Source organism: Marinomonas vaga, from assembly GCF_055388305.1.
Genome location: NZ_AP043903.1, coordinates 1650857 through 1766199, shown reverse-complemented (window position 1 = coordinate 1766199; position 115343 = coordinate 1650857). Strand labels below are relative to the sequence as shown.

98 protein-coding genes (2 of these 98 running past the window's edge) are annotated in these 115343 nt (G+C 46.0%); 58 read left to right on the top strand and 40 right to left on the bottom strand.

Annotated elements, in window-relative coordinates; genetic code table 11:
• A protein-coding gene (gene mqo / locus ACZ5DR_RS08140) for a malate dehydrogenase (quinone) (protein WP_464543897.1) crosses the window boundary here: on the bottom strand, positions 1–959 show its 5' portion. The gene continues 520 nt to the left of window position 1, outside the view; the window shows 959 of its 1479 coding nt (coding positions 1–959); the start codon lies at positions 957–959; its stop codon lies beyond the left edge, outside the window.
• 496 nt (positions 960–1455) lie between these two features.
• On the opposite strand from mqo, the gene ACZ5DR_RS08135 reads away from it, so the two are divergent.
• Positions 1456–1860 (top strand): CBS domain-containing protein, encoded by a 405-nt coding sequence (locus ACZ5DR_RS08135; RefSeq protein WP_377368732.1) that lies wholly within the window; start codon positions 1456–1458, stop codon positions 1858–1860.
• A gap of 7 nt (positions 1861–1867) precedes the next feature.
• Here ACZ5DR_RS08135 and ppx read toward each other — a convergent pair whose 3' ends face one another.
• The gene (gene ppx, locus ACZ5DR_RS08130; protein ID WP_377368734.1) at positions 1868–3388 is read right to left on the bottom strand and encodes an exopolyphosphatase; all 1521 of its coding nucleotides are present in this window, start codon (positions 3386–3388) and stop codon (positions 1868–1870) included.
• Positions 3389–3844: 456 nt separating this feature from the next.
• Here ppx and rho point away from each other — a divergent pair, with 456 nt between their 5' ends.
• From rho to ACZ5DR_RS08100, 6 genes are all read left to right on the top strand, one after another.
• Entirely contained in the window at positions 3845–5110 is a 1266-nt protein-coding gene (gene rho / locus ACZ5DR_RS08125) for a transcription termination factor Rho (RefSeq protein WP_377368821.1), read from the top strand.
• Between the two features lie 141 nt (positions 5111–5251).
• The gene (locus tag ACZ5DR_RS08120) at positions 5252–5968 is read left to right on the top strand and encodes an NAD(P)H-flavin reductase (protein WP_377368736.1); all 717 of its coding nucleotides are present in this window, start codon (positions 5252–5254) and stop codon (positions 5966–5968) included.
• A gap of 78 nt (positions 5969–6046) precedes the next feature.
• Positions 6047–6544, top strand: a complete 498-nt coding sequence (locus ACZ5DR_RS08115; protein WP_377368738.1) for a sigma-70 family RNA polymerase sigma factor — start codon at positions 6047–6049, stop codon at positions 6542–6544.
• A gap of 1 nt (position 6545) precedes the next feature.
• The gene (locus tag ACZ5DR_RS08110; protein WP_377368739.1) at positions 6546–7514 is read left to right on the top strand and encodes a DUF4880 domain-containing protein; all 969 of its coding nucleotides are present in this window, start codon (positions 6546–6548) and stop codon (positions 7512–7514) included.
• Between the two features lie 80 nt (positions 7515–7594).
• On the top strand, positions 7595–10318 hold the full coding sequence (locus ACZ5DR_RS08105; protein WP_377368741.1) for a TonB-dependent receptor plug domain-containing protein: 2724 nt from the start codon (positions 7595–7597) through the stop codon (positions 10316–10318).
• 53 nt (positions 10319–10371) lie between these two features.
• Positions 10372–13218: a M16 family metallopeptidase gene (locus ACZ5DR_RS08100; RefSeq protein WP_377368742.1), complete on the top strand. Its 2847-nt coding sequence runs from the start codon at positions 10372–10374 to the stop codon at positions 13216–13218.
• A 73-nt stretch (positions 13219–13291) separates the two neighbouring features.
• On the opposite strand, the gene ppk1 is transcribed toward ACZ5DR_RS08100, so the two are convergent.
• Together ppk1 and hemB are read right to left on the bottom strand one after the other, a co-directional pair.
• Positions 13292–15541 carry a polyphosphate kinase 1 gene (ppk1, locus tag ACZ5DR_RS08095; RefSeq protein WP_377368744.1) on the bottom strand — a complete coding sequence of 750 codons (2250 nt, stop codon included), beginning with the start codon at positions 15539–15541 and terminating at the stop codon, positions 13292–13294.
• A gap of 153 nt (positions 15542–15694) precedes the next feature.
• The gene (hemB, locus tag ACZ5DR_RS08090; protein WP_377368746.1) at positions 15695–16684 is read right to left on the bottom strand and encodes a porphobilinogen synthase; all 990 of its coding nucleotides are present in this window, start codon (positions 16682–16684) and stop codon (positions 15695–15697) included.
• A gap of 348 nt (positions 16685–17032) precedes the next feature.
• On the opposite strand from hemB, the gene ACZ5DR_RS08085 reads away from it, so the two are divergent.
• Positions 17033–18877 (top strand): DUF3413 domain-containing protein, encoded by a 1845-nt coding sequence (locus ACZ5DR_RS08085; protein WP_377368748.1) that lies wholly within the window; start codon positions 17033–17035, stop codon positions 18875–18877.
• A gap of 37 nt (positions 18878–18914) precedes the next feature.
• On the opposite strand, the gene ACZ5DR_RS08080 is transcribed toward ACZ5DR_RS08085, so the two are convergent.
• Complete coding sequence (locus ACZ5DR_RS08080; RefSeq protein ID WP_377368750.1) at positions 18915–20078, bottom strand: aminotransferase class I/II-fold pyridoxal phosphate-dependent enzyme; 1164 nt, start codon at positions 20076–20078, stop codon at positions 18915–18917.
• 167 nt (positions 20079–20245) lie between these two features.
• Here ACZ5DR_RS08080 and dksA point away from each other — a divergent pair, with 167 nt between their 5' ends.
• From dksA to pgi, 8 genes are all read left to right on the top strand, one after another.
• Entirely contained in the window at positions 20246–20680 is a 435-nt protein-coding gene (dksA, locus tag ACZ5DR_RS08075; RefSeq protein WP_377368752.1) for an RNA polymerase-binding protein DksA, read from the top strand.
• 4 nt (positions 20681–20684) lie between these two features.
• Positions 20685–21569 (top strand): tRNA glutamyl-Q(34) synthetase GluQRS, encoded by an 885-nt coding sequence (gluQRS, locus tag ACZ5DR_RS08070; protein WP_377368754.1) that lies wholly within the window; start codon positions 20685–20687, stop codon positions 21567–21569.
• 66 nt (positions 21570–21635) lie between these two features.
• On the top strand, positions 21636–23072 hold the full coding sequence (locus tag ACZ5DR_RS08065) for a sigma-54 dependent transcriptional regulator (RefSeq protein WP_377368756.1): 1437 nt from the start codon (positions 21636–21638) through the stop codon (positions 23070–23072).
• A gap of 547 nt (positions 23073–23619) precedes the next feature.
• Positions 23620–25050 (top strand): polynucleotide adenylyltransferase PcnB, encoded by a 1431-nt coding sequence (gene pcnB / locus ACZ5DR_RS08060; RefSeq protein WP_377368758.1) that lies wholly within the window; start codon positions 23620–23622, stop codon positions 25048–25050.
• A gap of 20 nt (positions 25051–25070) precedes the next feature.
• Positions 25071–25556 (top strand): 2-amino-4-hydroxy-6-hydroxymethyldihydropteridine diphosphokinase, encoded by a 486-nt coding sequence (gene folK / locus ACZ5DR_RS08055; protein ID WP_377368760.1) that lies wholly within the window; start codon positions 25071–25073, stop codon positions 25554–25556.
• A 3-nt stretch (positions 25557–25559) separates the two neighbouring features.
• Positions 25560–26387 carry a 3-methyl-2-oxobutanoate hydroxymethyltransferase gene (panB, locus tag ACZ5DR_RS08050; protein WP_377368762.1) on the top strand — a complete coding sequence of 276 codons (828 nt, stop codon included), beginning with the start codon at positions 25560–25562 and terminating at the stop codon, positions 26385–26387.
• Positions 26384–27235, top strand: coding sequence for a pantoate--beta-alanine ligase (panC, locus tag ACZ5DR_RS08045; protein WP_377368764.1), 852 nt, complete (start codon positions 26384–26386; stop codon positions 27233–27235). Before panB ends, panC begins: the two co-directional genes overlap by 4 nt.
• A gap of 28 nt (positions 27236–27263) precedes the next feature.
• Positions 27264–28910 (top strand): glucose-6-phosphate isomerase, encoded by a 1647-nt coding sequence (pgi, locus tag ACZ5DR_RS08040; RefSeq protein ID WP_377368765.1) that lies wholly within the window; start codon positions 27264–27266, stop codon positions 28908–28910.
• Positions 28911–29129: 219 nt separating this feature from the next.
• Here the strand turns inward: pgi and ACZ5DR_RS08035 are convergent, their stop codons facing one another.
• The 9 genes from ACZ5DR_RS08035 to ACZ5DR_RS07995 all read right to left on the bottom strand — a co-directional run bounded on the left by ACZ5DR_RS08035 (position 29130) and on the right by ACZ5DR_RS07995 (position 39128).
• On the bottom strand, positions 29130–29861 hold the full coding sequence (locus ACZ5DR_RS08035; protein ID WP_377368767.1) for an SDR family oxidoreductase: 732 nt from the start codon (positions 29859–29861) through the stop codon (positions 29130–29132).
• A gap of 236 nt (positions 29862–30097) precedes the next feature.
• Positions 30098–30661, bottom strand: a complete 564-nt coding sequence (locus ACZ5DR_RS08030; RefSeq protein ID WP_377368768.1) for an Lcl C-terminal domain-containing protein — start codon at positions 30659–30661, stop codon at positions 30098–30100.
• Position 30662: 1 nt separating this feature from the next.
• Positions 30663–32018, bottom strand: a complete 1356-nt coding sequence (locus tag ACZ5DR_RS08025; protein ID WP_377368770.1) for an Lcl C-terminal domain-containing protein — start codon at positions 32016–32018, stop codon at positions 30663–30665.
• Positions 32019–32164: 146 nt separating this feature from the next.
• Complete coding sequence (gene greA, locus ACZ5DR_RS08020) at positions 32165–32641, bottom strand: transcription elongation factor GreA (RefSeq protein ID WP_377368772.1); 477 nt, start codon at positions 32639–32641, stop codon at positions 32165–32167.
• On the bottom strand, positions 32641–35859 hold the full coding sequence (gene carB, locus ACZ5DR_RS08015) for a carbamoyl-phosphate synthase large subunit (RefSeq protein ID WP_377368774.1): 3219 nt from the start codon (positions 35857–35859) through the stop codon (positions 32641–32643). The genes greA and carB overlap by 1 nt, the downstream gene beginning before the upstream one ends.
• Positions 35860–35876: 17 nt before the next feature.
• On the bottom strand, positions 35877–37007 hold the full coding sequence (gene carA / locus ACZ5DR_RS08010; RefSeq protein WP_377368776.1) for a glutamine-hydrolyzing carbamoyl-phosphate synthase small subunit: 1131 nt from the start codon (positions 37005–37007) through the stop codon (positions 35877–35879).
• A gap of 247 nt (positions 37008–37254) precedes the next feature.
• Complete coding sequence (locus tag ACZ5DR_RS08005; protein WP_377368778.1) at positions 37255–37806, bottom strand: DJ-1 family glyoxalase III; 552 nt, start codon at positions 37804–37806, stop codon at positions 37255–37257.
• Positions 37807–37829: 23 nt separating this feature from the next.
• Positions 37830–38300: a ribosomal protein S18-alanine N-acetyltransferase gene (gene rimI, locus ACZ5DR_RS08000; protein WP_377368780.1), complete on the bottom strand. Its 471-nt coding sequence runs from the start codon at positions 38298–38300 to the stop codon at positions 37830–37832.
• Between the two features lie 6 nt (positions 38301–38306).
• The gene (locus ACZ5DR_RS07995) at positions 38307–39128 is read right to left on the bottom strand and encodes a hypothetical protein (protein ID WP_377368782.1); all 822 of its coding nucleotides are present in this window, start codon (positions 39126–39128) and stop codon (positions 38307–38309) included.
• Positions 39129–39304: 176 nt separating this feature from the next.
• Between ACZ5DR_RS07995 and ACZ5DR_RS07990 the strand changes: the two genes are divergently transcribed.
• Together ACZ5DR_RS07990 and ACZ5DR_RS07985 are read left to right on the top strand one after the other, a co-directional pair.
• Positions 39305–40096: a transporter substrate-binding domain-containing protein gene (locus tag ACZ5DR_RS07990; protein ID WP_377368784.1), complete on the top strand. Its 792-nt coding sequence runs from the start codon at positions 39305–39307 to the stop codon at positions 40094–40096.
• Positions 40097–40109: 13 nt separating this feature from the next.
• Positions 40110–40934, top strand: a complete 825-nt coding sequence (locus tag ACZ5DR_RS07985) for an amino acid ABC transporter permease (RefSeq protein ID WP_377368786.1) — start codon at positions 40110–40112, stop codon at positions 40932–40934.
• 153 nt (positions 40935–41087) lie between these two features.
• Here ACZ5DR_RS07985 and thiL read toward each other — a convergent pair whose 3' ends face one another.
• The 6 genes from thiL to nrdR form a co-directional block, all read right to left on the bottom strand.
• On the bottom strand, positions 41088–42038 hold the full coding sequence (gene thiL / locus ACZ5DR_RS07980; RefSeq protein WP_377368788.1) for a thiamine-phosphate kinase: 951 nt from the start codon (positions 42036–42038) through the stop codon (positions 41088–41090).
• An 83-nt stretch (positions 42039–42121) separates the two neighbouring features.
• The gene (gene nusB, locus ACZ5DR_RS07975) at positions 42122–42601 is read right to left on the bottom strand and encodes a transcription antitermination factor NusB (RefSeq protein WP_377368790.1); all 480 of its coding nucleotides are present in this window, start codon (positions 42599–42601) and stop codon (positions 42122–42124) included.
• Between the two features lie 6 nt (positions 42602–42607).
• Positions 42608–43084, bottom strand: a complete 477-nt coding sequence (ribH, locus tag ACZ5DR_RS07970) for a 6,7-dimethyl-8-ribityllumazine synthase (protein WP_377368792.1) — start codon at positions 43082–43084, stop codon at positions 42608–42610.
• Between the two features lie 15 nt (positions 43085–43099).
• On the bottom strand, positions 43100–44239 hold the full coding sequence (gene ribBA, locus ACZ5DR_RS07965) for a bifunctional 3,4-dihydroxy-2-butanone-4-phosphate synthase/GTP cyclohydrolase II (protein ID WP_377368794.1): 1140 nt from the start codon (positions 44237–44239) through the stop codon (positions 43100–43102).
• Positions 44240–44256: 17 nt separating this feature from the next.
• Positions 44257–45402, bottom strand: coding sequence for a bifunctional diaminohydroxyphosphoribosylaminopyrimidine deaminase/5-amino-6-(5-phosphoribosylamino)uracil reductase RibD (ribD, locus tag ACZ5DR_RS07960; protein ID WP_377368796.1), 1146 nt, complete (start codon positions 45400–45402; stop codon positions 44257–44259).
• Positions 45403–45879, bottom strand: coding sequence for a transcriptional regulator NrdR (nrdR, locus tag ACZ5DR_RS07955; RefSeq protein WP_377368798.1), 477 nt, complete (start codon positions 45877–45879; stop codon positions 45403–45405).
• Between the two features lie 160 nt (positions 45880–46039).
• Between nrdR and ACZ5DR_RS07950 the strand changes: the two genes are divergently transcribed.
• Together ACZ5DR_RS07950 and ettA are read left to right on the top strand one after the other, a co-directional pair.
• A complete protein-coding gene (locus ACZ5DR_RS07950) occupies positions 46040–46945 on the top strand; it encodes a DMT family transporter (RefSeq protein ID WP_377368800.1) in 906 nt (301 codons plus the stop codon).
• Positions 46946–47014: 69 nt separating this feature from the next.
• Positions 47015–48676 carry an energy-dependent translational throttle protein EttA gene (gene ettA / locus ACZ5DR_RS07945; RefSeq protein ID WP_377368802.1) on the top strand — a complete coding sequence of 554 codons (1662 nt, stop codon included), beginning with the start codon at positions 47015–47017 and terminating at the stop codon, positions 48674–48676.
• A gap of 96 nt (positions 48677–48772) precedes the next feature.
• Here the strand turns inward: ettA and ACZ5DR_RS07940 are convergent, their stop codons facing one another.
• Entirely contained in the window at positions 48773–50695 is a 1923-nt protein-coding gene (locus tag ACZ5DR_RS07940; RefSeq protein ID WP_377368804.1) for an ATP-binding cassette domain-containing protein, read from the bottom strand.
• 172 nt (positions 50696–50867) lie between these two features.
• Here ACZ5DR_RS07940 and hslO point away from each other — a divergent pair, with 172 nt between their 5' ends.
• A complete protein-coding gene (hslO, locus tag ACZ5DR_RS07935; RefSeq protein WP_377368806.1) occupies positions 50868–51737 on the top strand; it encodes an Hsp33 family molecular chaperone HslO in 870 nt (289 codons plus the stop codon).
• Positions 51738–52026: 289 nt separating this feature from the next.
• Here the strand turns inward: hslO and ACZ5DR_RS07930 are convergent, their stop codons facing one another.
• The gene (locus ACZ5DR_RS07930) at positions 52027–53052 is read right to left on the bottom strand and encodes an IS110 family RNA-guided transposase (protein ID WP_377370086.1); all 1026 of its coding nucleotides are present in this window, start codon (positions 53050–53052) and stop codon (positions 52027–52029) included.
• A 123-nt stretch (positions 53053–53175) separates the two neighbouring features.
• Positions 53176–54084: a LysR family transcriptional regulator gene (locus ACZ5DR_RS07925; protein ID WP_377366795.1), complete on the bottom strand. Its 909-nt coding sequence runs from the start codon at positions 54082–54084 to the stop codon at positions 53176–53178.
• Between the two features lie 158 nt (positions 54085–54242).
• Here ACZ5DR_RS07925 and ACZ5DR_RS07920 point away from each other — a divergent pair, with 158 nt between their 5' ends.
• The 9 genes from ACZ5DR_RS07920 (at position 54243) to ACZ5DR_RS07880 (ending at position 68559) form a co-directional block, all read left to right on the top strand.
• A complete protein-coding gene (locus ACZ5DR_RS07920) occupies positions 54243–54836 on the top strand; it encodes an FMN-dependent NADH-azoreductase (RefSeq protein WP_377366797.1) in 594 nt (197 codons plus the stop codon).
• Positions 54837–55045: 209 nt separating this feature from the next.
• On the top strand, positions 55046–56413 hold the full coding sequence (gene glmU / locus ACZ5DR_RS07915) for a bifunctional UDP-N-acetylglucosamine diphosphorylase/glucosamine-1-phosphate N-acetyltransferase GlmU (protein ID WP_377366799.1): 1368 nt from the start codon (positions 55046–55048) through the stop codon (positions 56411–56413).
• Between the two features lies 1 nt (position 56414).
• Positions 56415–58244, top strand: coding sequence for a glutamine--fructose-6-phosphate transaminase (isomerizing) (gene glmS, locus ACZ5DR_RS07910; protein ID WP_377366800.1), 1830 nt, complete (start codon positions 56415–56417; stop codon positions 58242–58244).
• 532 nt (positions 58245–58776) lie between these two features.
• Positions 58777–61809 carry an Ig-like domain-containing protein gene (locus ACZ5DR_RS07905; RefSeq protein ID WP_377366801.1) on the top strand — a complete coding sequence of 1011 codons (3033 nt, stop codon included), beginning with the start codon at positions 58777–58779 and terminating at the stop codon, positions 61807–61809.
• A 100-nt stretch (positions 61810–61909) separates the two neighbouring features.
• Entirely contained in the window at positions 61910–63193 is a 1284-nt protein-coding gene (locus tag ACZ5DR_RS07900; RefSeq protein WP_377366802.1) for a TolC family protein, read from the top strand.
• Positions 63194–63434: 241 nt separating this feature from the next.
• Positions 63435–65399, top strand: coding sequence for an ATP-binding cassette domain-containing protein (locus tag ACZ5DR_RS07895; protein WP_377366804.1), 1965 nt, complete (start codon positions 63435–63437; stop codon positions 65397–65399).
• 159 nt (positions 65400–65558) lie between these two features.
• The gene (locus tag ACZ5DR_RS07890) at positions 65559–67070 is read left to right on the top strand and encodes an Ig-like domain-containing protein (RefSeq protein WP_377366806.1); all 1512 of its coding nucleotides are present in this window, start codon (positions 65559–65561) and stop codon (positions 67068–67070) included.
• Between the two features lie 90 nt (positions 67071–67160).
• Entirely contained in the window at positions 67161–67301 is a 141-nt protein-coding gene (locus tag ACZ5DR_RS07885) for a hypothetical protein (protein WP_377366808.1), read from the top strand.
• Positions 67291–68559 carry an HlyD family efflux transporter periplasmic adaptor subunit gene (locus tag ACZ5DR_RS07880; RefSeq protein ID WP_377366810.1) on the top strand — a complete coding sequence of 423 codons (1269 nt, stop codon included), beginning with the start codon at positions 67291–67293 and terminating at the stop codon, positions 68557–68559. The genes ACZ5DR_RS07885 and ACZ5DR_RS07880 overlap by 11 nt, the downstream gene beginning before the upstream one ends.
• Positions 68560–68622: 63 nt before the next feature.
• Here the strand turns inward: ACZ5DR_RS07880 and ACZ5DR_RS07875 are convergent, their stop codons facing one another.
• Positions 68623–70110 (bottom strand): MBL fold metallo-hydrolase RNA specificity domain-containing protein, encoded by a 1488-nt coding sequence (locus ACZ5DR_RS07875; RefSeq protein WP_377366812.1) that lies wholly within the window; start codon positions 70108–70110, stop codon positions 68623–68625.
• 309 nt (positions 70111–70419) lie between these two features.
• Between ACZ5DR_RS07875 and ACZ5DR_RS07870 the strand changes: the two genes are divergently transcribed.
• The 16 genes from ACZ5DR_RS07870 (at position 70420) to ACZ5DR_RS07795 (ending at position 86161) form a co-directional block, all read left to right on the top strand.
• Positions 70420–70749, top strand: coding sequence for a MarR family EPS-associated transcriptional regulator (locus ACZ5DR_RS07870; RefSeq protein ID WP_377366814.1), 330 nt, complete (start codon positions 70420–70422; stop codon positions 70747–70749).
• A gap of 521 nt (positions 70750–71270) precedes the next feature.
• Positions 71271–71906: a PI-PLC domain-containing protein gene (locus ACZ5DR_RS07865; protein ID WP_377366816.1), complete on the top strand. Its 636-nt coding sequence runs from the start codon at positions 71271–71273 to the stop codon at positions 71904–71906.
• Positions 71907–71911: 5 nt separating this feature from the next.
• A complete protein-coding gene (locus ACZ5DR_RS07860) occupies positions 71912–72544 on the top strand; it encodes an HAD family hydrolase (protein ID WP_377366818.1) in 633 nt (210 codons plus the stop codon).
• Positions 72541–73611: a nuclear transport factor 2 family protein gene (locus tag ACZ5DR_RS07855; protein WP_377366820.1), complete on the top strand. Its 1071-nt coding sequence runs from the start codon at positions 72541–72543 to the stop codon at positions 73609–73611. The genes ACZ5DR_RS07860 and ACZ5DR_RS07855 overlap by 4 nt, the downstream gene beginning before the upstream one ends.
• Position 73612: 1 nt before the next feature.
• Positions 73613–73945, top strand: coding sequence for a hypothetical protein (locus ACZ5DR_RS07850; protein WP_377366822.1), 333 nt, complete (start codon positions 73613–73615; stop codon positions 73943–73945).
• Complete coding sequence (locus ACZ5DR_RS07845; RefSeq protein ID WP_377366824.1) at positions 73942–74673, top strand: glycosyltransferase family 2 protein; 732 nt, start codon at positions 73942–73944, stop codon at positions 74671–74673. The genes ACZ5DR_RS07850 and ACZ5DR_RS07845 overlap by 4 nt, the downstream gene beginning before the upstream one ends.
• The gene (locus ACZ5DR_RS07840; protein WP_377366826.1) at positions 74674–75945 is read left to right on the top strand and encodes a hypothetical protein; all 1272 of its coding nucleotides are present in this window, start codon (positions 74674–74676) and stop codon (positions 75943–75945) included.
• Entirely contained in the window at positions 75932–76840 is a 909-nt protein-coding gene (locus ACZ5DR_RS07835; RefSeq protein WP_377366828.1) for a WavE lipopolysaccharide synthesis family protein, read from the top strand. Before ACZ5DR_RS07840 ends, ACZ5DR_RS07835 begins: the two co-directional genes overlap by 14 nt.
• Before the next feature lie 47 nt (positions 76841–76887).
• A complete protein-coding gene (locus ACZ5DR_RS07830; RefSeq protein ID WP_377366830.1) occupies positions 76888–78339 on the top strand; it encodes a hypothetical protein in 1452 nt (483 codons plus the stop codon).
• Positions 78320–79411 (top strand): glycosyltransferase family 4 protein, encoded by a 1092-nt coding sequence (locus tag ACZ5DR_RS07825; protein ID WP_377366832.1) that lies wholly within the window; start codon positions 78320–78322, stop codon positions 79409–79411. Before ACZ5DR_RS07830 ends, ACZ5DR_RS07825 begins: the two co-directional genes overlap by 20 nt.
• A complete protein-coding gene (locus ACZ5DR_RS07820; RefSeq protein WP_464543894.1) occupies positions 79398–80642 on the top strand; it encodes an O-antigen ligase family protein in 1245 nt (414 codons plus the stop codon). Before ACZ5DR_RS07825 ends, ACZ5DR_RS07820 begins: the two co-directional genes overlap by 14 nt.
• A 50-nt stretch (positions 80643–80692) precedes the next feature.
• Positions 80693–81778 (top strand): glycosyltransferase family 4 protein, encoded by a 1086-nt coding sequence (locus tag ACZ5DR_RS07815; protein ID WP_377366836.1) that lies wholly within the window; start codon positions 80693–80695, stop codon positions 81776–81778.
• A complete protein-coding gene (locus tag ACZ5DR_RS07810) occupies positions 81779–82909 on the top strand; it encodes a glycosyltransferase family 4 protein (protein WP_377366838.1) in 1131 nt (376 codons plus the stop codon).
• On the top strand, positions 82906–83940 hold the full coding sequence (gmd, locus tag ACZ5DR_RS07805; RefSeq protein WP_377366840.1) for a GDP-mannose 4,6-dehydratase: 1035 nt from the start codon (positions 82906–82908) through the stop codon (positions 83938–83940). The genes ACZ5DR_RS07810 and gmd overlap by 4 nt, the downstream gene beginning before the upstream one ends.
• Positions 83927–84778 carry an NAD-dependent epimerase/dehydratase family protein gene (locus tag ACZ5DR_RS07800; RefSeq protein ID WP_377366842.1) on the top strand — a complete coding sequence of 284 codons (852 nt, stop codon included), beginning with the start codon at positions 83927–83929 and terminating at the stop codon, positions 84776–84778. Before gmd ends, ACZ5DR_RS07800 begins: the two co-directional genes overlap by 14 nt.
• Positions 84779–84787: 9 nt before the next feature.
• Positions 84788–86161: an undecaprenyl-phosphate glucose phosphotransferase gene (locus ACZ5DR_RS07795; protein WP_377366844.1), complete on the top strand. Its 1374-nt coding sequence runs from the start codon at positions 84788–84790 to the stop codon at positions 86159–86161.
• Between the two features lie 36 nt (positions 86162–86197).
• Here the strand turns inward: ACZ5DR_RS07795 and ACZ5DR_RS07790 are convergent, their stop codons facing one another.
• Positions 86198–87646, bottom strand: coding sequence for a phosphomannomutase (locus tag ACZ5DR_RS07790; RefSeq protein WP_377366846.1), 1449 nt, complete (start codon positions 87644–87646; stop codon positions 86198–86200).
• Positions 87647–87664: 18 nt separating this feature from the next.
• Complete coding sequence (locus ACZ5DR_RS07785; RefSeq protein WP_464543893.1) at positions 87665–89053, bottom strand: mannose-1-phosphate guanylyltransferase/mannose-6-phosphate isomerase; 1389 nt, start codon at positions 89051–89053, stop codon at positions 87665–87667.
• A 175-nt stretch (positions 89054–89228) separates the two neighbouring features.
• On the opposite strand from ACZ5DR_RS07785, the gene ACZ5DR_RS07780 reads away from it, so the two are divergent.
• The gene (locus ACZ5DR_RS07780; protein WP_377366848.1) at positions 89229–90458 is read left to right on the top strand and encodes an O-antigen ligase family protein; all 1230 of its coding nucleotides are present in this window, start codon (positions 89229–89231) and stop codon (positions 90456–90458) included.
• Between the two features lie 121 nt (positions 90459–90579).
• Here the strand turns inward: ACZ5DR_RS07780 and ACZ5DR_RS07775 are convergent, their stop codons facing one another.
• Positions 90580–91287: an FKBP-type peptidyl-prolyl cis-trans isomerase gene (locus ACZ5DR_RS07775; RefSeq protein WP_377366850.1), complete on the bottom strand. Its 708-nt coding sequence runs from the start codon at positions 91285–91287 to the stop codon at positions 90580–90582.
• A gap of 505 nt (positions 91288–91792) precedes the next feature.
• Here ACZ5DR_RS07775 and ACZ5DR_RS07770 point away from each other — a divergent pair.
• Positions 91793–92818, top strand: coding sequence for an IS110 family RNA-guided transposase (locus ACZ5DR_RS07770; protein WP_377370086.1), 1026 nt, complete (start codon positions 91793–91795; stop codon positions 92816–92818).
• Positions 92819–93218: 400 nt separating this feature from the next.
• Here the strand turns inward: ACZ5DR_RS07770 and ACZ5DR_RS07765 are convergent, their stop codons facing one another.
• A complete protein-coding gene (locus tag ACZ5DR_RS07765; protein ID WP_377366480.1) occupies positions 93219–95378 on the bottom strand; it encodes a Tex family protein in 2160 nt (719 codons plus the stop codon).
• 213 nt (positions 95379–95591) lie between these two features.
• Here ACZ5DR_RS07765 and ACZ5DR_RS07760 point away from each other — a divergent pair, with 213 nt between their 5' ends.
• A complete protein-coding gene (locus ACZ5DR_RS07760) occupies positions 95592–95987 on the top strand; it encodes an H-NS histone family protein (protein ID WP_377366481.1) in 396 nt (131 codons plus the stop codon).
• A gap of 71 nt (positions 95988–96058) precedes the next feature.
• Here the strand turns inward: ACZ5DR_RS07760 and ACZ5DR_RS07755 are convergent, their stop codons facing one another.
• The 6 genes from ACZ5DR_RS07755 to ACZ5DR_RS07730 all read right to left on the bottom strand — a co-directional run bounded on the left by ACZ5DR_RS07755 (position 96059) and on the right by ACZ5DR_RS07730 (position 100906).
• Positions 96059–97573, bottom strand: coding sequence for a Wzz/FepE/Etk N-terminal domain-containing protein (locus ACZ5DR_RS07755; protein WP_377366482.1), 1515 nt, complete (start codon positions 97571–97573; stop codon positions 96059–96061).
• A gap of 78 nt (positions 97574–97651) precedes the next feature.
• Positions 97652–98359: a tRNA (guanosine(46)-N7)-methyltransferase TrmB gene (gene trmB, locus ACZ5DR_RS07750; RefSeq protein ID WP_377366483.1), complete on the bottom strand. Its 708-nt coding sequence runs from the start codon at positions 98357–98359 to the stop codon at positions 97652–97654.
• Between the two features lie 66 nt (positions 98360–98425).
• The gene (locus tag ACZ5DR_RS07745; protein ID WP_464543910.1) at positions 98426–98719 is read right to left on the bottom strand and encodes a DUF423 domain-containing protein; all 294 of its coding nucleotides are present in this window, start codon (positions 98717–98719) and stop codon (positions 98426–98428) included.
• A gap of 120 nt (positions 98720–98839) precedes the next feature.
• Positions 98840–99823, bottom strand: coding sequence for a WD40 repeat domain-containing protein (locus tag ACZ5DR_RS07740; RefSeq protein WP_377366485.1), 984 nt, complete (start codon positions 99821–99823; stop codon positions 98840–98842).
• On the bottom strand, positions 99795–100265 hold the full coding sequence (gene rsd / locus ACZ5DR_RS07735; RefSeq protein ID WP_377366486.1) for a sigma D regulator: 471 nt from the start codon (positions 100263–100265) through the stop codon (positions 99795–99797). The genes ACZ5DR_RS07740 and rsd overlap by 29 nt, the downstream gene beginning before the upstream one ends.
• Before the next feature lie 149 nt (positions 100266–100414).
• Positions 100415–100906 (bottom strand): disulfide bond formation protein B, encoded by a 492-nt coding sequence (locus ACZ5DR_RS07730; RefSeq protein ID WP_377366487.1) that lies wholly within the window; start codon positions 100904–100906, stop codon positions 100415–100417.
• A gap of 145 nt (positions 100907–101051) precedes the next feature.
• Between ACZ5DR_RS07730 and ACZ5DR_RS07725 the strand changes: the two genes are divergently transcribed.
• Positions 101052–101477 (top strand): flagellar basal body-associated FliL family protein, encoded by a 426-nt coding sequence (locus tag ACZ5DR_RS07725; RefSeq protein ID WP_377366488.1) that lies wholly within the window; start codon positions 101052–101054, stop codon positions 101475–101477.
• A gap of 71 nt (positions 101478–101548) precedes the next feature.
• Here the strand turns inward: ACZ5DR_RS07725 and ACZ5DR_RS07720 are convergent, their stop codons facing one another.
• From ACZ5DR_RS07720 to ACZ5DR_RS07705, 4 genes are all read right to left on the bottom strand, one after another.
• The gene (locus ACZ5DR_RS07720; RefSeq protein ID WP_377366489.1) at positions 101549–101833 is read right to left on the bottom strand and encodes an oxidative damage protection protein; all 285 of its coding nucleotides are present in this window, start codon (positions 101831–101833) and stop codon (positions 101549–101551) included.
• A gap of 79 nt (positions 101834–101912) precedes the next feature.
• Complete coding sequence (gene chrA / locus ACZ5DR_RS07715) at positions 101913–103070, bottom strand: chromate efflux transporter (RefSeq protein WP_377366490.1); 1158 nt, start codon at positions 103068–103070, stop codon at positions 101913–101915.
• Positions 103071–103090: 20 nt separating this feature from the next.
• Positions 103091–104182, bottom strand: coding sequence for an A/G-specific adenine glycosylase (gene mutY, locus ACZ5DR_RS07710; RefSeq protein WP_377366491.1), 1092 nt, complete (start codon positions 104180–104182; stop codon positions 103091–103093).
• Positions 104183–104202: 20 nt separating this feature from the next.
• Entirely contained in the window at positions 104203–106467 is a 2265-nt protein-coding gene (locus ACZ5DR_RS07705; protein WP_377366492.1) for an AsmA family protein, read from the bottom strand.
• Positions 106468–106654: 187 nt separating this feature from the next.
• Between ACZ5DR_RS07705 and hisB the strand changes: the two genes are divergently transcribed.
• Genes hisB through hisF form a run of 3 tightly spaced genes read left to right on the top strand, consistent with a single transcriptional unit; the run spans position 106655 to position 108734 of the window.
• Complete coding sequence (gene hisB / locus ACZ5DR_RS07700) at positions 106655–107248, top strand: imidazoleglycerol-phosphate dehydratase HisB (RefSeq protein WP_377366493.1); 594 nt, start codon at positions 106655–106657, stop codon at positions 107246–107248.
• A 31-nt stretch (positions 107249–107279) separates the two neighbouring features.
• Entirely contained in the window at positions 107280–107939 is a 660-nt protein-coding gene (gene hisH, locus ACZ5DR_RS07695; RefSeq protein WP_377366494.1) for an imidazole glycerol phosphate synthase subunit HisH, read from the top strand.
• A 21-nt stretch (positions 107940–107960) separates the two neighbouring features.
• Positions 107961–108734 (top strand): imidazole glycerol phosphate synthase subunit HisF, encoded by a 774-nt coding sequence (gene hisF / locus ACZ5DR_RS07690; protein ID WP_377366495.1) that lies wholly within the window; start codon positions 107961–107963, stop codon positions 108732–108734.
• Positions 108735–108814: 80 nt separating this feature from the next.
• On the opposite strand, the gene ACZ5DR_RS07685 is transcribed toward hisF, so the two are convergent.
• Positions 108815–109408, bottom strand: a complete 594-nt coding sequence (locus ACZ5DR_RS07685; RefSeq protein WP_377366496.1) for an SCO family protein — start codon at positions 109406–109408, stop codon at positions 108815–108817.
• 166 nt (positions 109409–109574) lie between these two features.
• Here ACZ5DR_RS07685 and gshA point away from each other — a divergent pair, with 166 nt between their 5' ends.
• On the top strand, positions 109575–111167 hold the full coding sequence (gshA, locus tag ACZ5DR_RS07680) for a glutamate--cysteine ligase (protein ID WP_377366497.1): 1593 nt from the start codon (positions 109575–109577) through the stop codon (positions 111165–111167).
• 68 nt (positions 111168–111235) lie between these two features.
• Here the strand turns inward: gshA and yihA are convergent, their stop codons facing one another.
• Entirely contained in the window at positions 111236–111874 is a 639-nt protein-coding gene (gene yihA / locus ACZ5DR_RS07675; RefSeq protein WP_377366498.1) for a ribosome biogenesis GTP-binding protein YihA/YsxC, read from the bottom strand.
• Positions 111875–112291: 417 nt separating this feature from the next.
• On the opposite strand from yihA, the gene ACZ5DR_RS07670 reads away from it, so the two are divergent.
• The 4 genes from ACZ5DR_RS07670 to ubiB all read left to right on the top strand — a co-directional run.
• Positions 112292–112918 (top strand): thiol:disulfide interchange protein DsbA/DsbL, encoded by a 627-nt coding sequence (locus ACZ5DR_RS07670; RefSeq protein ID WP_377366499.1) that lies wholly within the window; start codon positions 112292–112294, stop codon positions 112916–112918.
• Positions 112919–112935: 17 nt separating this feature from the next.
• A complete protein-coding gene (locus ACZ5DR_RS07665; RefSeq protein ID WP_377366500.1) occupies positions 112936–114456 on the top strand; it encodes a GGDEF domain-containing protein in 1521 nt (506 codons plus the stop codon).
• Between the two features lie 105 nt (positions 114457–114561).
• A complete protein-coding gene (gene ubiE / locus ACZ5DR_RS07660; protein WP_377366501.1) occupies positions 114562–115314 on the top strand; it encodes a bifunctional demethylmenaquinone methyltransferase/2-methoxy-6-polyprenyl-1,4-benzoquinol methylase UbiE in 753 nt (250 codons plus the stop codon).
• Positions 115315–115316: 2 nt separating this feature from the next.
• Positions 115317–115343 carry the 5' portion of a ubiquinone biosynthesis regulatory protein kinase UbiB gene (ubiB, locus tag ACZ5DR_RS07655; protein ID WP_377366502.1) on the top strand. The gene runs 1617 nt beyond the window's last position, so only the first 27 of its 1644 coding nucleotides appear in the window; the start codon lies at positions 115317–115319; the stop codon falls past the right edge of the window.

Below are 115343 nucleotides of genomic sequence, written 5' to 3'. Positions count from 1 at the left end.
GTGAAGCCAGCAAACGGGCCGAATAGAATGGCTTTTTTACCGTCAATGATACGGGTATCTAGGTGAGGCACAGACATTGGTGGCGCGCCAATTGGGGCAGCACCATACACTTTAGCAAAATGCTGCTCGACCAATTCTGGTTTTTCACAAACAAGCCACTGTCCACTGACAGGGAAGCCGCCGTAGCCTTTGCCTTCTTTGATGCCGGACTTCTGCAATAGAGGCAATGCACCGCCACCCGCACCTAAGAAGACAAATTTCGCATGAATATCACGGTGGGAACCATTTTGGTTAATGGTGACCTTCCAAGTACCGTCTGTTTGCTTCTGTAGATCCACTACGTCAGCACTCAACTCAACGTTAAAACCTTCTTGGGTCGTTAGGTGTGCCGCCATGCTACGGGCAATGGCACCGAAGTTCACATCTGAACCGTGCTCAATACGAGTCGCCGCTAATGGTTCGTCACCGGAGCGGTTTTTCATGATGAGTGGCATCCACTCAGTCATCTTTTCGCGGTCTTCAGTGAACTGCATTTCTCTAAAGGCTGGATGGGCACTCATGGCCGCATGGCGAGATTTCAGCATCTCGACATTACGCGCGCCCCATACAAAACTTTGATGTGGTACGCGGTTAATAAATTGCTGAGGTTCTGGCAATAAGCCTTTTTCAACTAGGTAAGACCAGAATTGTAGGCTCACTTCAAAGGCAGCATTGATGTTCACTGCTTTATCGATGTTGGTAGAGCCGTCTGCATTTTGAGAGGTATAGTTCAATTCGCAGTAGGCTGCATGTCCAGTCCCTGCGTTGTTCCAACCGTCAGTACTTTCTTGAGCAACTTTTTCCAAGCGCTCCACCATAGAAATGGAGAGAGATGGATCAAGCTCTTTTAGTAACATGCCTAAGGTGGTGCTCATTGCACCGCCGCCGACTAATAGTACGTCTACAATGTTTGAGGTCATATGATTTCGCCGTGTCATAGCCAGTTTGTAGTGTGAGAGTGGCGTAAAAAGAAGGCTCTTGGCCATAAGGCAAGGTACGGATAAGACATGGTTCAATGACTCATTCGAACCTTTCCTATGCTATCTGGGTGGAGATATTTGCACTTCGTCACCACTCTCCTCAGAACGCCTTCCAAAGTGGATGAGTAATCACTCTGGCAAAAACGATCAACCATGCAGGCCTTCTGAGCAGGTGTAGACTCGATTATACGGTTTATAACCATGAATGTCTTGAGACGATGGTATTAGTTTACCTTCAAAAGTGACGCTCTCACGCATTTTTTTACGTAAAAATGTCGATGATTAACGCCTTGTTTTCATAGGGAAACCCAGATATTTCAAGGTCGACGCTAGCCTATACAATTAAATACAGAGAAAAGCTTTATAAATCCAAGAAATAGCCGATATTAATAGAGTGGTTAGAGGATAAGCACACAGCACATTCACGAGGTCTGTTATGAAAGCGATCGACATCATGACAAAGGACGTTATCACCGTGGAGATGGATACTCGTTTACCAGATGTAAAACTTCTGATGCAGCAGCATCAGTTTCATCATTTGCCTGTGGTCGACAAAGGCCAACTTATTGGGGTGATTTCAGACCGCGACCTGCTACGTCTTGTCAGTCCTTTCATTGGTAAAGTGAACGAACAAGCCCGTGACCTTGATACGCTCAACCGCGCCGCCCATCAGGCCATGACACGCCAACCCATTACCGTTAAAGCCGATACAGATATTAAAGAAGCCATCAATTGGATGTTAAAAACAGGGATTTCCTGCGTTCCCGTGGTTGATGATGAGCATTATGTAATTGGCATCATCACTTGGCGCGACCTCATCGCTCACGCCAAGTATGACTGACGGCTGACTATTTGAAGGTGAAGACGTAACCTGACGCACTCAGGTAATCGGCTTCCCGCTGTAGGTTTGCGAGGGTCAAAGGACGGCTATCCAACCAGCCTGGCAAGAATTCCGCATGCAATGACTTATCCGCTGCTTTTAAGGTGAACATTGGCATGTCCCCTTCTTTGCGATCAATATGCAGCATAATGGATAAGCGTAACAAGATCGCCAAACGGTCAAGATCCTGCTGATCACTCTTAGTAAAACGGAACTCCAAAGACTGGGTAAACTTACGACGATGCCTTAGGACAAGACTTGCTAAAGCTTGCTGCTCCTGTTGGGAGAACCCCGGCATGTCAGATTCACTGATGATGTAAGCCCCATGTTTATGATAGCGGCTGTGGGAAATGCCCAAGCCGCATTCATGTAGCAAGCTCGCCCAGCGCAAGATATCTTCATTAGACAAGGAATCTAGTAGCCAGTCTTCTTTCACCTGAGCCAGCATGGACAAAGAAGTGTGGGTCACCAGCTTCGCCTGATCCATGTCTATATGGTACTGGTTCAACATGTAGTTCACCGTACGTTCACGAATATCCGTGTCCGCATAACGTCCCATAATGTCAAACAAGACACCTTCTCGCAGAGCGCCGACAGAAAAGTCCATTTGCTTGATGCCAAAACACTCAAACACTGCAGTCAAAATCGCCAAGCCAGCGGCGATGGTGGATTTGCGTTCCGGCTTCAGACCAAGAATGTCGACCTTATCCGCATGTCCCGCGTCAAATAAGAACTTTTGTAGCTGCTTTAGCACCTTAGGCGTAATGCCTTTTTTACTCCAGCCGTTCTCAACTGCAATGTTATACACCGCTTTAATGGTGCCAGAGGAGCCAATGGCCACGTCCCAGTTTTCGTCTAAATAATCATCTTGAATACTGAGCAACTCTAGGCGAGCCGCAGTGACGGCTTTTTGAAAGTTGGATTTAGTAATAGTGCCATCAGCAAAGAAACGTTTTCGATAGCTCACACAGCCCATGTGCAAACTTTCCGTGAGGATAGGCTCCAGCTGCTGACCAATGATAAATTCCGTGGAACCACCACCTATATCAACCACAATACGCTTCTGATCCCCATGATCCATGGTCCGGGCAACCCCCACATAAATCAGACGAGCTTCCTCTCGCCCCGCAATGATCTCAACCGGGTGGCTAATAATGTCCATGGCTTTAGAAATAAAGTCATAGCGATTCTTGGCGGCGCGCAGGGCATTGGTGCCTACGATACGTACGGAGCCATGGGGGAAGTCATCAATCACCTGGGCAAACTGAGCAATACAGTCCAACCCTCTTTTTTGGGATTCTTCATCTAAGGTGCCGTCATCTTGTAGACCAGCGGCAAGCTGAACCTTTTCTCCATACTGGCCAGTGATCCTAAGTTGGCCATGGGCGACTTGCGCAACCACCATATGGAAGCTGTTTGATCCAAGGTCTATGGCAGCGATTTTTTCGAAGGGAAAGTCATGCGATTGTTGCACTAAAAGTGATTGCATCCATTAACGCCTTTTCGAGAATTCAATGTATTGGCGAAGATTAACTGGTTTAGACGAGTGTGTCATGGGCAAATTCTCCCTCTAAGGGACTGGAAATACAGGGAGCAAACCATGACATTTACCAAAAACGATCAAAAAATTAGCAAAAAACCGCATAAATCGGTTGTAAAACTATAGACCTTGGCAAATTGTCCAACTATAGTTACTCAGTCTGCTGGATACGCTAATTAAATATTTAGAGCGTTCTGGTGACTCCAATCAGGTGTTACACGCTGTTTCGACTTGCATCGAAAGCAATATGAATCCCAGCCATGGTTATTTTCCTTAGCCGGAATTCGGTGTCGATAGGCAGCTTATTTTATGCAATTTTCCCGACACTGATCATTTAACGCGGTGTAACAACATCACCATGATCCCGTCATTTGTCCTCATATGAGCCAAAAACTAAACTCGTTTATGAACCTTACCGAATTAAAAAAGAAATCAGTACCAGAACTATTAGATATCGCAGCGGAAATGGGGTTAGACAACCTTGCCCGCTCCCGTAAACAAGATGTTATCTTCGCTATTCTTAAGCGCCACGCTAAAAGTGGAGAAGATATCTACGGCGATGGCATCCTTGAAATTCTGCAAGACGGCTTTGGCTTCTTACGCTCTCCAGACAGCTCATACTTAGCAGGCCCTGACGATATCTACGTTTCCCCGAGCCAAATTCGCCGTTTTAACTTACGAACAGGTGATACCATTGCCGGGAAGATCCGTCCGCCAAAAGATGGCGAACGCTACTTCGCACTGTTAAAAGTAAACGAAATCAACTTCGACAAGCCTGACAGTGTCCGTAACAAGATTCTATTTGAAAACCTGACGCCATTATTTGCGGATGACCGCCTAGTAATGGAAACAGGTAACGGCTCTACGGAAGACATTACCTCTCGAATCATCGACCTAGTGGCGCCGATGGGTAAAGGTCAACGTGCTTTGGTGGTATCACCACCGAAAGCCGGTAAAACATTTATGTTGCAGAACATCGCAAATGCGATCACCCGCAACAACCCAGAATGTCACATGATCGTATTGCTGATCGATGAACGTCCTGAGGAAGTAACAGAGATGTCCCGTACCGTTCGCGGTGAAGTGGTTGCCTCGACCTTCGACGAACCCCCAGCTCGTCACGTTCAAGTGGCAGAAATGGTCATCGAGAAAGCAAAACGTTTGGTTGAACACAAAAAAGATGTCGTGATCCTATTGGATTCCATCACGCGTCTGGCCCGTGCTTACAACACAGTGATCCCTTCCTCCGGTAAAGTATTGACCGGTGGTGTGGACGCCAATGCCCTAGAACGTCCTAAGCGCTTCTTCGGTGCTGCCCGTAACGTAGAAGAAGGCGGTAGTTTGACGATCATCGCCACAGCCTTGGTTGACACTGGCTCTAAGATGGACGAAGTCATCTTCGAAGAATTTAAGGGTACTGGTAACTCCGAGTTACACCTTGACCGTAAGATCGCTGAAAAACGCACCTTCCCTGCAATCAACATTCGTCGCTCCGGTACGCGCCGCGAAGATCTGTTGACGACAGAAGACGAACTGCAGCGTATGTGGATCCTGCGTAAGCTTCTGAACCCAATGGAAGACATTGCGGCCACAGAATTCCTCATCGACCGTCTTAAAGTCACCAAGACTAACGACGAGTTCTTCGAGTCGATGAAAGGCAAGAACAAATAAAGGCGATTCATTCGTCTTTCAAAAAAGCCACTTTACACGTTTTCGTGAGAGTGGCTTTTTTTTTCCAACGAGACGCCGATATAATACCGCAACATATGATCGCCCCAGAGCGACACACGAGAGAATGATGGAGTAGTCTAGGTGAAAGACGTCAGCGCAAAAGTGGTTCAGGTTGAATCACTCAACAGCACAGTATTCGCAGCGAAGTTACAACTGGAAGACACGAGCTTTATTGCAGGGCAATATTTAATGATCGCCTTACCCACTGGCGAGAAAGTGCCTTACTCGATTGGCAGTGCGCCCCACGAATTACCGTACCTGACGCTTTACATCCTAGTGTCTGATGAATCCTCATTAGCCTTCAAAGTGGTTGAGCATTTACAAAAGAGCGACACTGTTGAACTCAGTATACCTGGAGGAGACGCTCATATTGAATCGGCAAATCAGCCGTTCGATGCCCCACTACTTCTGATCGCGGGCGGTACTGGCTTTGCTCAGATGAAGAGCATCTACGATGACTTACTGCACAAGCAATACCAAGGAGAAGTACACTTCTATTGGGGATTGCGCACCTCAGCAGACACCTTCATCATGGATTGGATCGACAGTCACAGCGCCCCAGACAACTTCCATATTCACGTGGTATTAAACGAAGGCGATAACAACTGGCTAGGCCGTACAGGCTGGTTGTACGAAGCTATTTTAGAAGATCACCTAGAGCTAACGAATAGCCATGCGTTCATCAGTGGCTCCGTTGGTATGGTCTATGGCACCTTAGATCAATTGGAAGCCAGAGGCATTAACGAGAAAAACTGCCATTCAGACGTGTTTGCCTACGCCCCACGCCCTAGCAAATAAGCAATTTTAAAGAAAAATCTTATTTGAAAACAATTCTCATTACTGATAAATTAAACCCACATCAGTAATGAGGTTTGTATGTCCGGCTCCCCCAAATTAGAAGATATTTACCGCGCGCACCATCCGTGGCTCTCTAATTGGCTTCAAAAGCGTCTTGGCTGTCATGCTCAGGCGGCGGATTTAGCTCAGGACACCTTTGTAAAACTCATCACCAAACCCAAGAAATTTCCTAACTTGCAGGAAGCAAAAGCCTTTGTCACGACCATTGCGAAAGGCCTGTGTATTGATCACTGGCGTCGTAAACAGATCGAACAAGCTTGGTTAGAGAATCTAAAATTAGCGGAAGAATATCGCCATATTGATGAAGTGGCTCAGCGCGCCATCATTGATACTTTAATCATCCTGGATGAGTGGCTTGCAAAGCTCCCCGATGATGTGACCCGTGCTTTTATCGCGTCCCAGGTACAAGGCTTTACCTATGCCGAAATCGCTGACCAATTGCAGCTTTCGGAACGCACAATTAAACGCTATATCGCCCAAGCTCTGGTGCATTGCGCGCAACTTATTGACGATTAACATGACCGACTCAAGCTACCAAATATCTCCAGATCATGCCTTACGACAAGCAGCAGAATGGGCTGTAGAGTTAGGAGATAACCCGAGCTCGGGCACCCTCTATCAATGGCAAAGCTGGCTTAATCAACACCAGCAACACCAACAGGCGTGGCTTAAGATCCAGCAGGTTCAAGCGCGTTTTCAAACGGTAGAGAACTCTCAAACAGCAAAAGGTGTGCTAGCTAACACGCCAGAGAGACAAATCAAACGCCGTGAATTTATACGTCGTCTAGCAGCCTTTGGCAGCCTCTCTATGGGGGCAGGCTGGGTGACTAACCAAACCCAAGTGGGCAATTGGGTCGCCAATCTTTCCGCCGATGCCCACACCAACATAGGTCAAAGACGTCAAATCAAAACCTTTGCTGGTGACCTCTGGCTGAACACTGTCAGCGCCATTAACTTAAATGACCGACCTAACCAATTGATTTATGAACTACTGGACGGCGAGTTGGCGCTGAATTCCATGGGCAACCAAGCCGTAATACAGCGTATGCGAATTGATGACGCTAACATCATTTCCAAACAAGCTCGCTATGCCGCCCGACGTTTTAGCTCAGGCCATTACCAAATTTCCGTATTTGAAGGACAGGCTATAGCTCTAGTGAATCAACAGCGCATTCACATTCCTGCACGGCAATCACTGATTATCAAAGATCATACAAAGGCAACCATGACGCCTGTCGCGCCCCACGCCATTAGCTGGACAAAAGGACGCCTAGAAGCCCTCGATCTACCTCTCGCCACCCTAGTCGGTGAGTTAAACCGTTACACTATCGGCCATATCCATGTGGATGAGACGCTTAAGTCGTTACGGGTGATGGGCTCTTTCCCCTTAGACGACCTAGATAGCTCTACTCAGCTTTTAGCTCAAATAGGCCCGATCAAAGTCACTCAGCCACTCCCCTATTTGACTCTTATTCAGTCAGCTTAATTTTTTTTTAAAAATTTTTTGTCCCTTTTTCCATCACTCAATCGGTAACAGTAATAAGAACGATTATTACTGGAGATAACATGAATTTCGCTATTAACAAAATTGCGAAAGGACTCAAACTTCACCGCCAATGGATTCTGGCAAGCTCACTCACCCTATCTTGCACGGTACTGCTTGCATCCCAAGTGACTGAGCGCCACCAATACGACATAGAAGCCGGATCCTTGGCTTCAGCCCTAACGCAGTTTGCTAGCCAAACGGGAATTTACCTAAGCAGCCCGAGCGGATTGCTGGCTGGTAAAACGACGGCCGGTTATCAAGGGGAAGTGAGCGGCATCGAAGCCCTAGGGTTTCTATTGCAAGGCTCTAACCTGACGTTTCGCGAAACCGAAACGGGTGACCTAGTCATTATGGATAGCCAGACCCAAGAGGGGCTCATACTGTCACCACTATTGGTAGAAGCGACTGAGGAAAACACCGTCGGCCAAACCAGTATCAACCAAGACGAAATCAACACCATGGCAGGCGCCACGGGCTCTATGACCTCATTGCTTCGAGGTAATAGTAGCGTGCAATACAGTCGCTCCAGTAACCTGTCAGCGAATGCGGCCAGCTTGCGTCCTGAAGAAATCTCCATCCACGGGCAAGCCTCCTACCAAAACGCTTACTTAATTGATGGGGTCGGCACTAACAATGATCTCAACCCTGGAGACAACGAAGACTCTTTCTCCAACCCCATTACACCTACTAATCTTTCTATGCTCGGCGGTAGCTCCTCCCAAAGCTACTACGTTGATCCAGATGCCATCAGCAAGGTAACGGTTTACGATGTAAACGTTCCGGCACAATACGGTGGTTTCACCGGAGGTGTAGTGGACACTCAACTACTACGCTATCAAGGAGAAGATTACACGGCTATCAAGTATTCGATTTCTGGTAGCGACCTCAACAGCATGCATGTGGATGAAGAGACGAAAGAGGATTATGAAGATGGGGACGGCTATGACGGCAGCTACACTCCGGATTACATCAAACAACGTGTCTCCCTAACCAGTGTGGGCTCCATCAGCGAAAACCTGAGTGGCGGTATCATGGTATCCCGCTCCCAGTCTGACTTTGAACAAGTTTATAATGACAATGGGGGACGCGGCACTAAAACACCGATAGACTACACAGACCAAATCAACAATGTGATGGGACGCTTGGACTACTCAGCATCTGATCGCCTTGATTTAGGACTGTCTGCTCGGTACTCGGATCGTAACCACAACGGGATCACATCCACCTCCTATGACGCGCCTTTTACCAAGACCCACCAAGCGTACGGTTTAACTGGGGAGAGTGTTTACTATGGCACTTCCGGCAGCTTAACCACACAATTGAGCTTCGATCGTGCGTTTGATCAATTGGACTCAGAGTCTGCGCTCTACGCTTATCACCCAACGGAAAACTACACCGGAGACGATCAGTTTTCTGGCGGTTATGGGGATGTTCACCAGCAACAAGACACCACTAACTTTTCCACTCAATGGAAGCAAAACCCTATCCAATGGGGCGATACTTTCCATACCTTAACAACCGGTCTACAAGTCTCTCAGATCGACGCCTTTTATGAAGTAGAAGGGGACATTATCGGTGAGACTTACAGTTGTCTTAGCGGCTCAGCTTCTGCGGGCTGTGATGACAGTAACAACGACGGGGTCCATGACGAAAACGATGAATACCTGCGTAGTCGCTCCGTTCTGTCGGCAAACCGGTTTAACAAGACTTACCAAACCTATGGGGCGTTCTTAGAAGACAGCATCTCCACTGGTAACTGGACCTTTAACCTAGGCCTGCGTGCCGATTACGAAACGCTGCTGGAAAACGTTAACATCGCCCCGCGTTCGAGCGTGGTTTGGGATACCTTTGGCGATGAAAGTACCGTAGTGACCGCTGGTGCCAACCGCTATTACGGTCGCAGCTTCTTACGCTACGCCATCAATGACACCTTGCGCAGCTGGCGTACAGCGTACACCTACAACAGCTCAGGTGAACTCACCCGTACTAGCACTTACGCGGATCGATCCGTGTCAGACTTTGACCTAAAAACCCCTTACTCTGATGAGTTAAGCCTTGCTCTCGCACAAAAAATTGGCCCCATGAAAGCCACTTTAAAAGGCGTTTCCAGAGATTCCAAAGACGGTGTACAACGGGCACGTAATGACGACAACCAGTATTACTACACCAACACAGGTGTCAGCGAATATAAAAGCGTTTCGTTAGAACTAGAGACGTTAAAAGGGTTCCAAATAGGTCGTACGGTCACCCATCTGAAAACCTCTATTTCAGTACAAGAGTCTAAGTCGAATTCTCAATCGGATAACGCCTACGATGAGACCTTCAACGAAGACACCGTGTACTACAAGGGAGAGCTAGTCTATTCAGATGACTTGCCGTCTTGGGACTACAGTATCCCATTCAACTTCCGTTTCAGCACCACCACGGAAATACCTTCTTGGAATCTAATCTGGGGCAACAGCATCAACCTCCACGCAGGAGGCAAGGTGGCCACAGACAGCGGCGAAAACATTGATATCGGGGATGTCAGCTTCGATGTCTATGAAGACGTTAAATTTGATCGCTACGCCACCCTTGATACCAACTTCACCTGGACACCAAACATTGTCAGGGACTTAGACGGTTACCTACAAGTGGGCATCAACAACGTCTTTGACAAGGTCATTGATGTATCCACTAACGACAGTAACACCAGCTACACCGTTGGACGTTCCGTGTCACTAGAAGTGGGTATGCGTTTCTAACGCATACCCCGTTGACCTTCGCCCCGACTTTCATGATCTAGATAGAGAACGATATGCTCCACCTTTTGATATCGAAGCACCTATTCAAGGGATTCGTCACACTGACGCTTGCCTTATGGGGACTACACGCCACCGCCAACATGCTGGCAAACAAACACCCAGCCCCTTGGCAAGAAGCCGAAAAATTAGTGCGTCAAGGAGCCTTTGACTGGGATCCCCGTATCCTTCATGGCACCTTAGGGAATGGCATGAGTTATGTGTTTTTTGACTCCCGCCAAGACACCGAAACATCAGAGGCCACCAGTTTACAGATTCAGCTGATTGTTGAAGCGGGCGCCACCGACGAGAACACAGATCAACTTGGTGTCGCTCATATGGTGGAGCACATGTCGTTTCGTAGCACCCAACGCTATCCCAATGGTGCCCGGGCTGCCCTTGAGGCCCTCGGCCTCACTCAAGGGCGAAGCTTCAACGCCATGACCAATGCCGATGCCACCCGATACATGTTCACCCTGCCTGATAGCAAAGTGGATACGGCACAAAGCACCTTATCGATCCTAAAAGAGATGATGTTTGCGCCACTGATTAGCGCAACAGATTGGCGTACTGAGCAGCCGATTATTCTTGAAGAATGGCGTGGTGGCTTGAGTGCCCGAAAAAACATCAATGACCAGAAAAAAGCCATTATCCGAGTGGGTTCTGCTTATCCTGAACGCCCAGTCATCGGTACCCAAGACAGCATTACCCACACTCCCGTTAGCCGTATCAAAGACTTTCACAGGGACTGGTATGCACCGAATAACATGACCCTAGTCATGGTAGGTGCCATGGATCGAGCACAGGCTCAGAGCCTAATCGAAACTACCTTTTCCGACGTGCCGTTCAAAGCCTTACCCCTGCGCAAGCCTAAGGACCCAGAGCTAAAAGACGTCCTACATATTGATACCCTAACCGATCCAGAAAGCCGCCTGAATCGAATCGCCTATTTGTTCCGATTCCCTAAAATACCAAGAGACAACCTCGTTTCTCGACGGGATCAGCTTATTGCCTACCTTGGTAAAAAACTCTTGAGCCAGCAGATTCGACGCCAATCAGACGCCAATCCAGATTTTATTAGCCTTAACGCCGTCAAAGGCGAAGCCTCTCCTAACGTAGATCTAGTTGCTTTTGGCACCCTATACAATCCCGGCAATATGGCAAAGCAACTTGAAAATATGCTCACAGAAGTAGAACGAGTCCGTCGTTATGGTTTTTATCAAGACGACTTTGACAAGGCGCTTTTGGATGCCCGACAGACGGCCATCCGTAATATTGAAGCCGCAAAATCTCGGGGGGTATTCTGGCTGGCTAAGCTCAATACTGCCGCCACTAACAACACGCCATTACCCGACCCAAAATTGCATAATGAACTAGCCATCGCACTGTTAGAGACCATTGATCTGGAAGACGTTAATCAAATGGTTCGAGACTGGTTGTCTATGCCAGACCGGGTAGCGTATTTGCAAAAGGCCGGAGATAACCAGCATCCAGAGACCTTAAACACCAAGCTGGTGATAAACACCCTCAAGCAAGTGCAGGACAAACAACTGACCGCACCGGTAGCATTTGCCGCTATCCCGAGCAGGACCCTACACGCCCAGATCAATCACCAACCAGCGGAGCCACTATCGAGAGAAAGCACTGGTGTCAGCCAATGGCAATTAGCCAACGGCGAGCAACTCTGGCTAGTGGAAACACCGAGCGCAGGCAATCGGATTCGTTTTGAAGCCGTGCAGGATATTGGCTTCAACAATACCCTATTTGATCGAGCCTACACCCAAGTACTCATACAAATGATGTCAAACCAGCCTCCCAAAGGTTGGACGCCAGACGAATATGATCAATGGAAAAAAGACTTTGGTGTATCAGGAAGCTGGGACCAAAGCGAGCACCAGCGAACCTTTGCCGTGACCATAGACCAGCAGAAGCTGGCCGCCCAACTGGCCACTTATCAACAACTGCAAGCCATCTCAGGTATTTCCGAAGACGTTTACACAGGTTACATGGACACCTTAAGGCGTATGGATAACAGCCAGGTGGTCCGAGTATCGGAGCAGTTCCGAGAAACTTTCGCCGAATACAAATATGGTCAAAGTTTCACTCTAAAAAATGAACTCGATGGGATTCTAGGGGCTAAGCGCCAGACTTTATCACAGCAAGCGAAAGCCCTTAATAAACGCCCTGCTACCTATTTTGTGGCAGCGAAAAACGTAGAGCGCTTACTGCCTGTGTTCAATAAATACTTAGGCGTCATCCAGAAAGATCAGCACCTAAGTAATATTGCAGGGCCTACTCTTAAACCGCTTATGGAGCATAACGAGTTCACCTTGAATATTGCCCGTGAGCCCAGAGCCACCTACCGTTTAGAGGCGTTTACTCCCCTACAATGGAATCCGAACTACACGGTGATGATTCCGCACCTAGCCGATAAAATGAACGCCAAATTCAAGCAAGTACTCAGGGGGGAAAAACAAGGGGTTTACAGCATTCACTCTGACCTGCGTTACGATATGAGTCAGCAAGGGGTGGTCGCTTCGGTCAAATTCACCAGTGCACCAGAGCGCATTGAAGAGCTGAACCAGACAGCCCGAGACTTATTAACCACCTGGTATCAAGAGCTAGATCAACAATGGGTCACAGAGCAGCGCGGCTTCTTCATGACAGCACAAGGCCGCCGGGATGAGCTGATTGATACACGTTTGTATCGCCTAAAACTGAGTTTGGAAAAATTTGGCGACACCCGTTATTTAGAGCAAGCTGAGCACCTTGAAAAAGGCTTCACTCTAGACAACCTCACGACTCTAATGAACAGCCTGACTTGGCCTAGCCTCACCGTGGGTATAATGCTCCCGTCCAACTAAATCAGACACAAAAAAACCGCATGAGCACCTCATGCGGTTTCTGGTTTACTAACCCAAGTTCTATGGCTTTTCGCTAGCGTGCGTTATCCGCCAAGTCATTCAACAAGGCACGTTGGGCACTGCGGTACTCCCCTTTACGAGGCTTGGCCAATTGATAGGAGCCATCGCTTTGTAAAATCCAGCTTTGGGTATTGTCGTTAAGGTAATACTCCAACTCTTTTTTCACCCGACGGGCCAACTTAAAGTCTTGAATTGGGAAGGCCACTTCCACTCGGTTATTCAAGTTACGATCCATACCATCCGCACTGGATAAGTACACCAGTGGCGTACGGTTATTGTAGAAATAGTAGACTCGGGTGTGCTCCAAGAAACGACCGATCACACTGCGCACTCGAATATTAGACGATACCCCTTTGATCCCTGGACGTAGAGTACAAATACCACGGACAATCAGATCGATCTTCACCCCTGCTTGGGACGCTTTGTATAGGGCTTGTACCAAACGTTGTTCCGTCAAGGAGTTCACCTTGATGATGATGCGGGCAGGCTCCCCTTTGGCAGCGTTTTCCGCTTCTTTGGCGATCATTTCTAACAGGCGATCACGCAAGGTAAAAGGCGCGTGAAGCAGCTTCTTCACTTTTAGCTCTTTACTCATGCCAGTGAGCTGCTGGAATACCCGATGTACGTCGTCACCAATCTCTTTGTCACAGGTTAAGAAGCTGTAATCCGTGTACAGACGCGCGTTACCTGCGTGGTAGTTACCCGTGCCTAAGTGGACGTAACGGGTCAATTCAGCGGCTTCACGACGCACAATCAAGATCATCTTAGCGTGGGTTTTGTGGCGAACCACACCATAGACCACAATCGCACCCGCATCTTGCAAGCGACTTGCCAAGGCCAAGTTTTCCGCCTCATCAAAGCGGGCACGAAGCTCGATGACCACGGTGACCTCTTTACCATTTCGAGCGGCTTCTACTAGAGCATTGGCAATAGGTGAGCGCGCTCCCGTACGGTAAAGGGTTTGACGAATTGCCACCACATTGGGGTCTTTCGCTGCTTCGCTGAGCATATCAATGACCGGCGAAAAGCTTTCGAATGGGTGCATCAACAGGTAATCACGCTGGCGGATGGATTCGAAAATCCCCCCAGATTTCGCCAGTTTATTAGGTAAGCCCGGTGAGAAAGGCGCGTACATAAGACTTGGACGATCCACCAGCTCCAGTACAGCAAGCAATCGGCTTAGGTTCACAGGGCCATCGATGCGGTACAAGTCTTCATTCGAAAGATCAAACTGAGCCAGCAGGGAGTCCACGATATGAACCGGACAGTTGTCGGCGATTTCCAAACGCACTGAGCTACCGTAATGTCGACTTTGCAGCTCGGTACGTAAGGCACCCGCCAAATCCAAACCGATATCGTCGGAGTCCACTTCCAAATCTGCGTTACGGGTCAAACGAAACTGGAAACAGCCTTTAACCGTCATCCCTGGGAATAACTGATCCGCATGGGCGTGAATGATCGAAGATAAGAACACCATGTTGTCCCCCCCTTCACACACGTCGTCTGGTAGTTTTACCAAACGCGGCAAGGAGCTGGGGGCTGGCACGATGGCAAGGCCATTTTCACGGCCAAAGGCGTCTCTGCCTTCCAATTCAACAACGAAGTTAAAGGTTTTGTTGGCCAAGCGTGGGAACGGGTGCGCCGGGTCCAACCCGATAGGGCTGATAATCGGTAAGACATTATCGCGGAAGTAACGTTTCACCCAAGCGGCTTGCTTCTCACTCCATAGGGAGCGGCGAATAAAGCGGATATTTTCTTCAGCAAGCTTAGGGAAAATAATGTCGTTTAATATGCGGTACTGACGGCGAACCAGCTTATGGGCGTGCTCGCTGATCAGACTGAGCACCTTCTTCGGGTGCATGCCATCTGGGCCGTTTTTCTCACGGCTGTATTCGATTTGGCTTTTTAGCCCCGCCACACGGATCTCAAAGAACTCATCCATGTTTGAACTAAAAATACATAAGAACATTAGTCGGTTAAGCACAGGATGGTTTTCATCCATGGCTTGTTCTAACACCCGGGCGTTAAACTGAAGATGGCTAAGCTCCCGGTTGAAATACAGCTCAGGATCATTGATGTCGATGTCTTCTGGCAAACGCTCTTCTATGGCCAAACGACTTGGATCAATAGGCTGCTCAGGAATGGGCTCTAATACCAGTTCTTCTGCCGCTTCTGCGATCTGTTTTTTAACCTCGGCAGCGCTGACTTCAGACTCACTCGAAGCACGTGTGGATTGGGTATCTTGTAAAGGCTTGTCGGACATAATGTTAGCCAGCTCCATTCGGCGCCATTGTGTTGATAAATGCAGGCTTTGCCAAACAAAGCCTGCTTAAAAAATTACACGAACGCAGCCAATAGGTCACGGGCTCTTTGGTGTATTTTCAGTATCTAAACACCAATCCGAACCAAACCTAGCCTAACCTTTTAACAGTCGGGCTGCGTCTTTTGCAAAATACGTCAAAATCCCATCGGCACCGGCGCGTTTAAAAGCCAATAGGGACTCCATCATGACGGAATCCTTGTCTAACCAGCCGTTTTGAAACGCGGCCATTTGCATCGCGTATTCACCACTGACTTGGTAAGCATAGGTCGGTACGCCCAGTTCGCTTTTAACGCGGCGCACCACATCTAGGTACGGCATGCCTGGTTTCACCATGACCATGTCAGCACCTTCATCCAGATCCAAAAGAACCTCACGAATGGCCTCATCCGTATTCGCTGGGTCCATCTGGTAATTAAATTTATTGCCCTTACCTAGGTTGCCCGCTGAGCCCACGGCATCACGGAAGGGTCCATAGTAAGCCGAAGCATATTTTGCCGAGTAAGCCATGATACGAGTGTTAATATGGCCTTCCATTTCCAACTCATCACGGATCGCGCCAATGCGGCCATCCATCATGTCGGATGGTGCAATCACCTGAGCGCCAGCAGCGGCGTGGGATAAGGCTTGCTTCACCAGCACTTCAACGGTCACATCATTTAGAACGTAGCCGTCTTCATCAATGATGCCGTCTTGCCCGTGGGTCGTGAATGGATCCAGGGCCACATCTGTCATGACACCTAATTCAGGGAAGTGTTCACGTAACGCTCGTACGGCGCGCTGTGCCAAACCATCTGGATTGTAGGCTTCTTCTGCCAGTAAGGATTTTTTCTCTGTTCCCACCACTGGAAACAAAGCCACCATAGGAATCCCCAAATCCATCAGCTCTTGGGCTTCTTTTAATAGCAAATCGATGGAAACACGTTCAACACCTGGCATGGACGGCACAGGCTCACGGGTATTCGTCCCCTCGATCACAAACATTGGGTAAATAAGATCGTCAGCGCTCAAGCGATGCTCACGCATTAAACGGCGAGAGAAATCGTCTTTTCGCATGCGGCGCATACGTGTGATCGGAAAGGTCATATACCAGCTCCTTAATTTACGAGTCGTAAGCTATAAATAAATTATGACAAACATGTTACAAAAACAAAGTCTGTCATAGAAAACAAGGGAAAGCTCGTTAGTAACGACTTCCCTATTAATAAGAAGCCTACATTCTAGAGCAAATCAGGAGGGGAAAACTTGACCCTATTCAGGAAATTTATCGTAAACTTAAATCTCTTAGCCGTGATTTTGAGAACACCTCTTGAATACCCCCGCCTTTAAACAACCTCCCCACGCAAAACCGTTCTAAACTTTTGCCTTGAAAGTGCAGTATAATCACGCCTCACCAGATATTTGATAACGACCATTCGTGGATACCCCGTAACGATGAAAACAAGACCAATTACTCGATGGCAATGGGCAAAAATCAGCTTGCTGTTTGGTTTGTTCTATAGCTTGATTGCCTACCTCATTAGCAGCCAATACCTTGATTTCATCCATACATCCAGCTGGCTTGGCAAAGGCTATTTAACCCTCGCCTTTGTGGGCCAAATAGGCTTTCTCTGTTTGCTAGGAGCCTTGCTCAGTGCCCTTTTGAGCTTTTTGATCAAGCAACGACACTTAAATTACCTATTATTGTGGCTCGTTGGCAGCGCCACCTTAGTGCTGCTTTATACAGACACCCGCGTCTACGAACTTTACCGTTTTCATTTAGGAGGCTTTGTTTGGAGTCTGGTGTTTGGTGAAGGGGCCAGCCAGGTAGTGGAAGTGTCTTGGTACACCATCGCCTTTAGCGCCTTTATGATTGCCTTGATGGCTCTCGCCAGTGCCATCGCCCTATGGGCAAGCGTTCGCATAACCTTAGCAAAACGGTTAAAAGGCAGTCGCTGGCTGTTTTGTCTAACGGTTATTGGCAGTTTGTTGGGCGCAAACCTGATGCACATCTGGTATGACGCCCACGGTAATTCAGAAATCCGTGCCATGACGCGTCACATCCCTCTTTATCAGCCAGCAACTGCGGTGCGCTTTATGGCCGAACAAGGCTGGATCGATCCGCACACGGTGACGGAACGCCCTAGTCTTCATAATGTGGCAGGCAGTGAACTAAACTACCCCACTCAAGGACTTCCCTTAACAAGCGACAGCAAACCTAATATTTTGTTTGTAACAGTGGATGCTTGGCGTGGGGACAACTTTGACCCTGTCACAACGCCGTTTACCTACTCTTTGATAAACCAGCCTGATGCCTTGTACTTCACGGACCATCAAAGCGGCGGCAACGTCACCAAGGGCGGTATTTTTAGCCTCTTCTATGCTCTGCCTCCGACCTACTGGGATGCCTTCACGGCGGCTCAACGCCCACCTGTATTTTTCGACACCTTATTTGAAGCGGGTTATACCCCAGGTATTTTTGGCTCAAGCCCTCTTATTAATCCAAGTTTTCACCGCAATGTGTTCAGCAGCATTCCTAATCTGAAAACCCAAACGGAAGGGGAAACAGCTTATTTACGGGATGAGAAGATGGTCAGCAATCTCGTGAATTTCCTTGAGCAGGACAACAAAGAACCTTTTGTCAGCTTTGTCTTTTTCGACGCGGCCCATGGCTATGTAGTGCCGCCAGATTTTGAGCCTATTTTCCAGCCTTATTGGGAGCGAGTGGATCATGTTGCCCTTGGACCAGATTTTGATCCACTGCCCTACAAAAACCGTTACCGCACCGCGTTACGATTTGTGGACGATCAAATAAAAACCATTTACCAAACCCTAGAGCGCACGGGCAAGCTAGACAATACCATTGTGATTTTCACCTCTGACCATGGGGAAGAATTCAATGAAACAGGTAAAAACTACTGGGGACACGGAGGCAACTTCACCCAGAACCAAACCCATGTGCCGCTACTGATTCTGTGGCCGGGCAAACAGCAACAGCAGATAGACTATCGCACCAGTCACTATGACCTAGTCCCAACTTTGCTCACCGAAGCTTTAGGCGTACAAACACCTATGCATGATTACAGCAGCGGTCTCTCCCTATTTGATAGCACCGAGCGGGAGTGGCTTTTGATTCATAGTTACTTTAATTACGGCGTCGTTATGAAAGATCGCATCATTACGACTTTTCCAACGGGGCAGTTTGAAGTCACCGACACAAATCTCAATCCAACGGATAAAACCATGCCCGCCAACATCACTTTGGATGTTTTGAAAGAAGTTAGCCGCTTCTATAAATAGAAGCGGCTATAGTTTGAAGATTCAGCCTTAGAAACGACTAAGGGCGAGCGATGAATTGCGCAATACGATCCAGAGCCACTTCTAATCGCTCACAGTCACAGGTGTAAGCAAAACGCACATACTTATGGGCATCTCGGGCACCGAAATCCGCTCCCGGCGTCAACGCCACATAATATTCATCTAATAAGCCTAAACACCAAGCCATGGCATTGTCTGTCACCCCAGACACATCCACATAGACATAGAACGCCCCTTGGGGCTCAGAGGCAATAGGCAAACCTAACTTATTCAGCCCAGCAATCAGAGTCTCTCTGCGCTTAGCCAAGGTGGCTCGACGCCCTTCACATTCCGCCAAGACATCGTCTTCAAACGCTCGAATCGCAGCATATTGAGACACAGCCGGTGCTGAGATAAACAAGTTCTGCGCCAGTTTAGTGGCCCCTTCGATGGCCCATTCCGGAACGACAATCCAACCTAGACGCCAGCCGGTCATAGCAAAGTATTTTGAGAAGCTGTTAATCACAAAGATATCATCGCTGGCACTCAGAGCGGTGAAGTCTTCCCCGTCAAACACCAGCCCTTGGTAAATCTCGTCTACTAATAAATGCCCACCGCGCTGACTTACCGCCTCCCAAGCTTGTGCCACATAAGCCTGGCTTAATACGGAGCCAGTGGGATTTGCAGGGGATGCCAGCCACATACCAGCCGTATTATCGTCCCAATGGTCATTCAAATTAGCCAGTGGAATCTCGAAGTTATCTTCTGTGCGGCAAGGCACCATGCGCGCCTTCGCCCCAACTTGAGCTAAAAAGTTGCGGTTACAGGGGTAACATGGGTCTGGCATTAATACCTCTTGCCCAGAGTTCACCATTAAAGAACTCAATAACAACAACGCACCGGATGCCCCCGGAGTGACCAGAATGCGCTCCGCAGCCACCTCTACGCCATAACGTTGTTGATAAAAACGACTAATAGCTTGACGCAGTTCAGGCAAACCTGCGGCAGAGGTGTAGCCCGTCTTCCCTGCGGCAATGGCGGCTTCACCCGCTCGGTTAACCGCCTCTGGGGCAACGAAATCCGGCTCCCCGACTTCTAGGTGAATCACATCTTCCCCTAGCCCTTGATAACGCTTTGCTCGCTCCATCACCGCCATAACTTGGAAGGGTGCAATATCGGCCACTCGGTTTGCTAATTTCTGCATGATATATCGTGAAGTCCTGAGATCTGGTTGAGAAAGAATGCACTTTTAGTTAAAAAAAAGTGGTTCTGGCGTACATTATCTGATAACTTTCCGCCCGAAAATTTAAACCACGTTAACTTAATGTAAACAGGTTACCACAAGGAACACCTGGGAAGTGAGGCAACGCTATGCCAAATCAGAATCCTGAATCATTAATGAAAGACTTTACTCCTTACGTTGCGGCGGAAGGGGAAGAGTACATGAACGAACAACAGTTGGCGCATTTCAAAAGCATCCTTCTCAACTGGAAACAGAACTTAATGGAAGAGGTTGACCGCACGGTTCATCACCTTCAAGAAGAAGCTGTAAACTACGCAGATCCTAATGATCGTGCGAGCCAAGAAGAAGAATTTAGCTTAGAGCTGCGTGCACGTGACCGTGAACGTAAACTGGTTAAAAAGATTAATCAAACCATCGAACGCATTAACGATGACGACTACGGCTACTGTGACGAATGTGGCATCGAAATCGGCATCCGTCGTCTAGAGGCTCGTCCAACAGCGACTATGTGTATCGATTGTAAGACACTTGCGGAAATCAAAGAAAAGCAAGTTCGCAACTAATATTATGGCTCAATCGTATCGGGGCCGGTTTGCACCTTCGCCAACTGGCCCGTTACATTTTGGCTCATTATTAAGTGCTCTAGCCAGCTACTTGGATGCCAGAGCGAATGCTGGCACTTGGCTTGTTCGCCTAGAAGATGTGGACGGCACCCGCTGCGCCCCAGAAAATCACGCCTCGATAATCCACACTCTCGAAAGCTATCACCTCATTTCCGATGAGGAAATCCTCATTCAATCTGACCGCACTGACCTTTACGAACACTACCTTGATCAATTACGAGCACAACAACAGGTCTACCCCTGTAACTGTACCCGCGCAGATCTAAAGGCGTTTGGCGGCCTTCACTCTAAACGCTGCGACAGTAGCACTGATAAACCTCACTCTTGGCGCGCCCAATGTGATCAAGGGCAATACCAATACCTAGACCCCATTCAAGGCACGCAAACCTTTGACTTAGCTTTGGACCGTAATCATCCAGTGTTAAAGCGCAAGGACGACTATTTTTCCTACCAACTGGCCGTGGTGGTAGATGACCATCTGCAAAACATCACAGATATTGTGCGAGGGGCTGACTTACTGGACACCACTGGTCAGCAACTGTGGCTCTATGATCAGTTCGGCTGGCAAGCACCGTCCCTTTGCCACCTGCCTCTTATTGTGAACAGCGTAGGTGACAAGATAAGCAAACAAAATCACGCGAAAGCGATTGCCAACGGCGACCTCGCCACCTTAAAAGCCGCTCTAAGCTATCTCGGTTATCCAAACATTCCTTCTGCATTAGTAACCATCGAGACTTTATTAAAGTGGGCCGTCACACATTGGTCACGCACCTTACCTAAGGCAGGCAACCTCCCTCTCGCCCCAGAAGACCAACACTTCATCCAATAAAGTCCCTTGCACACTGCACGCCTGATCTGTGTATAATCGTTACACCCAGTTACAAGAGGTGACATCATGTACCATGTCATGCTGATCTGCGCTGACAATTCGCCCTTAAAAGAAGTAGATCGATGGTTAAGTCGAAATGGCTTTCACGTCAACGTTAGCCTGAGCCTAGAGCAAGCAAACAAGCACTACGAGCTGACCGACTTCGAGATTCTATTAATCGATGCAGAGCAAGCAAACGATGAAGCCTTAAGTAAGATCCATGACCTGCCTTACATCATCTTTGATCAACGGCCAAGCTTAAATGCCGCCATCGAATACATGGCGAAAGGGGCCAATTACTTTATCCCCTTGCCCACGGATCCAGACACTGTACTGGCGCAAGTTATTGAGGTACTGGAGAAACAACAAACTCGCTCATCAGACGTTACCAGCGCCCCAGAAATCGAGTCCACAACCGCTAATATCAGCCTCTTTTCACAACCCGAAAAACTGGATAACCATCCGGCTTTAGGTTCGCCAGAAAGCGGCATTATCGGCGATAGTCCGGCCATGCACATACTGTTTGACGAGCTAAAGAAAGTCGCCAGAACCGATGCAACCGTCCTCATTCACGGTGAATCCGGTACCGGTAAGGAGCTGGTTGCTAAGTCCATACATGGCCTATCCAAACGTAAAGCAGAAGCTTTAATTAGCGTAAACTGTGCCGCTATCCCCGAAAACCTAATCGAATCAGAGTTGTTTGGTCATGAAAAAGGTGCCTTTACTGGCGCAGTGTCAGCACGGGACGGTCTCATTGTCGCCGCAGACCATGGCACACTCTTTCTCGATGAGATCGGTGAGCTGCCCCTAGAAGCCCAAGCGCGGCTACTAAGGGTATTACAGGAAGGGGAGATTCGCCGTGTGGGCGCAGTAACATCCACCAAGGTCAATATTCGACTGGTCACCGCTACCCACAGAAACCTGCTGCAGATGGTCAAAAACGGCATGTTCCGGGAAGACTTATACTACCGACTCTATGTCATGGAGCTATCCGTGCCGCCCCTAAGAGCGCGCGGAGATGACATATCCGCCATTGCTAAGATACTGCTAGAAAAGGCCTGCACCAAGCACGACAAGCCTCTCCCCCAATACACCAAGACCTTTGAGAAGGCGATCCTAAGTCACCCTTGGCCGGGTAATGTGCGGGAACTGGAGAATGCGATTGAACGGGCGGTAATCCTCAGTCCAGACGGCAAGCTTGAAGCACACAACCTCAAACTTAAAACCAAAGAAAGCTTGCCTGAGACACAAACCGGCACAATCACAGCGCCTACCAAGAGCTCAAATAGCGTTCCAGAATTCAATATTGAAGGCACCACCCTAGACGATTACTTCAAACATTTCGTCAAGACGCACCAACATAAGATGACCGAAACCCAGCTCGCACAGTCTCTGGGCATATCCCGTAAAAGTTTATGGGAAAGAAGGCAGAAACTTGGCGTGCCCAGAAAAGTAACAGAATAAAAGTAACAAGTGATACCAAAATGCACACCAAAAGAGATGCAAATTGTAAAAAAAGTGCACAGCTTTTATGAAAAATCCTTACTTTTCAGCATTTTGAAAAATATGGCACAACAAATGCCTTATATATGGCACAACGATAACAAGATTGACCATAATAAAAATAAGTTAATCATTGTAAGACGTTCCTGAAAATAAAAATAACACCAAGGAACACCGCAGCCTCTTCAAATAAAAATAAAAATTTGAGGCTGTGGATGGAAAAATCGCTTTGGATAATTGATTTTTTTAGATATGCCAGCCGTAAGGCGATGAAGACATTGCAATAATAAAAATAAAACTTGAGTAGAACTGCAGAAGCAGCACCAACTTTGTTTTCGGAACTAGTATCTTCATGTATCCAAAGCGATTATTTTATTTCGCTCCTCGTAGTACCCTTATCCCCCTATCTCAGTAACATCTTTACACCATCTTAACTCTTTATCGTGTAACTTCTACTCAGCCCGTGTAGAATAGCGTAACTCATTAACTACTAAAATTTAGTCACAGAATGCTTGCAGGTTTTAAGTCTTTGGTTCGTAAAGCGACGTCTCTATTTGGCTCAGAAGAGTCTCCACAATACCCACTTGAGATAGCACGAGACAATCACTCGTTCTCGAGAAAAAGCGTAAGCCCTAGCGCACTCAAAGTCCTCTATCGACTCAGTGATGCTGGCTTCGACGCCTTTCTAGTGGGTGGCTGTATCCGCGACAACCTAATTGGGCTAACCCCAAAAGACTTTGATGTGGTCACCAATGCCACACCAGAAGAAGTTCACGACTTATTTTCAAACTCTCGCTTGATTGGCCGTCGCTTTAAGCTTGTACACGTTACTTTTGGTCGAGAGATCATCGAAGTGTCCACCTTCCGCGCCAACACGGCTAGCCAAGAAAAGCCCGTAGAACAAGACGGTCGCAAATCCCTAAAAGGCAAAGACACCGCTCGCTCTACCCACGGCATCATACTGCGTGATAACGTTTACGGCTCCATCGATGAAGATGCTGAGCGCCGAGATTTCACCTTCAACGCTCTGTATTACAACATCAAAGACTTCTCGATCCATGACTATTGCGGTGGCTTGGCAGACATTGAAAAACGCCAGATCCGCATCATTGGAGATCCTCGCCAGCGTTACCAAGAAGACCCGGTACGCATGTTGCGCGCCATTCGCTTTGCAGCAAAGCTAGACTTCACCATCGAAGAAACCACCGCGGCACCGATTAAAGACATGGCTCACCTACTGGACCATATTCCTCCAGCACGTTTATTCGAAGAAGTTCTCAAGTTACTTGGCAGCGGCAACGGCGTCACCACCTTCAAATTGCTGCGTGAGTACGGTCTGTTTAAATACCTTTTCCCAGACACGGATGCCCTATTGCAAAGTGGCTGGCAACGTAAAGACATTCAACCTGAAGCCTTTATTACTCAAGGTTTAATCAACACTGATGCGCGCATTCAAGATGGCAAGAGCACTGCGCCTTACTTTTTATACGCTATTTTACTTTGGCCAAGCGTGGCATTGCGCCACGAAGAGTTCGAAAAGCAAGGCCTACCGCTGATGCCAGCGCTCCACCAGGCCGCCTCTATGGTGCTAGACAACCAAGTGGCCTCCACAGCCATCCCACGCCGCTTTTCTACACCTATGCGCGAGATCTGGGATTTACAATTCCGTTTACCTAAGCGTTACGGCAAACGTGCCTTTACCCTATTGCAACATCCACGTTTTAGGGCTGCTTTCGACTTTTTATTAATCCGCGAACAAAGTGGCACTGAGCTAGATGGACTAGGCCAATGGTGGACAGACTTCCAACAAGCTCCTGAGAATCAGCAGCGCGACTTGATCCATAAAGCCGATCCACGCAGTCAATCGACCGATGGCCCAAAACCGAAAAAGCGCCGTCCACGTCGTCGTAAAAACAACGCTAAACGCACAGAAGAATAATGACCAACTAAGGGCTATCTATGAATCAGGTATACATTGGTTTAGGCAGCAACCTTGAGAATCCGCTTGCACAACTTAAAAGCGCCATAGAGCACCTGAGTGGGCACGCTGAAATTCATCATTTAAAGGTGTCTAGCCTGTATGGCAGCAAACCAGTAGGCCCCCAGGACCAACCTGATTACGTCAATGCTGTCGCCTACTTTTATACCCCTCTGGATGGCATTGAGACACTTGACCTACTACAAAGTATTGAACAAGCCCATCGCCGGATTCGCGAGCGTCATTGGGGGCCACGCACCCTAGACTTGGACATCCTGTTATTTAACGATGCACCGATCGACCTACCGCGACTCACTGTGCCACACCCATTTATGCTAGAACGCGGGTTCGTGATCCGTCCCCTGCTTGATCTAGCCCCAACGCTGCTCCTACATAACGGCAAAACCGTTGCAGAGCATGTACGTCAACTTGATACCAGTGACTTGGTATTAATCGAAGAAGAGTAAGCCATGTACTCAGATACGACAGCCCAAAAACCGACTCGCCCTATTACCCTTTCCAAGCTGCAACAAATGAAGCAGAACGGCGAGAAGTTCACCTGTTTAACCTGCTACGACGCCACCTTTACCCATGCCATGAACAATGCTGGCATCGAAACCATCTTGGTAGGCGACTCCTTAGGGATGGTTGTGCAAGGTCAAGACAGCACACTCCCAGTCACCATCGACGAAATGTGCTATCACACCGCCGCAGTCAAGCGTGGTAACAGCCATGCCTTTATCCTGACTGACATGCCCTTTATGAGCTACAGCACCCCAACACAAGCCCTAGAGAACGCTGCCAAGCTCATGCAAGCAGGCGCCAACATGGTGAAACTCGAAGGCGGAAGCTGGCTAGCGGATACGGTGCGCTTATTATCTGAGCGCGGCATCCCAGTGTGTGCTCACCTTGGCTTAACCCCTCAAGCAGTCCATAAGCTAGGTGGCTATAAAGTACAAGGAAAAGACAAAGAAGCAGCAGACCTGATCCTAGCGGAGTCGTTAGAATTGGTGGCAGCGGGAGCGGACATTCTGCTTTACGAATGCATCCCTAGCGAACTGGGCAAATCCCTCACAGAAGCGGTTCCAGTGCCTGTAATCGGTATTGGCGCGGGGGCAGACACAGACGCCCAAGTCTTAGTGATGCATGACATGCTGGGCATCAACATGGGCCGCCCAGCCAAATTCGTTAAAAACTTTTTAACCGATGGCCGTTCCATTGAAGAAGCCTTCGCGGCCTACGTCAGCGAAGTGAAAAACGGTACATTCCCAGCAGCAGAGCACACGTTTAACGCATGAAAACATTCCACTCCATTGCCGAGCTGCGTACAGCTCTAAAAATTGAACGCCTACAAGATAAGCGCATTGCTTTTGTCCCCACCATGGGCAATCTTCACGATGGTCATATGGAATTGATTCGTCGGGCACGCAAAGAAGGCGACGTTGTCGTAGCCTCCATCTTTGTTAACCCTATGCAGTTCTCTGCTAACGAAGACTTGGAGCGTTACCCACGCACTCTTAAAGAAGACCAAGCACTGCTGGAACACAACACCTGTGACTACCTATTTGCCCCATCTGCATCAGAAATGTACCCAGACGGCAAACGTAGCCAAACCCAAATCGAAGTCACTGGCCTATCAGATATTTTATGCGGTGCATCACGCCCGGGACACTTTGTGGGTGTTGCGACTGTGGTCACAAAACTATTTAATGTGGTAATGCCTGACTGTGCGATTTTTGGTAACAAAGATTATCAACAATTAAAAGTCATTGAAGACATGACCCGCGATCTTAGCTCCAATGTTGAGATCATTGGTGTCGACATTGCCCGTGCTGAGTCAGGGCTTGCCCTCAGCTCACGCAACGGCTACCTAAGCGATGACGAACGAAGCATCGCACCCACGATTTACCAAACCCTTTTATGGGCGAAAGAACAGCTCCTAGAAGGTCGCGCTAGCCACGCAGATATCCGCGAACAAGCTCAACAGAAGCTTGAAGCGGTAGGGTTCAAACGTGACTACTTTGAAATTCGCGCGCAACATAACTTACTAACACCGTCAGAGGAAGAGAAGCAGCTAGTCATACTGGTTGCCGCCTACTTAGGCAAAGCTCGACTAATCGATAATATTACCGTCGAGCTACCATAACTCTTATACTCAACCTAGGGAGATTGTCATGAGCTCACCCACGCAACTGCCCGCTTGGCAAGCACTTGCACAGCATCAGAAAGACATGTCAGAGACCAAAATCGCTGACCTATTTCAAGCGGATGCCTCACGTGCCGAGTCTTTCAAAGCCACCGCTGCAGGCTGGTCATTAGATTACTCAAAAAACCGAGCATCTGATGACACCATGAAGCTATTGCTCGAACTTGTAGAGCAAGCAGGCATGTCAAATGCCATCCAAGGCATGTTCAACGGCGATCACATCAATAACACTGAAAATCGCTCCGTTCTTCACATTGCTCTGCGTGCCAGCAAAGCTCAAGACACCCTAATGGTCGATGGCGTAAACGTGCTCGACGAAGTACGCAGCACCCTAAGCCAGATGGAATCCTTTGTTGCTCAACTGCACAGTGGCGAGTGGCGTGGTTACACGGACAAACAAATCACCGACGTGGTGTCCATTGGTATCGGTGGCTCTTACCTAGGCCCTAAAGTGGTGGCAGAAGCCCTGACACCCTACAAAAAAGACGGCATCAAGGTGCACTTCATTGCCAACATAGATGGCTCTGACATCACCGAAAAGCTTAAGCTACTGGACGCGGAAACCACTGTTTTCATCGTTTCGTCTAAGTCTTTTGGCACCCTAGAAACCCTGTACAACGCTAACGCGGCCCGAGCTTGGTGTATTGAACAAGGCGTCCCTGATGCGGACATCAAAAAGCACTTTGCCGCCGTCAGCTCCAACGTCAAAAAAGCCGTAGATTTCGGCATGGCTGAAGAAAACATCTTCCCAATGTGGGACTGGGTGGGTGGTCGCTATTCCTTGTGGTCAGCTATTGGCTTACCCGTTGCCGTTGCCGTAGGCATGGACAACTTCTATGAGCTACTTGATGGCGCACACGCCATGGATGAGCACTTCAAAAACACCCCATTTGAGCAGAACCTACCCGTGATTATGGGCGCCTTAGGTGTGTGGTACAGCAACTTCCATAATGCTCAAACCCACGCCCTAATCCCTTATGATCATTACCTACGTGCTATGCCAGCTCACATTCAACAGCTGGATATGGAAAGTAACGGTAAAGCGAATTTGCTGAACGGCGCTGGCGTTGAAACGGATACCGGCCCAATCATCTGGGGTGGCGCAGGCACAAACGGCCAGCACGCCTACCACCAGCTGCTACATCAAGGCACACGCCTTGTACCAGTGGACTTTATTGCACCGCTGAAAACCCACAACCCAGTGGCGGATCACCATGCACAACTTTTCGCTAACTGCTTGAGCCAATCTCAAGCCTTAATGGTCGGCAAAACCTTAGAACAAGCAGAGCAAGAATTGCGTCAAGCAGGCGCTAGCGAAGCGGACGTGGCTGCCATTGCACCACACAAGGTGATTCCAGGTAACCGTCCAAGCAACACCCTATTGACCGAGCAATTGACCCCATTCACCACTGGCTCCTTGATCGCACTGTACGAGCACCGTACCTTCGTCCAAGGCACCATCTGGGGCATCAACTCCTTCGACCAATGGGGCGTAGAGCTAGGCAAAGTACTGGGTACAGACATCTACAACCGCCTAGTCAGCGACTCTGACAACAGCGCATTAGATGCTTCGACTCAAGCCCTGATTGCAGCATTCAAAGACGCTCAAGCCTAATTGCTAACAGCGCTCTCAGCCCAATAAAAACACCAGCCTAGGCTGGTGTTTTTTATGTCTTCAGAGAAATTAGGTGAACCACCTCATTGCCGATTAGCCCCTTTGTGGGATCGGATTACATCCGCGACGGGCGGCTGGGAATCAGATGCCAGATCCGCTTGTGGCACGGAGCACGCACCCTATTGTCGGGCTGAAAATATTCAGCGCTACAAAGCTCCCTTACAAATCAAAATTCGTTGGCATCACCACCACATCACGGATGGTCATACCCCGAGGGCGGGTCAGCATAAAGATAATGATTTCTCCGATCTCAACCGGATCAATTAAACTGCCAGAGACTTTGGCTTCCGCCAACTTATCTTCAGGCCAATCCGATAACAAAGCCGTGATCACAGGCCCAGGGGACACAGAACCCACACGCAGGCCATCTTTGAAAACCTGACGGCGGGTCGTTTGCACAAAGCAGTCAATCGCCCACTTAGACGACGCATACACAGGCTCCCAAGGGGTCGGATAATGGGCTGCTAGAGAGCTGGTTACCACAATATCTCCGGTCTTGCGGGGACTCATATGCTTGATTACGTCACGAACGTTTTTCATCACCACGTTTACATTTAACTGCAACATACGGTCGATGGCATCCGGATCCGCGTCTACCAAATCCCCACCCACATACAAACCAGCATTGGCATGGAAGATATCTAATGTGCCCCCTGTGAGAGCTAAAATCTCACCCACTAACGCCTTACAAGCCTGAGTGTCCAACAAATCAATCACAAGAGGTTTAGCCCTGTCAGGATAGCCTTGGCAGACCTTATCTAGGGCTGCAGCGTCACGATCAACCAATACAACCGTCGCGCCTTCGTCGAGCATCGCCTTAGCGCTCGCCCAACCTATCCCTGAAGCGGCACCGGTTACCGCGGCAAATTTACCTTGAATCTGTCCTGCCATAACGCCCTCTTTATCTTTGTTGTTAGATGGAATAGACACCATTATCCACCTTAAACCACAACAAACATTGTACTTTTTTGGCAAGAAGTCATGTTTTTATGCGCCAAGCCACACATTGTGGGAGCGGATTACATCCGCGACGGGAGGCTGGGAATCAGCTTAGATTTCTCATTGCTATAAAGACTGCTGGCCTTGTCGCTGGAAGGATTCAGCGGCCAATAAAGCCGTAAAATTACTCACTGAGCATTACGGACAAGGCGGACGTGTGAACTAGATGTCGCACCAGAGCCACTAGAGTTCACTCCGTATGGATACAGGGCCCCTTGAGCCGTTGTTATTAACCACAACCAAATCTCACCAGTTTCGCGGTAAGAACGTGGCGTATTGGAGAAAACATAGCCACTTCCAGGAACATTTGGAAATACCTCTTCATTAAATGCAGGTTGACGACATTGCTCCTCCACCGTAGTACGGAGCTCTTTAATATTTGGCAATCGCCAATTGTCATAACCCGCAAACATAGCTGTATTTGCATCATCAACCAGGGTAGTTGCCCCAGTGAATGTCACACTAGCAACGGAGCCAGAGGTACAATCAGTACCAGACAATCCTTCAAGACACATTTTCCACATAAGCCCTGTTGTGGTATCAGTTACCACCTCACGTGAAGTATCCACTATGTAATTGGAGGTTGGGGCAGTCTCAGCAATGATCGCACGCTTACTTGAACACTCAGCAAACACGGAAATGCTAGTAAACAACAAGAATGAGCTACCAAGAAATACCTTAAGACGAATCATATCAGCCAGCATCCCTCACTAAAATTATGCCATACACTGTTGATTTAGTTTGTGGCTCAACCATCCCTGTCTCCTTCCCTCTTGTTGTGCTACTGGTATCTCTAAACACAACCGACCAAGCCCTATCATCTGAGTCAGGGTCATTGTAGGGAGACCGAGTCCAAAATTTAGAACGAACAACGGAGTCATCCTTTGGAAAAAAGCTTTCTTCCAAAGCATCTATAGTCAGAGTTGGAACGATCGAGCGATAATAAACAATACTCATTAGCTCATTGGTGGATGGTAAACGCCAGTCATTGTAACCGCATAAACCCACTTCATTAACACGATTCATAAAGTAGTGAGCATTACAGTTAGTTGAAGTCGTACTTACCGTGTAGCCGTAACAAGAATTCGGCGTAGTACCTTCCGGTGAACCAGAAGATACTCCACTACCAATTTCAGGTATTGCACCACTATTTACTAGGGTTTGATAGTTTGAGTGACTGTTATCAAAGTACCAAGTAAAGCCATCATCAGCGTCATGAAGACTTTCTCCCAAGGTACCGTTACCATTTTTTTTCGTTTCCCACATCAACCCAGTAACGTTGTCTAATACACAGTCCCAATCCTCAACAGAAGATTTCAACTTGCGACCCGTGGAGTCAATTTTAGTAAAGCTAAAACCTGCAATACCATCTGTATCAGCATTAGCTTGATCATCGTTATCTCGGCCATAACTACAGTCCTGGTAATCTGCATTTAAACTTCCAGGAGAAGCGCATGTGTCGTCGTGGCTAGTCGTTGTGAGAGAGTAAGTCGCTCCGGTGTCATTTAACTCACGAGTACTTGTGAACTGAGTAAGATCCAACCCATTAGAATTCGGGGTGACAGCTTTAACAGGCCCAACATCCGTAGTTAACGGATCTGCTCCTGCCAAGGCCGATGCAGAGCCGCTATTTGCAACTACTGCAAAATAGTACAAAACATCATTGCTTAAGCCAGTTACAGTGTAAGTAGTATCGGTAGTTGGCGATACTGTAGCTTTGTTAATTGTTCCTAAGTCCGTGCTATCTGTAATTTCAGACGTTGAATAATAAACATCATAAGACTCAGCGTTTAGCACTGTATTCCAGTTCAGTCTTACTGCATTACTGCCAGCAATAGCAACCAGTGAAACAACCGGATGCAAGGTTGTATCCACTGTCTCTGAATCTGTATCACTGTCAGAATCGCCTCCCGTATCCGAGCCACTCCCAGAATCTTCCCCCGAGCTTCCATCAGTTGATCCACTTGTTTGCCCCTCCAATGGATCCTCTGGCACGCCACAGCTGGCCAAAAAGACTACGCACAGTAATGAAAGGATCAGTCGGTTCATGATGATAATAAGCATTCTATTAGAAATTAAGGATAGTCAGTTTTTCGGCCAAGCTGACAAAATCTTGACCTAAAACACAGACAAAAAAAACGCCAAGAAGTTTTCTCCTTGGCGTTTTTGTCCTTTGAGTGATTAGATACCTGAGTTTACAGGTGCTCTACTTTCTCAATTTCGTAAACCACTTCACCGGCTGGAATTTTAATAGGCACTTCGTCCCCTTCCATTTTGCCGATGATTGCTTTGGCGATCGGTGAAGCGTAAGAGATTTTCTTCGCTTTCACATCCGATTCGTCATCGCCTACGATTTTGTAGGTCACAGTTTCTTCTGTGTCCACGTTGTATAAAGTCACCGTGGTGCCGAAGATCACTTTACCCGTGTGGGCAATGGATTTCACGTCAATGACTTGTGAATCCGATAGTTTACCTTCGATCTCAGAGATACGACCTTCACAAAACCCCTGCTCTTCACGAGCAGCGTGGTATTCTGCGTTTTCTTTCAAGTCGCCGTGCTCACGAGCTTCTGCGATGTCAGCAATCACTCGTGGACGAACAACGGATTTCAGGTGGTTAAGTTCTTCGCGTAGACGCGCTTCCCCTTCCACTGTCATAGGTACTTTTTTCATTATTTCCCCGAATGCAAATCTTGCAGTCTTCTTACCTTGATCTCTTCGCCAAGACGGCTGATCGCAAGGCTGGTTGCTTCCGCACCAGTCAAAGTCGTGGTGTAACACACTTTACCTTGAAGCGCTGTGCGACGGATCACAGAGGAGTCTGCAATGGCTTGAGTGCCAGATGTTGTGTTAATGATGTAGTCGATGTCACCATTTTTTAACATATCTACGATATGAGGGCGACCTTCGTTTACTTTATTCACTTTCTGAACCTCAACGCCTTGGTCCGCTAGGTACTTAGCCGTACCACCGGTTGCAACAAGTTTGAAGCCAAGGCCAGCAAGGCGTTTCGCAACATCCACAGCACCCGCTTTATCTTGATCACGGACAGAGATGAAGGCACTGCCAGAGGTTGGCAATACAGTACCGCCACCTAGAACAGCTTTACCAAAGGCTTCAGCAAAGGTATCACCGACACCCATGACTTCACCGGTAGACTTCATTTCAGGCCCAAGAATCGGGTCAACACCTTGGAACTTGTTGAACGGGAATACCGCTTCTTTCACACTGAAGTACTCAGGAATGATTTCTTCTGTGAAGCCAAGTTCTTCTAGGGATTTACCTGCCATAACCAAGGCAGCCACTTGCGCCAAGGAACGACCGATGCACTTAGAAACGAATGGCACCGTACGCGACGCACGAGGGTTTACCTCGATCACGTAGATTTCACCGTCTTGTACCGCAAGCTGAGTGTTCATCAAGCCGATAACACCTAACTCTAGGGCCATACGCTTGATCATTTCACGGATGTCATCTTGCACATCAGCTGGCAATGAGTATGGCGGCAAAGAACACGCAGAGTCACCAGAGTGAACACCCGCTTGTTCGATGTGCTGCATAATGCCACCGATCACGACTTGCTTGCCGTCAGAGATACAGTCGATGTCGATCTCAATCGCTGAGTTCAAGAAGTGGTCTAGCAATACTGGGCTGTCGTTAGAGACTTTTACCGCAGAGGTCATGTAACGAGTCAATTCTTTCTCGTTGTAGACGATTTCCATTGCACGGCCACCTAGTACGTAAGAAGGACGTACCACAAGTGGGTAACCGATTTCCGCGGCTTTCACGATCGCTTGTTCAGTAGAACGAACAGTGGCGTTCTTAGGCTGCTTGTAGCCTAGACGCTGTATCATGCTTTGGAAACGCTCACGGTCTTCCGCACGGTCAATGGCTTCTGGCGTTGTACCAATGATTGGCACGCCTTCGTTTTGTAGCGCGCGAGCAATCTTAAGAGGTGTTTGACCACCAAACTGAACGATAACGCCTGTTGGCTGCTCTTTACGAACGATCTCTAGTACGTCTTCCAGTGTCACTGGCTCGAAGTACAGACGATCAGACGTGTCGTAGTCAGTCGAAACCGTTTCAGGGTTACAGTTCACCATGATGGTTTCAAAGCCATCTTCACGTAGACCTAGGGCCGCGTGCACACAGCAGTAGTCGAACTCGATACCTTGACCGATACGGTTAGGACCACCACCAAGGATGATAACTTTCTCTTTGTCGCTTGGCGCTGCTTCACACTCGTCTTCGTACGTGGAGTACATGTAAGCTGTGTTCGAAGCAAACTCCGCCGCACAGGTGTCCACACGCTTGTAAACAGGGTGTACGTTTACTAGGTAACGGCGCTCACGTAGAGACTTCTCAGTGACACTTAGTAGCGACGCTAGACGCGCATCAGAGAAACCTTTACGTTTTAGACGGCGCATGTAGTCGTAATCAAGATCCGCAAGACCAGCGTTTTCTAGGGCTTGCTCTTCTTTGATTAGGTCTTCGATTTGCACTAGGAACCACGGATCAACGCCAGTTACTTCATACACCTCGTCAACGCTCATGCCAGAACGGAAGGCATCACCGATGTACCAAATACGGTCCGCACCTGGTGCTTTCAGTTCGCGCTGCAGTTTCTCTTTGCTGGTTTCGTCAGCAAGATCTAGCTGAGGGTTGAAGCCGTCAGAACCTGTTTCAAGACCACGCAATGCTTTTTGCATAGACTCTTGGAAAGTACGGCCAATGGCCATCACTTCACCAACAGACTTCATCTGAGTCGTCAGACGGTCGTTCGCTGTTGGGAATTTCTCGAAGGTAAAACGAGGAATCTTAGTCACAACATAGTCGATAGATGGCTCGAAGCTCGCTGGTGTTAAGCCACCAGTGATGTCGTTTTGTAGCTCATCTAGGGTATAACCAATGGCCAATTTCGCAGCGATCTTAGCGATTGGGAAACCTGTTGCTTTAGACGCTAGGGCAGAAGAACGAGACACACGAGGGTTCATCTCGATTACCACTAGACGACCTGTCTTAGGATCCATACCAAACTGTACGTTAGAACCACCGGTTTCAACGCCGATCTCACGCAATACTGCCAAAGAGGCATTACGCATGATTTGGTATTCTTTGTCGGTCAGAGTTTGAGCCGGTGCAACAGTAATGGAGTCACCTGTGTGAACACCCATGGCATCGAAGTTTTCGATGGCACAAACGATGATACAGTTGTCGTTTTTGTCACGTACAACTTCCATCTCGTACTCTTTCCAACCGATTAGAGATTCGTCGATCAGAAGCTCATTGGTTGGAGAAAGGTCCAAACCACGCGTACAGATCTCTTCGAACTCTTCCATGTTGTATGCGATACCACCGCCGGTACCACCCATGGTGAAAGATGGACGAATGATACATGGGAAGCCAACTTCGTTCAGAACGCCCATTGCCTCGTCCATGTTGTGAGCGATGCCCGCACGAGGACATTCTAGGCCGATAGCTTTCATGGCTTCGTCAAAACGATGACGGTCTTCCGCCTTGTCGATAGCGTCTGCTGTCGCGCCGATCATTTCAACATTGTATTTCGCTAGGACACCGTGACGCTCAAGATCCAGCGCACAGTTCAAAGCCGTTTGACCACCCATGGTCGGAAGTACCGCATCTGGGCGCTCTTTCTCGATGATCTTCTCTACTGTTTGCCACTCAATCGGTTCGATGTAAGTCGCATCTGCCATCACAGGGTCAGTCATGATGGTCGCAGGGTTAGAGTTCACAAGGATCACTCGGAAGCCTTCTTCACGAAGGGCTTTACAGGCTTGCGCACCTGAGTAGTCAAATTCACAGGCCTGACCGATGACAATCGGACCAGCACCTAAGATTAAGACGCTTTTTATGTCAGTACGTTTTGGCATAGTCTTCTCGTTCTCGCTTAGGCTTTCGTTGCTTTGATGTTTTCAATGAACTGATCGAACAGCGGCGCCACATCGTGTGGGCCAGGGCTCGCTTCAGGGTGCCCTTGGAAGCTGAACGCTTTTTTATCAGTACGTGCAATCCCTTGAAGAGATCCATCAAACAAAGACTTGTGAGTCGCTTCAAGATTTGCCGGCAACGTGGCTTCATCTACAGCGAAGCCGTGGTTCTGGCTGGTGATCATCACTCGGCCAGATTTAATGTCTTGTACTGGGTGGTTTGCACCGTGGTGACCAAACTTCATCTTCACGGTTTGTGCGCCACTCGCCAAAGCAAGCAACTGGTGTCCTAGACAGATACCGAACACGGGAATTTCAGTCTCTAGGATCTCTTTAATTGCTGCAATCGCGTAGTCACATGGCTCTGGGTCACCCGGGCCGTTAGACAGGAAAACACCATCTGGTTTAAGAGCTAGCACATCGCTTGCAGGCGTTTTCGCAGGTACGACAGTCAAGCGGCAACCTCGCTCAACCAACATACGCAAGATATTTGTTTTCACACCGAAGTCGTAAGCCACCACGTGGAATGGGAACTCGCTTGGCGTAGTGTGACCATCCACCAGATCCCAAGTAGATTCTGTCCACTCGTAAGACTTCTCTGATGTCACTTCTTTGGCTAGATCCATGCCTTTCAAACCAGGGAAAGCTTTGGCTTGTGCTACCGCTTCCTCTTCGTTGATGTTGTCGCCAGCCATAATACAGCCAGCTTGAGCACCTTTCTCACGCAAGATACGAGTTAATTTACGCGTATCAATGTCCGCAATGCCAACCACACCTTTACGCGTTAAGTATGCGTCTAGGGTTTCTTGTTGACGCCAGCTGCTAGAAAGCAATGGTAGGTCACGGATAATCAAGCCCGAGCACCAAACTTGGTTAGACTCTTCGTCTTCGGCGTTAACGCCAGTGTTACCAATGTGAGGGTAGGTCAGAGTGACCATTTGTCGAGCGTAGGAAGGGTCGGTAAGAATTTCTTGATAACCGGTCATAGAGGTGTTAAATACAACCTCTGCGGTTGAAGAGCCATCTGCCCCGATCGACACTCCTCTGAATATAGTGCCGTCTTCCAGAGCAAGAATCGCTGATGTTGCCAAAGGAACCTCCCGTAAAAGCCTATTTTAGGTTGCAAAAAAGCGAGGTAAACTCGTGGCTCACCTCGCTTTATAAAATCACGCTGATGCCATCGCTAGACTACTGCTTAATTTGAGCTAGCTATGGCTAAAAAATCTGAACAATTTTACTCTTATATGGCCAAACCGTCCACTCTAAAAGCCGCCTGATTCAGTAAAGTTCGACACTTTATGGCGCTTTTTATTTGACCTTTTAGACAAGATCAAAAAATTAGCACAATAAGCCATCAGCCACTTCTTGAGTCCCGTCATAACCCACCAAAGCTGACAGGACACTAAGCGCAAACGCCATGGCCATGGCAGGCCCTTGAGCGGTAATGACATTATCGTCCATAACAATCGGTTGATCAGGCAGATAATCCGCGCCTTTTAAGTGTTCTTCAAACCCCGGATAACAGGTGGCTTGAGCATCCACCAAGAAGCCATGATGACCTAACACCAAAGCCGGTGCAGCACAGATCGCCGCCAACCAAGCATTCTCTTCGTCGTGTTTTTCTAAAATGTCATACAGCACTTTAGAATCCCGTAGATGCTCTGCCCCTGGCATACCACCAGGCAAGACAATGGCATCGTACATTTGCTCCGCCACATCCGTTAGCAACACATCCGCCTCTAGCTTACAACCGCGAGCCAAGGTCACTTGCTGGGTATCATGGACACTCGCCACAGTAACTTCCACGCCGCCACGACGTAACACATCAATAATAGTGACTGCTTCGATGTCTTCGCTGCCATTTGCAACCGGCACCAATACACTGGCCATAATTCGCCCCTTTTATTCGCGTTTCATTTAACGGTTAATCGAGTCATCAGGATCGCTGCTTCTGCGCCGCCCGATGTCAAAGGATAGTAGTTTTTTCGTCGTCCCACGATGTCAAAGCCTAATTGTTGGTATAAGGCAATGGCTGCATGGTTGGATTCTCTCACTTCTAACAGACACTCATACATGGATTGCTCATCGCACCATTTAAGCCATGTCTGCATTAAGGCCTTCCCCAAGCCTTTGCGACGGTGGGCCAGATGACTCACAATTTGTTCTAGCTCCGCCTGATCCGCCACTTGGAATGCGGTCAACCAGCCCACAACTTGGTGATCTGTCTGGGTTTCCACCACCCAGTTTCGGCGTGTCGCCAAGGCGTCTTTAATCAAAGATTCAGACCAAGGGTGAGGATTAGAATGCTGATCCAGCGCCATGATCAAAAGCGCATCAGAGGCGTCAGCCTCCCGTATGTGATACTCAGGATGCAATAAGATCATACAAGATCACTTATTAAAGAAAGTGGACTGCATGGTTTGCCATGCCTCTTTGCGCAACTCCGGGATACGCAACATTTGTGGCAAGCTGTGCACATGGGCTGTCGGATAGGCTTTTAATGGATGACCTGCAGGTAAGGCTTCAACAAATTGCGCCCCCTGCTCTCCTGCAATAATGACCCACAAAGGCGCATCCGCTTTTAGGTAATTAGTCAAAAACTGCTCAAATGCCCCTAGCACCCAATCTTGTCGATTCAGCAGGTAGCGATTTTTCAACTTACCGGGCCAAATGAAGTTGGCTTTTTGCCAGGCCTCTATGTCTTGCTTTAATAGCGCTTTCGACAAACTTAATGCCAGCTTATCTAGCGCGGCCTCATCATCAAAGGACAAAGGTAAGTCCGTAATCAGCAACAAACGCTCTGCAACCCAATATCCAGCCATGCTGACACGGGTAGGCAAACCGGCATCAACCACCTCTGGCATAGGATCAATGTGAACCGAAGGCTCTTCAATAGGCTGCAGATCTTCGACGATGACTTCCGGCGCAGCATTGAGTTGCTGGCGTAGGTTCGCCACACTGGCGTCTTTTTCTGCGGGATCAACGGGCTTAGGAGGCACCACTGGCTCTGGGGGCGCAAACGCAGACACGTCCGGCTCAGAAACAACCACTGGCGGCGCGTCAGCTACCAACCCATCCGCTCGCGCCCAAGGCTGAGCAGGACGAAATGTCACGCCGACAACGGGCTCGCTGGAGGCAAACCAACTCACCACCCCGAGCTGTTCTAAGCAGTCCGTTTGGAAAGATTGAGCGTATGAGAGTTCACGTGGCACGAAACATGCGTCCTAAAATGAGAAGTCAGGTGATAAATTATACCCGTGAGTGGTAAGACTCGCCAAACAAAGAAACCTAATGCTGAATTATTCGTCAGGATTGCATGGAGAGAAGCCCACGAGATGCGTATAATCCGCTGCCATTATCCTCCTCAAGATAGTCAAAAAGGTATTCCATGAAACAATCATTGTTTGCGTCTGCTGTCGCACTGGTGTTATCGCTGACGGCCATGACAGCCCCAGCCCAAGAGCTTCCAGACTTAAAAGGTCGCACCATAATCGCCGTAACAGAAAATGCCTACACGCCACTGAACTTCGTGGATCCCCAAACCGGTGAAGGCATTGGCTGGGAATACGATGCTTTTAATGAGATCGCCAAACGTCTCAACGCAAAAGTTGACTGGCAACTGAGCAGCTGGGACACCATGATCCAAGCAGTAAAACAAGGCCAATACGATGTTGGCATGGATGGCATTACTATTAATGAAGAGCGTAAGGAACAAGTGGACTTCTCCGTGCCCTACCTTGTCTCCGAGCAATTTATGCTAGTACGCGCTGACGAAGACCGCTTCAGCAACGCCAGCGAATTCGCTAAAGACAGCGACCTCTATTTTGGTGCACAACCGGGTACCACTAACTTTTATGTGGCCGTGTACGACGTGCTTGATGGGGACGAGTCAAATCCACGCATCAGCCTGTTTGAAACCTTTGGTGCATCCGTGCAAGCCCTTAAATCAGGGGACGTGGACGCAGTATTAATGGATGCCACCTCTGCTCGCGGTTACATTGGTGCAAACCCAGGTGCCTTTAAAGTCGTTGGCGATGCACTAGGCTCCGAAGAATTTGGCTTCATCTTCACCCCTGGCTCGGATTTAGTTGCACCAGTCAACGCAGCCATTGAATCTATGCGTGCAGACGGCACCTTGGACGCCTTGAATCAAAAGTGGTTCTTTGACTACAACCAGTAGTCTCTAACGATCCATGAAAAAAACTTCCGCTTCATACAGACAAGCATTTGATCGATTACCTTGGTGGTTAATGGCCACCTTGGTGATCGGCGCATTATTGGCTTGGAATCTCATCGCAGACGAAGGCTATCAGGCCATAGCCAACACCTTGGGCAAAGGTTTACTGACGACGATTGGCGTCACCCTTAGCGCCTTTGTTATAGCGTCCATCATGGGGCTTGTAGTCGCCATGATGGGCTTCTCCCGCTGGCGCATTGTCCGTGAATTCTCGCGCTTCTACATTGAGGTATTACGTGGCATTCCGGTCTTGGTACTGCTGTTTTACATAGCTTTTGTGGGCGCACCTGAAATCATCAAGTTTTATAACTGGGTGCTCCAATACCCCATTGAACAAGGCTGGATCGACAAGGCTCGCACCCGAGACTTCACCCTGCTATGGCGCGCTATCCTTGCCCTGTCTATTAGTTATAGTGCCTTCATTGCAGAAGTCTTCCGTGCAGGCATTCAAGAAGTCAGTAAAGGGCAAATCGAAGCGGCCCAAGCCCTTGGACTCAGCGGCTGGCAGCGCTTTCGTTTAATCATCTGGCCACAAGCCCTGCGTAAAATCTTGCCACCACTGGGCAATGACTTCGTCGCCATGATCAAAGACTCCTCACTGGTATCGGTACTGGGGGTGCAGGACATCACCCAACTGGGCAAGGTATACAGTTCATCCACGTTTCAGTTTTTCGAAACTTACAACGTAGTGGCCTTTATGTACTTAGTGCTAACGCTTTCCTTGTCATTAATGATTCGAGGGCTGGAGCGCTATTTACGGCGCCATGAGCACCTTAAATAACACGACTTATCGTGATTTATCTCGACAATGTGTCTTTTTGTCGGACTAAAGTCCGACCTACATAGGCTGGAATTTGTTAATTTGTAGGTCGTGATTTATCGCGACAATGTGTAACGGAATAAATTCCGACCTACAAGCAACTAGGATTAAACGCTAAAAATGCTGCCAACCGCCAAGCTCACCTTGGAAGCCTTCCACTTCAAAGCCTGATTCGGTGATTTCACCAATGATAGTGCAAGGCAGGTGTAAGGTCTGGGTGATGAGTTGTATCTCTTCCCGAGCACTTTTAGGGGCCGTGAAGCACAATTCGTAGTCATCCCCACCCGTTAGGGCCAAGGTGTAGGCAGAATCAGGTTGCCAGTCTCTTAACTCATCGGATACGGGTAAGTCCGCCAAGCGGATCTTAGCCCCCACCCCAGAGGCCGTGGTGATGTGCTGTAAATCTTGGGCCAAGCCATCGGACACATCCAGCATGCTATGCACGACGCGCTTGAGAGCCATGCCAGCGATCAAGCGGGGGGATGGACGCCAAAAGCGGTCATAGAAGTAGTCAAACCGAGCCGCGGAAATATGCATTTCACCGGTAACGATAGGCACCGCTGCGGCTGCGTCGCCTAAAGTGCCAGTGACGTAAATATCGTCTCCTACCTGAGCCTGACTGCGTCGTGGTGTTTGCTCTTTTTCCACATAGCCATGCACTTGCAAGGTAATGGTCAAAGGGCCTTTGGTGGTGTCCCCACCTACGAGTAATAAACCTATAGGTTCCGCTAACTCCGCCATGCCTTCAGCAAACGCTGCCAACCATTGGGGATCGGACTCTGGCATGGTCAAACCCAATGTAAAAAAGGCGGGCTTAGCCCCCATGGCTGCTAGGTCACTGACACAGGTGGCCACTGCGCGATAACCTATGTCTAGCGGGTCCGCGTCAAAGGGAAAATGCCGCCCCTCCACCATGGTATCCATTGAGAAGACCAGTGTTTGTCCTTCGGGGATTTGCACTTGAGCACAGTCATCACCGATCCCCAGCAGGATGTCATTGCGGCCTTCGGTGTTGGCCATAACGGATGACTGAAAAATTGAGCGAATCAACTCAAACTCTTGCATGCTGCTTCCTATGCTTAATAAATGACTGGGGCAGATAAAAGAAAAGCCATCAATTGATGGCTTTTCTGAAGACTCAAAGAGGCTTACTTAGCGTTGCGGCGTGCTGCGATTTCTTCGCGGCGAACGCGCTGTGCCAGCTTGTCCAAAATACCGTTAATGTATTTGTGGCTCTCACTTGCACCAAAGGCTTTAGCCAATTCAACGCTTTCGTTGATGGCAACACGGTAAGGCACGTCCAAGCGCTCAGACAGCTCGAAGGAGCCGATGCGTAAAGTCGCTTGCTCGATGGCGTCCAATTCAGAAATAGAACGATCCAGTAGCTCTTCGTACAGGCCATCCAATGCTTTGGCTTTGGAAGACACACCGTATACCAACTCACGGAAGTAGGCTTTGTCACAAGCACTCATGTCTTGATCCACAGCGAACTGAGCTTCGATCTCATTGATCGCAGAGTGGTTCATTTGCCATTGGTAAATGGCTTGCAACGCCAACGCGCGAGATGCACTGCGCATCTGGGAGCGAGAAGGTTTCTTTGGCGCTTTGGCCTTATCTTGTTCAGTCATGCTTGCTTAGCCTTCCAGATCACGTAATACAGCGACCGTTTCTAGAGCAGACAATGCGGCTTCGCCACCTTTGTTACCTGCTTTCGTACCAGCACGCTCAATTGCTTGTTCGATTGAGTCAACCGTCAATACGCCGAATGAAACAGGAATGCCGAACTCTAGCGCCAAACGGCTCAAGCCAGAAACACACTCACCTGCAACGTATTCAAAGTGTGGCGTACCGCCACGGATCACAGCACCCAATGCAATCACTGCATCGTACTGTTTTTTCTCTGCGATCTTTTTCACAACCACAGGAATTTCAAAGGCACCTGGTGCATACACAACCGTGATGTCTTCTTTTTTAATGCCATGGCGAACCAAGGTATCAATAGCGCCATCTTTTAGGCTTTCTACTACATAGCTATTGAAACGGCCAACCACTAGAGCGAACTTTGCTCCTGGCGCTGCGAAATGACCTTCGTAAGTCTTAATATCGCTCATATTTGCCTCTAAAAACTAAACTTGATCAGCACTGACGGGAGTGCCTTGATATGGAATGAATTCCACTGCTTCTAAATCAAATCCTGTCACGGAGAATTTTCTTGGTGAGCTTAGCAGGCGCATTTGGCGCACCCCTAAATCACGAAGAATCTGCGAGCCTGTACCCACCGTTAAGTAAGCACCTGAGCCGCTTTCATCCGAACCTTTGCCTGCCCGAGGGGTTCTCGAGGTCAAAAAGATTTCCGCCAAATCCGTTGGGCGGTTTGCCGTATCCACCAGTACAACCACCCCACTGCCGGCGTTATTGATGTACTCTAGCGCGTCCAGCATCGACCACTTTGGCTCGCTGCCTGGGACTTTAATCCCAGCCACATCACGAGCAGGATCACGCACATGTACCCGCACTAAGGTTGGCTGTTCTGGGTCGATATCCCCCTTCACAAACGCCAAGTGACTTAGGCCCTGTACGGTATCCCGGTAGGTAATCACATTAAATTCGCCCACTTCCGTTTCCACGGTTTGCTCCGCTTCTCGTTGCACCGTGGTCTCGTTCAATGTGCGGTAATGAATCAGGTCGGCGATTGTACCAATTTTTAATCCATGTTTCTCGGCAAACTTTTCTAAATCTGGTCGACGGGCCATGGTGCCGTCGTCATTGATGATTTCAACGATCACGGACGCCGCTTCGTAACCCGCCATGCGGGCCAAATCACACCCCGCTTCGGTGTGTCCAGCTCGGGACAAAACACCACCAGCTCGGGCCATCAATGGAAAAACATGACCTGGCTGCACTATGTCAGACGGTTTGGCGTTGGCAGCCACAGCACGCTTAACGGTTAGGGCGCGATCCGCCGCTGAAATCCCCGTAGTCACACCTTCCGCTGCTTCAATAGACAGGGTGAAGTTAGTGCTGTAAACCGTTCCATTTTGGTTCACCATCAGGGGTAAATTCAGCTGTTTACAGCGCTCTGGCATCAAGGTTAAGCAGATCAGGCCGCGAGCATGCACCGCCATAAAATTGATGATCTCTGGGGTAATGCACTCCGCCGGTACGATCAAATCACCTTCATTCTCACGGTCTTCATCGTCCATCAGAATGACCATCTTGCCTTGGCGCATGTCCGCCAATATTTCTTCAATGGTATTGATTGCCATAGTACTTCACCTTTTGGTTATTCTGCTTCGTCGTCTCGGTATTGTGGGACGTACACGAATTTAATATCAGAACCTATCTTGGTCATTTCTTGTAAGTCTAGCTCAACCGCTTCGGACATGTGTTCTAACGGTAAACTTAATAACGGACGCGCTGCAGAGCCAAGCAGTTTTGGCGCCATATAAATGACTAATTCGTCCACTAAACCAGCATTCAAGAAGGCACCAGCCAACTCAGCACCGGTTTCCACTAGCACTTCATTAATGCCTTCATCCGCCAGTTGCCCCATGGCTTCTACCAGATCCAAGCGACCGTCCTCACCTAGAGGCACGAAACGAACATCAACGCCTTTCTTTTGTAGGGCTTTTAGATGATCTGCTTCCACTTCTTCTTCATCACAGAAGATCGCCACTTCATTGGTGGGGTATAGAATCTTCGCTTCAGGCGCAATGGAAAGAGCCGTATCCATAACGACACGTAAAGGCTGGCGCACGGTTTTGGCGTCCACTTCATTGCCTTGGTTATCAATGCGTACCGTCATGCTTGGATTGTCAGCAATGACGGAGCCTATTCCCGTGACAATGGCAGCGCTCTGGGCGCGCAGTTTTTGCACATCACCTCGGGCCTGAGGGCCAGTAATCCACTGGCTTTCGCCGGATTCCATAGCCGTACGGCCGTCCACACTCATGGCGAGTTTAACGCGCACAAAGGGCAGACCTTCTTCCATACGCTTGATAAAGCCAGGGTTCAGTCCACGGCACTCGTTTTCCAAAACAGGGCCGACCACTTCAATCCCTGCCTTTTTTAAAATCTGTAATCCGCGCCCTGCGACTTCTGGGTTAGGATCTTCCATACCGTACACCACTTTGGTGATACCCGCTTTTACCAAGGCCTCTGCACAAGGTGGCGTGCGCCCATGGTGACTGCAAGGCTCTAAAGTGACATAAGCGGTTGCGCCTGTTGTGTCCCCCTGCACACTGGCTAGGGCTTGCACTTCTGCGTGACCTTCACCTGCCTTGGCGTGAAAGCCTTCGCCAATGATGTGGCCGTCTTTCTCAATCACACACCCCACTCTAGGGTTCGGATGGGTGGTAAACATCCCTAGCCGAGCAAGTTGAACGGCACGGGCCATACGTTGTTCATCGTTCACATAGGGCTGAGCCATTTATTTCTCCTCGGTTTGGTTTTTGCTGCCTTGTTCTAGGCGTTCAATCTCATCACGGAATTCGCTGATGTCTTTAAAGCTGCGGTACACGGAGGCAAAACGCACATAGGCCACCTGGTCGAGCCGCTTGAGTTCGTCCATCACGGCTTCACCGATAATCCGTGATGCCAGCTCTCGCTCACCGGTGGCTTGCAGCTTTTCTTTGATGCGGGAAATGGCCGTTTCAATGGCTTCGATGCTCACCGGGCGCTTCTCAATGGCTTTGAGTATCCCGGAGCGAAGTTTTTCTTCGTCAAACGGCACTCGACTACCATCGTTTTTGATCAGCTTAGGCATTTGCAGCTCAGCGATTTCAAACGTTGTAAAACGCTCATTACAGTGGCCGCATGTGCGACGACGGCGTACCTGAGCACCCTCTGAAACGAGGCGCGAGTCAAGGACTTTGGTATCTTGAGTACCACAAAAAGGACAACGCATGCTGGTTCCAATAGTTGGCAAAATTTCGTACGATGCGAGCCAATAAAACCTGGCTCATATTAGCGCAAGATAATATCAACCCATCACTAATATAGCTACCAAACACGACCCAAAGCCTGACTTTACGCACGCTAATCAAGCCCTTAGGAATCATAATAAAATGGTGTTAGCTGAACTCTCCGGATTAGTGGCGGCATTATGCTGGACCATCTCCAGCCTTGTGGCTCCGCGATTGATTAGCCAATTAGGGGCTTTTCGCTTTAATACTTTGCGTATTTCCTTCGCTGCTTTGGTGCTTTGTTTTATTAGCTTATGGCGGATTAACTCGGCTGGAGTACTGGCGGACTTCCTTTGGCCCCTGATTCTCTCTGGACTGCTGGGCATATTGATTGGCGACTCGTTTTTATTTAATTCGGTACATCGACTAGGACCAAGACGCGCCGGGGTGCTGTTTGCCATGAACGCCCCTTTCTCCATTTTATTGGCGTGGTTATTTCTCGATGAAGTGCTGAGCCTAACAGAGCTGATGTTTTGTGGGGTGGTGTTATTAGGGGTGGTGATCGCCACCTTATTCGGTAAAAAAGGCCAGACCCACGAATGGGAAACCACAAAAGGCTCCCTTGGGGTGGGCATTTTTATGGCCCTTATGGCGGCCTTATGCCAAGCCAGTGGCGCTCTGATCGCTAAGCCCGCCTTACTGGCCGGTGTTGACCCTATGGTCGCTTCCGCCGTGCGCGTCAGTACAGGGGCAGCTGGCTTATTGTTGGCTTACTTCCTATATTTCAAACCGCGCCCCAATAAAGCTCTGGCTCCGCTCAGTAGCTTCCCCATCACCGTCTGGCTACGATTGGCATTAGTGGCCACAGTGGGCATGGTGATCGGCATGAGTGTGTTGGTATGGGGGGTGGGTAACGCTAATGTGGGCTTGGTAACGACCCTTTCTGCCACGGTGCCGGTACTGATTTTGCCAGGGCTCTGGCTAACCACCAAGCAAGCCCCTGCCCTGGGCGCTTGGATCGGTGCATTTTTCGTTGTTGGGGGCGCATTCGGCATTATTCTGAATTAATCCCAGCTATGCTATGCTTTGCTCCATTCGTTTTTACGTATTTTTCAACTCAGGAACAGACAGAACCTTATGGCACAGTTTGTATACAGCATGAACCGCGTAGGCAAGGTCGTACCGCCTAAACGCGAGATTCTTAAAGACATTTCTCTTTCTTTTTTCCCTGGCGCTAAGATCGGTGTATTAGGTCTAAACGGCTCTGGTAAATCCACGCTTTTGCGCATCATGGCGGGCGTTGATAAAGAATACAACGGTGAAGCACGTCCAATGCCGGGTCTTAAAGTGGGCTACCTACCACAGGAGCCTGAGCTGGACCCAACCAAAGATGTCCGTGGCATCGTTGAAGAGTCCGTTGCCGACGTGAAAGATGCCTTGGTGCGTCTTGATGAAGTCTACGCAGCGTACGCTGACCCAGATGCAGACTTTGATGCCTTGGCAGCAGAACAAGCGGAGCTTGAAAACCTTATTACAGCAAAAGATGGTCACAACCTTGAGCGTGCCCTTGAAGTCGCCGCTGATGCACTTCGTCTTCCGCCTTGGGATGCCAATGTTGAGCACCTATCTGGTGGTGAACGTCGCCGTGTGGCCCTTTGTCGTCTATTGCTCGACAAGCCAGACATGATCCTTCTAGACGAGCCAACCAACCATTTGGATGCAGAATCCGTGGCGTGGCTAGAGCGCTTCTTGAAAGACTACCCAGGCACCGTTGTGGCGATTACCCACGACCGTTACTTCCTTGATAACGCCGCTGGCTGGATCCTTGAACTTGACCGTGGTCACGGTATTCCTTACGAAGGCAACTACTCTTCTTGGCTTGACCAAAAGAACGCGCGCCTAGAGATGGAAGCCAAGCAACAAGCGTCTCACAACAAAGCCATCAAGTCTGAGCTTGAGTGGGTGCGTCAAAACGCAAAAGGCCGCCAGTCTAAGTCCAAAGCACGTTTAGCTCGTTTCGAAGAAATGAACTCGAAAGAATTCCAAGAGCGTAATGAAACCAACGAATTGTACATTCCACCGGGTCCACGCCTTGGTAACAAGGTAATCGAGATCGAAGGCGTGTCTAAAGGTTTCGACGGTCGCGTCTTGATCGAAGATTTCAACATGGTTGTGCCACCAGGCGCGATCGTAGGTGTTGTTGGTGGTAACGGTGCCGGTAAATCCACACTGTTCAAAATGATCGCTGGCCAAGAGCAACCTGATGCGGGCACCGTGACATTGGGTGAAACCGTACAACTTGCTTACGTTGACCAAATGCGTGAGCTAGATGGTGAAAAAACCGTTTTTGAAGAAATCTCTGACGGCCAAGACATCATCACAGTTCACAACTGGAAAGTGCCTGCCCGTGCTTACATCGGCCGCTTCAACTTCAAAGGCTCTGACCAACAGAAACTGGTGAAACACCTATCCGGTGGTGAGCGTAACCGTCTGCACCTTGCGAAACTTCTGAAAGAAGGCGGCAACGTCCTACTATTGGACGAACCGACCAACGACTTGGACGTTGAAACATTGCGCGCCTTGGAAGAAGCCCTACTGGCTTTCCCTGGCTCTGCCATTGTTATTTCCCACGATCGCTGGTTCCTTGACCGTGTTGCTACCCACATCTTGGCCTATGAAGGGGACTCTAAAGCCGTGTTCTTCGAAGGTAACTACCAAGAATACGAAGCCGACTACAAGTCTCGTACGGGCAAAGACGCCACACCGACACGCATCAAATACAAGCGTATCGACGCCTAGTCATCACCTTGATTCGTTCGAGTACAAAAAAGCCGCTTCACTTGAAGCGGCTTTTTTATTAACCAATCAAAAAACCTTGTCGCGACGAATCAAAATCTACAAAGCTGCTTCGGCTTCTTCAAGGGCTTCTTGAGCTTCGAACCAAGCTTCTTCCGCTTGCTCTAGGGATTGCTTCCATTTGGCTTCGTCCGCTAGCAGGGCTTGCAGCTTGTCTTTGTTGGCTGCTTCATAGAGACTGTTGTCAGACATGGCTTCACCAATGATGTCCAAGTGGCCTTGGGCAGTTTGCATGGCTTTTTCGTGCTTCTCTACGGACTTACGCAGAGGACGGAGTTTTTCACGCAATTCAGCGGCTTTGCGGCGCTCTTCTTTACGATCCACTTTTTCGACTTTGGCGTCATCCGCCAAGGCCTTTTCGCTTTGGTTGGCTTGCTGCTGACGAGCTTGCAACCAAGTATGGTACTCATGCAAATCCCCATCAAAAGCTGTGACTTTATGATCCGCCACAAGGAAGAATTCATCCACTGTGCTGTTCAACAAGTGACGATCGTGGGATACCACTAGGATCGCGCCGTTAAATTCTTGCAGGGCTTCCGTCAGGGCTTGACGCATTTCGATGTCCAAATGGTTGGTCGGCTCATCGAGGACTAATAGGTTGGGACGCTGCCAAGCGATCAAGGACAAGGCCAAGCGGGCTTTTTCACCACCGGAGAAGCCTTTCACCGCACGCAGGGCATCGTCTCCCACAAAGCCAAAGCCGCCGAGGTATTTACGCACATCCGCTTCAAGGGCCGTTGGCGTAAGGCGCTGAATATGCAGCACTGGGGAAGCTTCTAAGTCCAAAGCGCTCAACTGATGCTGGGAAAAGTACCCAATCTTGGTGTTTTCCCCATAGACTCGCTCACCGCCCAACAAAACCAATTCCTTTACGATGGATTTGATCAGGGTGGACTTACCCGCACCGTTGGGGCCAAGTAAACCAATACGCTGACCGTCTCGAACAGAAAAATTCGACTGCCCCAGTTGCACCTTATGACTGCCATCCTCCAATACATAACCCAAATCCGCTTGGATTAAGCTCACCAACTGGTCGGAAGTTTTCTCGGCTAACGGGATGGAGAACTCAAACTGAGAATCAATGTGAGCAGGTCCGATGGTTTCCATCTTTTCCAGCGTTTTTAGACGACTTTGCGCTTGCTTCGCTTTCGTTGCTTTATAGCGGAATCGATCTACGTATTGCTGCAAGTGAGCACGCTTGCGTTGTTGCTGTTCAAACATGGATTGCTGCTGGGCAAGATGCTCCGCACGCTGGCGCTCGTAGTCTGAGTAATTACCTTTGTAGAGATTCAGCTTCTTCTGGTACAGGTGAACAATATGGCTACAAATACCATCAAGAAAATCCCTATCGTGGGAGATCAGCAAAAGTGTACCTGGGTAATTACACAGCCAGTTTTCGAGCCACATGACCGCATCCAAATCCAAGTGGTTAGTCGGCTCGTCCAACAATAGAATGTCAGACGGACACATCAAAGCTCGGGCCAAATTCAAACGTATACGCCAACCACCGGAGAAGTCCGAGACATTGCGCTGCATGTCTGCCATTTTAAAGCCAAGACCTTGCAGTAGCTGCTCACCACGAGCTTGCGCCGTATACCCTTGAGCATTCTCATATTCCCCGAGCCAATGGGCATGAGCATTATCATCCCCTTTGGTTTGAGCGGCGTTGATTTCTGCTTCGATTCGACGTAGGCGATCATCCCCATCAAGACAGTAATCCAGCGCCGTGCGATCCACCTCTTCCACTTCCTGCGCCATAAATGAAATCCGACGCTGTCCCGGCAAAATCACCTCACCGGTATCCGCATGCAAAAGACCGCGCACCAAGGCAAACAAAGAAGACTTACCCGCGCCATTTGCCCCGATCAAACCCACCTTCTGACCTTCAAAAATGGTCATATCGGCGTGTTCAAGCAAAAACTGCGTACCGCGTTGCAAACTGACTTGGGTAAACTGGATCATGGAACTCTCTGCGTTAAAAATCGAAAGGCGCATTTTATCTAGATTGTCGCCCTAAAGCACGACCTACAAATTACGATTACACCTTTAATCCTCAGCATCTATCCCCACATAAGGTGCAAACCTCTCGACGGCGTTCTAAAATACGCACAGACATTATTTAACGGTGATTCTTGTGAACAACATCAATGAAATCCAACGCTTCTCCTTCGACAACACCAACGTTCGAGGCGAGCGCGTCCTATTAAACGATGCCTATCAAAGCATCATTGCCCGTAAATCCTACCCCAAACCTCTGGAATCCTTACTGGGCGAATTCGTAGCGGCCATTGCTTTGCTGCGCGACATTGTGAAAATCGACGGCGTGCTATCCATTCAATGTAAGGGCAACGGCGTACTGCAAACCCTAATGACCGAATGTGACGAACGCCAAAACCTACGGGGTATCGCCCAATGGGATGAGACCCAGGCCTTCCCTGAGACGGTCTCTTTAAAAGAACTGCTAGAAGGCGGCTACCTAGTGATCACCATCACCCCACGTAATGGTCAGCGCTACCAAGGCATCGTCGAAATCGTTGGTGATACCTTGTCAGAATGCCTAGAGCAATACTTCATGCAGTCTGAGCAGCTACCAAGCCGTGTATGGCTGGCTGCAAACGGTGCTCAAGCAGGCGGATTATTCCTGCAGCGTTTACCCGCTGAACAAGCTAAAGAAGGGGACGAAGACGCATGGGAACGCTTTGTTCACCTAGCATCGACTGTTAAAGACGAAGAATTGCTCGAACTGGACACAGCAACCCTATTGCACCGCTTGTACCATGAAGAAGAGCTTCGCCTATACGACGGCAAAACCATGCAATTTGGCTGCTCTTGCACTCGCCAGCGCACCCTAAGCGCCATCCTATCTATGGGCGCGGAAGAGTTGCGTGAAATCCTAAGCGAACAAGGCGTTATTAAAACCGAATGCCAATTCTGTGCGGAAACCTACGAATTCCAAAAAGAAGATTTGGACGACTACCTAGGCGACCAAGCGCAAACCCACTAAGCGGCTTATAAACAATTCGCTTATATGGACCCGCCCGACTGTTGCAAGCTATCTAGACGTCACAGAATAAAGTTGCACGCTTATATTCGGCCTACTTTAATTGAGCATATCTGCTCGGCCATTAAAAGATGTGCACTCACTTCCTCTGAACTCCCACTCGGCTTCAATGAGCCATCGAATTGCCTAGGGTAAGTGAGTCGATTTTATCTGCTTTGTTTTAATAGTCTGCGCAACGCTTTGGGTGTGCCTGTTACAAACGGTTTATGTTTCTTAACTCGTTATTCAATTGTTAACTTTGATACTGTGATTCAGAGCTGCTCAGTAAGCGCCATGCAATTCTTGCAAGCTTATTGGCCAACGCAACGACTATCTTATTTGGGTGTTTTCCATTGCTTTTCATGCGTTTCACCCAGTCAGCTAGGCGACCCGTGGATTCTTCCTTCAGTAAAACCCGATAGGCCGCTCTAGCACCGTGCACCAACTGCTTTCTCAGGTGTTTATTGCCTTGCTTACTTATGCCATTTAAACGCTCTTTTTCACCACTCGATGCTTGCTTGGGGACTAGGCCTAGTGAAGCGGCCACGTGACGGCCACTAGCAAAACGCTTTGGATCACCGATATAGCACCATAGCAATGAAGCATTGATTACTCCTAATCCAGGAACTGCCATGAGTTTCTGACACTCCGTACTGTCTTTTGAGTACTCCTTCAAAATCTGGTCATAACGCTTAACATGTGCTTCTTTTTCTAACCATTGTGATCGTAAGTCAGCCAATAACAATCGCCCTCGATAGGTAATAGGCTGCTCAGCATCTTCCAACAAAGCAGGAAGTAAATTCTTGATTGCGGCTTCGCCGGTTGGGATGACGACGCCCATATCTGCTAGCAAACCACGTATTTCATTACTGGTTGCCACCCGCTCACGAACCAGCCGCTCTCGCACTCGATGAATCGCTTGCAGATCTAATTGCTCCTCACTTTTAACCGAGACAGATGGAATCGATGGCAGTGAAGCTGCTAAAGCGATTGCGGCAGCATCTCGCTGATCATTCTTATTAACCTGAACAAAGGGTTTTACATATTGAGGGGAGATCAGTTTAACTTGATGCCCCATCGCCATAAATTGTCGTGCCCATGCATGAGCACCAATGCAGGCTTCCATGGCGATTAAACAAGGAGACAGATTAGCGACTGAATTTCCAAGCTCTTCCCGTCGCAGCCTTTTCTTTAAAACCTGTTTCCCTTGCTTATTCTGACCATGCAATTGGAAAACATTTTTCGCCAAATCGATGCTTAAGATGCTAATGTTCTTCATAGGACTCGCTCCTTTTAACTTAGATGCCGAACAGGCTTTTGTTTGCACACTAAGCATGGCACATAGTTAGGAGGGCGAGTCCATCTTATTTCCCACATTAGGTTTTATGGTCTCTTTCTATTGCTACTTATCTCTGTGAGCACTGCATTGTGCGCAGGCTTGCTGTAGCAACTCTACAAAGAGGCGTGTGGCTGGCCCCGTGCGTTCGCCCTTGCCGAAGATGGCATACATATGAAAGCTCCGTTCCCCGCCAGACTCGAGCTCTAGGCGGCGTAATTGACCATTTTCAATCAAGGGCATTAAATCGGCCTTGGGTAGCCAAGCGAAACCAATACCAGAGTTCACAACTTCAATGGCGGATTGTACGCTGGATACTGTCCAGCGACGGTCAGCCCCGAGCCAGCCTTCGTCCCGGGCGTTTTCAGTGCCTGAATCCCGGATGACAACTTGCAGCTCTTGGCGTAGGCGTTCATTGCTAATGGGCGCAGGGTCAGCAAACAGCTTGTGATTGGCGGCTGCCACCGCAATCATTTCCACATCCACTATAGGGTCTGCTAAGTAGCCCGCAGGGACAATACCACTGAGCACTAAATCCGGTGAGCCTTCACTGAGTACTTCCACCGTTCCGCTCAACACTTCTTCCCGCAACTGGACAAGAGTGCCCTGACTCTGAGGTTCAAAGGCCTTTAGAGCGCGTAGTAATGCAGGCGTTGGGAAGGCTTCATCCACCACAAGCTCAATCTCAGGCTCCCAGCCTTGTCCTAAGGTATGAGCCAGTTCTTCTAGGTCTAAGGCTTCCCTAAGTAGATGGCGGGATCGCCTTAATAGCACTTCACCCCGTTCCGTCAATTTGGCTTTGCGCCCATCAATAGTGAGCAATGGGTAGCCAAGTTGCTCTTGGAGTTTGGCGACTGTGTAACTGACGGATGATTGGCTTTTATGGAGAGCTTCTGCGGCTTGGGCAAAGCCGCCTCTGTCCACAACAGCCTGTAAGACTCGCCATTGTTCGAGGGTTACGCGCGGTGATTTCATAATGCACCCTTTTTATTTTGGAGGTAAAAATTGATTATCGTATTTTTCGATCAATTTCGTCAAAAACTTACGCTTTTATATCAAAAATATTGGTCGTAAGATTTGTTTATTGAATGAATTTGAAGCAGCAAGCTTCCAAACTTTTAGGAGATTATGACATGGCAACTCTACTACGTATCGACTCTAGTGCATCCGGTGACAACTCTAAATCTCGTCAGTTGACTGACGCGTTTGTTGCCCAATGGTTGGCAAAAAATCCAGAAGGTAATGTGGTTGTGCGTGACGTTAACGCTAACCCACTGCCACATTTTACTAGCGAAACGCTAGGTGCTTTGTTCACCCCTGAAGAAGATCGCACCGATGCTCAAAAAGCCATCGTTGCAATCGGTGATGAGCTAATCGAAGAACTGGAAGCGGCTGATGTCGTTGCAGTCAGTGCGCCAATGTACAACTTCAGCATTCCATCTACGTTGAAGTCTTACTTTGACTACATTGCCCGTGCAGGTCGTACTTTTAAATACACTGAAACAGGTCCTGTTGGCCTAGTAAACAAAGATGCTTACGTATTCACAGCAAGTGGTAGCTTCCTAGCGGATACGCCAGTCGATCACCAAGTGCCATATGTACAAACCTTCCTAGGCTTTATCGGTCTAAATGTTAAGGACACTTTCATTGCTGGTGGCCAAGCCCTAGGCGAAGATGGTGAGAAAGCTTTCACTGCTGCAAAAGAGAAAATTGCTGCAGCGGTATAAACATACCCCTTAGCGTTTTCTAAATTTCCCCTTTAGTAAAAGCCCCTATCGCAAGCTGCGATAGGGGCTTTTTTGATACTTGGCCTAAGGTAAAGTGATTTACGCTCATTTGTCATTTTTTTTATGACAATCCTCGTTGTTCCATTTGTTCTTAAATAGTCTAATGTACTCATACATATAGAATTATCGATCAACAACAAGGATCGTCCATGAATCAGGACATTGTTATTCTTGCTGCCGGTAAAGGCAGCCGCATGAAATCAAGCTTTTCAAAAGTGCTGCATAAGATCGGCGGAACGGCCATGGTGCGCCGTGTATTGACGACCGCAGCGGAATTAGCTGATGCAAAATTACATCTAATTATCGGTCATCAAGGGGAGCAGGTTGAGGCCGCTTGTCAGGATTTTTCTGCCAATATCGTTTGGCAAAATGACCCCCAAGGGACCGGCGATGCATTACGCCGTGCCGCGCCCTCTTTAAGTGATCAAGGTGCGACTTTGACTCTTTACGGTGATGTGCCGCTGATCCAGAGCCAAACCCTAGAGCAAATGCGTGCTTTGTCCACACCGAACACCTTAGTGCTGCTGACTATCAACTTGGATAACCCAACAGGTTATGGGCGCATTGTGCGCAATGATCAAAATCAGGTTGTGGCCATTGTTGAACAGAAAGACGCCAACCCAGAGCAGTTGGCTATTCAGGAAGTCAACACAGGGATCTTACTGGCTCCTAACGGCAAGTTAAAAGGCTGGTTGGACGCACTCACCAATGACAATGCCCAACAGGAATACTACCTAACTGACATCATTGCCATGGCAGCAGAGCAGGGCGTCGAGATCGTCACCGTTCAACCTGAACATGAATGGGAAGTGGCGGGTGTGAATGATCGTGTGCAGTTGGCGGCTTTGGAGCGTATTTGGCAACAACAGCAAGCAGAAACACTAATGCGCAATGGCGCTACCTTAGCGGACCCAAATCGCATTGATGTGCGTGGTGAGCTATCAACTGGCTACGATTGCCAGATTGACATCAACTGTGTGTTTGAAGGCAAGGTGACCTTGGGCGCAAACGTTCAGATCGGTCCGAATTGTGTACTGAAAAACTGTACCGTGGCAGATGATACCGTAATCAAAGCGAATACTCTGATCGAAGACAGCCAAGTAGGTGAAGCCTGCGATTTAGGGCCATTTGCCCGCCTAAGGCCTGGGACAGTACTGGCAAAAGGCGCCAAAATCGGCAACTTTGTAGAGACAAAAAAAGCCCACATAGGCGAAGGCAGTAAGGTGAATCACCTAAGCTACATTGGCGACACGCAAATGGGCGCAGGGGTCAATGTTGGGGCTGGCACCATTACTTGTAATTACGATGGCGTGAACAAGTCCACGACCGTCATTGGTGACAAGGTGTTTGTAGGGTCCAATACATCTCTAGTGGCACCGGTTGAGGTACAAGAAGGGGCAACCATCGCCGCAGGCTCTACCATTACCAAAAATGTAAAAGCAGATCAGTTGGCATTTGGCCGAGCAAAACAAATGAACAAAGACGGTTGGGCGCGTCCGACCAAAAAGGAGAAATAATATGTGTGGAATCGTCGGCGCCATCGCTCAACGTAATGTGGCCAAAATCCTCCTAGAAGGACTCTCTCGACTAGAATACCGTGGCTACGACTCATCAGGTGTGGCCATTAACAATGAAACCGGTGTTCGTGCGCACCGTGCCGTGGGCAAGGTTCAGGCTCTCAAAGATAAGTTTGAAGCACAGCCCCTTGATGGCAAACAAGGTATTGCCCACACCCGTTGGGCGACCCATGGCAAGCCAACGGAAGCGAATGCTCATCCGCACTTTTCTGGTGAGGATCTCGCTTTGGTGCATAACGGCATCATCGAAAATCACGCCCCTTTGCGCCGTGAGTTGAAAGAAAAAGGCTATGAGTTTAAGTCGGAAACGGATACTGAAGTCATTGTTCACCTGATTCATGATGCCCTAAAAGCCGAGCCAGATTTCCTACAAGCGGTTAAAAATGCCCTAAAGCGCCTTGAAGGTGCCTTTGCTATTGCCGTGACCTTGAACCATGAAAACGAACGCATGATTGCCGCTCGTAAAGGTAGCCCATTAGTAGTGGGTGTAGGCATTGAAGAAAATTTTGTCGCCTCAGACCAGTTGGCTCTTTTGCATGTGACCGATCAATTCATCTTCCTAGAAGAAGGGGACGTTGTAGAAGTAACCCGTGACGGCGTCACCATCTATGATGCAAAAGATCAGGTGCAAGAGCGCCCTATTAGCGTGTTTAACCACAATGTAGACGCCACGGATAAAGGCGAATATCGCCACTATATGATGAAAGAAATCTACGAGCAGCCAAAAGTGATTGCGGCGTGCTTGTCGGGTCGTCTAAGTGAAAACAAAGTACTGACGAGCTGCTTTGGCGCGGACTCTAGCTTTTTGAAAGAGATCGAAAACGTTCATATCGTGGCCTGTGGTACCAGTTACCACGCTGGTATGGTAGCGAAATACTGGATCGAAGAATTTGCCAACCTGCCGTGTGTGGTAGAAGTGGCGAGTGAATACCGCTACCGAAAAGTCGCAGTGCCGAAAAACACTCTGTTTTTGACGCTCTCACAGTCTGGTGAAACGGCGGATACCTTAGCCGCATTGCGTATGGCAAAAGAGCTTGGCTATTTGACCACTTTGGCGATCTGTAACGTACCATCTTCTACCTTGGTGCGTGAGTCTGATCTGACGTTACTGACCAATGCTGGGGCAGAGATTGGTGTGGCATCCACTAAGGCTTTCACGACCCAGTTAACCGCGCTATTGATCACTGCTATTGCGATTGCCAGTGAAAAAGGCCAGCTTACGGAAGAAAAAGAAGCTGAATTGGTGGCGTCCTTACGCTCACTGCCTGCTTACGTGGACGAAGCCTTGAAACAGGACGGTGCCATCAAAACTGTGTCCGATCAATTTGCTAACAAGCACAACGCCTTGTTCCTTGGTCGTGGCCCTATGTTCCCAATTGCATTAGAAGGCTCTTTAAAACTCAAAGAGATCTCCTACATCCATGCAGAAGCTTACCCAGCAGGGGAGTTGAAGCACGGCCCCTTGGCGCTAGTGGATGAAACCATGCCGATCATCACCATGGTGCCCCATAACACCATGTTAGATAAGCTAAAGTCCAACCTTCAGGAAGTAGCCGCCCGTGGTGGCGTACTGTACGTCTTTGCAGACAAAGACACAGACCTTCATAACGAAGAAGGCATCACCTTTGTGGAAGTGCCAAAAGTAGATGAAGTGCTAGAACCCATCGTGCACACCATCCCCCTACAGCTGCTGTCATACCACGTGGCCGTAGTAAAAGGTACAGACGTCGACCAACCACGTAACTTAGCGAAATCCGTGACCGTGGAGTGATGTCTAGAGACTAGCTACAAGATTCATTGCAATCCACAGCCCCGGCTCATAATACGTGCAGACGTAAGATGAGTTCGGGGCTTTTTATTTTTGCTTCTGTTCACCCCTCCCTAGCTTTTAATGTGTTCATGCCCCCGCCTTCTGAAAACTTTACAAAGTCGATGGGGGCGTTTGTAAACGGTTTCTAAGAGGTGATTTTTGGAGTGCGTTTACATTTCGTTACATTACTGGGTGAGTTTTGTTAACAAGGTGAATTTATAACCTCTTAATAACAGCGTTATTTTTAGATCAATGAAACAGTATGTAACCAAAAGGGGCGTGTCTAGATAACTGATTTTATAGTTTTGTGTAACTTAAGTTATTGAAAAATAAATGTTTATTAAATATGAAAGATATTTGTTTAGCTCTTGTAAGGTATGCTGGATTCGGTAGGATGGCCGTGAATTGAACACTAAGTAATCAATAGTTTCGCTTAAGGATTGAGCGTTCTGTTGGTCAAATAAGCATTATTCAAACTTCAAGGAGTGGAATTTTGGAATTGCTAACTATCCCCGATATGCAGGGCGTTCGCATTGTTGGTTTCGATCTTTATTATAAGGACGAACAGGGGCAACTAGCCGTTGTCTCAGATGCCCTAGTTAAGATGGTTTCCGGTGATCTGGAACTATCGTCCACAGATGGCCCATTAACGATTACACAAATCGTTGAGGCCTCAAGTCAAAACCTAGCTCAGCAAGCAGATGGCCGTCTAGAGTACCTTTACACTGAAAACAGTGCTTTTGATAGTGAAATGGTGCCACCGATGAATGGTGCTGATGTGTCTACTTATGCGCAAGTCTTGGAACAGCAAGCAGAGCGCGCGGCCATACTTAAGCAATTACACCAGCAAGCAGTAGAGCTCGCACAGCTCAAAGAAGACCTAGCTCAAAAGGATGCAGAATTGGCCGCAAGAGCCAATGCCTTAGAGCAACTGGACAATGATGATGAGCAACTTACTCTACTGAATGCACAGCTTCAAAGTGCTCAAGAACGCTATGCGCAAATGCAGGAGCAACTTTACACTATCTCTGATAATTCTCGCTGGATTAAAGGCGACGAAGGTGTCTTCCGTTTTAATGTGCAACAGGCCCTAGCCCAAGCGGCTGACCAACAAGACAGTTCCCTGTACAACAGTTCTTCCTCTGCGAATAGTGACGACAGCGACGACAGCGATGAGTTGTCTACCCCAATCGCGATTGCCTTGCCCCGTCCAGAAGACGCCACGACAGATCAAGAATCTGAGTCAGTTTCTTCGGGCGCCGAGCTTCTTGATTCTGCTGAGGCTGCATCAAGCTCTGAATCTGAGCAAGCTGTAACCGATACGGTTGGTGATGAGTCCACTATTGAAGATGCTACGGCTGATGACCTTACCTCGGATGAGCTGACTTCTGATGAGTTGACCTCTGATGAACTGACTTCTGATGAGGCGACTTCCGATGAACTGACTTCTGATGAGGCGACGTCTGATGAACTGACTTCCGATGAGTCGACTTCTGATGAGTCGACTTCTGATGAACTGACTTCCGATGAGTCGACTTCTGATGAACTGACTTCCGATGAGCTGACTTCTGATGAACTGACTTCTGATGAGTCGACTTCTGATGAGTCGACTTCTGATGAGTCGACTTCTGATGAGTCGACTTCTGATGAGTCGACTTCTGATGAGGCGACGTCCGATGAACTGACTTCTGATGAGGCGAATTCTGATGAGTCGACGTCTGATGAGGCGACGTCTGATGAGGCTAAAAAAGGCTTAGTTTGGTCAGTAACTGCTAAGCACAATGATAAAACAGTGCTTAAGGAGAACGAATCAAATATTGCAGAATTTCGTGAAGTTGATGACACGTCTTCGGAGGAAAGCATTATCCCTTCTGAGGAGGATTTTGATGATGTTTCTCAACAGTTGGCTGCTATTTATGAAGCAAATAGTATCTCGGGGGTTGATGACCCGTTGACGTTTGAGGTTGGAGGGCTTGCGGCAATCGGGATTGATGATTTCACTATCACTTTGGACTTACCGCCATTAACCCAAGAAACAAATGACTCAGTAGTAGAAAGCGATAGTGAAGGAGTCGCAGAAGAGCTTGATTCCAGTACTGAAACACTCCCTAGTATGAGAGTGCTACTTGGGAACACGCTTTTGTATTCTGATGAGGAACTAGGTGAAGTGGATCTCATGCGTTCCCATATAGCTGAGGTCTTTTCTAAATTTATGGACACTCCCCTTTATCAAGAGCTTGCCAAAGACGAGTTTTGGGATGCGGGCGAGCACAGTATTGAAATTATGTGGGGGCTGGATGGTGAGCTAGATCATAGAGCTGATTTCTCCTTGACGCTGAACGCCCCACTTGTAGAGATCGTTCTAGATGATCCGGTTGTGATTCAAGATGATATGTATTGGGCTATTACCATTACACGGGATGGAGAGGTGTTTTACCAAGACGATTATGAATCATCGGAAATCTTAACAGATGAAATTCAAACAAGTCAGCACCTCTATAATCTGGACGAAGCTATTCTTGAGTTTTATAGCCAATATGGACTTTCTGCGGAGAATGATCCTCATACTATGGAGTTTATAGGGATGGACCCTTCAACTGGAATCAAAGACTTGTCATTGATGCTTGATGCGCCTTCATCATTGTCTTTTGATGATGCCCAACAGGATGATTCGGTAGAGGACGTTGTTTGGTTTGCACCTATTGAGACTGATGATAGTTTCACTGGGATAAAGGGGATCGCGAACGGCGAGCTTATGGGCTACTTCCAGTACTCACCCACCGCCATAGCAGAAGCGATTGGTGAAGTGGGATTTTATGTTCAAAATGGCAATACCTACAGTAGCCTCAGCAGTAGGCAACTGGCAATAATAGATGAATTGGATTTAACTGCTGATGGTAGTTACGTTTACGGTATGGAGTGGGGTGACAGCGGGGCACAAGACGGACTTCTCAAACTAGCCTTCACCATCGACTCCGGCATGAGGTACGAGCTTCGTGGGGACTTAAGTGAAGCCAGTGATACGGGCTTGTCCTCAATGGATGGCATTACCAGCGAGAAAGTTTTAACATTTGACGGAACTGGTGAACCCGGTGCAACCATTAATGTGGTGGTAGACGGGCAAGCGGTATCTGCTACCAATACGGTAGGCGAAGATGGTTGCTGGAGTGCCACATTAGATGGCCCTCTCGAGGAAGGTACTTACGAGTACACTGTCTCTGAGACGGATGCGAACGGTAACATCTCATACCTAGAGCCTGATCAAGTGACGGTCGATACCACCGCTCCTGAGGGCAGTGGGGTGACACTGCCATTTGATCTTGATTCTCTCATCAGTGGCGCATTGGAAAACGAAGATGGCGCCTTGATCGAGATCGATCTTAATGGTGACGACTACGGTAGCGCCACGGTAGAAAACGGCACTTGGTCTATCAGCGGCGACGCATTTAATACCGGTGACACAGTGGTGGTGACAGTGACAGACCTTGCTGGCAACAGCAAAGTCGAAGATGAAGTGACCGTATAACCAAATTAGCCCAGAGACAGGATGTCTCTGGGCATAGGAATAATTCCCATAAACAAGGAAGTGCCCACGCAGCAAATGTCTGTGGGCGAAGGAGTTAACAGTGCAAGGTTTTTATCGTTCTCTGGTGGCGTTAGGCATCACCTCGGCTTCAACTTTTGCTACGGCAAACCAATACCCAATAGGCTTGGAACAGGTCTATCAATCCGCTCTATCTGGCTCTAACGAATACCGTGCGATGCAACAAGAGTCCTTATCGAGTGAGGCGCTTTTGGATGCTGAGCAAAAATACTATCTACCGAAGGCTGCCTTAATCGGCGAGTGGAATCGATACTACGGGGAAGAAGAGCTCGACCCTAATACCGAAGACACCTTAACCTTGAACATCGATATGACCCTATGGGGCTCTGGCGTGTCAGATCGCAAAGATGCTGCGCGCTATAACCACATGGCGACCGATTTTCAAATGGAAGAGATGCAGCTTTCCATCTATCAAGACGTATTACGTTATCTGGCTAAAATCGAACGAATTCGTGATTACCTAGACGCCAATGAAGCCATTGGGACTCGTCTTGATCGTTATGTTCAGCGTCAGCGTGTCGCGTCTAATGCCGGATCTGCACCGTTTAGCGACCTAAGGGAAGCGGAGTTGGAGCAGAGTCGCTACCATGACACGGTTTCACGAGTGCGTGCCCGTATCGACCAAATGTTCCGTGCCCTACGCGAAGAGACCAATTACTGGCCTGAAGATCCAAATCAGGTGGGCTTGTCTGATGCAGTATTGACGCAATTGTTGGCTGAGGATATTTCTGCCGTAGACATTGATGCCATCACACGCAATAACTACGGACTTCAAGGGCGTCAGTTGCAGCTTGATGCCCAGCTAAGCAGTGCCCAAGCTCAACGGGAGCGCTTCAGAGTGTCCTTGGTCAATGAAACCCAATTAGAAGTTATGGGGGATGACAACTGGGACAGCGGCGACGTGAAGAGCGATTCCTTTGTGGGAATAAAGGCGACTTACGATCTATTTAACTACCAGAACAGCAAGTCCCAGCAATCCGCATTGTACTTGTACGAAGCAGAAAAAGAGCGATTCGACCGTCAGATGTTAGACATGTCGAGCCGACTCAATGCACTACAAGAAGAATACCGCGAGATTCAGAACAATCGCGACTCATTATTGGGTCAAATTGCCCTGAACGAAAGTTTGGTGGAGGCGCAGGAAAGCGAGCTCTTGATCGACAAGCTTGATTACGTGGACATCATTAAAAGTCTTGCCAGTCTGAACCAGTCCTATGTCACTCTGCTTGACTATGACTTGGCGCTGACTGATGCCGTGGTTGATACATTAGAACTGAGCTCAAAAAGGCTAACCCTGAGCGAGTAATGACACTGCTGGTTGCCTAAAGATGCTAGGTGCTAGACGCCTTGATTGGCGCTTTTAAGGTCTCACCATTTTGGGCAGCCACGGTTTCAATCAATTCATTCAAGTCCAAATTCATTTAGCACAAGGCAGTTCCGGGTCTTGTGCTTTTTTCTGTTTATCTACCACTTTTTACCCTATGCCTGAAAAGACATGTACAAGGGTTAGTGGCATTTTCAAAATCTCCCTAAGGTAGTGTGTATTCATGAAAGAGCAACTCACGCGCTTCATTCAATATTCTGGAGTGGAGTTTGACTGGCGCAATTTTCATCCTGTTCAAGATCATTCTATAGACCGTTTATTATCAGAGGTAAATCCCCTGTTTAGCGATCCTTTGTTTGATGTCAGTCTCCACCGAGGAGAGCTTAAAGACTTGCACCATGCGCCGGATACCTTCTTGATCAAGCAAGGACAGGATTGGCACTTTGCTCGTCGTTTAGAAGATGCTTACTTGCTGGATGATCAAACTCGAGTGGAAGAAGGCTTTGAGCAAGGCTCAGAAGTGATTTATTTAAAGGAAGTACCCAAAAAACTCTCTGTTGCAGATGTGTTACTGGTGTTGATGGGCTTCTTTCCCCGGATCAACGGACTGCTATTATTTTGCGCGCCCTTCGCCTTGATCCCGGCGTTCTATGCCAACCTTTTTAACACCCGCCTGATTCACAATGATGTGGTCTATACCTTGTTGTTTTTAACCCTTTGCTTCACGGTGTTATGGGGTGGGGAGTTCTTATTAAAAAAATGGGTCAAGTTCCAACACATTCGTCACACAGAAAAAAAAGCATTAAAAGTCGAAAAGTACCTGTTTGCTTTACTGCCTTTTAGCCAATTACCCGACAACCTAGTGAAAGTGCGTCAAATCGAAAGTAACCGCCGAGGGATCTGGGACAATGGAGCGAATTTGATTGCCGACATCGCTATATTTTGCTTGGCCTATGGGGTGCTGGCGGCGATTTTGGGGCTGGCGTCCGTCTATTTATTGCTGTTTTATCTGGTGATGGCAGTGATTTTGTTATGGGTGAGATATCGCAATTACAAAACCTATATCGAACATGAAGCGGCCCAGCAAGAAATGCTGACAGAGCGTATATCCGTTTGTCGCAACGCCCAGCAATTGCGATTTTATGATTTTGAACCGTCTTTTGCCCAGTTTGAAGCGGCTAGTAATCACATCTTTTTAGCAGATAAACGTATCGCCCATGTGAATTTCAACTGGGATGAGTTGGTGCGTTATAGCTCTTTCTTGGCGAGCTTTTGCTTGTTTGTGGTGTTGTTTTATCAGGCAAAAGTCGATGTGGCGATTTTCTCTGTGTTAATTGCCCTCTTGGTACTTAACGGTCGTCTTGCCGCAGCCCTAAGTGCCAGTGTTACAAAAGGCTTCCAATTATTAATCGCCCGCTACCACCTACAGCAATCCCTAGAGCCTTTGTTAAAGAGTATCGCCGACAACTGCTATAACAAAGGAGCCAATATCGACCAAATCAACAATATAGAAGTGAAAAGCGTGTCGATTAATGTGGGCGAGGAGCCTCTACTCACCAAGGTCAACTTATCCCTCAAAAAAGGTGAAACCTACGGCATTATGGGGGGCGTGGGATCAGGTAAATCCACCTTGGTGAAAGCTCTGGTTTCCATGCATGAAAGTTATCAAGGCAGTATTCTTTTTAATCGCCTTTATGAGGCCAACACTCTAGACCGCCATGTGCTGGCAGACTGTGTGGGCTATCTAGATATGAACTCCCAATTCATGCGCGGCAGTCTTTTTCATAACTTCTTTATCCGCGGTGTGAGGGATAAAGAGCTCATTATTCGCTTGGTGCGCTCGGTCTTTCCGCAAGTTAATTTGGATTATGAGATGCTGTACAAAACCGACATTCATAGTATTCCTATGTCCTCAGGACAGCGTCGTAAGTTACAGCTCTATATGACGGTGACACCGACTAAGAGTTTGCTAGTGTTAGACGAAGCCCTGACGAATTTATCCTTAGAAGAAATGATGCAGGTGCGCAAATACATAGCCGTGACAGCTCCCAATGCCATTGTCTTGATCGTCAGTCATGATCGCATTTTGCTCAGCAGTTTTAAAAATCTGATTAAAATTGATAAAGGAACCGTGAGCCAACTTAAAAACACTCCTGTAACGACAGGGGAAGGAAAACCAAAAGAGTAGTTTTAAATGTGGATGATGACTCTGCACTCTTGTCAGGGCGCATGGTTTCTGTAAGATTTTGCTCAAAATGAACACATATTAATCAGTGGTTTAAAACTTAAGGAATAAGTTTCGCCACTGATCACACAAAGCATTCTTCAAACTTCAAGGAGTAGAATTTTGGAATTGCTAAATATCCCTGATTTGCAGGGTGTCCGCGTTGTTGGGGTGGATCTTTACTACCAAAACAAGCAGGGTGGCGTAGTTATCGTCCAGGATGCCTTAGTTAAAATTGCTTCTGGTCAAATGGAAGTAACATCTGTTGGCGACGCTGTTTCAATCACCCAGATCGTCTCTGCCGCTAATCTTAACTTGCCCCATGTAGAAAGCGTTTTCCTTGAAAATGACTTAATCGAAAACGGTGCTAACACTATTGACGACCTTCCTCCGATTAATGAGAACGGGGATCCGCTACGCCTGTGTCTTAACGACTCACTAAACGCGCAAGCCCCAATCACTGAACAGCCCCAGGAGTTGTTCGATTTACCGGAACGTATTGAGGGAGACAATCAGATTCACTTGACAGCCCAGTTAGCACAGCAAAGTGATTCGGATGTTTCTTCCAGCGATTTCATCACAAATGTAATTAATCCCATCTTACAAGGCACCGCAGCTGCCGGTGCGTTAGTGACGCTTTCTGTTAGTGGTGCTTCTTATGAAACCCGCGCTGATAACAATGAGCAATGGTCGGTACAAGTGATCGAGCCATTAACTGATGGCGTTATTCAATATGTGGTGCGGGCTGAAGATGAGGCAGGAAATCACATGCGGATTGAGCAGGCTTTCATTGTCGATACCATAGCGCCTAAGTTGACCGGTGGATTAGATCCAGATTCAGACTCAGGAATTTACAGCGTAAATGGTATTACACGAATAAATACTCCTACTTTTAGTGGCACAGGGGAGCCAGGTGCGGCACTGGTTTTAACTCTAGGAAGCGAGCAATTTGAGACCACCATTGACCCCAATGGTGAGTGGAAAGTTGTAATTGAGGAGCCCATGTCTGATGGTACTTACTCCTATGGCATCAGAACCAGCGACTTGGATGGCAGGGTCTCCCGTTTATTGGGAGAAGTCCATATTGACACCCAGCTGAACTTTACCGGAGGTCTAGCGCCTACATCAATATGCGGCCACTCAGCAGAAGGTGGAATGACCAATATGACTCGTCCCAGCTTCTCCGGTTTGGTAGAGCAGAGGGCCAAAGTTCGTTTAGTGATAAATGACATCAAGTATGACGCAGAAGTCAGTGAAAACGGCCAATGGCGGGCCACTTTACCTATCTCTCTTGCAGACGGTACTTACCAATATGAGCTGATTGCGAGGGATTTGGCTGGCAATGAGAGTACCTTAGCAGATCGCATTATTATTGATACTCAAGCTAAGTTATCTGGTGGTTTTGATACAGGCTCTGATTCAGAAGTATGTAATACAGGCGGGCTGGTTAAGATCGTGCGCCCTCAGTTTTTTGGCTCGGGAAAAGAGGGCAGCCATATCAAAGTGATAAATGGTGGTCAGGAGTACCGGAAATATACCGATGAAATTTCTAATAAAGTTCAACCGTATTTCCGTGGCGTTAAGTGTACAGCAAAGCAGGATACCGTCATTCAAGGCAATCTAGCGAGCGATTAATGAGCACCAATAGCCACACGGAAGAAGAATTCAGAATATAAACAAGGATGTGCCCAGCTAACGCATTTAGCTGGGCAAAGGAGTTAAAGGTTGCAAGCTTCTACGATAAATGACAGCCCAATAGCGGGGCAGAAACTCACCGTTGATGGACAAGACGATAGTCAAGTACTGGTGATTATGACGATGGATGGTGGCGCTAAGCTTCAAGGGAGTCGCTGCGATGAGTGGTAAAGGTAAAAAATTAGCTTCCCAAGTCGCGGGAGTGGCAGGTTTGGTGACGGCTCTAGTGTTGTTATTTGTCTATTTGGTGTTCATCCATAGAATCGAAGTCGTGGCCCCAGGGCAAGGTTTGACCGGCATTCAAGAAAGTAACGTCGCTCTAAAAAGCCCATCAAACGGCTATGTAGTGAGCATGTTTGCGTCCGTAGGCGGCATGGTTTCTAAAGGCGACCCCTTGCTCGAATTCCGTAATCTGCAAGACGAATATCAACTGCAAGAAGTCAGTAAGAGCTTAGAGCTCGACACGGCCTTGCTGGCTGATTACAAACAAGAGCGATGCTTCCTAACAGGGCCTGTGTTCGAACAAGGGAACAATGCGGCAGACCGTTCCTTTCATCAGAGGTCCTGTCAGGATCAACCCCTTCATGGCGGGACGGGTGGCCAGTACATTCTCAATTTTTATGAGGATTACCTACAAGAGCAGCGTCATATTTTAGAGCTAGAAATAGAACAAAAACGCCGCCAAGCAGAGCTGTTTAATAAGAAAGAAGTGCTCAGTAAAAAGCGCGCTATCATGATTCGTGGCGGCGGCGAGACCTTGCGCCTTTATGATCTAGACACCGAGCTAAGTGATCTCAACAATGAGCTAATAGGGTTTGATATCAACAAGATCGAAACCCAAAAAAACCTCAATGATAAGTTCATCACCTTCCAGTTGCGTCGCTCCGAGCGCATGCTGACCTTGGATGAAAACATCCAAAACCTCAGCAGCGAAATCGTGCAAAAGCGCTATCAAGAAGAGCTCCTGTTAGAAATGAAAAAGAAAGCCGTCATGCGCTCACCTGTGGATGGCAGTGTATTGGAGCTGACGGATGGGATTTCCATTGGCACCTTTGTACAAGAAGGCAGCCCCATTTACATCCTGAAAAAGGAAGGCGCTTCCCAAGAAGTGGTGGCGAAATTTGACTCCCGATATCGCTACTTCTTACAGCAGGGTAGGGAAGTCAAAATCATGACCAACTCTACCGGTTTCAGCAAAGTATTTACCGGCACCATCGCAGATGTGAGTTCCGACTCTTTGCCCTATGAGCCAAACCAAGAAGGCAGCAATCGCTATTACCGGGTGACCATCACACCGGATCAAAAGTTTTTAGATCTGCAACTTAACTTGGGGATAGATGTGAATGTCATGGTGGTGGAAAACGAAATTACCGCGTTCCAGTACATTTTGAGCGTGATTCCTAACGTATTTAACTTCAAGGTTTGGTAGTGCATCGATGGAGGGGAAACCCTCCATCTTGTTCTGTTTTAAATGATTTGGTCGTAGCAAAGACTACCCAATCACCACATCACACCCTGGCACAGCCTCCCTCAAAACCTGCTGCAAAACCCACTTAGCGCCCTCATCCCCATGAACCAACTTAATCTGACTGGGCTGATACCTCATCCTGGTTACAAAATTCACTAAATCCTTCTGCCCAGCATGGGCAGAGTACCCACCCAGCTGCCAAACCTTTGCCTCTATTGGATACCGCTCCCCATCCAGCATCACATACCCATTTGGCCGATCGTGATAACGCAAAATATCCCGCCCAGGTGTCCCCTGAGCCTGATACCCCACAAACAACACATCATTTCGCGGGTCACCTAACAGGGCCTTGAGATAATTCAAAATACGCCCCCCTGCACACATCCCCGATGCGGCGATCACCACCGCAGGGCGCTTCTGCTGAGCAAGATAATCCACCGTCTGCAGATGCAAAGTATGACCATCTATGGTCGTGAGCTGCTCAAAGCTCAAAGGATGGCGACCACTCGCCACCCGACGTCGAGCTTCCTTATCCCAATAGGGCTTAAGATCCTTATAAACCTCGGTAAAGCGGCTGGCCAAAGGGGAATCAACAATAATATCCAAATCCGACCAACTGATCTCAGTGCCGCTGGCCGTATGACTCACTGGCTGGTCTTGATGAGCATAAATGATAGACTCGATCTCATAGAGCAACTCCTGAGTTCGACCAATAGAAAAGGCAGGGATCAGCACCACACCACCATCAGATAAGGCATGTTCCATACAAGACTGCAAACGCTTGCGACGATTGGCCCGGTTCTCATGGTTCTTATCCCCATAAGTACTCTCCAACACCAACTGATCCGCCCGATAAGGCGACCGCGGCGCAGGCAACAAAGGCGCATAAGGCGCCCCCAAATCCCCAGAAAACACCACATCCCACTTTAGATGCCCTTGCTCTTGTGGGAGCGGAATCCTCTCCGCGACAAAGCTTGCATCCTCCTTAGCAACCCTCTCCTCCAAAGATGTCACCCGACATGTCACATAAGCAGACCCCAATATATGCCCGGCAGGACTCAATCTCACCTTCACCGACCGCCCAGATTCAACCAACCCAACGGAATACCAATCATAATACTCCACCGCCACGACCTGAGCCGCCAACCGTTCCAAGCAAGCCTCAATAATGCTTCGATTACGGGTTACCCCCACCTTCAAAGCATCTTCAATCACCAAAGGCAAAAGCTTGGCGCTGGGCACACTGCAAACAATAGGCCCATCAAACCCAGCCGCCAGCAAATAGGGGAGTCGACCCACATGATCAATATGCACATGGGTCACAACCAAAGCTCGCACATTCGACACATCAAACTCAATAGCCAACTGGCTCGCATCAGCACCAGCCCCTGATACTTCCGCCCCTTGAAACAACCCAATATCAACCAACAAACTATTGTGCTGACCTACAACCAACTCATGACAGGAGCCCGTGACACCGTCCACCGCTCCATGGTGTTTAATCTCATACATCCTTGAACTCTCCCTTAACGATTGATAAGCCGCGACTAAAACGCCCTTAATTCCATTTAACACACTCTAGGGAAAACTAATATTTACCTTTAAATGACTCAAAATTTAATCACTTTTCTTCCATAATTTATTTACACCTCCCCGAGTCTTGCATTATCATTGTTCACCTCTTGAACGCACGCCCTCGGCAAGGAACTAGCACGTGGCCATTTCAACAGCGTACTCATCCCTTTTTATCGGGTATCACACTCGCGCGTCGATCACACCTAGCATTCCTACACGTTCAACGTCTTCAGTCGGTAATATCCAATGCTGACAGAAGAATACCGCTACAAAATCCTAAAAGCCCTTGAGTCAGATCCGCACATCAGCCAGCGCGAGCTTGCTCGTCGTCTGAACATCAGCCTAGGCAAAACCAACTTCTGCCTAAAAGCACTGGTGGAAAAAGGGCTCATCAAAGCTGAAAACTTCAAAAACAACCCAAACAAAAAAGGGTACTTATATCTCCTTACCCTGAGTGGCATTGAAGAAAAAGCGGCACTGACTAAGCGGTTTTTAGAAAGAAAGATTAAAGAACATGAAGAGCTGACGGCTGAGATTAAAAATCTTAGAAGTGAATTACAAAAAAATGGAGTTTAAACAACCATCATGAAACGCAAAGTTTGAAAGTATATTTTGACTGAATCTAAGTCGATGCCTAAGGAAACATTGTTTATCTTAAATGAAACCCCGTTGTATAGTACAAGGCATAAAAAGATAAACTAGCAGGAATAAAAAAGCGCAATTTCACATCTAGTAGAGGAAAATGCATCATAAATCCAATATAAAACATGTGTAAAAAAATAAAGTTGTTTATGCGAATAAGGGGGCTAGCTTAATTCTAGGCGTTCATTGGTGAGTGCTAATAGTTTTTTCACTTTGGACGAGTTATGTGAATAGCATATGCTATTCCAACTTAACATTAGGTCTTTTGGAGAAATTAATAGCCTTTTAGTAATGCTAATGGATGATATATGAATGAAAAGTGGTTCTAGTAAAGTGGTGCTAATATCTACCATGTTGAAAATACAGTAATAAATGTGATTAGGTAATGAATTTTTATGCTTCAAAATATCTACATTAAAAAAATGAAGTTTTTTAATTTATGAAATGGAGGTTGAATGAACATCATATCTCACAGAGGGTACTGGAAAAATGAGAAAGAAAAAAACACGGAATTAGCTTTTCGTAATTCCTTTGAGCTAGGTTTTGGAACAGAGACTGATATTAGAGATTTAGATGGAGAAATAGTGATCTCACATGATATTCCAAAATACTCAGATGAATTAATGCTTTTTTCTGATTTTCTGTCTTTATATAAATCAATAGATGATAGCTTACCGTTAGCTTTAAATGTGAAATCAGATGGTCTACAAATACCAGTAAAAGCTCTTTTAGAGAAAAAAAATGTTAAGAATTATTTTTTGTTTGATATGTCTATTCCAGACATGATTCAAACGAAGAATTATGGCCTCCGTTTTCTTACAAGGGTTAGTGATGTTGAAAAAGAGGCCATTATGTTGGATGCGTCATCTGGTGTTTGGATGGATGAATTCTATGAAGAATGGATTGATAAACAGTCGATTGATTTTTATACCGAGCAAGGCATGAATGTTTATCTAGTTTCTCCAGAATTACACAAACGTCGACCAGAAGTGAAGTGGAGCTTATTAAAATCTTCAGGAATACAAGAGAACAATAAGGTATGTCTATGCACGGATTTACCAGAAGTGGCAGCAGAATTCTTTAGAGGCTAATTGTGATGATTAAAGCAGTAATATTTGATATGGATGGTGTGCTAATTGATGCAAAAGAGTGGCATTATGAAGCTCTTAACAAGGCATTACTTAAATTCGGGTATGAAATTTCTAGGCACGATCATCTCGTCACTTTTGATGGGCTACCGACTAGAACAAAGCTAGAAATGCTCTCTCAGCAAGACGGATTACCTGGAAAACTGCATGGTTTCATAAATAGCCTTAAGCAAAAATATACTATGCAGATTGTAAACGAGAAATGCGTACCAAACTTTGTGCATCGTTTTGCTTTGTCCAAGTTGAGGGCTGAAGGTTACAAGATGGCAGTTGCATCGAATTCAATTCGCAATAGTATCGCTTCTATGATGGAGTTTGCAGATCTACAGGAGTATTTGGAATTCTATATGTCTAATGAAGATGTTGTGAACGGTAAGCCTGACCCTGAAATTTACATAAAGACAATAGATAAATTAGGCTTCCTGCCAGAGGAGTGTCTCATTGTTGAAGATAATTTTAATGGTATCAAAGCGGCTCGTGCATCGGGAGCTCATGTGTTAGAAGTGCAAACTGTTGATGATGTTAACTACCTGAATATCAGAAATAAGATCAAGCAAATAGAGGGTGAGGCAGAAGTATGAATGTTATATTTCCAATGACAGGACCAAACAAGTTTACATCTGACGATTACACTTATCCAAAGCCCCTTATTGATGTTTTTGGCAAGACCATGCTTGAAACTGCCTTCGATACTTATAGAGAACTCGAGAATGTTCGATTCTTGCCGATTATCTCTTCTTCAGATGCAAAAGAATTTAATATTGATTCTGTTATATCTCGAATTCTTGATGGATCTTCCTTCAAAACCATTTTACATGAAGGCAAAACCGCTGGGGCTCTGTGCACATCTTTATTAGCGATTGATGAGTTGGATGAAGATGATGAGTTGATCATTGCGAATTATGATCAAAATATTAGTTTCGATATACAGGAATGCATTGATAAATATAGAGCTAAGGATGCTGACTTTGGTATCGTGTGCTTTGATTCTGTTCATCCAAAGTGGTCTTATGCTAAAACTGATGATCATGATTTGATTATTGAAGTGGCTGAAAAGAAGCCAATTAGTAGAAATGCGATGGTTGGTTTTTACTATTTTAAGAACGCAGGTTTATTTGTTCAGGCTGCGATGAAAACCATGCTAACAGCTAGCTCCGACAAAAATAGCTTTTTTATCTCGGAGTGCCTTAATCAGCTAGTGTTGATGGGTGCTTTAGGTAGTATGGTGAAAGTAGATAAAAACCAGTACAGAAATTTCTACGATGCTTCGGAGCTGAAAGAGTTCTTGCATGAAAGCGCTGGTGAAAACTATAAAAAAGCTGTTGTAGAGTTAACGAAGAAATATGTCCGAGCTTTTGATGAAAAAGACATTTCTACCGTTTCAGACATGCTGATAGAAGATGCCGTCTTATATGATCCTAATGTAGGTGAAATCAAAGGGAAGCAGAATGTTACGGATTTCGTGCAGAAATTGTTTAATGATACATCATCTCTATCATTTACTGCCAGAAGTATCATTGCAGACAGAGACAAGGCATGTTTAGAGTTTGTTCTATTACTTGATAAAACCATTGTAAATGGCGTTGATGTCATTACTTGGAATAAAGAAAAAATTGAAAAAATTTACGCTTATCTGGAAGTGAAATAAAATGAACGAGTTTAATTTGAACGACTTTGTCAGGGGATGGTTTGTTGGAGGGTTCGATCCTTCAATTATAAAAACAACCGAAGTTGAAGTCGCAGTTCAATCTTTCGAAAAAGGTGCATTTGAGGCGGAGCATTGTCATAAAGTTGCAACAGAAATTACTGTAATAGTAGAGGGGGCAGCCAAAATGTTTGGTAAGGTCTATACCGCTGGCAGTATTATAGAAATTAAGCCAGGAGAATATACTTCTTTCGAAGCTTTAGAAGATACAAAAACAGTAGTTGTTAAGTATCCAGGCGCGTTAAATGATAAATACCTTAAGGATTGTGATAAATGATTAATATTGTAATACCTATGGCAGGTATGGGATCTCGTTTTGCTAAGGCTGGCTATGAAAAACCAAAACCTTTTATTGATGTAGCAGGGAAACCGATGATTGTCAGAGTTCTTGAGAACCTGAATGTCCCTAGTGCTCATTACTACCTAATTGCTAGAAAAGAGCACTTAGAGGTAGAAGCTGATTTAGTTAAGGATATCGAAAATAACTGGCCTGTTACCTTTATTGCTATTGATAAACTAACTGAAGGTACTGCTTGTACAGTTCTTTATGCTAGGAAATATATCAATAATGATAAGCCTCTCCTTATAGCAAACTCTGACCAAATTGTAGATTGTGATATAAATGCTTTTATTGCTCATATTATTGAAGAGAAAAAAGCAGATGGTGGCATTTTAACCTTTAAGGATCCTATGATGAATCCTAAATGGTCATTCGCTCGCCTTGATGAAGAAACGAAAGAAGTCGTTGAGGTAAAAGAAAAAGAGGCTATTTCTGATATTGCCACCGTCGGTATTTATCTATTTTCTAAAGGGAGTTACTTTGTAGATTACGCTATAGATATGATAGCTGAAAATATTAGGGTAAATAATGAGTTCTATACATGCCCTGTCTACAACCATATGGTTACTGATAGAAAAAAAGTCTTCACTTGGGATATTGCGATGGAAGATATGCATGGCATAGGTACTCCCGATGACCTGAACATATATCTGACGAAAATATAAATGATCCTTAAATATGGTCTGTTAAAATATCTGGGGCTTGGATGCTCTGTGATAATTGGCTTTTTGTTACCGGCAGTCTTCAGTAGAAATCTTTCTACTGAAGACTTTGCTATGGCAACAGTGGTGTTGGGCTTATCGAGCTATTTTTCATTTTTCGATTTTGGAGTAGGTAAGCCTGCTTACTCTAAAATTAGGAAGTCTTTTTTAAATGGAGATAGCGAATGGAAAGAAGATATATACTCCATTATAAGTTTTTTTATTTTTTCTAGTTTTTTGGTGTTTTTTTCATTTCTTTTTATTACATATTTTTATATTGGTAAAACATATCCCTATACTAATTTTTTTCTTTTTTTGTTTTTTAGTTTCTTCGTTTCGTTAAATATTTTTCTTAATAACATGGAAAGTGTTTATAATGCGGTTAATAAGTATTTTCACTTTCTTATTTTTGATTTTTTGAGAAAAATATCTCCTATTATCATAGTGGTTTTAATTCCTGTTTATAATCAATTGGACGTCCCTTACTTTTTTTCGACTTTTTTCCTTCTTTTATTGTCTGTTTTTTCTTTCTTTTATTTTGTTCGTAGTGATGCGATAAAAATATTTCATATAAAAAAACATGTTCGTTTTGTAAAGAAGCTATGGGAAGATGCATTTAGTTATCTGTTTTTTAATTTCTCTGAAGCTTTTATTTATAATTTTGGTTTTATACTTTTTCCATATTTTTTGCTAGATGTAGATATGATTGTGTATGGTCTTTGGTTGAAAATATTTGTTGGGGTTAACTTGTTTTCGGTATTAGCTATTAATGTTTTTATACATAAAATTACTGAGCTTTATCACTCTAATGATTTTGAAAGAACTGTAAAATATCTTTCTTGTTCATTTTCCCTTTCCCTATCTATTTCGCTAGTATCACTTTCTATTTTTAGTATCTGGGAAAATGAGATTTTACAAAGATGGATATCTGATTCTAAATATACAGAGGGATTTCCTTTAGCAGCCTTGTGGGTTTGGTGCGTCGTTAATTGCATTCAGTCAACTTGCGGTGTCTTTTTGTTGTCCATTGGCGGAAATTTTGTCTTCTTAAGGAAACTTGCTTTGACAACCTCAGGAGTGATGTTACTGAGCGTATTGTATTGTAGTTATCATGGATTTGCTTTGTATGAAATACTACTTTATGCAAGTCTTGTTTATGCTGTAGGGTGCATAGGTTATTGCGTCCGGTTACTTATGGTATTTAAAAGAGGCGGTATTTACAGTGAAGTATCATGAGGAAGGTATATCCTTTGTTGTTCAAGGGGCTGTTGAACGTAAGAACGACATTACATCTAAGTGTTTGCAGAGTATCAAAGAGTTTTTTCCTGCTTCTGAAGTTATATTGTCAACTTGGGAAGGTTCTGATGTCTCGGGACTCGCGTTCGATCAGCTTATATTATCAGCTGATCCAGGGGATTTAGGCCCATATTATGAAGATAGAAAAAACTTACTCAACAACAACAATAGGCAATTACTCTCAACTTATGAAGGTATTAAAGCTTCGACTAGTTCATACGTAGTTAAAGTGAGAAGTGATATGCTTTTTTCTTCTAATCGATTGGAATACTATCTTCGTAAAACTGGCAAGTGTAAAGGCAGAGTTCTTAGTCATAAACTAATTACACTAAGAGATCATACTATTAACCCTAAACATTTTCTTAAATTATCCCATCATCCTTCAGATTTTATCTATGCAGGGCGAAGAGAGGATATGCTTTATTACTTTGACTCTCCTCTTCAGACGAGAGATATGGCTAGTTATTTTAAAAACTATAACTACCCAGATGAAATTGTCCCGAAATTGATTCCTCAGTTTGCCAATGAGCAATACATTCTAAAATCCTTTCTTGAGAGGGCAGAGGGACACTGCATGCTTAAACATGCCTTTGATTTTGATTCTGATGTTGTTCAAGACTGGTTTAGGATAGTTAGCGAGTATTTTTTCCTTTGCTCAGAGAAAGAACTTGGAATTACGTGTCAGAAATATAAAAAAGGTTTTTTCTCTGAACGACGTTACTCTTTTACTAAAAAAGAGTTTTACGCTCTTTTTTCAAAGGAGGTAGGGCATTTTGATTTTGAACGGTTGTTCTACTCCTCGGTTCATCTTATAAAAAATGTTCTAAAAAAATGAATGTGTATTCTTTTTTTCGAAAGGCCATTCGTAAGTAGGGAGGAGACTTGGAAAAAGTGACAAAAACCTTTTGTTTAGATTTTTCTAATATTGAAAAGAAAGCATTCTATAATACATTACTTTGCATGCTAGAAGATGACGCCTTTATTTTAGAGATAAAAAGCTTTCATTTTCTCGGTAAAGATAGAGGTATGCTTTTTCTTTCTAATATATTAGACGATTATATTTGTACGTCATCAGTAGCTTCTGATGATGGTTGCTATACTCTTTCCTATGAAACTAGGAACATACCTGAATCCTCTTATAACGGTAAAGAGAACGAGGTTTTGTTTCTAAATAAAGAAGATTTTTCCATTGAAGGTAGACGTAATCCTAAAGAATTTATTAAAAATACAGCTATAAATTTTGATTATTTTTTGATAGGGAGAGAAGCTCTTCATAAAAAACATATACCTAAGGTTAAAAATATTGGTTTTGTTTCTTTTGTCGAGGGTCATAATAAATATCTTCTGATTTCAGTGAAAAAACTTGAGGCTATGTTTACTGTTTCCGAAGAAATCGATTATGATTCATTCTTTGAGCTGATTTTTGATTATCTTTCATTATTTGGGTGTCTTTTTCTGGATGCTACAAATGATTGCTTTTATCAAGTTCGTTCTAAACAAGAGATATTAATGTCTTTAGGTATACCCCTACCTTTAAGGGGGGGGAAAGCGCAACATGTTGCTAAAGAGTGCTCATATAAAGATGAAGGGATTTGTTTTGGGATATTAAATAATGGAGGAAATGAGAGCAGGGTAACTCGATTGGTAGAGTCTATCGAGCATATGATGGCTGGAACGGGTATTCCTTATGAGGTCGTTATTGCTGGGCCTAGTTCGTTTGGTATAGCTGGAGTTAAGCTTCTTGATGGTTGTTGCTACGAAAGTAAGGATGTTCGGGGGTGGATAACTAGAAAGAAGAACCAATTGGCTATGTCCTCTATCTATGAAAATGTGTTTTTACTGCATGATAGAATTGTATTTCCAGATAATTTTACGTTTAATGCAAGGTCCTTTCCTGTCACTGTGTACCCAGTTAGAGCGATAGATAATCGAGCCTATAGGGTTAATGATTGGGAATCTTTTGTAAATGGTAATTATTTTGATTTAAAGCGCTTCAGATTAACTCCAATGCTTTATAGTACTCATTCAGACTCCCCTATGGTCTATGGCGGTGCTTTTTTAATTAGAAAAGAAGTATTAATAAAATACCAGTTCGATGAGAGGTTATTCTGGGGGGAGTCAGAAGATATTATTCAAAGTGTGATATATTCTCGCCTAGGAGTTCAAGTCGGACTGGATTCTAATAATTATCTACTGACGGATCGAGCACGACTTGGTGGTTACAAGAGTAATATATTTAGCTTCCTTACTGTTAAATGTATAAGATATTTTTTGACTCCGAAAAATAAATTCTTTATTAAAAAGGTTATAAATTATGTTTCGCGTTGCCATTGATGCCAATCCGATGATGGAAGTAAGAGGAGGGGTTGGATTTTATACACAAAATATGGCAGATAAATTGATTGAGGCTAAGTGTCACTTGATTCTTGTTGCTATGAGAAAATCAGAAAATTTGTCTAGGTATGAATCTATGGATAATGTCGAGGTTGTAACGGGAGGTGCGTGGATTAGAAGTGAGGCTCTGTGGTCTCAATTTGTTTTACCCTTTTTGTTATATAAATCGAAGGCGAAATATTTTATTGGGCTTGGGCAGTCCGTACCATTGGTATGTTTTAGAGCATTATCAAGAATACTTATTGTTCATGATTTTGCGTACATTATATGCCCAGAGACTATGAGTTTTGGTAGAAGAAACTACTTAAAATTTTTTTCAAAAGCCATGATAAAATCTTCTAAGCATATTTTTTGCGTCTCAAAAGGGACATCTAATAAGCTTTTAGACTACTATAACCGAAAAGCCGATAACATCATAATACCGCCACTTAGGTATAGTATCCCATCAACTGAATCTGTTGCTTCTACAGACCTCCCAGACCTCCCAGACCTCCCAGACCTCCCTTATTACCTGTGTGTAGGTTCATTTGAACCCAGAAAAAATATTGACAAAGTGGTAACTGCTTTTGCACAAGCAAATCCTGAAGGCGAAGCCCTCTTAATTGTAGGAGGTGCAGGTTGGAATAATGCAGGAATCAAAGATGCGCTTACCAAGGCGAAGGAGAAGTTAGGTGGTAGGTTGATTGTTAAAAATTTTGTTACAAATGAAGATTTGTACTTTTACTATAAGTCCGCCAAAGCAACTATGCTGGTCTCATCTTATGAAGGTTATGGTATGCCTATAGCGGAATCTAGGAATTTGGGAACACCTATTGTCGCAGTTAATACAGAAGAACACATAGAAGCGGCCGAAGACAATGGGCTTTTTTTATCGCTTAATAATCTAGAGTCAGACCTAGTAGATTTTTTTATAAGCAAAGGTAGTGATATTTGCTCTGTTAATAACTGCTCCTACTTGGATGAAACGACAAAAATGCGTAGGCTGTTGGATGTTTTAAATGCAAGGTATTAAATTTATTGCTTTTCTATATTTTTTTACTCTGCATGCAGATCAACTTCATAGTTCTGTATACTTGTGGAATGTGAGACTAAACAATATTATTGCATTGTTTCTTTTTTTTGCTCTGCTCTTCGTGCGAAGAGGTGTCTTACCGAAACTTGACCAAAAAATTACATTTAGTTTTTTTGCAATCATAGTCTCCTTATTAATTTCAACACTTTATTCTGCTCAAATACTAAGATCTATTGGTTATTTTTTATTGGCTATTTATAGCTTCTTATTTTACTTCTATGTGGTCTATTTTCTTAGTTTAGTGATTGGGTTTTCTAGTGCTTTTAGGATTTACATATATTCTTTCTTTGCTGTAGGTGCTTATGCCTGTATACAACTTATTCTTTCTTTTTTTGGTATAAATGATCCTTTTGCTAACCAAAAGCTTAGTTTTATGGTTAGGCCAAACGCTTTTGCGTATGAGCCATCATTCTATGCTCTCTTTATGGTGCCAATGGTCTTTTATTTTAATAACTTGTATCTAATATATAAGGCTCGTGGTGTTGGTTTTAGAGTACTTCTATTAAATATATTTTATTTAGCTTCGACCTCTACGGGCACGGTGTTTGCCTACATTATATATTTAATGATGAGTATTTCTAAGATACAACGCCTTCTCCCATATATAGTTTTAGTTTTACTCCTTATAATTTTGTCTTACCCTTTTTTTTCTGACATATATGATACGTTCTTTTTTAAATTCTTTAGGTGGGATTTTTATAACCATTGGTCTTTCAGGGAAAGATGGGGGCAAATAGTAAACAGTTATTTTGTGTTTAAAGACAATCCTATCTTTGGGGTGGGCTTAGGTGGGGTCGGTATGTATATCTTTGAAAGATACTCGCAAGGGCAGGATTATTATCTTCGAGCAAGTGAAACATTACTAACTTTTAAATCGTTTGATCCGATGAACGTCACAACGGAAATTTTAGCCAGTCAAGGGGTATTTGGTGTCGTTTGCTATCTTATTTTTCTTTTATTTCTCTTTGGTAAAGTAAAATACGCTATAAAGCGAGCGCAGCTAAATGAAGAAAAGGCCATGCTAAAATCACTTTTGGTCGCTACAGTACTAATGTTGGTTGTATTGCAGTTTAATCAGGGGGTTTTTCGAACCTATATTTGGGTCCAAATGGCTGTGTTGTATTCTGCATCGATGCATGTGCTAAGTGGTAGGCGTTTGAGCCTTTGGTAATTTGAATTGAATCTTAAAAACTCTAATATAATCGTAAAGGTTACACTGTTTTGAAAAAAAAATTAGTCATTGATTTTAGGATGCATAAATCTTCTGGAATTGGGACTTACTTGACTTCCCTACTTCCATTTTTTATTGAAGAGTTCGATGTGTCATTACTTCTTAATGAAAAGGAAATTATACATTTATCGGATGAGGTTTTGAATTCTGTTTCAGTGATTCCTCTAAATGCATCAGTTTACTCAATTTCTGAACAGTATTACCTTTTTAAACAGGTACCGAGTTGCGATATATTTTGGTCTCCCCATTATAATATCCCGCTTTTTTTGCCTCAGGCAAAAAAACGGTGTGTAACTATTCACGATGTTTGTCATCTTGCATTTCCTGATATTCTTAGTTGGAAAGAGAGGCTTTATTCCAAGTTGATGTTGAAGTGTGCAGTCACTCTTAGTCAAACAGTTTTAACTGACTCTCTTTTTTCCCGGTCTGAAATAATTAAGTATCTAAAGCCTAATAAAGATGTAAATGTTGTTTATTGTGGTGTTGATACTTCTTTTAAGGTAGATGGCTACAATAGAAAAATTTTTGATAAGTATAAACTTCCTCAAAAGTACATATTGTTTGTTGGCAACGTCAAGCCTCACAAGAATATTAAGGGGTTGCTAAAGGCTGTAGAGAAAATACCTTTTGTAAATTTGGTTGTTGTTGGTAGAAAAGACGGTTTTATTAATAGTGATTCCAGTGTTTTTGAGATTTTAAATGATAGTGAGCAGCTTTCTAATAGAGTGATCTTTACTGGCTACGTGGATCAAAAAGATCTACCTAGTATTTACAATTACGCTGAAGCTTTTGTTTTTCCTTCTTTGTACGAAGGGTTTGGTCTCCCTCCTACAGAGGCACAACAGCATTCTTGTCCTGTTATTTCATCTGATTCTGCATGTATGCCTGAAGTGTTAGAAGACAGTGCTGTATATTTTGATGCTAGGAATTCATCCGATATGGCAGAGAAAATTAAATTAGTTCTCTCTGACCAAAGGCTTATGGATAAACTGAGAGATAACGGATTAAAGAATTTGATGCGCTTTGATTGGGAGCTTTCCGCAAAAAAAATTATTGGATTATTAAAGGGTGAATAGATGAAAGTTGCTATTATACATGATTGGCTAGTAACTTATGCTGGGGCGGAAAGAGTTCTTGAAAAGATGCTAGAGTGTTATCCGGAGGCAGATCTATTTAGTACCGTTGACTTTTTGGATGACGACAAAAGATTCTTTATTAAGGGGAAAAGTGTCAATACCTCTTTTATTCAAAATCTACCTCTAGCTAAGAAAAAATATCGATCATATTTGCCTTTAATGCCTCTAGCGATTGAGCAGTTTGATTTATCTACTTATGACCTTGTAATATCTTCTTCGCATGCAGTTGCGAAAGGCGTGATTACGTCACCAAATCAATTGCACATATGTATGTGTTACAGCCCAATCAGGTACGCTTGGGATCTACAACATCAGTATCTTAAAGAGTCTGGTTTGAATAATGGTATAAAAGGTTTATTTGCTAAATGGTTTCTCCATAAAATTCGAATTTGGGATCTGCGTACCGCTAACAGCGTGGATCGTTTTATTTCTATCTCGAAATTTATTGAAAGGCGTATTAACAAAATATACAGGAGAGACTCCGTTGTAATTTATCCTCCTGTTTATGTTAATGAATTTGAATCAAATGTTCGGGAAGATTTTTATATGACGTCTTCTCGTATGGTGCCGTATAAAAGAATTGACTTAATTGTTCAGACTTTTAGCCAACGCTTTCCAGAAAAAAAACTGATAGTAATAGGAGATGGTCCAGAATTTGAAAAGGTTAGAGCTATTGCGGGAAAAAATGTTATTATCATGGGGCATCAGCCTTTCTCTGTTTTAAAAGACCATCTGTCGAAGGCTAAGGCATATATTTTTGCTGCCGAAGAAGATTTTGGTATTGCGCCACTTGAAGCGCAAGCTTCTGGGACACCAGTGATAGCTTATGCAAAAGGTGGTGCATTAGAAACGATTATTGGCTCAGATAAAGAGAATGCTACAGGGTTATTTTTCAACGAGCAATCGGTAGACTCTCTAGCTAATGCTATTACTGAGTTTGAAGCTAGCGGATTGTCGATTAAACCGATTGATTGTATTGAAAATGCAAAAAGGTTTAGCGATGAAAGGTTTGTTAATCAATTTAAAGATTATGTAGATCAACAGTACTTAATTTGGAAGGAAGAAAAATGAAAACTGCTATCATAACAGGTATAACTGGTCAAGATGGCGCTTATCTAGCGAAACTTTTATTATCTAAAAATTATAAGGTCTACGGAACTTATAGAAGAACGGCTTCCGTGAACTTTTGGCGTATAAAGGATTTAGGTATTGAAAATGATCCAAATCTTAGTCTAATTGAATATGATCTAACCGATGCAACAAGCGCTATTCGTATGGTATCAGAGATAAAACCTGATGAGATTTATAATCTTGCTGCACAGAGTTTTGTCGGTGTGTCTTTTGACCAGCCAGTAGCTACGGCTCATATTACAGGGTTGGGTGCATTGCATCTTTTAGAAGCGATTAGGATTGTTGATACAGGAATAAAATTTTATCAGGCCTCTACATCTGAGATGTTTGGGGAGGTTCAAGAGATTCCTCAAAAAGAAACAACTCCATTTTATCCACGCAGCCCATACGGTGTTGCGAAGCTTTATGCGCATTGGATTACTATAAACTATCGTGAATCTTATGGTATCTTTGCTAGTAGTGGTATTTTGTTTAATCACGAGTCTCCTTTGCGTGGCCTTGAATTTGTTACAAGGAAGATTACAGATGCAGTCGCAAAGATCAAACTAAACAAATTAGATGTATTGGAGCTTGGTAATATGGATGCAAAGCGCGATTGGGGCTACGCTGAAGAATATGTTGAAGGTATGTACCTTATGCTTCAAAGTGATAAGCCTGATACATACGTTTTATCCACTAATCGTACGGAAACGGTTAGGGATTTCGTGAGGCTAGCATTCAAGGCAGTAGATATTGAGCTTGAATTCCGAGGTTGTGGCGAAAAAGAAGTTGCTGTTGATGTTAGTACTGGGAAAGAGGTTGTTAAAGTAAATCCTAAGTTCTATCGTCCTGCCGAAGTTGAATTGCTGATTGGTGATGCGACAAAGGCCCAGTCTGAGCTTAACTGGGTACCAAATGTCTCTTTGGAAGAATTGTGCGCAATGATGGTTAAAGAAGACCTCAGAAGGAATGAAATTGATGCTTCATTCTAAGGTTCTTATCACTGGAGGGGCCGGTTTTACCGGCTCTTTTTTGAAGCGCTATTTGGAGTCAAAAGGACTAAAGTGTTTCAATTTGAGTTCTAATATTTTAAATCTCGAAGAATTGAAAAACGAAATTAAATTGCTTGACCCTGATTATGTAGTGCATTTAGCAGCAGTTTCATTTTCAAATTTCGATGACCTATCAAAATACTATAATGTCAATGTTGTCGGTACTGTCAATTTACTTGAAGCAATTAAGTTATTGCCTTCAAATAAATATAAGAGAATTATACTAGCTAGTAGTGCAGCAGTGTATGGGAATCATTCCTCTGGTGTGTTATCCGAAGATATGACACCTTACCCAGTAAATCATTATGGTTGTAGTAAGCTTTCTATGGAGCATATTGCTCAGACATATTCTGATTTTATGAATATCCTTGTTGTTAGGCCTTTTAATTATGTTGGTCCAGGTCAAAATGGTATCTTTTTGATTCCGAAAATTATTGATGCATATAAAAGAGATTCATCGCTAGAATTGGGCAACTTAGATGTCAGTCGTGAGTTTAATGATATCAGAGATGTTTGTGATGCCTACTTTAAATTGTTGAATAGTGATTTTTCAAGTGGAGAGATTGTAAATATTTGTTCTGGCCGTTTAGTCTCTCTTGAGGATATTATTAAGTTAACGAATGAAATTTTTAACACTGATAAAGAGGTAGCTGTAAACCCTTTGTTTGTTAGGGAAAATGAGATTAAATCATTATGTGGTGATCCATCTAAACTTCAATCAATTGCAAAAATGGAATGGAGATATGACATTCGAGATACACTTCTGTCTATGGTTTAGGTGAATTTTATGACTAGAAAAACGTTTGAAAAAAAGAGCTCATTAATATGGGTTTTGCTTGTTGACTTGTTTTCTATTCTATTTTGCTCGATGTTGTCCCATTTTTATGTTAAGGGTACGTTTCATTTACATGATAGATATATAATAGCCATATTTACAATGTCTTTGGCTTATTTTATATCGGCTCTATCTGACGATGATTACTCAAATTGGATATCTAATTCAGTTTTAAGTGTTATTAAATCTATTTTGGCTAGCATATCTTTTTCAGCATTTGTAACAGTTGTTTTTATATATTTTCTAAATGAATCATCTAATTTTGATAGATATTGGATTTCCCTTTCTTTCCTTTTGTCTTTTACTGTATTAGTAATTTATCGCCTAATAAGTAGATTATCGTTATTTTACTTTCAGCGTAAAGGCTTCTTTAGAAGGAATATATTAATTATAGGTGATAATAATTCTATCAGCTCTATTGGCTCAAGGCTTAGAGATTTTTCTAATAATTCTTATACCTTGGCTTCCGTAATCAGGATCAGAAGTAAAAATGATGCTTACGATCTTGTTGATATAGCTGAGAAAATACGCCTTTCAGGCGCTAATGAAGTTTGGATATGTCTGCCTTTAGAGATGGGAGGGATAGTTCGATCAATCATGTATGCTCTGCGTAATGAAACCATTGAGGTAAGGTATCTTCCTGAATTCAAAGATGTTCGTTTATTAAATCATCGCGTCTCTGAAGTCGTTGGAAGGTATGCTATTGATTTAAGTGTCACGCCAATGTCTGGCCAGGCAAGGGTTCTTAAGCGCATAGAGGATTTGGTAATTGGGAGTATGATCCTGCTGTTAATCTCTCCTATCTGTATTGGTATTGCTTGTGCTGTGAAATTAACATCGAAAGGCCCCATTTTATTTAAGCAAGCTAGAACAGGTGCCAACGGTCAAGAAGTAAAGGTCTACAAGTTCAGATCGATGAAGGTGCATCAAGAGAAAGCTGGTCAGGTGACTCAGGCCACTAAGAATGATTCCCGGCTGACGCCTATTGGTGGTTTCTTACGTCGTACATCTCTAGATGAACTTCCCCAATTTATCAATGTCCTCCAAGGTCACATGTCTATCGTGGGCCCGCGGCCGCATGCCTTAGCGCACAATGAGTATTATAAAGATCTTGTGGAGTCTTATATGCGACGCCATATGGTTAAACCGGGTATTACTGGTTGGGCGCAAGTCAATGGGTACCGAGGTGAAACGGATACGCTAGACAAGATGAAAAAGCGTGTGGAATATGATCTCTGGTATATTGATAATTGGTCACTATGGCTTGATATAAAGATAATCATAGCGACTGTTTTTAAAGGCTTTATAAACAAAAACGCATATTAAAAAAACAGGCTCATTTGAGCCTGTTTTTTTATATCTTTATTTATTTGTTTTTGCCCAGTCCAACGAAATATCTACCAAATTTTCTGCTCGGGATTGGCTTTCTGACTCAGCATAGCATCTAAGTTCAGGAGCATTACCAGAAGCGCGAAAATGAACGATATCTTGACTTGATAAGGTGAGTCTTAGTCCATCTGTTTCATTTATGTTAGTAACATCGACTTGATCTTGTTCTGATATAGTTTTGATTAAGCTTAACTTTGTCGTTTGATCGGAGATCAGTTTTGATATGAGCCTTTTGCTTGTGTCGCTTGGTATGTCTTTTATTCGATCGCTTGCTGTATAGCGTGCTGATAATGAGGATGCTAGCTCTCTGATTGGTTTATTTCTTTCCACTGAGCTAGCGAGTATAGCAAGCATTGGCAGAATTGAATCTCTGGTCGGTAGAGGCGTTAATATGGATGTATTAACTTCAAAGCTACTGCCAGTTAAAAAGCCACCATTTGCCTCATAACCAATAACAGATGCACCTTGGTTTTCTGAAGCAAGTTGCTCCATCCCCTCAATAACATAGGGTGAGCCGATGCGGGTGCGAAGTGTAACGAGTTCAGGGTTGGATATTTCTAGCGCCGTATTAGCATTAATCGGGCAGCTTACATGTGTCGCTTTTAGGTATTGAGATACCAAGATGCCGACGACATCCCCTCGTAGCCATTTTCCGTCTTCATCACTGATAAGGGGGCGGTCACCATCTCCATCTGTGGACAGAATGCTGTCTAGGTTATGCTCTATAGACCAAGATAATGCTTTTTGTTGGTCTTCTTTTGAGACAGCTTCGGTATCAATCGGAACAAAGGTGTCGGTACGCTCTAATGAAACCACCTCAGCACCAAAGTAGTTAAGCAGATCTTTAATGATATCCCTAGCAACACTTGAGTGTTCGTATATCCCTATGCGTTTCCCTTTCATAAAACCATCTGGGAAAATAGACACGTATCGCTCTTTGAATGTATCTAGTGCTTTAGAGTCGACCTTTACTTCCTGAGGTGAACGCCCCTGTAGAGGATTATCTAAAGTAATAAAAGATGAGAGTATCGCTTGCTCATGGGCTTTAGTGATTTCACCCTGTGGGGTATAGAATTTAAAGCCATTACGGTCAAAAGGAATATGACTGCCAGTGACCATGATACTTGGGATTTGCTGTGTCATGGCAAAGTACGCTAATGCGGGTGTTGGTAGTTCACCACAGAATATAACTTCTATATTTAGGTCTTCTGCCGCCAAGATCATTGCGTTAGCAATAGAAGGGCTGCTCGGTCTAAGGTCAATGCCGATAGCGACTGTTCGCGCACTAGGGCATACCTGCGTTAGGAATGCTCTAGCATAAGCGTAGTTGATTTGAGGTGTTAAGTCTGTCACCAACGCTCTCACGCCGCTGGTGCCAAAGCTCACATTTCCATCTTGGCTCAATTCTTTTAACGTTTTCATGTGCAAGCTTCCCTATGATTATCGGCCGTAACGGTCACTGAAACGAACAATATCATCTTCACCTAGGTAACTGCCTGACTGAACTTCGATAAGCTCCAGAGGGATTTTACCTGGGTTTTCTAAAGCATGGATCTCGCCAATTGGGATGTAAGTGGATTCATTTTCAGTCAGCAAAATTTCTTTGTCACCATTTTGAACTTTGGCCGTACCTGAGACGACTACCCAGTGTTCTGCACGGTGGTGATGCATCTGCACACTTAGTTTTTCACCTGGTTTTACCATGATGCGTTTAACTTGGTGACGGTTGCCTAGATCTACGGTTTGGTAAGTTCCCCAAGGTCTGTGGACAGTCGTGTGGAAGGCATGCTCTTCACGGCCTTCCTTTTGAATACGCTTAACAATTTTTTTGACGCTTTGAGCGTTGTTTTTATCGATCACTAACACTGCGTCAGCTGTTTCGATAATGGCAAGGTTATTGACGCCTACCGCGGCTACTAATCGAGATTTAGCGTTGATGAGGGTATTGTTGGTGTCTTCTGCCATGACATCGCCAATTAGGACGTTTTGATCGCTATCTTTGTCAGCGAAGTCATACAATGCATCCCAAGCACCGATGTCACTCCAATCGCCAGAATAAGGGACTACTTTTGCTTGCTTGGTTGGCTCCATTACAGCGTAGTCAATAGATTCTTCCGGGCAGGCAGAAAAGAGCTCAGTATCAACTCGAACGAAGTCTAGATCTTGAGATTTGTTTTGGTATGCATTGGAGACGGCTTGATAAATATCTTCACGGTGAGATTTTAGCTCAGATAAGAATGTGCCTGCTTTAAATAGGAACATACCGCTATTCCAAAGGTAATCTCCCGATGCTAGGTACTTTTCTGCGGTATCAGAATCTGGTTTCTCTACGAATTTTTCCACATCATGATTTTCGCCAGCTTTGATGTAGCCATAGCCTGTCTCTGGGCGAGTAGGCGTGATTCCAAATGTTACTAAGTTGTCCGCTTCTGCGAATGACGTCGCTTGTGAAATGGCTTCTTCGAACGCCCTGATATCATTGATAACATGATCTGCAGGGAGCACAAGCAGCATGGCATCATCTGAGTTAGCTTCTAGTGCAGCCAAGGCTATGGCTGGAGCAGTATTACGCCCAACGGGTTCTAGAATGATACTCGCATCTTTTATTCCCAGTTCTTGAAGCTGTTGTGCGATTAAGAACCTATGGTCATCATTACAAACAATAATTGGAGCTGAAACATCCAGGTGTTGGGTTCTTTGCGCAGTTTGCTGTAGTAATGAAAGGTGGTCGTGGGCTAGGTTTAAGCATTGCTTTGGGAAATGCTCTCGAGAAAGAGGCCATAAACGGCTGCCAACGCCACCAGAAAGAATTACGGGGATTATCTGCATGATATGTCCTTGTTACAGCAAAATTAAAAGATAAATGCTTTAATTGAATGTTAAATCTAGTATTTTATCGACACTAAAAAAAATTTGATCTTGAGTTTATCAAACCCTGCAGAAGATTAGAAAGATATTCCCATAATGTTTAGAATGCTTTTCCCAAAATAAGGAACATATTGTAATGCTTGTAATGAAGAAAAGTGTTTGGTGGTTGGTAGGCCTGAGTTTTGCGCTGTCACTTGTGGTCCCAAATGGTTACAGCATTGGTATGGCTGTGTTGTTTATAGCGGGTTTAAGTGTCCCTTTTCTGAAAGATAAAATAAAGTTAACAACAGGTGATTTGCTCCTTGTCGTTGTTTTCTTTATCTACTTTCTCTTGATGGTTGGTTTTGTTTATTTAGATGGTTGGCATACAAGAGAATTAGACAGGCCTTCCAGATTCTTGTTTGTGATTCCTGCGTTTTTGCTGATGCTCTACTGTAACGGTCCAAAAGTGGCTCTATGGTTAGGGGCTATTATAGGCTCTTTTGGGGCCTTGGGTATTGCTGTTTATGAGCGTTTTGCCTTGAACTATTCAAGAGCTAAGGGCGGTGAACACCCGATTATGTTCGGTGATACTTCAATGCTTTTGGGGCTCTTGTGTGCCGTAGCTGCTTTATATTTCTTTTCTAAGCGACAATTCGCTTATACGGTAATTGCATTATTGGCAGCTCTTTCAGGTGTTTTGGGCTCTCTTTTATCAGGCTCGAGAGGTGGTTGGGTTGCGGTTCCTCTTATTTTATTTTTCCTCTTATGGCAGAGCCGAGAATTACTTGGCAAAAAACTCATTGTCGGGCTTCTGTTGATTGGAGCTGTTAGCTTGGGCGCGATTTTAAGCGTTCCTAGTTTGGGGGTTACTCAAAGGCTTCAAGCTGCGGTTCACAATGTAGAAGCTTATGTAGCAGGGAATCCAAACACCTCGGTTGGTTTGAGGTTTGAAATGTGGAAAGCCAATCTGTATTTGTTTACAACTTCTCCGATAGTTGGGGTTGGGGAATATCATGGAATGGAGCTGAAGAAACAGCTTGCTGATCAAGGTAAGATGGCTCCAGCTGCGGCGCAATTTTCCCATGCCCATAACGAATATATTGATGCCTTAGGTTTGCGTGGGATTGTTGGCTTCTTGGCCTTGATGGCCGTTTATCTTGTTCCCCTTCGTTTGTTTTTAGCCAAGATGCGTAAGTACAAAGATAATTGGAATGTGAAGGCCTATTCTATGGCAGGGGCTTTGGTGCCTATGAGTTATATGGATTTTGCTCTGACTCAGTCCATGTTTAGTCACAACATTGGTGTGATGATGTATGTGTTTCCGATTGCATTCTTTTGGGCGGCTACTCGTTGGGCGGAGCGTGAGGCGAAGGGGGAAGCTTAGTTAGTTTCTGGGCACCATAGAGGTTGCTGCTCTTGTCGCTGAGAGGATTCAGCTCCTACATGTCTGGATAATCGCCCACAAAAAAGGCCTCGGTTGAGGCCTTTTTTATTGCATCGGTATTTTACTCTGCTGGTGCTTCTTCTGGTGTTTCGATGTCCAGTAGCTCAACGGTAAATTGTAGTGCTGCGTTAGGTGGGATTGGGCCTGTACCACCTGGGCCGTAGGCTAGGTCAGATGGGATGTAGAATTCGTATTTGGAGCCAACGGTCATCAGTTGTACGCCTTCTGTCCAGCCTGCAATCACTTGGTCAAGAGGGAAGGAGATCGGCTCGCCGCGCTCGTAGGAGCTGTCGAATACGGTGCCGTCGATTAGCTTGCCTTCGTAGTTCACTTTGACCGTGTCAGTAGCCGCTGGTTTCTCGCCATCACCTTCACTGATCACTTTGTAGACTAGGCCAGAGTCAGTTGTCTCCGCACCGTCTTCTTTTGCTTTTTCGTCCAGCCATGCTTGAGAGTCAGCTTTGGCTTGTTCTGCCATTTTTGCTTGCTCTGCTTGGGCTGCTGCCATTTGCTCTTGTTGGAAGGCTTGGATAGTAGATTGTACTTCTTCCATCGTCATTTTTGGCTCAGCGCCTGTGAACGAGTCTTCAAACCCTGCTTTAAACGCTTCTAGATCTAGACCGTCGAAGTCACTTGCCATGCGGCCACCGAACATGGTGCCAATGGCGTAACCAAGCTTCTGTTCTTTGCTGTCTAATTCTGGTGTGTCGGCCGCTTGTGCCAGTGAGACAGAGGACATAACCAGCGCTGCGACTAATGTTTTTTTCATGAGAACTCGTTCCGTTGCTTGTGGATTTATAAATGTCTTTAGATAAGAACTTGTTTGGGGTGCGAAATCAAATTTCAAGCGTGGAAACAAACGAGATGGTTTGAATGAGAGACGCCTTGTGCTTCGCAAATCGATCCAAGGTACCGTTGTAGCATAAATGAGCGATCCAATGCTCTTTTATACAGTCACTTTACCAAAGTGAACCCCTTCACCTGCACACCTTGATTTCTTGGAGTGATATGCCAAGCACAAGGCGTGAATCGAATTTATGCCTCGAGGGTAGATGGGACAAGTGTCTTTACAGTTGGTTGACGGTATTTGTCGAATAGGGGCAGATTATTAGTTTTTGTAGAGATGGGAACTTTTGGGAGACGTTATTGTGGGATTCAGCTCCCACACGTCAGAGACAGTGGGAAATAAGATGGACTCGCCCTCCTAACTATGTGCCATGCTTAGTGTGCAAACAAAAGCCTGTTCGGCATCTAAGTTAAAAGGAGCGAGTCCTATGAAGAACATTAGCATCTTAAGCATCGATTTGGCGAAAAATGTTTTCCAATTGCATGGTCAGAATAAGCAAGGGAAACAGGTTTTAAAGAAAAGGCTGCGACGGGAAGAGCTTGGAAATTCAGTCGCTAATCTGTCTCCTTGTTTAATCGCCATGGAAGCCTGCATTGGTGCTCATGCATGGGCACGACAATTTATGGCGATGGGGCATCAAGTTAAACTGATCTCCCCTCAATATGTAAAACCCTTTGTTCAGGTTAATAAGAATGATCAGCGAGATGCTGCCGCAATCGCTTTAGCAGCTTCACTGCCATCGATTCCATCTGTCTCGGTTAAAAGTGAGGAGCAATTAGATCTGCAAGCGATTCATCGAGTGCGAGAGCGGCTGGTTCGTGAGCGGGTGGCAACCAGTAATGAAATACGTGGTTTGCTAGCAGATATGGGCGTCGTCATCCCAACCGGCGAAGCCGCAATCAAGAATTTACTTCCTGCTTTGTTGGAAGATGCTGAGCAGCCTATTACCTATCGAGGGCGATTGTTATTGGCTGACTTACGATCACAATGGTTAGAAAAAGAAGCACATGTTAAGCGTTATGACCAGATTTTGAAGGAGTACTCAAAAGACAGTACGGAGTGTCAGAAACTCATGGCAGTTCCTGGATTAGGAGTAATCAATGCTTCATTGCTATGGTGCTATATCGGTGATCCAAAGCGTTTTGCTAGTGGCCGTCACGTGGCCGCTTCACTAGGCCTAGTCCCCAAGCAAGCATCGAGTGGTGAAAAAGAGCGTTTAAATGGCATAAGTAAGCAAGGCAATAAACACCTGAGAAAGCAGTTGGTGCACGGTGCTAGAGCGGCCTATCGGGTTTTACTGAAGGAAGAATCCACGGGTCGCCTAGCTGACTGGGTGAAACGCATGAAAAGCAATGGAAAACACCCAAATAAGATAGTCGTTGCGTTGGCCAATAAGCTTGCAAGAATTGCATGGCGCTTACTGAGCAGCTCTGAATCACAGTATCAAAGTTAACAATTGAATAACGAGTTAAGAAACATAAACCGTTTGTAACAGGCACACCCAAAGCGTTGCGCAGACTATTAAAACAAAGCAGATAAAATCGACTCACTTACCCTAGGCAATTCGATGGCTCATTGAAGCCGAGTGGGAGTTCAGAGGAAGTGAGTGCACATCTTTTAATGGCCGAGCAGATATGCTCAATTAAAGTAGGCCGAATATAAGCGTGCAACTTTATTCTGTGACGTCTAGATAGCTTGCAACAGTCGGGCGGGTCCATATAAGCGGTTTGCATCCGCGACAAGGCACTGGAAATAGCATGATACTTCCCATTGTCATCAATGGCTGGCTAGCTCGTCGCTGAAAGGATTCAGCTCCCATAAAGCATGCCAGGCCTGTTGGATTTAAACCCAATCTAGACTCGTTTTAAGGCGATCCGCTTACGCTTCACATCCACTTCTAACACTTCCACTTTAATCACTTCTCCCACACGAACTTCATCACGGGGGTCTTTGACAAATCGATCCGCTAGCTGGGAAATATGCACCAAACCATCCTGGTGAACGCCGATATCAACAAAAGCACCAAATGCAGCGACGTTTGTCACGACGCCTTCCAAGCGCATGCCTTCCTGTAAATCGGCTACCTCAGAGACACTGTCATCAAATTGAGCATAATGGAATTCAGGACGTGGATCCCTGCCAGGCTTAGCTAACTCGGACAAAATATCTTGATAGGTGTAAGCCAAGGCATCATTAGATTGAGTCACTAGCTTGAGTTGGGATAAGGCACCTTGATTACCAATTAGATTGGCGACTTCTAGGCGCAATTTAGCGGCCATCTCCTGCACGATAGAATAAGATTCCGGATGAACGGAGGAAGCATCCAACGGCTCTTTTCCTCCACGGATGCGCAAAAAGCCCGCGCACTGTTCAAAGGCCTTATCGCCAATGCCTTTTACTTTTTTGATCTGAGCACGGCTAGTAAAACCGCCTAGCTGCTCACGCATTTCAATCAGGTTTTGGGCTAGACGCTCTGTCAGGCCAGAGACATAGGTCAGTAGCGAAACCGATGCTAAGTTAACGTCTACCCCAACGGCATTCACACAGTCCTCGACCACGTCACCGAGGGCTTGGCTCAATCGATTGGCCTTTACGTCATTCTGATATTGCCCCACACCAATAGCTTGTGGATCAATCTTCACCAGCTCTGCTAAGGGATCCTGAAACCGTCTTGCAATGGATACCGCCCCACGGATGGTGACATCTAATTCTGGGAACTCTTGAATGGCCTCTTTTGAAGCTGAGTAAACCGAGGCCCCTGCTTCAGATACAATGACGCACTGACAACTAAGGTTAGCCTCCTTTATCAATTGTTTCGCCAGCACTTCGGTTTCCCGAGAGGCGGTACCATTGCCGATAACGACCCAATCTATGTTTAATCGCTTAATTGCTCGGGCAAGTTGCTCTTTAGCGTCTTGGGATCGGTTTTGCGGTGGATGGGGATAAACGACCCCTGACTCTAAATAGCGTCCATTTTCGTCGACAGCGGCCCATTTAACGCCATTACGAAAACCTGGATCCAAAGCAAGGGTACGTTTAGCCCCTGCAGGAGCTGCCATGAGCAAGTCTTTTAAATTAGATTGGAAGACTTGTATCGCACTTTCCTCAGCTTTTTCTTTCAATTCCGCCAATATATCTGTTTCAATTTTTGGCAGTATCTTTTCTTGCCAAGCTTGATTTAACCAATTGATTTTTTCTTTACTGGGAGAGCGCTCTTTTGACTCAGGAAACCCAACAGGCATCATCAGTGAAGAGTTATGTAATAAATATGGGGCTTCTTTTTGTCCACTAATAATATTCAACTTTAGTATGGCTTCTTTCTTTCCTCTAAATAGCGCCAACAAACGATGGGGAGGGATTTTCTTTAGTGACTCTGTGTACTCAAAGTAGTCTTGATATTTTTCACCAAGCTCTTTTTTGCCACGAATAACACCACTTACTAACTCCCCTTCTTTAAATAGCCAAAGCTTTGCCTGCTTAATAAGCCCTGTATTCTGACTCAGTCTTTCTAAAATAATGTCCCGAGCGCCTTCCATCGCGGCCGGGAAAGACACCGGCTGTTTGAACGCAGGAGACACCTTTGCATACAAGCTCTGAGCTTGCTTAGAGCCTTCACTCCAAAGCCCTAAGGCAAACTCCCATAGCCCCAACTCTATGGCGGCATCCGCTTTAGTCTTACGAGTCTTTTTATAAGGCGCATAAATATCTTCTAGTTCCGACTTAGTGTTCGCCAGAGAAAGAGCTTTAAACACATCTTTTGGTACATTTGGAAGATCAGATAATAATCCACTAATCGCATCTCTACGTTTTTCTAATTCAATTAGATAGTGCCAACGGGAATGAAAGTCTCTTAATGCTTCATCTGACATTCCACCTGTTAACTCTTTACGATACCGTGCAATGAAGGGCACAGTGGCCCCTTCATTGAAAAGCTGAATAACTTCTTTAACAATCGATATGGATATAGAAAGCTCAGATGAAAGAGTTTTTTCGATGGAATTATTACTGCTCATGAATTGTCTACCGAATATAAAAATTAGCACATTAAGGAAATATTTATTAATATTTAACCTGCGACTTGATTAAAGGTCAGCAAAGTTTGATATTAAAACAAGTTTTGCGATTCTATTTTCGCAAGCTTCATTACTAATCACTCAACACACAGACGAGAAAGGAAATCTTAACTGTGTTCGCATTTAGATGCGTTTCAGAAAATAGGGGAAACCATGAGCTTATTACAAGAGCTATCTGGAAACAAAGCCAAAGCACGCGCAGCAGCAAAAGAATTGACCGTTGCACAGTTAGAGAACCTTATCGAAGGCTTCAATAACGCTTTGATCAAAATGAAAGAAGACGAAGCGGCACGTCAAGCGCAGGAAGCAGAAAAAGCCCGCCAAGCAGAAGAGATCGCTAAACTTATTGAAAAGAGCGGCCTAACGCTTGAAGAGGTTGCTGCATTGAGCGCACCTCGCTCAAATCCTACTAAAGGAAAGATCGTTAAGCCTAAGTATCGAATCACTTGGAATGGTGAGACACACGAATGGAGTGGTCGTGGTCGTACGCCAAAAGTATTCCAAGAGTACTTTGATGCGGGTAACACTCGTGAAGCGGCTGAAATCTAAAGCAACTTCCACCATAAAAAAACCGGCTATTAAGCCGGTTTTTTTATGTTTCGAATCCGCTTAGATGAAACTCATGCCACTTTAGGCTTGCGCACCACAGCTAAAACGAGAGCTAGGAACAGTCCTAAGAACACGCCAGCCACAAGACCAAGTCCTGAGAATTTAATCAAGGACTTAATTTGAGACATAAAACCACTGGTGGTTTCGGGCTCACCATTCAGTGCATACAAGCTCGATGTTTGTCCCAAAATACGAGAGCTACGCAAAGCCACAATACGCTCGATAGCCCCTTTAGCTTCCATCAATTTCTCAGAAGAGTAAGCAATTTCTTGCTCGGCCCGCTCTACTGTAAATTTGCTCAGCTCCGTACTGCCTTGCTTGGAATACATTGCATAATTGCGCTCTAGGTTTTGAATGTCACTTTCGATTGATTCAGCCTGAAGTTTCATCTCAATTGAGCGATTTAGCATGGCTTGCTTAAATTTAGCGTCCGAAAGTTCATCACCAAGGCTCATTAGTTTTGACAGGAATTCATCACCGTATTGAACCGAACCAGCTGGAGAAGGACGACTTCCAGCTTGATCTAAAATAGATTTCGAGCTTTCTTGAGCAACATATTGACGATAAGCTTGATCAATTACCTCAGCACGACGACGGGCTTCATCTAATTGATCACGTCGGGCAATCAGCTCATTTAAAAGGTAGAACTTCGCATTTTCCGGGTCTTTGGCCACTGATGCAGCAGAAAACATTCGGCTCAACACATTCAGGTGGTACTCCTGCACATCACCTAATTGATTCGCTAAGGTAGACGCAGTGTGCCCTGTCTCTTTATCCGTCAACAATCTTGCAACAGCATCACTATTTAGGTTGGAGAGAATATCTTGAAGTGAATTCAAATAATCGGACAAATACCGGCTGATTACCAAGTACTCATAGTTTTCTAACAAGGACGCATCAAAGTCTAATGGTTTAACAGATACCAGATCCAATACACCATAGTTATCAATACTTTCGCGAGCCCATTGCTCAGGAATAGCGGTCACAATCTCATTCATTTTTTGTTCTGGGATTGCAGCTTCAGGCAAGGACAACATGATACGGGCAAAACGACGGCTCGCCGCTTGCAATTCACGAGTGTAATTACTGTTTAACTCGTTAATTTCCGCGGTCGTTAGATCTTGGCTTAGTAGGGATTTAAAACGCGCTTCGATAAACTCACGGTTTGTCGCAGATGGCGTAATGCTCACAGCATCCACAAAATCTCTTAAGCTAATATCATAATCAGCAATGTCTTGACTCTGATAGACAGCGTTTAAAACATTACTAGACACCAAATCATTAATAGAAAATGGCTGACCATTTGGGTATCGAGCATCCTGTACCCCATTAAAGCTAAAACGTACTTCCGCTGAAGAAGTGACATTACTTGGCGTGGCTGCCCATTTAACTAAAAATGCAATGCCGCCAATGGTAAAACCAAGCAGCGCAACTAAAACTACAACTAAACGTTTTTTCCATAAATTAGAAAACAGCTCGGCTAAGTCAATTTCATCGTTATCTCGGATTTGAGGGGTATGTTCCATTTCCGTCCTTTTGCCTCGTTTTATTACTTAAGTAAAAATTAAAACCATCGTAATGATATCCGTTTTTACTTGTGCTGTTTATATCTTTTTATAGATTAAATCCCAAACGCCATGACCTAATCGCTCACCACGTTGTTCGAATTTAGTTAGCGGACGCCAATCTGGACGAGGATGATAATGACCTTTACCCGCCACATTTTCGTAATTGTCTTGGGCTTCCATTACTTCCATCATATGTTCAGCATAAGGTTCCCAATCGGTTGCCATATGAAACACACCATCAGTTTTTAATATATTTCGAACTTGTTGAGCAAAAACGGGCTGAACAATACGACGTTTGTTGTGCTTTTTTTTATGCCAAGGATCAGGGAAGAATAATTGGAAAGTAGCCGCTTCACCTTGCGGCAAAGCATCAGCCATCACTTCAATGGCATCATGGCAATATACACGGATATTATTTATGCCAGCCTCTGCCGCCAACATCATCAGTTTTGCCACCCCAGGAGGATGTACTTCAATACCAATAAAGTCTTTTTCAGGCGCGTTCTTCGCCATTTCTACCAGGGAAGCCCCCATACCAAATCCGACTTCAATCACCACGTCCGATTGACGGCCAAACACTTCCTCGTAAACGATGCGGCCATTAGGCACTTCAAGGCCGTAAACCGCCCAATTGGCGTCATAGGCCTTTTGTTGTCCTTCCGTCATACGTCCACCACGTACCACGAAGCTGCGTATCGCACGTTTTTTTATGTCAGGGGCTGATGTATTTTGTTCGTCTTGCATGGGAATCCACAGTATCAGGTTCAAAAATTAGGCGCGTATGGTACTAAAAGCTCAAAAAAAAGTCTGTTAATTCGTAGGGGTCTGTTCGGACTTTATGAAAGACCGCACAATCCATCCCCAGCCAATTAAATATAGCACTCCACCAATAGGCGTAATGGCTCCTAGTATTCTCAGGTCTGTCAATGTCATCACCATTAAAGACCCAGAGAATAAAACGTTACCCATTAGAAAAAGTTTAGCGGACTGTAAAAAAGACGGCCGCCAACTTGCAGCCAATACAACAAATAACCCCGCGATAGAGTGATACATTAAATATTGGCAAGCCGTTTGCCACCACTCAATATTCTGCGGCGTCACCATGTGTTTAAGCCCATGGGCTCCGAATGCCCCCGCTGCGACGGCAATAAAAGCTTGTATAGCAACGATAGCTCCCCAACGGCACTGGAGAGAAGAAAACGAAAAAGACATATGAATAAAGGATTAGTTTAAGACGTTGATAAAGCCATTGCTGCCAACGGCATAATAAGTTTGACCTGCACCAAAGGCTAACGCCAAGACTGCCGCCCCCGTTGGCCGCAAAGCATCTTTCAAATGCAAATCCCAGGAGCGCTCCACATCACCGGTAATCGTGTTAACCAAATTCACCCTACGGTTTTGCTGACCGAGGAGAAGATGACGATGATCTGGAGAAAAAGTCGCCTGGCTAATGGTCACATTGCGAGATTGCAAAGCGCCTGTATCGATTTGCACCACCTCTCGTCCAGTCAAGGTTGACCAGACTTTAGCACTTCCAAGTTGGGCCGCCCCAAAAGCATAGGAGCCATCTTCAGATAACGACACGGTGGCAATGTTATTGTCTAGTTGCCAAGTAAACTTGGCCTCACCTGTCGCAAGGTCCCATAGGGTTACCCGATAAAGATCATCCCCAGTCAGGCCATAACGCCCATCGGGGGTCACATCTACAGAGCGCACCACAGCACCAGTGCGCAATGTCTGCAGAATGCCGCCATTCTTCACATCAAAATAACGTGCGGTTTGGTCGTCCATCCCGACCAAGGCAAAATCCCCGTTACGGGTTAATTTTAGAGCCTTCACATCTCCAGGAGTATTCCAAAACCCTAGGGATTCCCCTGTTACCGTGCTCCACAACACCATGGTGCGAGCACCACCCGTGGCCGCAAAATCACCACTAGGATCAATATCCACACTGACAAGAGGCGTATACTCCCCTTGCCTATGGTTCCAATTAAATACCCGCTGACCTTGTACGGTTTTCCAATAGCTGCCGCCATGCTGTATTGAGCTAATCACAGCTCCGGTACCGGTATCACTTAACGCGGCAGAATAGAGCCCTTGAACTGCTACTTCTTTGGTATCCGCAGGGCCTTCCGCTGAACAACCAACAAGGGTAATCGTAAACGCGTATACGGCGTATTTAAGCGCTTTGTTCACTGTGCGCTTCATGTAACTCTTCAATGAGTTGGTCCTCATAACCAAATCGCTCATCCATTACCAAACTTAAAGCTTGGAGAGCAAACGGCAGATCGACTAGAAGTTCATTACAATGAGCTTCTGTATCGTACTTATCTTGGAATTCCAATACGATTTCCGTATTGCTGTCGATTTCAGGCATTAGACGCTTAAAGCACTCTAACGCCGTATCGTCATGAAAATCGCGGGCCTCAAGAGCCAGCTGCTCATAGACTTCAAAGTGCCCCGTAGACACATAGTCTACCAGCAACTCACAGAAAGCTTGAATATTCGGAGTATCCGCAGGGGTAAATGAGGCCTTTTGGCGCAATTCATCCCAACTGATAATCAGACCTTTGCGCTGCTGTAGCCACCGATCAATGATCGAATGAACACCACCCCATCGCTCTTGCGCAGTTTTACAACGTTCTAGCATAGACTTGTCTCCTAACCGCGTATTTTAAACCAATGTCATTTTCACAATGCTTGGTTTTTAGCATATTCCCTTCAACTACCCCCTGCAAGATAAAGCCCTCTTGCTTTTGTAACCAAGAGAGCAACTTGTGTAACGGCTTGCATCTGAGATTATTTTGCTTTTAGCGCAATACCTAAATTCACAGCGCCCATGGCAACGAAGGCAACTAAGGTCCAACCAGGAATACTTAAACCTAAAAAGGTCCAAACCACATCGCCACATTCTCCAGTCCCCATAATCATGGCTTGCAGGATTTCTTGCCATGGAAAGACCTCAAACATATAGCTCAATCCCGGCAAGCATGCGGGTAATTCATCCGCTGGAAGATTCTGCAAATACAAATGACGAACCGCTAACGCCGCACCCAAAACAGAGAATAAGATAATCGGCCACGCCATTTTACGGTGCCAAGAAATTTTGCCCCGAACCGCCGAAATAAGCGCAAACACACCAATCATAAAAAACATGATGCGCTGGAACATACATAAAGGACATGGTTCAAGCCCCATTTGATATTCCATATAAAAAGCCACACCCAATAATCCAAATGCGGCAATTGCGACCAATCCGTGAAAACGACGAGGGGTTAAAAAAGATAGCATGCAGGAACTTTCCTTAAAACGAGTTAAACTAATATCCAGTTTTTAGCTAGACAATAGAAACCACATAAAGTGCGATACACTACTGACAACTGTTTGCAATGACAGGTAGTATACCGAGTAACGATACGATTTCGAGAGAGTAAACATGACGTTCGATTTGCTATTAGGGAAAAAGCATTTTTTCGCTGCTTTAATGGTTATTATTGCAAGTGCCCTAACACCTGCCTTGGCAGAAGATGAACCAGCGATTGCAGCGCCTACTTATATTGAGCTCACCCCTGACTTCATCGTAAATTACGCGGCAACAGGATCTCGCCTGTCTTACATCAAAACCAAGATTAGCTTGCGATCTGATACCGCCCGAGAAGGCGCCATTCTAGCCAACATGCCGTTAGTACGAGACGCTATAGTAATGTTCCTAAGCTCCCGCACCAAAGAACAAGTCACAGGAGCGATTGCTCGAGAACAAACTCGAGAAGAGGCTAAAGTCGCCGTCAATAACGCGCTGAAAGACGAAACCGGCACAGAGCCTGTGGTGGACGTTTTATTTTCTAGCTTTGTGACCCAATAACACCCTCGTTAAAACATAAAAAAGCCCTGCTTTCCCAGCAGGGCTTTTTTGTTTTTTAAACTCAGAGAGATTTAAAGCTCTTGGATATCATTTGGATCCACATACCCTTGTAATCGATCCGTTGGCTCGTTATTAAAAAACTTATCCATCTGCTCCATTAGATATTTACGGGTATCAGGCTGCATCAGGTTGAGATGCTTTTCATTAATAATCATGGTTTGAAGTGCTTGCCACTCTAACCAAGCCTGTTTTGATACATTGGCCAATATTTCTTGGCCTTTTGCACCAGGTAGAGGAGCCCGTTCTAGACCTTCCATTTCTTTCTGAAACTTTTTACAAAATACTGTATTCGGCATGTGAGCCTCTTTCGCTAAACATCATGATTCATTGTTTATGGCGATGATTTGTGATTCTTCAAGCGTTACCGAAACCCAATTAAACAAGAGATGCTGTAATAGCCCCCACCAAGAACACCGAAATCACTTGCCATATGGCCGGTTTAAAACGCTGCAGCCAAACAAAAGCAACTCCCACCACTGGTATTTGCCAATAGGCCGTCACACTGGCAGGGATAATGGGAAACACCAAGGTTGCCACCAATAACCCCACTACCGCTGCGTTAACATACTTAATGGCATTCAGGGCTCGGGGGTAGCGGGAAAAGAACCGCCAGTAGGATTGCCCTACTAACATCAACAAAAGCCCTGGCAAAAAGATGGCCAAAGTCGCCGTAAGTGCCCAAAGGATACTTTGACCTGCTGGCGCAGAGATCGCACCTAAATACGTGGCAATGGTAAACATGGGGCCGGGCACGGCTTGGGCTGCCGCGTAGCCCGTTAATACTTGGGAGGTAGACACATCACTGGAGACAAACTCATTAATGAGTGGCAACACCACATGACCACCACCAAAGACAAAACTGCCTGACTGGTAGAACTCCGCCATCATTCCCAATACACCATTATCTTTAACCAATGTGCTGAGCCCCAACAAAGCAAAAAACAAGAGCAATAACAGGTTTGCAGGTTTTAAAGAGGTCGCGGTCTGAGCCTCTAATGGTGCTCTTTGGGAAGACGGTAATAACGCACCGAGCAACACGGCGGCCAAAACAAGATACAGGCCAGCCAAGCCAAACGGCCAAACCAACACAAAGGCACCACCAAACAAGGCTGCTATTTTTAGCGGCCATGAGGTGCAGAATGAACGGTACATGCCTATTGCGGCATCCGCCACGATCACAACAGCCATCAACTTCAGGGCTGACACCACGTTGCCAAACCACTGGGCCTCAACAAACAGCGCCCCAAACATGGCAAACAGGCACATCAAGATCACAGATGGCAAGGTGAAACCAACAAATGCCGCCACCCCTCCCATTATACCGGCTTGGTGATGACCAATGGCAAAGCCCACTTGACTCGAACCAGGTCCAGGCATCACTTGGCTTATGGCAATCCATTGGGCATATTGGGCTTCATCCACCCACTTTAAGCGTTCCACAAAATGCTGCCGAAAATACCCCAGGTGCGCTGCGGGGCCTCCGAAACTTGTACAGCCTAATAAAAAGAATGTTTTAAATAGAGTCCAAATCATTGCGCTCTCAAATTGGCAGGTTAGAGTTCCAATAGGGTTTGGGTACCACTTTGACCCTGGGCACTTTCTAAAATAGTACGCACTGGGGCGGGCAAACCAAGCTCATAGGCGTGCTCTAAGGAGAACCATTGATACTTTTGCTCTTCACTCACCGCTTGTGTCGCCTTCACGTCCAGTTGATAGGGCACAATGTCTAAATGGTAATGACTAAAGGTATGACGGAAAGATGACAAGCTTGTGACGGACTGCACCTGAACCGGTAAACGTTGCTCGGTCAGTTGCACTAGGTCATCTTCAAGAGATAACTCAGGTAAGCTCCATAATCCGCCCCAAATCCCAGTGGCAGGACGCTTCTCCAGCAATACCTGTGGCGTCTCCTGATGCGTGTCTAATAGCACAAGCATTTGTGTGGCTCGCACCGGTTTGGCTGGTTTCTTGGGCTTTGACTTGGGGAAGTCTGTGGGGGCCCCTGAGGCTAAGGCGTCACAATCATCCTGCACAGGGCAACGTTCGCAACTAGGCTTGGAACGGGTACAGAGGGTTGCTCCTAGATCCATCATGGCTTGGGTGTAGTCCCCTGCTCTATCCGTAGGCGTGTAGCTTTCTGCCAACTGCCACATTGCCGCTTCGGTTTTACGTTCACCGGGCCAAGTAGGCACTGCATGAAAGCGCCCCAATACTCGCTTTACGTTACCATCTAATATGGCCAATGGCTCGCCACGAGAAATGGATAAAATCGCAGCAGCGGTGGAGCGACCAATACCGGGTAGCTCACACACGCCCTCTTGGCTTGCCGGAAACTCCCCATTCCAGTCATTCACCAACACCTGTGCCGCCTTGTGCATGTTACGTGCGCGAGCGTAGTAGCCCAAGCCGCTCCAGTGGGCCAAGACATCATCTTGGGGAGCATCAGCTAAGGCAAACACATCGGGAAAACGCGCCATAAAGCGTTCGTAATAAGGGATCACCGTCATTACCTGAGTTTGCTGCAGCATGATTTCAGAGATCCACACTCGGTAAGGGGTTTTGTTCTGTTGCCAGGGAAGGTGCTTGCGCCCGTGCTGGTCAAACCAAGCCAGCACACGGGACGCGAAGTGTTCTTTTGGGGTCATTAAGGTCGTCTATATGGTTACTAAAACAGGTCTTTGAGCTTGCCCTTTAGCTTCTCTTTTAAGGCTTCTTCTTCAGCCTCTTTTTTGGCTTCCAGCTCAGCTTTTAGACGTGCTTTTTCTGCTTCAATTTTGGCTTCAACACGCGCTTTTTCTTCCGCTAATTTGGCGGCAGCACGGGCCTTTTCTTCGGCTAGTTTAGTATTCAACTCCGCCTTAGCCATGTCTGCAAAGATGTTAGCAAATCCCCCTAAGTCAGGTCGACATAAGCCTGCCGGATCATCTGAGAATTTGCCTTTACAAACAATCGGGAAAGCAAGATTAGAAACATAGTCCTTAACCGCACAACTTTCATCAAGTTGGCTTCCTGAGACGGCTACGTTGGTGCGGTAGTCCAAGCTGCTATCAGGTAAGGAAACAACGCCATCACCGGTAACACTCAACCCCGCTGCTGAGATTTTTAAACCTGGGGTCGACACCTTACCGTTAACGATTTTGGCAGGAAACTTCATAGTTTCAAATGGAGTATCATTGCTGTAGGCACTGGCGTTTAGCTGGCGAGAGCGAGAGGCAGCGATGCCCTCACAAACACTCTTCGTTAGATTCATCCCGACTAGAGCGCCTTTTTCGATGGTCACCAGCAAGTCGCCATTTAGGTTTGCCATAAAAGCGTCCACTTGGTTGCCAGAGGTCGTGATATCACCATTCAGATAAGTAGCACCGGCAATCTTATCAAGGTCCATAAAGTCCTGTAATAAAGGCTGTATTTGCACGCCATCTATCTTTGGAGATACCTTGATCTTAGGCGTCGCTCCTGTGGCATCTAGCTCAGCATTAACTGCCGCCGAGCCGTCGTACAAGTTTACTTGTGCGGGTGCGATGGAAACTTTGCCATTGGCTTGTGTGGAATCAAGCTCTATACGATCGATGTTTAGGTTTTTCACTTTTAAGGTATCAAACGCTAGGCCAAGATGGCCATTTAGAGACCTCACAAGTTCCACTGGAATCAAATCTCCAACGGCCTCAGCTGCTTGCTCTTCTGAGGTAGGCGTCGCAGCCACTTCCTCTTCTTCCACTGGTGGTGGCAAATAGCGATCTAGATCCAGATTCGCCCCCGCCAAGGTAATGTCCCAACTTAAAGGCGCAAGATTCACGAGTGCATTGGCCTCAAGGGTTGTTTCATCTAGCTTAATGGAAATAGGCTGGGCAGTGATGCGCTCCAAGGAGCCCTGTGCTGCCACACTCAAAGAAGCTGACTGCAGCACACTGTCATCAGCTATTTCCGGTAAAGCAATATCCAATTTGTTCAGCACTTCTTTGGGTGAGAACTCAGCAATATCCGTCACAATGGAAAACTCGGGGTCGGACAATACTTGGAAAGCTCGCACCTGTGCGGTTAGGTTCATGCCAAGTGTCTGCAATGCCAACCCATCGATGACGGCGTTTTCTTGGGGGATATCAAAGTCCAACTGAGAAATATTCAGGCGACTGTCCAAAGGTGACACTGGCAGGCTATCGCCTGTGATCTTGCTATTCAGGGCAATGTTTTCGAAGGAAACCGCTTGGCGCTCGGCAAACAAGGTAAAGTTAGCACCGAAGTCTATTTCAGCCGTCAAAGGATTGGAGCCATCCAGCGCAGATTGAGTAATAGTGGCATCCATACGCATGGGCCAAGCCTGGTCGAGTCTCACATCCGTAAAGGTGACATTCGAGACCATATTGGCTTTCATGTTGGCACTGGCGTCTTGGTAATTAATTTGGGCGTTCACAATGGACAATTCATCCAATGCGATCTCAGGAAGGGTAAAACCAGACTCCGTCTCTCCTGACTCAGTGTCAGTACTGCCAGTAGCCGTGTCATTCGATGTGGAGGCTGGTGCCTCACCAGCCGGTGCCCCAGAGGCTTCTACCTGCCAGTTTGCCTGACCTTGCTCATCGACACGTAAATCGGCCTTGAGGTCCTCCAAGCGCACATTGTCTACTTCGATACGACGCTGAAATAAGGGCATAACCGCCACACCAAACTCCGCTTTGGAAAAGCTCAACAACTCAGGTTCAGAGCCTAGGGCCAAACCTATATCTTCTAAACTCAAGCCAAACCTTGGGAAGAATGACCAGCTGATGTCGCCATCCATGCGCAGGGTCACGTTCGCTTTTTCTTTAGCAACTTGCTGTAGCTCACCTTTGAACTGATTAGGATCCACAAACATAACTACGTACGCTACTGCGAGAGCCAACAAAACAATTAACGCTGCTAAAAGCATTCCTAAGCGTTTTACCCAAACCATATCCATTCCAACCTTTCAAAAGAAGTGTGTTTGACCTTCGTCCCATGATAGCACCTCTATGGTTTTTTTCGATCCATGTAAACTGCACGGAAAACCATAGAAGCGAAGCGCGCCACGCTTTATAATAACGTTCAAATTCTATTTTTCTGGGTGAAAGCCTGATTCAAAAAAGCGGAGAGTCCCTTCCATGTCCAACCGGATTGCAACTGTTGAGCGCAACACGCTTGAGACGCAAATTAAAGTAACTGTGAACCTAGATGGCACAGGCAAATTTAACTGCGAAACTGGTGTTCCTTTTCTTGACCACATGCTAGATCAAGTCGCCCGCCATGGCTTGATAGACCTTGATATTCATGCGGTTGGCGACTTACACATAGACGCGCATCACACGGTTGAAGACTTAGGGATTACCTTAGGGCAAGCGTTCGAAAAAGCCGTAGGCGACAAGAAAGGTATTCGCCGTTACGGCCACGCCTATGTGCCACTAGACGAAGCCCTTTCTCGTGTTGTTATCGACTTCTCTGGTCGCCCTGGACTTGAGATGCACGTACCTTTCACACGAGCATCAGTGGGCGGCTTTGATGTCGATTTATTTTCAGAGTTTTTCCACGGTTTTATCAATCATGCGAAGGTAACTTTACACTTAGACAACCTGCGCGGTAAGAACACCCACCACCAAGCCGAAACAATTTTCAAAGCCTTCGGCCGTGCCCTTCGTATGGCACTGGAAGTGGATGAGCGCATGGCAGGGCAAATGCCATCGACAAAAGGCTGTTTGTAATCAAGTCTCCTTGTAATAGGACCAAGCGTTTATGAGTAATGCAAAATCTACTGTTGCAGTCATCGATTATGGCATGGGCAATCTACACTCTGTTGCCAAAGCCCTTGAACATGTGGCGGATGACAACACCCAAATCATAGTCACCAGTGACCCTGCTGTGATCGACAATGCTGACCGTGTTTTGTTACCAGGTGTGGGCGCCATTCGTGATTGCGTTGGCGAAATGCACAAGCAAGGCCTAGTGCCTTCCATTCGCAAAGCCATGGCAGAAAAGCCTTTTCTTGCCATCTGTGTTGGCATTCAATCATTAATGGCACACAGCGAAGAAAACGGCGGCGTGGACTGTTTGAACCACTTCGACGGCAATGCCCTGTTCTTCGGTGAAAACCATAAAGATGTGGATGGCACTAAGCTCAAAGTTCCGCACATGGGCTGGAACCAAGTGACACAAACCATCAAGCACCCTCTTTGGCAAGACATTGAAGACGGCGCCCGTTTCTACTTTGTTCACAGCTTCTATGTGGTGGCTGGCCATCAAGAAGAAGTCGCCGGAACCTGCAACTATGGCCACGACTTCTGTGTGGCACTGGCAAGGGATAACGTCTTCGCCGTACAGTTCCACCCAGAGAAAAGCCACAAAGACGGTTTGCAACTTTACAAAAACTTCATCCATTGGGATGGCAAGCCTTAGTCCACTGCATAGGAAAGTAAAATGGGATTAGCTAAACGTATTATTCCGTGCCTAGACGTGGACAATGGCCGCGTTGTAAAAGGTGTTCAGTTCGTCGACATCCGTGATGCGGGCGATCCAGTTGAAGTAGCAAAACGCTACAACGAGCAAGGTGCGGACGAGATCACCTTCTTAGACATTACCGCCAGCTCTGATGACCGAGAAACCACGGTTCACATGGTAGAAGCTATTGCTGCAGAGGTTTTCATCCCCCTAACAGTCGGTGGAGGCATCCGCACCTGTGACGACATCCGTCGTATGTTAAACGCTGGTGCTGACAAAGTAGGGATCAACACTGCAGCGGTATTTAATCCGGACTTTGTGCGCGAAGCCGCTGAGCGTTTTGGCTCCCAGTGCATCGTTGTTGCCATTGATGCGAAAAAAGTCAGTGCCGAAGGGGAACCAGACAAATGGGAAATTTTCACCCATGGTGGCCGTAAACCAACCGGGCTAGACGCCGTCGAATGGGCGAAGAAAATGGTGGACTACGGCGCTGGCGAGATCTTGCTAACCAGCATGGACAGAGACGGCACTAAAAATGGCTTTGACCTTGGCGTCACTCGCGCCATCAGCGAAGCGGTACACGTGCCGGTGATCGCCTCTGGCGGCGTAGGTAACCTACAGCACTTGGTTGACGGTGTCACTGAAGGCAAAGCTGACGCTGTCTTGGCTGCGAGCATTTTCCACTTTGGCGAATACTCCATTCAAGAAGCTAAAGAGACCATGCAAGCCGCAGGTATTGAAATGCGTTTGTAAACGCCACACGCATAATAAAAAAGCGGCCCTATGTGAGCCGCTTTTTTTGTTTTTGCTTTTTACATCAAACAACTGGTCCGTTAGTTTGACGCCAGTTGCTTTTGAATCGCTTCAGCGATCTCTTCTGACTTGGAATCGTGGTAGAGGTATTGCTTGATCTCGTTGTCTTTGCCGATCAAGTAAACACGAGCACTGTGGCTGACGGTGTAGTTAGCTTCCGTATCATCGCCCTTTTCGATTCGGTAAAAGGCACCATATTGGCGAACCACTTGGTCGATTTGCTCTTTCGTACCGGTCAAGCCAACAAAGTTAGGGTCAAAGAAACTAACGTATTGATTAAGATGATCAGGGGTGTCACGTTCTGGATCCACACTGACAAATACCGTTTGTACTTGCCCCCGTACATCCTCAGGTAGTTGTTTTAGGGCCACTTTCACATTAGCCATGGTCAGTGGGCACACATCAGGACAGTGGGTATAGCCAAAAAACAACAACTTCAGCTTACCGTCGAAGTCACTTAAGGACACGGTTCCCGTATTATCTTGTAACGTAAAATCACCTCCAAGCTTACCCGGGGTCGCGCCGGAATTGGACGTTTTTTGCATGGCTAATAAAGTTCCCACTATTGCCAAGATGACCAGCATACCTAGGAGAACAATTGGTTTTAATTTCATGAAGCAGCCCTAAATGTAAAATCAGCATTTTATTCCATGGCCTATGATGCCATACAGGGCCAATTCTGTAATCTTTGCGCAAGCGTTTAGTGCTTTTCTTGCCGCCACAAACAAAGGCCGAGTACAATCCGGTTAATCTTTACATTTTATTTTAGGAAAACAATCCTTGACCAAATTACAGGATGCACTGGCAACACTAGACCAATTTATGGCAACACGTGACAGCCAGTCCGCAATTACTTTCCATCGAGGCGTAGAGCGTGAAGCCCTGCGCGTTTCTCGCAAAGATGGCCGTATCTCTCAGGCTGCGCACCCTAAAGCTTTGGGCTCAGCTTTAACGCACCCGTCCATTACCACGGATTATTCCGAAGCTCTGATGGAGTTCATCACCGGTGTGCACAGCTCTGTTGAAGGAGTTATTGATGAACTGAGCGAGATTCACGCTTACACCAACCGCGTATTAGACGATATGGATGAGTGTTTATGGCCAGGCAGCATGCCCTGCGCGCTGGAAAGTAATGCTGAAGTGCCTATCGCCTACTTTGGGGAATCCAACTCAGGTAAGCTCAAGCGTGTTTACCGTGAAGGCTTATCCAATCGCTATGGCCGCATCATGCAATGCATTGCAGGCATGCATTATAACTTCTCATTCAGCGATGACTTTTGGGTTTTCCTAGCGGATTTTCACAAGGTCGATATTTCGACTTCCGCTGCATTGCAGGCATTCAAGTCAGAACAATACTTTGCTCTGATTCGTAACTTCCGCCGTAAATCTTGGATTCTGTCCCTACTATTTGGTGCATCTCCCGCAATCGACACCAGCTTTCTACCGGCTAAGCCGGACAAGCTCAGTGAACTTGGAGAGCGAACTTGGGCAGGACAAAATGCCACATCATTACGCATGAGCAACATTGGCTATCAAAACAAAGCTCAAGACGGTTTGTTTGTTTGCTACAACGATGTCAGTACTTATATAGATACCATTAAAGGTGCCTTGCGTACCCCTTACCCGGCCTACCAAAACCTTGGGGTCAAGGTAGATGATACCTACAAGCAGCTTAGCCATAACATTCTGCAAATCGAAAACGAATACTATAGTGATATTCGTCCTAAGCGCGTCACTCAATCCGGGGAACACCCCAGTGCGGCCCTGCAACAGCGAGGCGTTGAGTACATTGAGGTACGCATCATGGACTTGGATCCAAGCTCGCCGATTGGCATGAATCCAGAAACCCTATATTTCTTAGACACTTTCTTAATGTGCTGCATGCTTCATGGAGATGAGAAACTGGGCATGGAAGAATGCCAGCACTTACGTAAAGCTCAGCAAGAGATAGCTACCCATGGACGAGAGTTGGACGCAGAGTTTGAGTTTGGTTTTGGCCCGGTTGCCTTGCGCGAGAAGGCGAATGAAGTCCTAGCACACATGCAAGAGATCGCTAATTTTCTAACAAAGCAAACAGGCAACCAAGCTTATGTTGAAAGTGTCGCTATGCAGCAAGCTAAACTCACTCAGCCAGACACTTTGCCGGCAGCCAAACTGATTGAGCAATGCAAGACACAAGGCAGCTACCAAGAGGCCATGCTAGAGGCAGGCAAACAGCAGCAACAAGGCTGGTTAGCACAACCCCTTTCAGACGCTTTGATTGCCAAATTTGAAGACTGGGCGACCACGTCTATCGAAGAACAAGCTCAGATTGAAGCCAGTGATGAGGTCGACTTCGACACCTTCCTTGAGCAATACATGCGCCCACAGTAACACCGCCACCAATGAAAAAGCCCGATGATGTCATTCACATCATCGAGCTTTTTAAATCTTAGTAACGACTAAAGATTCACTGGAATCTCGTCTGGGCGTTCAAGTTCTAGCCATTCAGCTAATTTGAAGCGCAGCTCATCCACCCCTTCGCCGTTCAAGCCTGAAAACATCTGTGCAGAGGCTTCAACGCCACGGGCGGCCATTTCTTTCTTCACCTTCAACATGGTGGATTTCGCTGGCCCACGTTTTAACTTATCAGATTTAGTGAGCAATGCGTGAACCTTCACACCGTTGCCTGCCGCCCACTCTAGCATCATTTCATCAAACTCTTTAAGGGGATGGCGAATGTCCATGACCAACACCACACCCACTAATGAGCGGCGATTCATCAGGTAATCCTGCATATGGGCTTGCCAGTTTTGCTTCATGGCAACCGGCACTTTGGCAAAACCGTACCCCGGCAAGTCAACCAATCTACGATCATCAACGTTGGTGCCGAAGCTGTTGATCAACTGAGTACGCCCAGGCGTTTTAGACGTACGCGCAAGCTTGCGCTGCCCTGATAAGGTATTCAATGCGGTAGATTTACCAGCATTAGAACGCCCAGCAAATGCCACCTCTAGCCCTTGATCTAAAGGACATTGGGAGAGTTTCTCAGCACTTTTGATGTAATAGGCTGATTGGAAAATTGAGTCAAATGGCGTCATAGATTGATATCAGTCAATGGAGAATTGTATAGCGTTATCGCTGTTTGCACAGTTGTATATAATGCAAGCCTCTTTCACTTACTGCATCATCAGGCCGTGCCCTTTTCATAGTGGTAAGCATAACAGAAAACGAACCACTTTTATGCCAGAAAAGATCGCCTTATATCAGTTAGAAACCAAATCAACATGCAACTTATTCGACACGGTCGATCTTTTAAGTACGGCGATCTAAAAATCAGGGGCTATACTAGGTGCCTAAATAAACAGTCTGCTTATAAAAACCAATTTATCACGGGATTTATGTTGTCATAGTCAAATAAACTTGCTGGAATAAACGAACTTTTTGATTTAACTAGCATCCTAATACCATCCATAGCACTTGGATGCTATTAACATGTCTTATTCTAGGAGCACTTCATGAAAAAGCTGATCTCAGCATTATTCCTTGTTTTTATGTTGCCGTTTGCAAGCGCTTGGGCACAAGATTACAGTGATGGAAATGGCTATACGACCATCAAAACACCTGTTCGTACGACTAACCTTGACAAAATAGAAGTGGTAGAAATTTTTTGGTACGGATGCCCACACTGTTACGCTCTTGAACCCTACACTCAAGCTTGGAAAAAAGAGCTTCCAGCAGATGTGGAGTTCAAATTCTTGCCAGCCGTATTTGGTCGTAACTGGCTAGCCCATGCCAAGGCTTTCCACGTTGCCGATCTATTAGGCATTGAAGACAAGATTCACAGTGACATGTTTAATGCGATCCACCAAGATCGTAAACGCCTAAACAGCGAAGATGACCTAGCGGAATTTTTCACTCAATATGGCGTGTCTGAAGACGAGTTCCGTAAGCAATATGATTCGTTTGCTGTGAATAGCCGTCTGTCACAAGCGGATTCTAAAATCCGTGGTTACGGTGCACGAGGCGTACCAGGAATTGTAGTAAATGGTAAATACCTAGTGACAGCAGCAACAGCAGGCGGGAATAATAACATTTACTCAGTGGTCGACTTTTTAATCGAAAAAGAGCGCCAAGCAAAATAAAAACTTAGGATACATCTATGGATCCAGCTCAGGATAAGCTAGTAGAAGCACTACGAAAAGCCATTTCCCGAACCAGCATACTGGCTGAGGGAAACGATCCAGAGCTGGACATAGCCCTCCAGTCTGTTCGCACGGATATTGCGAAGACCAATGACCCCAAGGTCGTCCAAAAAACACTTCAATCCCTCGACCCTTTTGTTCTTAAATTCGATGAAGACAGGCTGGCTCGAGCCCAAGCGTTTCGTGGCGCACTGCTGGATTTAATTGACACCTTGGATGAATACCCTGATCGGCAGGTTCCCCTGTTTGATAAGAAAGAACTTGAATCCGCCATCCGTAGCCATTGGCAATCCATAACCAAATGGCCCGAGCTGCTGACCAAAACCATTTCATTAGTACAAAAGACTCTGGCCACGCCAAGAGAAGAGCGCAAACAATCTCTCATTAAGCGCCTATTCAGCCAACGCAAAGCCCCTAATCCCAATACGACGGGCACTGAAATCATGGCCCATGTCAGTCACACCCTAGCGGGTTTGCTGACAAACATTGCCCTACCCGAGAACTACGAAGAGCAAATTTTAGATCTTAAACAGGCCCTAACCGGCAACAATGACTTAAACCAGCTACCAGGCCTGCTGGATGAAGTAATTAACCTCATTATGGTGGCAGTGGGCAAAACCCAAGAAGACCTCACTAGCTATTTAAGCCAGCTGAACAAGCAATTGGCCAGCATTAACGCCTCTATTGTTAGTAACTACAAAGTTCAGCGAAATATCAGTAATAACCGCAAAAGTTTCAATGACGAGCTACAACAGCACGTCGAAGACACCCACATAGACGTTAGAAATGCGACCAACCTCGAATCCCTAAAATCTTTGATTAATAGCCGAATGAGCACCATATCTCAAACCATGGAGCGCTATCAGGCACAGATGGCGGAGCAAGAAAAAAGCGCCGCGCAATCCATCTCCATGTTGAAAAGCAAAGTCAATCGCATGGAAAAGGACGCCTCCAACTTACGCAACGACATGCAGCAAAAAATCGCCCAAGCCATGTCCGATGCACTCACAGGCCTCCCCAATCGCAGTGCTTATCAAGAAGCTATTTTCCCGCTGTTAACGTCTTCTGTGAAAAACCAACAGCCCCTTTGCATGGCCATCTGCGATATCGACCACTTTAAATCCATCAACGATACTTGGGGGCATCTAGCCGGAGACCGTGTTCTCAAACTCGTCCCCCGTCAGATGCAAAATGCCTTGGGTAAAGAGCATCTACTGTTTCGTTACGGCGGTGAGGAATTCGTCATCCTATTCCCGGCTACACACCTAGAGTACGCTCAAGACGTCTGTGAAAAGATCCGCACTGCTATTGAAGCCACGCCTTTCAACATGAGTGGCGACCCCGTTTCCATCACTATGTCCATTGGTCTAAGCCTATTTAATGGAAAGGAAAGTCACGAAGAGCTCTTTTCTCGCGCTGACAAAAACCTTTATCAAGCCAAAGGAAATGGACGAAATAGGGTTATTCGAGATAATTAGCATGCTTTATCGTGCAACCCTGCATGAGTCGCGGTTACAATACTAGACAATTTCAAACATGACCGTCCGTGTCATCGCCCTACTAGGTGTACAGGAACAGATTTTATGCAAGACGATCAAAACACCACCCACTTCGGTTTCAAAGAGATTCCGACGGACAAAAAAGTTGATGCTGTCGCGGAAGTATTTCATTCCGTAGCAGCCAAATACGACATCATGAATGACCTCATGTCCGGGGGCGTACACCGCCTCTGGAAACGCCATACCATTAGCCAATCGGGCGTTCGCGCAGGCCACAAAGTGCTAGATATCGCTGGCGGCACTGGCGACCTAACCATGAAGTTCTCTCGCTTGGTAGGTAAAGATGGGCAAGTTATCTTGGCGGACATCAATGACTCCATGCTCAAAGTGGGTCGTGACAAGTTGGCCAATCGTGGAATTGTAGGCAACGTTCAGTGCGTACAAGCAAACGCAGAAGAGCTTCCTTTCCCTGATAACACCTTTGACTGTATCACCATTGCATTTGGCTTGCGTAACGTCACCGATAAATCCAAAGCCTTAGCCTCAATGCAGCGAGTACTTAAACCCGGTGGTCGATTGCTGGTGCTAGAATTCTCTAAACCAGAGTCAGAATGCTTGAGCCAAGCCTACGACCAATACTCTTTCCGCTTACTGCCATTCATGGGCAAGATCATTGCGAACGACGCAGAAAGTTACCGTTACTTAGCGGAATCGATCCGCATGCATCCGGACCAAGAAACCCTAAAAGGCATGATGGAAGACGTTGGCTTTGAACGTGTGTCTTACCAAAACATGACAGGCGGAATCGTCGCATTGCACAAAGGATTTAAATTCTAGCCATGTGGAAAAGCGCTACTCGTTCTATT

Bases quoted from the DNA above. Each gene is read 5' to 3' on its own strand.
- ACZ5DR_RS08135 (WP_377368732.1), top strand. From the start codon at position 1,456: ATGAAAGCGATCGACATCATGACAAAGGACGTTATCACCGTGGAGATG.
- ppx (WP_377368734.1), bottom strand. From the start codon at position 3,388: ATGCAATCACTTTTAGTGCAACAATCGCATGACTTTCCCTTCGAAAAA.
- rho (WP_377368821.1), top strand. From the start codon at position 3,845: ATGAACCTTACCGAATTAAAAAAGAAATCAGTACCAGAACTATTAGAT.
- ACZ5DR_RS08115 (WP_377368738.1), top strand. From the start codon at position 6,047: ATGTCCGGCTCCCCCAAATTAGAAGATATTTACCGCGCGCACCATCCG.
- ACZ5DR_RS08110 (WP_377368739.1), top strand. From the start codon at position 6,546: ATGACCGACTCAAGCTACCAAATATCTCCAGATCATGCCTTACGACAA.
- ACZ5DR_RS08105 (WP_377368741.1), top strand. From the start codon at position 7,595: ATGAATTTCGCTATTAACAAAATTGCGAAAGGACTCAAACTTCACCGC.
- ACZ5DR_RS08100 (WP_377368742.1), top strand. From the start codon at position 10,372: ATGCTCCACCTTTTGATATCGAAGCACCTATTCAAGGGATTCGTCACA.
- ppk1 (WP_377368744.1), bottom strand. From the start codon at position 15,541: ATGTCCGACAAGCCTTTACAAGATACCCAATCCACACGTGCTTCGAGT.
- hemB (WP_377368746.1), bottom strand. From the start codon at position 16,684: ATGACCTTTCCGATCACACGTATGCGCCGCATGCGAAAAGACGATTTC.
- ACZ5DR_RS08085 (WP_377368748.1), top strand. From the start codon at position 17,033: ATGAAAACAAGACCAATTACTCGATGGCAATGGGCAAAAATCAGCTTG.
- ACZ5DR_RS08080 (WP_377368750.1), bottom strand. From the start codon at position 20,078: ATGCAGAAATTAGCAAACCGAGTGGCCGATATTGCACCCTTCCAAGTT.
- dksA (WP_377368752.1), top strand. From the start codon at position 20,246: ATGCCAAATCAGAATCCTGAATCATTAATGAAAGACTTTACTCCTTAC.
- gluQRS (WP_377368754.1), top strand. From the start codon at position 20,685: ATGGCTCAATCGTATCGGGGCCGGTTTGCACCTTCGCCAACTGGCCCG.
- ACZ5DR_RS08065 (WP_377368756.1), top strand. From the start codon at position 21,636: ATGTACCATGTCATGCTGATCTGCGCTGACAATTCGCCCTTAAAAGAA.
- pcnB (WP_377368758.1), top strand. From the start codon at position 23,620: ATGCTTGCAGGTTTTAAGTCTTTGGTTCGTAAAGCGACGTCTCTATTT.
- folK (WP_377368760.1), top strand. From the start codon at position 25,071: ATGAATCAGGTATACATTGGTTTAGGCAGCAACCTTGAGAATCCGCTT.
- panB (WP_377368762.1), top strand. From the start codon at position 25,560: ATGTACTCAGATACGACAGCCCAAAAACCGACTCGCCCTATTACCCTT.
- panC (WP_377368764.1), top strand. From the start codon at position 26,384: ATGAAAACATTCCACTCCATTGCCGAGCTGCGTACAGCTCTAAAAATT.
- pgi (WP_377368765.1), top strand. From the start codon at position 27,264: ATGAGCTCACCCACGCAACTGCCCGCTTGGCAAGCACTTGCACAGCAT.
- ACZ5DR_RS08035 (WP_377368767.1), bottom strand. From the start codon at position 29,861: ATGGCAGGACAGATTCAAGGTAAATTTGCCGCGGTAACCGGTGCCGCT.
- ACZ5DR_RS08030 (WP_377368768.1), bottom strand. From the start codon at position 30,661: ATGATTCGTCTTAAGGTATTTCTTGGTAGCTCATTCTTGTTGTTTACT.
- ACZ5DR_RS08025 (WP_377368770.1), bottom strand. From the start codon at position 32,018: ATGAACCGACTGATCCTTTCATTACTGTGCGTAGTCTTTTTGGCCAGC.
- greA (WP_377368772.1), bottom strand. From the start codon at position 32,641: ATGAAAAAAGTACCTATGACAGTGGAAGGGGAAGCGCGTCTACGCGAA.
- carB (WP_377368774.1), bottom strand. From the start codon at position 35,859: ATGCCAAAACGTACTGACATAAAAAGCGTCTTAATCTTAGGTGCTGGT.
- ACZ5DR_RS08005 (WP_377368778.1), bottom strand. From the start codon at position 37,806: ATGGCCAGTGTATTGGTGCCGGTTGCAAATGGCAGCGAAGACATCGAA.
- rimI (WP_377368780.1), bottom strand. From the start codon at position 38,300: ATGATCTTATTGCATCCTGAGTATCACATACGGGAGGCTGACGCCTCT.
- ACZ5DR_RS07990 (WP_377368784.1), top strand. From the start codon at position 39,305: ATGAAACAATCATTGTTTGCGTCTGCTGTCGCACTGGTGTTATCGCTG.
- ACZ5DR_RS07985 (WP_377368786.1), top strand. From the start codon at position 40,110: ATGAAAAAAACTTCCGCTTCATACAGACAAGCATTTGATCGATTACCT.
- thiL (WP_377368788.1), bottom strand. From the start codon at position 42,038: ATGCAAGAGTTTGAGTTGATTCGCTCAATTTTTCAGTCATCCGTTATG.
- nusB (WP_377368790.1), bottom strand. From the start codon at position 42,601: ATGACTGAACAAGATAAGGCCAAAGCGCCAAAGAAACCTTCTCGCTCC.
- ribH (WP_377368792.1), bottom strand. From the start codon at position 43,084: ATGAGCGATATTAAGACTTACGAAGGTCATTTCGCAGCGCCAGGAGCA.
- ribBA (WP_377368794.1), bottom strand. From the start codon at position 44,239: ATGGCAATCAATACCATTGAAGAAATATTGGCGGACATGCGCCAAGGC.
- ribD (WP_377368796.1), bottom strand. From the start codon at position 45,402: ATGGCTCAGCCCTATGTGAACGATGAACAACGTATGGCCCGTGCCGTT.
- nrdR (WP_377368798.1), bottom strand. From the start codon at position 45,879: ATGCGTTGTCCTTTTTGTGGTACTCAAGATACCAAAGTCCTTGACTCG.
- ACZ5DR_RS07950 (WP_377368800.1), top strand. From the start codon at position 46,040: ATGGTGTTAGCTGAACTCTCCGGATTAGTGGCGGCATTATGCTGGACC.
- ettA (WP_377368802.1), top strand. From the start codon at position 47,015: ATGGCACAGTTTGTATACAGCATGAACCGCGTAGGCAAGGTCGTACCG.
- ACZ5DR_RS07940 (WP_377368804.1), bottom strand. From the start codon at position 50,695: ATGATCCAGTTTACCCAAGTCAGTTTGCAACGCGGTACGCAGTTTTTG.
- ACZ5DR_RS07930 (WP_377370086.1), bottom strand. From the start codon at position 53,052: ATGAAGAACATTAGCATCTTAAGCATCGATTTGGCGAAAAATGTTTTC.
- ACZ5DR_RS07925 (WP_377366795.1), bottom strand. From the start codon at position 54,084: ATGAAATCACCGCGCGTAACCCTCGAACAATGGCGAGTCTTACAGGCT.
- ACZ5DR_RS07920 (WP_377366797.1), top strand. From the start codon at position 54,243: ATGGCAACTCTACTACGTATCGACTCTAGTGCATCCGGTGACAACTCT.
- glmU (WP_377366799.1), top strand. From the start codon at position 55,046: ATGAATCAGGACATTGTTATTCTTGCTGCCGGTAAAGGCAGCCGCATG.
- glmS (WP_377366800.1), top strand. From the start codon at position 56,415: ATGTGTGGAATCGTCGGCGCCATCGCTCAACGTAATGTGGCCAAAATC.
- ACZ5DR_RS07895 (WP_377366804.1), top strand. From the start codon at position 63,435: ATGAAAGAGCAACTCACGCGCTTCATTCAATATTCTGGAGTGGAGTTT.
- ACZ5DR_RS07880 (WP_377366810.1), top strand. From the start codon at position 67,291: ATGAGTGGTAAAGGTAAAAAATTAGCTTCCCAAGTCGCGGGAGTGGCA.
- ACZ5DR_RS07875 (WP_377366812.1), bottom strand. From the start codon at position 70,110: ATGTATGAGATTAAACACCATGGAGCGGTGGACGGTGTCACGGGCTCC.
- ACZ5DR_RS07870 (WP_377366814.1), top strand. From the start codon at position 70,420: ATGCTGACAGAAGAATACCGCTACAAAATCCTAAAAGCCCTTGAGTCA.
- ACZ5DR_RS07865 (WP_377366816.1), top strand. From the start codon at position 71,271: ATGAACATCATATCTCACAGAGGGTACTGGAAAAATGAGAAAGAAAAA.
- ACZ5DR_RS07860 (WP_377366818.1), top strand. From the start codon at position 71,912: ATGATTAAAGCAGTAATATTTGATATGGATGGTGTGCTAATTGATGCA.
- ACZ5DR_RS07855 (WP_377366820.1), top strand. From the start codon at position 72,541: ATGAATGTTATATTTCCAATGACAGGACCAAACAAGTTTACATCTGAC.
- ACZ5DR_RS07850 (WP_377366822.1), top strand. From the start codon at position 73,613: ATGAACGAGTTTAATTTGAACGACTTTGTCAGGGGATGGTTTGTTGGA.
- ACZ5DR_RS07845 (WP_377366824.1), top strand. From the start codon at position 73,942: ATGATTAATATTGTAATACCTATGGCAGGTATGGGATCTCGTTTTGCT.
- ACZ5DR_RS07840 (WP_377366826.1), top strand. From the start codon at position 74,674: ATGATCCTTAAATATGGTCTGTTAAAATATCTGGGGCTTGGATGCTCT.
- ACZ5DR_RS07825 (WP_377366832.1), top strand. From the start codon at position 78,320: ATGTTTCGCGTTGCCATTGATGCCAATCCGATGATGGAAGTAAGAGGA.
- ACZ5DR_RS07820 (WP_464543894.1), top strand. From the start codon at position 79,398: ATGCAAGGTATTAAATTTATTGCTTTTCTATATTTTTTTACTCTGCAT.
- ACZ5DR_RS07810 (WP_377366838.1), top strand. From the start codon at position 81,779: ATGAAAGTTGCTATTATACATGATTGGCTAGTAACTTATGCTGGGGCG.
- gmd (WP_377366840.1), top strand. From the start codon at position 82,906: ATGAAAACTGCTATCATAACAGGTATAACTGGTCAAGATGGCGCTTAT.
- ACZ5DR_RS07800 (WP_377366842.1), top strand. From the start codon at position 83,927: ATGCTTCATTCTAAGGTTCTTATCACTGGAGGGGCCGGTTTTACCGGC.
- ACZ5DR_RS07795 (WP_377366844.1), top strand. From the start codon at position 84,788: ATGACTAGAAAAACGTTTGAAAAAAAGAGCTCATTAATATGGGTTTTG.
- ACZ5DR_RS07790 (WP_377366846.1), bottom strand. From the start codon at position 87,646: ATGAAAACGTTAAAAGAATTGAGCCAAGATGGAAATGTGAGCTTTGGC.
- ACZ5DR_RS07785 (WP_464543893.1), bottom strand. From the start codon at position 89,053: ATGCAGATAATCCCCGTAATTCTTTCTGGTGGCGTTGGCAGCCGTTTA.
- ACZ5DR_RS07780 (WP_377366848.1), top strand. From the start codon at position 89,229: ATGCTTGTAATGAAGAAAAGTGTTTGGTGGTTGGTAGGCCTGAGTTTT.
- ACZ5DR_RS07775 (WP_377366850.1), bottom strand. From the start codon at position 91,287: ATGAAAAAAACATTAGTCGCAGCGCTGGTTATGTCCTCTGTCTCACTG.
- ACZ5DR_RS07770 (WP_377370086.1), top strand. From the start codon at position 91,793: ATGAAGAACATTAGCATCTTAAGCATCGATTTGGCGAAAAATGTTTTC.
- ACZ5DR_RS07765 (WP_377366480.1), bottom strand. From the start codon at position 95,378: ATGAGCAGTAATAATTCCATCGAAAAAACTCTTTCATCTGAGCTTTCT.
- ACZ5DR_RS07760 (WP_377366481.1), top strand. From the start codon at position 95,592: ATGAGCTTATTACAAGAGCTATCTGGAAACAAAGCCAAAGCACGCGCA.
- ACZ5DR_RS07755 (WP_377366482.1), bottom strand. From the start codon at position 97,573: ATGGAACATACCCCTCAAATCCGAGATAACGATGAAATTGACTTAGCC.
- trmB (WP_377366483.1), bottom strand. From the start codon at position 98,359: ATGCAAGACGAACAAAATACATCAGCCCCTGACATAAAAAAACGTGCG.
- ACZ5DR_RS07745 (WP_464543910.1), bottom strand. From the start codon at position 98,719: ATGGTGACGCCGCAGAATATTGAGTGGTGGCAAACGGCTTGCCAATAT.
- ACZ5DR_RS07740 (WP_377366485.1), bottom strand. From the start codon at position 99,823: ATGAAGCGCACAGTGAACAAAGCGCTTAAATACGCCGTATACGCGTTT.
- rsd (WP_377366486.1), bottom strand. From the start codon at position 100,265: ATGCTAGAACGTTGTAAAACTGCGCAAGAGCGATGGGGTGGTGTTCAT.
- ACZ5DR_RS07730 (WP_377366487.1), bottom strand. From the start codon at position 100,906: ATGCTATCTTTTTTAACCCCTCGTCGTTTTCACGGATTGGTCGCAATT.
- ACZ5DR_RS07725 (WP_377366488.1), top strand. From the start codon at position 101,052: ATGACGTTCGATTTGCTATTAGGGAAAAAGCATTTTTTCGCTGCTTTA.
- ACZ5DR_RS07720 (WP_377366489.1), bottom strand. From the start codon at position 101,833: ATGCCGAATACAGTATTTTGTAAAAAGTTTCAGAAAGAAATGGAAGGT.
- chrA (WP_377366490.1), bottom strand. From the start codon at position 103,070: ATGATTTGGACTCTATTTAAAACATTCTTTTTATTAGGCTGTACAAGT.
- mutY (WP_377366491.1), bottom strand. From the start codon at position 104,182: ATGACCCCAAAAGAACACTTCGCGTCCCGTGTGCTGGCTTGGTTTGAC.
- ACZ5DR_RS07705 (WP_377366492.1), bottom strand. From the start codon at position 106,467: ATGGTTTGGGTAAAACGCTTAGGAATGCTTTTAGCAGCGTTAATTGTT.
- hisB (WP_377366493.1), top strand. From the start codon at position 106,655: ATGTCCAACCGGATTGCAACTGTTGAGCGCAACACGCTTGAGACGCAA.
- hisH (WP_377366494.1), top strand. From the start codon at position 107,280: ATGAGTAATGCAAAATCTACTGTTGCAGTCATCGATTATGGCATGGGC.
- hisF (WP_377366495.1), top strand. From the start codon at position 107,961: ATGGGATTAGCTAAACGTATTATTCCGTGCCTAGACGTGGACAATGGC.
- ACZ5DR_RS07685 (WP_377366496.1), bottom strand. From the start codon at position 109,408: ATGAAATTAAAACCAATTGTTCTCCTAGGTATGCTGGTCATCTTGGCA.
- yihA (WP_377366498.1), bottom strand. From the start codon at position 111,874: ATGACGCCATTTGACTCAATTTTCCAATCAGCCTATTACATCAAAAGT.
- ACZ5DR_RS07670 (WP_377366499.1), top strand. From the start codon at position 112,292: ATGAAAAAGCTGATCTCAGCATTATTCCTTGTTTTTATGTTGCCGTTT.
- ACZ5DR_RS07665 (WP_377366500.1), top strand. From the start codon at position 112,936: ATGGATCCAGCTCAGGATAAGCTAGTAGAAGCACTACGAAAAGCCATT.
- ubiE (WP_377366501.1), top strand. From the start codon at position 114,562: ATGCAAGACGATCAAAACACCACCCACTTCGGTTTCAAAGAGATTCCG.